The sequence below is a fragment of the Rathayibacter sp. Leaf185 genome (assembly GCF_001423885.1).
GTDB lineage: Bacteria > Actinomycetota > Actinomycetes > Actinomycetales > Microbacteriaceae > Rathayibacter.
Map to the genome: position 1 here is coordinate 113,853 of NZ_LMPP01000004.1, position 115,343 is coordinate 229,195.

Below are 115,343 nucleotides of genomic sequence, written 5' to 3' on the forward strand. Positions count from 1 at the left end.
CTCGACGTGGCGGAGGAACTCGAGGCCGAGCCCCTTGCCCTCGCTCGCACCCTCGATGAGTCCGGGGACGTCGGCGACCGTGTAGCGCGACTCCCCCGCCTGGACCACGCCGAGGTTGGGGGCGAGCGTCGTGAAGGGGTAGTCGGCGATCTTCGGCTTCGCGGCCGAGATGGCGGCGACGAGGCTCGACTTGCCGGCGGAGGGGAAGCCCACCAGGGCGACGTCGGCGACCGTCTTCAGCTCGAGGACGACATCGCCCTCCCAGCCGGGGGTGCCGAGCAGTGCGAAGCCCGGCGCCTTGCGCTTGGTGGTCGCGAGCGACGCGTTGCCCAGCCCGCCCTGGCCTCCCGGCGCGATGACGTAGCGGAGCCCGGGCTCGTCCATGTCGATGAGCTCGTCGCCGTCGGGCGACTTGACGACGGTGCCGAGGGGGACGGCCAGCTCGAGGAGCTCCCCGTTGGCCCCGGCTCGGTGGTCGCCCATGCCGGGCCCGCCGTTGTCGGAGGAGCGGTGCGGGTGGCGGTGGTAGGCGAGGAGCGTGGTGGTCTGCGGGTCGGCGACGAGGACGATGTCGCCTCCGTGACCGCCGTTGCCGCCGTCGGGACCTGCCAGGGGCTTGAACTTCTCGCGACGGACGGAGACGCAGCCGTTCCCGCCGTGGCCGGCACGCAGGTGCAGCGTGACGTTGTCGACGAAGGTGACCATGGGTGAGATTTCCGTCCGATGTGTGGTGGGGGCGCCGGAGTGCCGGAGCCCGGTGTGCAGGTCGGCTGCAACGCGCAAGGGGCGAGCCGAAGCCCGCCCCTTGCATCCTGTGCCTGTTCGGCCGAGGAGGTGTGTCTCTGAGGCCTGGGCCTCGGGCTAGAAGCTCAGAGTGCCGCCGCCACGATGTTGACGACCTTGCGGCCGCCCTTGGTGCCGAACTCGACCGCGCCGGCCGAGAGGGCGAACAGGGTGTCGTCGCCACCGCGTCCGACGTTCGCGCCGGGGTGGAAGTGGGTGCCGCGCTGGCGGACGATGATCTCGCCCGCGTTGACGACCTGACCGCCGAAGCGCTTCACGCCGAGACGCTGCGCGTTCGAGTCGCGCCCGTTGCGAGTGGAGCTCGCGCCCTTCTTGTGTGCCATTTCTCATCTCCTCGAGACCGGGGGGCCGCAGCCCCGTGCTGGAAACCCGCGGACGATGGCTCGCACCGCGGGACAGCTGATGTGCTGACGGGCTGGATCAGCCCGACGGCAGGGTTACTTGATGCCCGTGACCTTGACGCGCGTGAGGTCCTGACGGTGCCCCTGACGCTTCTTGTAGCCGGTCTTGTTCTTGAACTTCTGGATGATGATCTTCGGGCCGCGGAGATCCTCGAGCACCTCGGCCGTGACCGACACACCCGCGAGGATGGCGGCGTCCGAGGTGATCGACTCTCCGTCGACGAGGAGCACGGCGGGAAGCTGGACGGTGCTGCCCTTGCCGGCCTTGATGCGGTCCATCGTCACGATGGTGCCGATCTCGACCTTCTCCTGCCGACCGCCGGCGCGCACAACTGCGTAAACCACTTCTCGTACCTGTTTCTCGTCTGGACGGAGCGAAGGCGCCATCCGGGGCTTGTAGGGACGGGGCGGAGCCCCGATCTTCCGGTTCCCGCCTCACACGACGCGGGGGAACCGGCACCGCGGCTCACCCTCCCAGAGGAGGCGAGCGACAGCGGAAATCTGCGTGAGCACATGGATCGCGCCACACCAACGGTCAAGAGTACGGGATGCGGGGCCACCGGTCAAACGGATCCGGGAGTTCCACCGTCCTGCACTGACGACTCCGCCACGATAGTCGAGGACCGGCCGCCGACGGCTGCGGCGCGCCGCCTACGATCGAGGGATGGCGATCCTCCTCGACGTGGCGCGCTGGCCGGCGCACGGCACGCTCTGGGCCCACCTCGTCAGCGACACCTCCCTGGAGGAGCTGCACGCGTTCGCGCGTCGCGTCGGGCTGCCGGAACGCGGCTTCGACCTCGACCACTACGACGTCCCGGAGGAGCGGCGCGCGGAGCTGCTCGCGGCGGGCGCGGTCGCGGTCAGTGCCCGCGAGCTCGTGGAGCGCCTCCGGGACAGCGGACTGCGCGTGAAGGGCCGCGACCGCGAGACCGAGAGGGCCCGGCGCCGGCTCTCGCCGGGCACCGGGCCCCACTGACCGCTGGGAGCGGCTACTGCTGCTCGGCCCGTCGCGGGGTCTGCTCGGGGATGACGGCGACACCCGTGAGGGCGGCGGTCGTCACGCGGCGGCTCTTCGCGCGGCCCTGACCGGGCTGCTTCGGCGCCGGAAGCGCGTCGAGGACGGAGTCGAGCAGGTGCTCGGCGACCTCGCTGCGGACGCGTCGCTCGGCCGCCGGCGGGGCGGGCGGGATCGGGATGTCCAGGATCGGCACGGCGGGTGCGGCCTCGACGGGCGCCGGGGCGCTCGCCTCCTCGACGGGCGCGTCGACCGTCTCGGGGCGCGGCTCGCGGTCGCGACCGCGACGGCGGCGCTCCCCACGCGCGGGGCGCTCGCTCCGGCGGGAGGTCTCGGCGGGCGCCTGCTCCTCGGTGACGGCCTCGGGGGTCTCGGTGCGTGCCGACTCCTCGGCCGCCTCGTCGACGAGCGCGACGGCCTCCTCGGCGGCCTGACGGACCGCCGGCGGGTGGATCGTGCTCGCAGCGATCTGCGCGAGCGCGTTCTTGGCGTCGTCGGTGATGGCGTGGGTGCTGACGGCCTTGGACGCAGAGCCGTTCTGACCGTTGCCGTTCTGCTGGTTCGAGCGCCTCGACGGCGCCTGGTCCCCACCCGATCCGCCGCGGCGGCGCTCCTGCTGGGGAGGCAGGGTCGAGCGGTGCTTGAGGACGGGGTCGTGGTGCACGATGACCCCGCGGCCGGCGCAGACCTCGCAGTTCTCGCTGAAGGTCTCGAGCAGACCCAGACCGAGCTTCTTGCGGGTCATCTGCACGAGTCCGAGCGAGGTGACCTCGGCCACCTGGTGCTTGGTGCGGTCGCGGCTGAGGCACTCGACGAGACGGCGCAGCACGAGATCGCGGTTGGACTCGAGGACCATGTCGATGAAGTCGACGACGATGATGCCGCCGATGTCGCGCAGGCGCAGCTGACGGACGATCTCCTCGGCCGCCTCGAGGTTGTTCTTGGTCACCGTCTCCTCGAGGTTGCCGCCGGAGCCGACGAACTTGCCCGTGTTGACGTCGACGACGGTCATCGCCTCGGTGCGGTCGATGACGAGCGAACCGCCGCTGGGCAGCCAGACCTTGCGCTCGAGCGCCTTCTCGATCTGCTCGGTGATCCGGAACGCGTCGAACGCGTCCTCGTCTCCCGAGTAGACCTCGACACGCTCGAGGAGGTCGGGGGCGACCTGGCTGAGGTAAAGCTCGATGGTCTCGCGGGCGTCGTCGCCGGCGATCACCATCTTCTCGAAGTCCTCGTTGAAGACGTCGCGCACGATCTTGATCAGGAGGTCGGGCTCGCTGTGCAGCAGGGCGGGCGCCGTGCCCGTCGCGGCCTTCTCGCTCAGGGCGGTCCACTGCGCCGTGAGGCGCTCGACGTCGACCGTCAACTGCTCCTCGGTCGCACCCTCGGCCGCCGTGCGCACGATGACGCCGACGTTCTCGGGGAGGACCTCCTTGAGGATCTTCTTCAGGCGCGCCCGCTCCGTGTCGGGGAGCTTGCGGGAGATGCCGTTCATCGAGCCGTTGGGCACGTAGACGAGGTAGCGGCCCGGGAGCGAGATCTGGCTGGTGAGGCGGGCGCCCTTGTGACCGATCGGGTCCTTCGTGACCTGGACGAGGACGCGGTCGCCGGGCTTGAGCGCGAGCTCGATGCGACGCGGGCCGCCGGCGTTGTTCGCGGCGTCCCAGTCGACCTCTCCGGAGTAGAGGACGGCGTTGCGGCCGCGGCCGATGTCGACGAACGCGGCCTCCATGCTGGGGAGGACGTTCTGCACACGGCCGAGGTAGACGTTGCCGATCAGCGACGCCTCCTGCGAGCGGGCGACGTAGTGCTCGGCGAGGACGCCGTCCTCGAGCACGCCGATGCGGATGCTCTCCTGCTGCGAGCGGACGACCATCACGCGGTCGACCGCTTCGCGGCGGGCGAGGAACTCGGACTCGGTGACGACGGTGCGGCGGCGACCCGCGTCGCGACCGTCGCGCCGGCGCTGCTTCTTGGCCTCGAGGCGCGTGGACCCCTTGATGCGCTGCGGCTCGGTGATGAGCTCGGGCTCGCGCTGCTCCCGCTGCTCGCGGGGCTGGCGGACGCGGACGACCGTGTTCTCGGGGTCGTCGGAGCCGTTGCGGTCGGTCTCGCCGCTGCGGCGACGCGAACGGCGGCGGACGGAGCCCTGCTCCTCGACCGGAGCCTCGCGCTCCTCGCGGACGCCCAGCGGCGCACCGCGCGGCGGCAGCGGGGTCAGCTCGACGTACGCGGGCAGATCAGGCGCCTGGAAGAGCAGTGACGTGCTCGGGAGCGTCGGACGGGCCGGACGCTCTCCCTCCGTCGTCGGCGTCTGCGGGAGCGCGTTGAAGAACACGGCGCCCGTCGACGACTCCTCGGTGCTCGGCTCCGTCGCCTGCTGCTCGGTCTGGTCGGTCTCGTCGGTATCGATGATCGTTCCCCCTGTCGCTGGCGCGCTCGACTCGGTCCGTCGGGAAGCCCGACGGCCACCGAAGAGGCGGCTGATCTTCCTCACCCCGCTGCGGGGCTCGTCGCGGTCCGGATCGGATCCGCTCGTGCTGTTGTCTTCCACCATTGCTGGTGCACTCCTCGGCCGGGTCGTCCGCCGCGCCTTCTCACCCGGATGCTCTTCTCGTGCGAGCGGACCGCCTGGGGCCCGTCGCGAATCCTTCCGCTCCCCCGGCTCCGTCGCTCACGTGGCGCGGACTCTGGGTGCAGCTTCTCTTCGGAACTGACTATCCGACACGTGCTCCGTGGCGGTGCGACCGTCGGTCGTCTCGCGGTGGAACGTTGATCGGTCGCGTCCATTCGCGGAACGCTGTCGATCTCCTGTGGCCCGGTACTCGCCCGGTAAACCTTCTTCGCGTCGGTGCGGGGTGTTGCCGACCGACGGATCCGATTATCGCACGCATTCTCAGAGGCGCTGATCCGCCCCGTGCCATAATCCCCCGGTGTCCAGCGATCACGCGGTGTCCCGCGCCCCGAGCAGCCGTCGTCCGATCGGTTTCGCGATCCTCCTGATCGTGCTCGGAGCTATCGGCTGGACGGCCGCCTTCGCGCTCACACTCGACAAGTTCACTGCCCTGACCGACCCGACGACGGGCCTCGGCTGCGACTTCAGCCTGCTGGTGCAGTGCAGCGCCAACCTGAACTCGCCGCAGGGCGCGATCTTCGGCTTCCCGAATCCGCTCATCGGAGTCGCGGCGTGGATCGCGCCGATCGTGGTGGGTGCCGGGCTGCTCGCGGGGGCCCGCTTCGACCGATGGTTCTGGGCCGTCTTCAACCTGGGCTTCGTCCTCGCCCTGGGCTTCGTGTGCTGGCTCATCGCGACGAGCGTCTTCGCCCTCGGCACCCTCTGCCCGTGGTGCATGCTCACCTGGGCGGTGGTGATCCCGGCCTTCTGGCTGGTGACGCTGCGCAATCTCCGCGACGGCGTGTTCCCGGTACCGGAGTCGGTGCAGCGGTTCGCGCGCGCCGCCTACGGCTGGATCCCCTTCATCACGCTGATCTGCTACCTGGCGATCGCGGTGCTGGCGCAGTTTCGTCTGAACGTGCTGTCCTACCTCTGAGGCAGAGCCTCAGAGGTAGGACAGCACGTTCAGATCGCGATAATCCGCGATGCCGCAGTCGGCTTCCCGAGGCGGTCGCGGACCGCAGAGCGTCCTGCGAACGACGACGGGAAAGCGCTGAGACGCGCTTTCCCGGATACGCCGCGAGGATGGCCGGCGATCTGCAGGCCGTGAGCCCGGACGCGGCGACCGAGCATCCAAGAGTTGTCGCAATGGGCACACGAGTACGACAACTCTTGGACACTCGATGAGGTGCAACGGCCGGACGCGATCGGCCGTCGACTCAGGTGAGCCTGCAGGGTCAGTGACCAGCTACGAGGCGTATCCAGGAAAGCGCGTCCCAGCGCTTTGCCGTCGCCGCACGCCAGACGCTCTCTGGAGCGCGACCACTTCTGGACGCCGACTGCGGTTTCGCGGATTACCGCGAAACACCGCGGAGCGCGAGCTCGCGCGGCGGTTCGCCGATCAGGCGAACCAGAGCGAGAGCTCGCGCTCCGCGGATTCAGCACTGTCCGAGCCATGAACAAGGTTCTGCTGGACCTTGAGGCCCCAGTCGCGACCGAGGTCGCCGCGGATCGTGCCGGGGGCGGCGGTGGTCGGGTCGGTGGTGCCTGCGAGGGAGCGGAAGCCCTCGATCACGCGGTCGCCCGCGATGCGGAGCGCGACGATGGGGCCGCTCTCCATGAACTCGACGAGGGGCTCGTAGAACGGCTTACCCTCGTGCTCCGCGTAGTGCGCGGCGAGCAGCTCGCGGTCGGCCTCGACGAGCGTGATGTCGACGAGCGAGTAGCCCTTCGCCTCGATGCGGCGGAGGATCTCGCCGGTGAGGTTGCGGGCGACGCCGTCGGGCTTGACGAGGACGAGTGTCTCCTGGATGGCCATGGTTCAGCGGTCTCCTTCGATGGGGTCGGTGGGCCCGGGGGCCGGCGGGCGGCCCTGGGCGTCGAGTCGGGCGCCGGTGACCATGCAGTACGTCCACAGGGCGACGAACGCCGCTCCGATGACGAACATGATCGGGACGATCAGACCCGAGGCCACGATAACGAACTGGAGGGCCCAGCCGATCCGGAACCCCACGGGGCGGTTCAGGAGGCCGAGGGTCGCGATCATCGCGAGGCAGACGACTCCGCCGCCGACCAGCACCACGACGGGGTCGCCGGCTTTGAGGCCGAAGGCGACGAGGGTCGCCAGGAACACGATGACCGTCTCGAAGCCGAGCACGATCGAGCCGAGGCTCTCGCGGACCGTCCTGCTGCGCCGGGGACGCCCGGCTCTCACGCGCCGAGCCAGTTCTCGTCACGGGCGACGGTGATCGTCCGGCCGACGAGGGTGATCGAGCCGGTCACGATGAGCGCGCCCTTGTCGGTGCGCGCAGCGATGACGCGGCCTGCCGTCAGCGCGCCGAGTGGGTCCTCGGCGACGTGGACCGCCTCCGCCGGGAACACGGTCCGGGCGAGGGCGGCGAGCTCGTCGGCCGGGAGCGCCCGATCGCTCGGCGCGGTCGTGACGATCAGCTCGTCGACCACGGGGAGGAGCGCCCGCAGGATCCCCTCCGCGTCCTTCTCGGCGAGCACGCCGACGACGGCCGTCACCCGGTCGAAGTCGAAGTAGCGGCCGAGCGCTGCGGCGAGGGAGGCGGCGCCGTGCGGGTTGTGCGCGGCGTCGACGACGGTGCGCGGCGCGAGCCCGACGAGTTGCAGGCGCCCCGGCGATGTGGCGCCCGCGAAGCCCTCGTCGAGGACGCCGCCGGTGAGCTGCTGCGTGCCTCCGCCGAGGAACGTCTCGACCGCGGCGACCGCGACCGCCGCGTTCTCGGCCTGGTGATCGCCGAAGAACGGCAGGAGGAGCTGCTCGTACGAGGCGGCGAGCCCGCGGACGGACACCAGCTGACCGCCGACGGCGACGGTCGTCGAGGAGATGTCGAACTCGGCGCCCTCGAAGACGATCGTCGACTCGGTGATGGACGCGGCGTCGCGCAGCACCGCCTCCGCCTCGGGGGTCTGCTTGGCCGAGACGACCGAGGCCAGCGGCTTGACGATGCCGGACTTCGTGCGGGCGATCTCCTCGATCGTGGAGCCCAGCCGGTTCATGTGGTCGAGCGCGATCGGCGTGAAGACCGCGACCTGCGCGTCGGCGACGTTGGTCGAGTCCCACTCGCCGCCCATGCCGACCTCGACGACCGCGACATCGATCGGGGCGTCGGCGAACGCCGCGTAGGCCAGGACCGTGATCGCCTCGAAGAACGACAGCGGCGCCTCGCCCTGCTCGGCGAGCTCGGCGTCGGTCATGCGGATGTAGGGCTCGACGTCCTGCCAGTTCGCGACGAGGCCCTCATCCGAGATGGGCTCTCCGTCGATCACGATGCGCTCGTTGAAGCGCTCGAGGTGCGGGCTGGTGAACAGCCCGACGCGCAGTCCGTGGGCGCGCAGCAGGCTCTCGATCATGCGGCTGGTCGAGGTCTTACCGTTCGTGCCCGCGATCTGGATGACCGGGTAGGCCCGCTGCGGGTCGCCGAGGATCTCGACGGCTCGCCGGGTGGGGGCGAGCCGGGGCCGGATGCTCGCCTCGCCGAGGCGCTCGAGCAGGGTCGCGTAGACGGCGTCGGCCGCCTGACGACGGCCCTCGTCGTCGAAGAGATCAGACATCGGCGCCCTCGACCTTCTCGATGCGGATGATGGCGGTTCCCGCCGGGCCGAAGGCGACCGCACCCTCGCCGCCCTCGAGCGCCGTGGTGAGCGGGGCGAAGGCGAAACCGGTCGCGAGGGTCTCCTCGGCGATCGACACGGCATAGGGCTCGAGCGCGGTGAGGCTCAGTTCGTCGAGCACCACCTCGAGCACGATGCGGTCGCTCACGTCGAGGCCGGCGCCCTTACGGGCGTCCTGAACCGCGCGGATGAGGTCGCGGGCGAGCCCCTCGGCCTCGAGCTCGGGCGTGGTCGCCGTGTCGAGCAGCACGAAGCCTCCGCGGGGCAGCAGCGCGATGGCGCGGTCGTCCGACCCGCCGCCGACCTCGAGGGTCAGCTCGTACTCGCCCTCGACCAGCTCGACGCCGCCGGCGGTGACGACGCCGTCGGTCTCGCTCCAGTCGCCGGCCTTGGCGGCCTTGATGACCGTCTGCACGCCCTTGCCGAGGCGCGGGCCGGCGGCGCGGGCGTTGACCGAGAGTCGCGACGTGACGCCGTAGTCGGCGGCGCTCGACTCGACCAGCGGGACGAGAGCGACCTCCTTGACGTTCAGCTCGTCGCGGAGGATCGCCTCGAACGGCGCGAGCTCCTCCGCCTCCGCTACGACCACCGTGAGGCGGGCGAGCGGGAGCCGGACGCGCAGCCCCGCCTGCTTGCGCAGCGAGAGCGCGGTGGACGAGATCGCGCGCACGGCGTCCATCGCGTGCACGAGCGTCTCGTCGACCGGGAACTCGTCCGCGGTCGGCCAGTCGGTCAGGTGCACGCTGCGGCCGCCGGTGAGGCCCTGCCAGATCTCCTCCGAGACCAGCGGGAGCAGCGGCGCAGCCACCCGGCAGACGGTCTCGAGGACCGTGTACAGGGTGTCGAACGCGTCGGAGCCGTGGCCCTCGTCGTCGACGCCCTGCCAGAAGCGGTCGCGCGAGCGGCGGACGTACCAGTTGGTGAGCACGTCGGCGAAGTCGCGCAGCGCGGCGGCGGCCAGGGTCGAGTCGAGCGACTCGAGGTGACCGGTGACGGTCTCGATCAGGTCGTGCGTCTTGGCGAGCAGGTAGCGGTCGAGCACGTCCTCGGAGTCGGTGCGCCGCGTCGCGGTGTAGCCCGCGGCCCCGGAGGCGTTGGCGTAGAGCGAGAAGAAGTACCAGGTGTTCCACAGCGGCAGCAGCACCTGGCGGACGCCCTCGCGGATGCCCTCCTCGGTGACGACGAGGTTGCCTCCGCGCAGCACCGGGCTCGACATCAGGAACCAGCGCATCGCGTCGGACCCGTCACGGTCGAACACCTCCGCGACATCGGGGTAGTTCCGCAGCGACTTCGACATCTTCTGCCCGTCGTTGCCGAGGACGATGCCGTGGCTGACGACGTTGCGGAACGCGGGACGGTCGAAGAGCGCGGTCGAGAGCACGTGCAGCGTGTAGAACCAGCCGCGCGTCTGCCCGATGTACTCGACGATGAAGTCGGCCGGGTTGTGCGAGTCGAACCAGTCGGCGTTCTCGAACGGGTAGTGCACCTGCGCGAACGGCATCGATCCGGAGTCGAACCAGACGTCGAGGACGTCGCTGATGCGGCGCATGGTCGAGCGGCCGGTCGGGTCGTCGGGATTCGGGCGGGTGAGCTCGTCGATGAACGGGCGGTGCAGATCGTCGGGGCGCACGCCGAAGTCGCGCTCGAGCTCGTCGAGCGAGCCGTACACGTCGATGCGCGGGTACTCGGGGTCGTCGCTCTTCCAGACCGGGATGGGCGAGCCGAAGTAGCGGTTGCGGCTGATCGACCAGTCGCGAGCGCCCGAGAGCCACTTGCCGAACTGGCCGTCCTTGACGTTCCCGGGGACCCAGGAGATCTCCTGGTTCAGCTCCTCCATCCGGTCGCGGATCGCGGTGACCCGGACGAACCAGCTCGAGACGGCCTTGTAGATCAGCGGATTGCGGCAGCGCCAGCAGTGCGGGTACGAGTGCTCGTAGCTCGCCTGGCGGAGGAGCCGGTGCTCGGCGCGCAGGAGCTGGGTGAGCGGCTTGTTCGCCTCGAAGACCTGGAGACCGGCGACCTCGGCGATCTGGGGGAGGAACCGGCCGCCGTCGTCGACGGAGATGATGACGGGGATGCCCGCCGCCTCGCAGACCTTCTGGTCGTCCTCGCCGTACGCGGGGGCCTGGTGCACGATGCCCGTGCCCTCGCTGGTCGTGACGTAGTCGGCGACGAGGATGCGCCAGGCGTTCTGCGTGCCCCACGCCTCGGTGTCGGCGTAGTGGTCCCAGAGGCGGTCGTAGCTGACGCCCTCGAGTTCCGCGCCGCGGTGCGTGCGGGAGACGGCGGCGAGGGCGTCCTCGGAGGAGGCGTAGCCCAGATCCTTCGCGTAGGCGCCGACCTGGTCGATCGCGAGGAGGTACTCCGCGGCGAGCTCGCGCTCCTCCGGCTCGCCCTTGCCGTCGGCGGCGCCGTTCGGGCCGGCCGGGACGACCGCGTACTCGATGTCGGGGCCGACCGCGAGGGCCAGGTTGGTCGGCAGCGTCCACGGAGTCGTGGTCCACGCCAGCGCGCGCACCGCGGTCAGGCCGAGCGCCTCGGCCGTCTCGCCGACCAGAGGGAAGGTCACGGTGACAGTCTGGTCCTGGCGCATCTTGTAGACGTCGTCGTCCATCCGCAGCTCGTGGTTCGAGAGCGGCGTCTGGTCGCGCCAGCAGTAGGGCAGCACGCGGTAGCCCTCGTAGGCGAGGCCCTTGTCGTAGAGCTGCTTGAAGGCCCAGATGACCGACTCCATGAAGGTCGGGTCGAGCGTCTTGTAGTCGTCGTCGAAGTCGACCCACCGTGCCTGGCGGGTGACGTAGTCCTGCCACTCCCCCGTGTAGCGCAGCACCGACTCCTTCGCCGCGGCGTTGAACGCGGCGACGCCCATCTCCTCGATCTGCGACTTGTCGGTGATGCCGAGCTGCCGCTCCGCCTCGAGCTCGGCGGGGAGACCGTGGGTGTCCCAGCCGAAGCGGCGGTGCACCTGCTTGCCCCGCATCGTCTGGAAGCGCGGAAAGAGGTCCTTCGCGTAGCCCGTGAGCAGGTGCCCGTAGTGCGGGAGGCCGTTCGCGAACGGCGGACCGTCGTAGAAGACCCATTCGGGGGCGCCCTCACGGGCTCGGATCGACTCCTGGAAGGTGTCGTCGGCCTTCCAGTAGGCGAGGACCCGCTCCTCGATCTCGGGGAAGCGCGGCGAAGCGCTCACTCCACGCCCGAAGGCGGAGTCTCGGCGGGCGGGCGGGGTCAGCGGATAGCTCACGTGCGGTCTCCTGGCAATGATGCTGGTCTGCACGAGGACGGCCCGCCCGGATCTTGAGCCCGGGCCGGGTCGCGGTACCACCTCGCTTGGTCCGCTCAGCTCGCGCTGTGCGTTCCCACTCGATCGGCTGTCACGGGCCGTACCCGTCCGGTTCTACCGGGCTCGGGCCGGGGCCCTCACCGTTCTTCCGGAGACTCGCCGGTGATGGCCGGGTCGATGTCGTCCACCCGATATCGTAGCGCGTCGGCGGAGGCGGGGCAGGAGCGGTGATGGCGCGGTCAGCAGCACGAGGACGGCCCCGGGCGTCGTCTCGATCGATGCTCGAGGACGCGGCGCTCGACCTCTTCGTCGAGCAGAGCTACGCGGGGACCACGGTGGAGCAGATCGCCCAGCGCGCGGGCGTCTCGCGCAACACCTTCTTCAACTACTTCGAGTCCAAGAGCGACGTCTTCTGGGTGCTCGTCGACGACCGCCTCGCGGAGCTGCCGGAGGCGCTCGCCGCGGTCGATCCCGCGCTCCCGGTGATGCAGGCGCTCCGCGGCGCTCTGCTGTCGGTCGGCGAGGGCTTCGGGCCCTCGACCGTGCCGTGGGCGCTCACCCAGTCGGAGCTGATCGGCAGCGTGCACGAGCTGCAGGCCTCCGCGCTGTCGCGGCTCGTGCGGCAGGCCGCCGTGGTCGCGGACTTCATCGAGCGGAGGTGCGCGCATCCACTGCCCTCCCACCTCACCCGGGCGCTCGCGTACTCCAGCGTCGGAGCAGCCGTGGCCGCGGTCCAGGCCTGGGCCGCGGCCGGGCCCACGCGGGGCGAGCTCGTGCCCTACCTCGACGAGGCCCTCGCTCCGGTCTGCAGCGGCTTCGCGCCGCTCGTCGACTGAGCCGGAGAACCGAGCCCGCGTGCCGCGTAGAATCGACGCGGCCGTCGAGCGATCCCGCTCCAGTGCCGCCATCCAGGCATCATCACCACCGACACGGTGCCGCCCATATCGAACCGGAGAACCATGACTTCCGCCGCGCAGATACCCGCCAAGCCCGCCCTCGAGGGGCTCGAGAGCAAGTGGGGGCTCGTCTGGCAGACCGACGGGACCTACCGGTTCGACCGCACCGGTCTCTCCCGCGCCGACGTCTACTCGATCGACACTCCGCCGCCGACCGCGTCGGGGTCGCTGCACATCGGCCACGTCTTCTCGTACACGCACACCGACGTCGTCGCCCGATTCCAGCGCATGCGCGGCCGGAGCGTCTTCTACCCGATGGGCTGGGACGACAACGGGCTGCCGACCGAGCGCCGCGTGCAGAACTACTACGGGGTGCGCTGCGACCCGACCCTGCCCTACGAGGCCGGCTTCACCCCTCCGTTCGAGGGCGGCGACAACAAGAGCAGCAAGGCCGCCGACCAGAAGCCGATCTCGCGCCGCAACTTCATCGAGCTCTGCGAGCGGCTGACCGTCGAGGACGAGAAGCAGTTCGAGGACCTCTGGCGCACCCTCGGCCTCTCGGTCGACTGGACCCAGAGCTACCGCACCATCGGCGAGGAGTCGCAGGCCGCGTCGCAGCGCGCGTTCCTGCGCAACCTGGCCCGCGGCGAGGCGTACCAGGCTCAGGCGCCGACCCTGTGGGACATCACGTTCCGCACCGCGGTCGCGCAGGCCGAGCTCGAGGACAAGGACCAGCCCGGCGCCTACCACCGCATCGCGTTCCACGGCGCGGAGGACGTCTTCATCGAGACCACGCGGCCCGAGCTGCTCCCGGCCTGCGTCGCGCTCGTGGCGCACCCCGACGACGAGCGGTACCAGGCGCTCTTCGGCACCACCGTCCGCACCCCGCTCTTCGACGTCGAGGTGCCGGTGCTCGCGCACCACCTCGCGCAGAAGGACAAGGGATCGGGCATCGCGATGATCTGCACCTTCGGCGACGTGACCGACGTCGTCTGGTGGCGCGAACTCGACCTGCCCAACCGCGCGATCCTCGGCTTCGACGGGCGGATCATCTCGGAGGCGCCGGCCGCCATCACGAGCGCGAGCGGACGGGCCGCCTACGAGCAGCTCGCCGGCAAGACCGTGTTCTCGGCCAAGCAGGCCGTCGTGGCCCTCCTGCAGGAGTCGGGCGAGATGGTCGGCGACCCCCGCCCGATCACCCACCAGGTCAAGTTCTTCGAGAAGGGCGACAAGCCGCTCGAGATCGTGTCGACCCGGCAGTGGTACATCACCAACGGCGCGCGCGACGCCGGGCTCAAGGAGCGCCTGCTCGAGCTCGGCCGCGACGTGCGCTTCGTGCCGGAGTTCATGCGCGTCCGCTACGAGAACTGGGTCAACGGCCTCTCGGGCGACTGGCTGATCTCGCGCCAGCGCTTCTTCGGCGTGCCGATCCCGGTCTGGTACCCGCTCGACGGCGACGGCAACCCCGTCTTCGACTCACCGCTCGTGCCCGAGGAGTCGGCGCTGCCCGTCGACCCCTCCTCGGACGCGGCTCCCGGCTACTCCGAAGAGCAGCGCGGGATCCCCGGCGGGTTCCAGGGCGAGCTCGATGTGATGGACACCTGGGCGACCTCGTCTCTCACCCCGCAGCTCGCCGGCGGATGGGAGCGCGACCCGGAGCTCTGGGAGCTCGTCGCGCCCTACGACCTGCGCCCTCAGGGCCAGGACATCATCCGCACCTGGCTGTTCTCGACGCTCCTGCGCTCGCAGCTCGAGGACGGGCGTGCGCCGTGGAGCAACGCCACGGTCTCGGGCTTCATCGTCGACCCCGACCGCAAGAAGATGTCGAAGTCGAAGGGCAACGTCGTCACTCCGGCGGGCATGCTCGAGCAGCACGGCTCCGACGCGGTGCGCTACTGGGCCGCCTCCTCACGGCTGGGCACCGACGCCGCGTTCGACCCGCAGAACCCGACGCAGATCAAGATCGGGAGGCGCCTCGCCATCAAGGTGCTGAACGCGGCCAAGTTCATCCACGGTTTCGAGGTGCCGACCGAGGGCGCCGAGATCACCGATCCGCTCGACCTGAGCATGCTCGCGACTCTCGACAGAGTGACGGCGGAGGCGACCACCGCGTTCGAGAACTACGACCACGCCCGCGCGCTCGAGACCACCGAGGCGTTCTTCTGGACCTTCTGCGACGACTACCTCGAGCTGGTCAAGGAGCGCGCCTACGGTGAGGACGGCGCCTCGGCGGCCGCGGCCCTGCACCTCGCCCTCGACGTCCTGCTGCGCCTCTTCGCGCCGTTCATCCCGTTCGCGACGGAGGAGACGTGGTCGTGGTCGCACGAGGGCTCGGTGCATTCCACGTCGTGGCCCGAGGCGGGCGGCCTCGGTGGCGACCCCGTCGTGCTGACGGCCGCCAGCTCGGTGCTCACGGCCGTGCGCCGTGCGAAGACCGATGCCAAAGCCTCGCAGAAGACGCCGGCGCGCCGAGCGGTCGTCACCGCTCCCGCCGAGCTGGTGGCACCGCTCCGACTCGCGGCGGCCGACCTCGCGGCGGTCGGCCGGATCGCCGACCTCGAGGTCGTCGAGGGTGCGACACTGGCCGTCCAGATCGAGCTCGAGACCGAGTAGTCGCTGTGCGAGGGGCCGGTGCGCCGGCCCCTCGCACGAACACCCAGACGAGAGGAACACCCTGATGCAACTCGGATCCCGCTGGCCCGTCGGCGAGCAGCCGCCGCAGACCCTGCCCGAGATCGTGGTGACCGCGATCCGCGATGTCGAGGAGGAGCTGGGCTCCTCCGGCACCGACGCCTTCGACTGGCGCTGGCAGCTGACCTGGCTCGAGGGCAAGCCCGTGCTCGAGCTCGACGACGGCACGACGATCACGTACAAGCCCGACGAGGACGCGGCGTACATCACGCAGCCGCAGGGCCGCGTCGAGGGCGAGGACGACGACTGGGGCTGACGCCTGGTCGGGCCGGCCCGACAGCACGACGCCCTTAGGCTCGCAGGATGAGCACCTCCGAGTCCGTCGCCGTCCTGCTCGAGCCGAGCCCCCTGCCGCACGGGCTCCCCGACTTCGCAGCCGTTGATCCCGAGGCCTACCGGGAGGCGTTCCTGGAGGCGCTGCGCCGCCACCGCGCCGAGGTCGAGGACATCGCCGGTTCCCCCGACGAGCCCACGATCGAGAACACCCTGGTCGCCCTCGAGCGCTCCGGTCGCTCCCTCCGCCGCGTGAGCGCCGTCTTCTACACGGTGAGCGCCTCGGACCGCACCGAGCTCACCGATGCCCTGGAGGAGGAGCTCGCACCGCTGCTCTCGGCGCACGACGACGCGATCACACTGGATCCGCGCCTCGTCGCCCGCCTGCGCTCCCTGGCCGACCGCGCGCCGTCCCTCGACCTCGACGCCGAGACCGCCTACCTCCTCGAGCGCGTGCTGACCGGATTCGAGCGGGCGGGTGCCCTGCTCGACGAGACCGGCAAGATCCGGCTCAGCGCGCTCAACGAGCAGCTCTCGAGCCTGACCACCCGCTTCGAGAAGAACCTCCTGGCCGAGACCAACCAGCGGGCTGTCCTGCTCGGCTCCGCCGCCGAGCTCGACGGCCTCGACGACTCCGAGATCGCCGCGGCAGCCCGAGCCGCCGCCGATCGTGGGGCCGACGGGTACCTGGTCACCCTCCCGCTCTACTCCGGCCACCCGTGGCTCGCCAGGCTCCACGACCGCGCGGTCCGCGAGCGGATCCTGCGCGCCTCCGTCGGTCGAGCGGGCGAGGGAGGCGCGCACGACAACCGCGAGGTCCTGCAGCGGATCGCGGCTCTGCGCGCCGAGCGGGCGCAGCTGCTCGGCTTCTCCTCGCACGCGCACTTCGTGATCTCGGGCCAGACCGCCGGCTCCCCCGAGCGAGTCCGCCCCCTCCTCGAAGAGCTCGCCGCCCCGGCCTCGCGCAACGTCCGCGCCGAGCTCGAGCGGATGCAGGAGCTCGCCGACGCCGACCAGGACGCGGCCGGCGCCCCGCTGTTCGCGATCGGGGCCTGGGACCGCGCCTACTACGAGGAGCGGGTGCGGACCGCGAGCTACGCCGTGGACTCGAGTGCTCTGCGCCCCTACTTCGAGCTCGAGCGGGTGCTGCACGAGGGCGTCTTCGCCGCGGCACTGGGTCTCTACGGCATCCGCTTCGAGGAGCGGACCGATCTCGTCGGCTACAGCGCGCACGTGCGCGTCTTCGAGGTGCTCGAGGAGGACGGGACCTCCCTCGGGCTCTTCCTGTTCGACCCCTTCACCCGCGACTCGAAGCGCGGCGGCGCCTGGATGAACTCGCTCTCGACCCGGACGACGCTGCTCGACTCGTCGGCTGTCGTGGTCAACAACCTCAACATCAGCGATCCCGGACCGGGCCGCCCCGCCCTGCTCAGCCTCGACGAGGTCGACACGCTGTTCCACGAGTTCGGCCACGCGCTGCACGGCCTCTTCGCGACCACGCGTTACCCACGCTTCGGCGGGACCAGCGTGTTCCGCGACTTCGTCGAGTTCCCGAGCCAGGTCAACGAGATGTGGGTGCGCTGGCCTGCGCTCCTCCCCCGCTACGCGCGGCATGTCGAGACGGGCGAGGCTCTGCCCGGCGAGACCGTGGCTCAGCTCGAGGCAGCGGCGCTGTGGGGCGAGGGCTTCGCGACCGCCGAGTACCTCGCCTCCGCCCTGCTCGACCTCGCCTGGCACGAACTCGCGGCCCCGGTGGCAGAGCGTGACGTCGCCGCGTTCGAGTCGGACGTGCTCGAGAAGGCGGGACTCCTCCTGCCCGCCGTTCCCCCGCGGTACCGCAGCAGCTACTTCGCGCACGTGTTCTCCGGCGGCTACTCCGCGGGCTACTACTCCTACATCTGGAGCGAGATCCTCGATGCCGACACCGTGGAGTGGTTCAGCGAGAACGGCGGACTCGACCGGTCGGCGGGTGAGCGCTTCCGCCGGATGATCCTCGGCATCGGCGGATCGCGCGATCCGCTCGTCGCCTACCGCGAGTTCCGCGGGCGTGACGCGCGCACCGAGCCGCTGCTGCGCCGTCGTGGGCTCGCCTGATCAGGCGCTGCGGCGAGGCCTGAGCCACGCCAGCACCACCAGCCCGACCACCAGGCCCCAGAAGGCCGAGCCGATGCCGGCGATCGCGGTTCCGGAGGCGGTGACCAGCAGGGTCGCCACGGCCGGCAGACGCAGGCGCGGCTCGTCGACCGCCGCCTGCACCGCCGAGACGAACACCCCGAGCAGCGCGAGCCCCGCGACCGCCTCGATCAACAGCGGGCTCGCCGACGACACCAGGGCGCTGGCCGCTCCGGCGACCACGCCGAGCACCAGGTAGGACGCTCCGGCGCTGACGGAGGCGATCCAGCGTTTCTCGGGCAGCGCAGACGCCTCCGGGCCCGCGGTCAACGCGGCGCTGAGGGCCGCGAGGTTGATCGGCACTCCGCCGAACACGGCGGCGACGCCCGACAGCGCTCCGGAGGAGACGATCGCCGGTCGCGAGTGCGCCTCGTAGCCGAAGCTCGACAGCACAGCGATCCCCGGGATGTTCTGCCCCGCCATCGTCACGACGTACAGCGGCAGGCCGATCCCGACGACGGCGCCCGGCTCGAACACCGGCGCGACGAACTCGAGGCCCGGCAGCAGCGGCGCGCCGGAGAGGGCCGCTCCGTCGGTCACCAGCAGCAGGACGATGGCGAGGGCGATCGCCGCCGGTACCGCCCAGCGCGGAAGCAGCCGCAGCAGGATCAGCCACACCAGGATCACGGGGAGCGCGAGCAGGGGGATCTCGACGGCCGCGTGCACGGGCGCCAGCACGAGCGGGAAGAGGATGCCCGCGAGCATCGCGTTCGCGATCGGACGCGGGATCCGCCCGACGAGCCTCCCCAGCGCCGGCCACAACCCGGTGATCACGAGCAGGGCGGAGGTGACCAGGAACGCTCCGACGGCCCGGTCGAAGCCGCCGGGCAGGGTCGCCGTCGCGGCGAGCAGGGCGGCACCCGGAGTGCTCCAGGCGAAGGTCATCGGGATCCGGTACCGGATGCTCAGCGCGATGCACAGCACCCCCTGCAGCACGCAGACGGCGAGGAGCCCGGACGCGGCCTGGCGGTCCGTGGCACCGACGGCCACGACTCCCGCCAGGACGATGGCGAACGAGCTCGAGAACCCGGTGAGTGCGGCGACGATCCCGGCGAGGAGCGGCTGGACGATGGGGTGCCTCCGGTCGCTGTGTCCGCGATCGGCGATCGGCGGGCGCCCGTCGGAGGCGCTCCGCCAGAGTAGGGAAGGCGGTCAGCCGACGACGTCGGTCGGAGCGTGCCAATCGGCGCGAACCGGACTCGACCTCACCGGGTCAGGCGCTCTTCTCCTGGCGACGGGGAGCGTGCGGCACGATCGTCGGAGCCGCGTTGTCGAGCACGGCGGCACGGGTGACGACGACGCGAGCGACTTCGTCCGAGGAGGGCACCTCGAACATGATCGGCCCGAGGACCTCCTCGAGGATCGCCCGAAGACCGCGAGCTCCCGTCTGCCGCAGCACGGCGAGATCGGCGATGGCCTCGAGGGCGCCGCGATCGAACTCGAGCTCGACCCCGTCGATCTCGAACATGCGCTGGTACTGCTTGACGAGCGCGTTGCGCGGCTCGGTCAGGATCTGCATCAGCGCGTGCTGATCGAGCTGAGTCACGGTCGTCACGACCGGGAGGCGCCCGATGAACTCGGGGATGAGTCCGAACTTGTGCAGGTCCTCCGGCAGGACCTCGCTGAAGATGTTGATCTCGTCGTCCTTGTTGTGCAGCGGGGCGCCGAAGCCGATGCCGCGCTTGCCCGCCCTCGACGAGATGATGTCCTCGAGCCCGGCGAAGGCTCCCGCCACGATGAACAGGACGTTCGTCGTGTCGATCTGGATGAACTCCTGGTGCGGGTGCTTGCGGCCGCCCTGCGGCGGCACCGAGGCGACCGTGCCCTCGAGGATCTTGAGCAGCGCCTGCTGCACGCCCTCGCCCGACACGTCCCGGGTGATCGAGGGGTTCTCGGCCTTGCGGGCGATCTTGTCGACCTCGTCGATGTAGATGATCCCGGTCTCGGCGCGCTTGACGTCGTAGTCGGCGGCCTGGATGAGCTTCAGGAGGATGTTCTCGACGTCCTCGCCGACGTAGCCCGCCTCGGTGAGGGCGGTCGCATCGGCGACGGCGAAGGGCACGTTGAGGCGCTTCGCGAGCGTCTGCGCGAGATACGTCTTGCCGCAGCCTGTCGGGCCGATCAGGAGGATGTTGCTCTTCGCGATCTCCACCTCGTCGTGGATCGCGTCGGCGGCGGTGATGGTGTTGCGGGCACGTACGCGCTTGTAGTGGTTGTAGACGGCGACGGCGAGGGCCTTCTTGGCCGCCTCCTGGCCGATGACGTACTCCTCGAGGAAGCCGAAGATCTCCTTCGGCTTCGGGAGGTCGAACTCGTGGCTCGTCTCCTCGCTCGACTCCGAGAGGCGCTCCTCGATGATCTCGTTGCACAGCTCGACGCACTCGTCGCAGATGTAGACACCGGGGCCCGCGATGAGCTGCTGGACCTGCTTCTGGCTCTTGCCGCAGAACGAGCACTTGAGCAGATCGGCGCTTTCTCCGATACGTGCCACGGGGAGCCCCACTTCCTTGTCGTGCATCATGACGGCGAGCGTCGATTCGTCGGTCGTGTCGTGCGCCCTGGGGGCACGGATCCGGCGCGGTCTGCGGGGACCACCGATCTCTGGTTCGAGCCTAGCCGCTCACTCGCGCGGCCCCGGCAGGCGGGCCGGTTTCAGCGCCCATTGCCGCAGAGGGTGTCGGTTTGCTACGGCGATCGGGCAGGGAGAGTCCCTCTCCTGCACTCCTGACACGCAGAAGGGCCGGTCGGCGGACCGCTCCGCCTCCCGGCCCTTCTGATCCTCCGTCAGGCCGTGAGAGCAGGAAGGCTCTTGCGGCTGGTCAGGATCTGGTCGATCAGTCCGTACTCGAGCGCGTCGTCGGCGCCCAGGATCTTGTCGCGATCGATGTCCTTCTTGACCTGCTCCGGAGTGCGGTTGGAGTGGTGCGAGAGGGTCTCCTCGAGCCACTCGCGCATGCGCATGATCTCGGCCGCCTGGATCTCGATGTCCGAGGCCTGGCCTCCGCCCTGCTGCACGGCGGGCTGGTGGATGAGGATCCGCGCGTTCGGCAGGGCCAGGCGCTTGCCCGGCGTGCCGGCCGCGGTGAGGACGGCGGCCGCGGAGGCGGCCTGACCGAGCACGACCGTCTGGATGTGCGGGCGGATGTACTGCATCGTGTCGTAGATCGCCGTCATCGCGGTGAACGAGCCACCGGGCGAGTTGATGTACATCACGATGTCGCGGTCGGGGTCCTGGCTCTCGAGCACGAGCAGCTGCGCCATGATGTCGTCGGCCGACGCGTCGTCGACCTGGACTCCGAGGAAGATGATGCGGTCCTCGAACAGCTTGGCGTAGGGGTCCTGGCGCTTGTAGCCGTAGGCCGTGCGCTCCTCGAAGGTGGGCAGGATGTAGCGCGAGCTCGGCGCGGCACCCGAGCCGAACGCCGTGCCGCCGAAGGTGGGGATGGTCATTGTCTGTTCCTGATCTCTCGGCTCGTCTGGTGCGTCAGTCGTCGATGGCGGTGCCGCCGCCGCCGGCGACGTCGGTCGCGGAGGAGCGGATGTGGTCGACGAACCCGTAGGCCAGGGCCTCCTCGGCGCTGAACCAGCGGTCGCGGTCGCCGTCCTCGTTGACCTGCTCGACGGTCTTGCCGGTCGCCTGGGCGGTGATCTCGGCGAGGCGCTTCTTCATGTCGAGGATGAGCTGCGCCTGGGTCTGGATGTCCGACGCCGTGCCTCCGAAGCCGCCGTGCGGCTGGTGGAGCAGGACGCGGGCGTTCGGCGTGATGTAGCGCTTGCCCTGGGTACCCGCGGTGAGCAGGAGCTGACCCATGGACGCCGCCATGCCGATGCCGACCGTCACGATGTCGTTCGGGACGAACTGCATGGTGTCGTAGATCGCCATGCCCGCCGTGATCGAGCCTCCGGGCGAGTTGATGTAGAGGAAGATGTCCTTCTCGGAGTCTTCGGCCGCGAGGAGCAGGAGCTTCGCGGCGATCTCGTTCGCGTTGTCGTCGCGCACCTCAGAACCGAGCCAGATGATCCGGTCCTTGAGAAGGCGGTCGAAAACACTGTTGGGCATAACCATGTCGGCCATGTGTCGCTCCGTTTCAGTTGTCGCTTCGGAGGCGAATCTATCGGACGGTGCCCGACCGATCCGGCCGTGTTCGCCGGGGGCGGAGCCCGAGCCGCCGGTGTTCGCCCGGGGCGGATTCTGCTCGCCCGAGACGACGAGAGCCGCCCCCGACGGATCGGGAGCGGCTCTCGTCGGAGTGGCGGGTCGGCTACTCGGCGGCCGGAGTCTCGTCGGCGGCGGCCTCGTCGACGACCTTCTTCTTGGCGGGGGCGCGCTTGCGCTTGGGGGCGGGAGCGGGCTCCTCCTCGACGACGGGCTCGGCCTCGGCGGCGGCGGGCACGGCCTCGGACTCGGCGGGCGCCTCGACCTCGTCGGTGCCCTCCTCGGCAGCGTCGTCGTCCCCGGGAACAGCGGTGAAGCTGGTGAGGTCGACCGGGTTGCCCTCGGTGTCGGTCACCTTCGCCCTGCCCAGGACGATGGCGAGCGCCTTGTTGCGGGCGACCTCGCCGACCATCTGGCCGATCTGGTTGTTCTCGGACAGGATCTTGATGAACTCGTTCGGCTCCATGCCGTACTGCGCCGCACCCTGGATGAGGTACTGCGTGAGCTCGTCCTGGCTGACCTGGACCTTCTCCTGCTCGACGACGTGGTCGAGGAGGATCTGGGTCTTGAAGGTCTTCTCGCTGGCCTCGGTGACCTCGGCGCGGTGCTCGTCGTCCTCGAGGCGGTTCTCGCCCTCGAGGTGGCGGTGCACCTCGTCCTCGACGAGCGAGGCCGGAACGGGGACCTCGACGAGCTCGAGGAGGGCCTCGACGAGCTTCTCGCGCGCCTGGCCGCCCTGGCCGAAGACCTTCTGCTGCGACGCCTGCTCCTTGAGCGACTCGCGCAGCTCGGCGATGGTGTCGAACTCGCTCGCGATCTGCGCGAAGTCGTCATCGGCGTCGGGGAGCTCGCGCTCCTTGACGGCGGTCAGGGTGACGGCGATCTCGGCCTGCTGGCCGGCGTGGTCGCCTCCGAGCAGCGGAGCGGTGAAGGTCGTGCTCTCGCCCGCGGTGAGCGAGTCGAGTGCCTCGTCGATTCCCTCGATCAGCTCACCCGAGCCGAGCTCGTACGAGATGGCATTGGCGGTGTCGACCTCGGCGCCGTCGATGGTCGCGATGAGGTCGATCTGCGCGAAGTCGCCGGTCTTGGCCGGACGGTCGACCGTGACGAGCGTGCCGAAGCGGCTGCGCAGCGTGTCGAGCTCGGTGTCGACGTCGGCGTCGGACACCTCCGCGGCGTCCACGGTCAGCTCGATGCCGTCGTAGTCGGGAACGGTGATCTCGGGGCGGACGTCGACCTCGATGGCGAGCTCGAGATCGCCGGTGAAGTCCTTGTCGCTGGGCCAGGTGACGATGTCCGCCTGCGGGCGGCCCAGGGGGCGCACCTCGCTCTCGCGGACGGCCTCGCGGTAGAAGCCGTCGAGGCCCTCGTTGACCGCGTGCTCGAGCACGGCGGCCTTGCCGACGCGCTGGTCGACGATGGCCGGCGGCACCTTGCCCTTGCGGAAGCCGGGGACGTTGATCTGCTCGGCGATGTGGCCGTAGGCGTGCTTGATGCTGGGGCCGAGCTCATCGGGGCTGACCGAGATCGCGAGCTTCACGCGGGTCGGGCTGAGCTTTTCTACGGTGGTCTTCACGTGAGGGGATCTCCTGTGCTGGTTGGTGTCGGCGCCGTGTGACCGGTCGTCACGGGTCGAGGTCGTCACGATGAGTTCTCGTGGTCGGGGCGACAGGATTCGAACCTGCGACCTCCCGCTCCCAAAGCGGGCGCTCTAGCCAAGCTGAGCTACGCCCCGGAATGCCCGGCCGGCTGACCGTGCCGTGAGGACTCTCGTCGAGCCCTTCCTGCACGTCCGCTCGCGCGACACGCCGAAATGGCCTTCGCAAGTGTACTCCACGGCGACTCCGTTGCCGGGAACGCGGTCCCGGGGCGCCGCGGGACTCCGCGGCTGTCCACGACGGCGCCTCCGGTGCACTAGTGTGTTCTGGGACCTGGTGCGGAGCTGCTCCGACCGGGACCACCTGAAGGCCCCTCCGATGAGAATCGGGGCGGCGATTCGGGGCTGTAGCTTAGTGGTAAAGCCTCTGTCTTCCAAACAGATGATGCGAGTTCGATTCTCGTCAGCCCCTCTCGAACGAGAACCCCCGGCCACCCGGGGGTTTCTTCGTTTCGCGCCTCAGCGCCGAAGTGGCTCGTGGGGTAGCGAACGCGCTCAGCCGACCGGATCCGCTCCGCGGTGCAGCTCGGCGAGCGCGATGTAGGAGGCGGCGTTGCGGCGGATGCCTGCACGCTCATCGTCCGTCAGTTCACGCCGCACCTTGCCCGGGACACCGGCGATCAGCGAACCCGGAGGAACGACGGCTCCCTCGAGGACGACGGCTCCGGCCGCGACGAGCGAGCCGGATCCGATGACCGCACCGTTGAGCACCGTCGCGTTCATGCCGACCAGGACTTCGTCCTCCAGAGTGCACCCGTGGAGCACGGCGTTGTGTCCCACGGAGACGCCGGATCCGATCGTGGTGTCGTAGCCCGCGTCGACGTGCACCACGACACCGTCCTGCAGGTTGCTGCCCCGGCCGAGCCTGATGCGGGCGCTCTCCGCACGGAGCACGGCGCCGTACCAGACGCTCGACTCCTCGCTCAGCTCGACGGAGCCGACCAGTGTGGCGCCGGATGCGACCCAGGCCGAGGAGGCGACGACGGGCGTGCGGCCGGGGCCGAGGGAGAGCAGCCGAGGTGCTTCAGCAGTCATGGTCGCGTCCTTCTATCGGTGTGCTGATGCTCGTCGTCACGCTGGCAACCGCGCCACGGCCGGCGTGCCTCAGCGCCCGTTGCGCAGCCAGGCGAGCACGGCGAGCACGCGGCGGTGGTCGGAGCCCGAGTCCTCGAGCCCCAGCTTCTGGAAGATCGAGGTCACATTCTTCTCCACCGCTCCGACGCCGATGAAAAGAGCGGAGGCGATGCCCGCGTTCGTCCGCCCCTCGGCCATCGCCTCGAGCACCTCGCGCTCGCGCGGGGTGAGTCCGGCGAGCGGATCGCGGTTGCGCTGCAGGAGGGAGGCGACGACCTGCGGGTCGAGCACCGTTCCGCCGGCGGCGACGCGCTCGACGGCGTCGCGCAGCTCGTCGACGGAGGCGACCCGGTCTTTCAGCAGGTAGCCCATACCCCCCTCGCCCGAGCCGAGCAGCTCGTGCGCGTAGGTGACCTCGACGTACTGGCTCAGCAGCAGCACCGCGATGTGCGGATGCAGGCGCCGGATCTCGAGGGCTGCACGCACTCCCTCGTCGCGGAACGTCGGCGGCATGCGCACGTCGAGGACGGCGACGTCGACGCCGGCCGGTTCGGAGGCGAGCGCGGCCAGCAGGCCGACGGCGTCCCCGTACGCTCCGACCACCGCGAAGCCCGCGTCCTCGAAGAGTCGGACGAGGCCCTCGCGCAGGAGGACGGAGTCCTCGGCGATGGCGACACGGATCGGAGCTGCGGAGGTCACGGAGTCAGACTAGGGCGCTCGGCCGGAAGGGCACATGCACGCCGATCGTCGTCGGTCCACCCGCCGGCGACTCGACCCTGAGCACTCCGCGCAGACCCCTGATGCGGCCCTCGAGCCCCTCGAGACCGTGGCCCGCGATCGGTGCGGCGCCGCCGACTCCGTCGTCGATCACCCACACGTCGAGCCAGCGCTCTCCCGGCGCCCCCGTCTGGCGGACGTCGAGGTGCACGCGCACCGTCTCGGCCCGGGCGTGCTTGGAGGCGTTGGCGAGCAGCTCGGCGACCACGAAGTAGACGCTGCGCTCGACCTCGGGAGGGATGTCGTCGATCGTGTGCTCGGTCAGGACCTGCACGGGGACGGGGCTCATCGCCGCGAGCGAGTGCACCGCCGCCTCGAATCCGCGGTCCTGGAGGATCGGCGGCGCAACTCCTCGCGACAGCGCACGCAGTTCGTCGAGAGCCGACGTGACGTGCGCGCGGGCCTCGTCGATGAGGGCGGCGGCCGACTCCGGATCGCTGACGACACGGTTGCGCGCCGAGCCCAGATCCATCTGCACGCGGATCAGGCGCTGCTGCGGACCGTCGTGGATGTCGCGCTCGAGCTGGCGCAGCGCCCGGTCCTCGGCGGCGACCGCGGCGCCGCGCGACGCGCTGAGCTCGGCGACCTCGCGCTGGAGCGCCTCAGAACCCCACGGGCCGAGCAGGAGCCTGTCGACGAGGTAGCGCGCGAGGGTCAGCCCGCGCGTCGCGAACGGCAGGGTCGAGACGAAGAGGACGACCATCGCCGCGCCCGCGAGGGCGACGACGACCGCCGGGGGCTCCGGCAGCCCGAGGACACCCGTCGCCCGCTCGGCGAGCCACTGCGCGGCGCCTCCTGAACCGTCGATCATCGCGGCGAGGGTGCCGAGCCCGGCCCAGACCCAGAGCCCGAGTACACCGGAGAACAGGAGGGCGAGCAGCGGAGCGACGACGAGCGTGTGCAGCAGCGCCAGCCAGTAGTGGCCGTCGATCACCGGCCCGTAGAGCGAGAAGGTCGCGGGAGTGACGGAGGCGGGCGCACGCCGCCACTGCGGCTCGGGGATCGGCGGGCGACCGGCCAGCGTGTCGAGCGCGCAGGCGACCCGGGAGAAGTAGCGCGCCATGACGAGGGCGAGCGGGAGGAAGACGAGACCGATCAGCACTCCGACGAGGCCGAGTGCCAGCACGAGCGCGAGCCCGGCCGCGAAGGCGCCGATCGCCGAGAGCGGCACGGCGACGAGGAGGGCGAGCACTTCGCGCGGCAGGTCGCGCCAGAGCCGGAGGTAGGCGCGGGTCGCCTCGCCGAGAGCGGAGGGGGCAGTGCTCATCCGACCCTTCTCCGTGTCTGCTCGATCGGTCGTCGGGCACCGTTCCGAGAGTATCGGCGCGGAGGGTGCCGAGCGCGGGGGCTGACCCCCTGAACGAGGTCCGCGGGCACTGTCGGCACCCAGGCCAGGCTCCCCTTCTCCGGCCTTAGCGGAGCCTCCGCTTCCTTGCGGGCGCTGGGCTGCGGCGTACAGTTGACGATCAGTCACCCCCTCTCGAAAGGAAGACGATGTCCACTGCATCCGTCACGTCGCTCACCTCGTCGAACCCGGATGTCGCATCCGGAGTCGCCCAGTTCCTCAGCCCGGTCGTCATCGAGATGACCGCCCTCGCCGTCAACGGCAAGCAGGCGCACTGGCACGTCCGCGGCGCCAACTTCATCGGCGTCCACGAGCTCCTCGACACCATCGTCGCCCACGCCATCGAGTGGGCCGACCTGGCCGCCGAGCGCGTGGTCGCCCTCGGCCTGCCGGTCGACGCGCGCATCCAGACCGTCGCCTCCGCGACGCAGACCGCGCCCCTCACTCCCGGCTTCCAGCGCTCCGAGAACGCGATCGTCGAGGTGATCAACCTGATGGACGTCGCGATCACCACGGTGAACACCGCGATCGCCGAGCTCGCCGACATCGACGCGAGCAGCCAGGACGTCGCCATCGAGATCGGTCGCGGCCTCGAGAAGGACCGCTGGTTCCTCTTCGCCCACGTCAGCGAGAGCTGAGCGCACTCACCACGACGGCCCGCTGGATCCCTGATCCGGCGGGCCGTTCGTCGTCCCCGGTTGCCCGGGCTACTCGGTCAGCAAGGCGGGCGCCGTCCGCAGAAGGTGACGTCTTCTCACAGACCCCCGGTGTCAGAGCTCGTGCGTGAAGCGGCCCGCGACGAGCGTGGCGGCGACGGGCATCGTCCGCAGCTCCTCGGAGTCGGAGGCGAGCGGGTCGCGGTCGAGCACGACGAGGTCGGCCGGGTCGCCCGGCCGGGGGCGGAGACGACGCGCCCGCGTGGACGCGGTGATCGCCTCCGCAACGGTGAGACGCTGCTCCGGGTGCCAAGGCTCCTCCCCCGCTCGCGCTCGCGACACCGCGGCCGCGATGGCGACCCACGGGTCCAGCGGCGCGACGGGAGCGTCGGAGCCGAGGACGACGGTCGCTCCGGAGTCGACGAGAGAGCGCAACGCGAAGGCCCGGTCGGTCTGCCCCCGCCAGTACCGCTCCGCGACCTCCCGGTCGTCGAGAGCGTGGGCGGGCTGCACCCCGGCGACGACGCCGAGCGCAGCGAAGCGCGGCAGGTCGGCCGCGGTCACCAGCTGCGCGTGCTCGATCCGGCCGCCGCCCACCCGCGCGAGGGAGTCGAGCGCGATCGAGACCGCTGCGTCGCCGAGGGCGTGCACCGTCGGGCGGATCCCCGCAGCGACCGCTCGCGCGAGCAGGCCGTCGAGCTCCTCGGGTCCGACCGTCAGCACCCCCCGGCCGGCGTCCTCGCCCTCATAGGGATGAGTGCAGTACGCGGTCCGGGTGTTCAGCGAGCCATCGATGAGCACCTTCAGCGGTCCCATCCGGAGCAGCCCCTCACCGCCGGCGAGCTCGTCGCCCGAGCGCAGACCCTCGGCGATCGCGCGCTCGAGGTCGCCGCGGTAGACCCCGGTGTCGACGCGCAGCGAGCGGACGCCGCGCTCGACGCGCCGCGTCCAGTCACCGACGTTCCAGCGCATCTCGAGGTCGACGACGCCGACGATGCCGCGGGCCGCCGCGCGACGGGCCGCGATGTCGACGAGATCGTCCAGATCGTCGTCGCTCAGCGCCTCGAGCGCCGAGACGAGCCGGAAGCAGGCGTCCTCCCGCAGGATGTCGTCCTGCAGGGCGATCCCGTAGCGCCGGAGCGCCGTCGAGTTGGCCCACGCCGAGTGCAGGTCGCCGCTGACCAGCACGACAGGATGCTCCGGCGCGACCTCGTCGAGCAGCGCCGTCGTCGGGAGATCCGGCCACAGTCCGTCCCGGAAGCCGAAGCCGATCAGCGTCGACGCCGTGTCGGTCGAGGAGGCGAGGCGGCCTCGGACGGCCTCGACCGCCTCCTGGGCCGACCGCGCCGTCGAGACGTCGAGCCGCGGCGCCGTCATCGACCACTGCGAGAAGTGCACGTGCTCGTCCCAGAGTCCTGGGATCAGCCAGCGGCCGTCGAACTCGCGCACCTCGTCGGCCGCGAGCGAGCCGTCGGGGCCGATGTCAGCGATCAGCCCGTCGCGGAGCAGGACCGAGACCGGCTCCTGACCGTCGAGAAGTCGGGCGCCGCGGAGGAGCAGATCCCCGCTCATCGGGCGCGCCGCATCTCGCGCGCGAGCGGAGCGGAGGCGTACGGGCCGTCTCCGTCGAGCTCGGACAGGATCCGGTCGACGATCGCCGCCGGCTTGTTCTGGCTCATCTTCCGCTTCGCGACGATCCGGGTCGGGCGGAGCCTGAAGCCGACCGTCCCGCTCGAGATGCGCGCGGCGTAGGCGGCATCCTCCGGAGTGCCCTCCATCCGGCGGGGCTCGGGCAGCACGTCCTCGAAGCGGTCGACGAGATCGGCCAGGGCCCGGAGGTTCTCGGCCGGCGAGAGGATCTCGGGCGTACCCGTCAGGTGCGCGGTGACGAAGTTCCAGGTCGGCACGGCCGGGTCGGCGTCGTACCAGCCGGGTGAGATGTAGCCGTGCGGCCCCTGCACGATCATCAGGACCTCGTGCGCGCCGAGCTCGTGCAGGAGGTCGTCGGGCCGGCCGACGTGACTGAAGACGACGATGTCGTCCTCGGTCTCGTCGAGCACGACCGGGTAGTGCGAGGCCACCGTCTCCCCCGCCTCCGTGTGGCTGACGATCGTCGCCCACGGGTTCTCGCGGATCAGCTGCTTGATGTCGTCGGTGTCGCTGAGCGCGAAGCTCGGGTTCTGGCGCATCGGGTCCTCTCGAGGGTCAGACGGTCACGACTGGCACACCGGGCACCAGTAGAGCTTGCGCGCGCCGATCTCCTCGATCAGCACGTTCGTGCCGCAGACCCGGCACGGGAGACCCTCGCGCTTGTAGACGTAGTTGCGCTCTGCGCGGCTCCTGACCGCCTTCGACCGCTCGCTCTTCGTCAGTCCGCGGCGGGTGATCATCATCCCGGTGCGGATGCCGTCCTCGAGCAGCAGCGCCCAGTCGGCCCAGAGCTCGCGGGCCAGCTCGAGCGGCACCTGCTTGCCCGGGGTGTGCGGGTCGAGTCCGGCGCGGTAGAGCAGCTCCGCGCGGTAGATGTTGCCGATGCCGCTGACCACCGACTGATCCATCAGCACGAGGCCGACCGGGGTCGCGGTCTTGCGGAGGCGGTTCACGAATCGGTCTCGCGCCTCGTCGGAGTCGTCGGCGGCCGGATCGGGACCGAGTCGCGCGAGCAGCGCCTCCACCTGGGAGGGGTCCATCACCTCGCACGCGGTCGGCCCGCGCAGGTCGGCGACCGTCTCCTCCGTCTGGATGCGCACCCGGACGGCACCGATGGGCGGCGGCGGGAACTCCTGGAGGTCGGTGTCGGTCTCGTGCTCCGTCTCGGACAGCCGGACGGCGCGGCGTCTGCGGGGCGCGCCGATACTGCTGCCCGCCTCGCCGTCGGGGAAGAGCGGAGAGACGTTCCCGAGGAAGTCCCAGGCGCCGTAGAGCCCGAGGTGCACGTGCAGCGTCGCGTCGCCCTCGAAACGCAGGAGCAGGTGCTTGCCGACCGCGGTCGACTCGAGGACCTCGCGACCGTCGAGGAGCGCGGCACCCTCGACGAAACGGCCCTGCGGGCTGCTCGTCGCGACCCGGTGTCCGACGACATCGCGCTCGAACTGCAGCGCGATGCGGTGGACGGAATGCCCCTCCGGCACCTAGCGGCCGCTCGCGGCGGAGTCGACGACGCGGCCCGCGATGTCTCCGGTCGCCTCGTACTCGGCGAGCTGAGCGATGCGGCGGACGTGCCGCTCCTCGAACGAGAACGGCTCGGCGACGAATGCGTCGATGAAGCCGGTGGCCTCCTCGACGGTGTGCTGACGCGCTCCGATCGAGATGACGTTGGCGTCGTTGTGCTGGCGGGCGAGCACTGCGGTGCTGAGACTCCACACGAGGGCGGCGCGAACGCCGGCGACCTTGTTGGCGGCGATCTGCTCGCCGTTGCCAGATCCTCCGAAGACGATGCCGAGAGCCTCGATGCCCGCCTCCTGATCGCGGACGACGGCGGCCGCCGCGTTGATGCAGAACGAGGGGTAGTCGTCGAGCGGGTCGTACGACGTCGGTCCGTGGTCGACCACGTCGTGTCCCGCAGCACCGAGGTGCTCGATCAGGTGCCGGCTGAAGTCCAGCCCTGCGTGGTCCGTTGCGATGTGGATGCGCACGCGCTCGTCCTCCGGAAGTGCCGTTCGATGCCCGTGGAGCCGGGGCCGAGTGTCAGGGTAGCGCCCGAGCGCCAGGACCTGCTGAACACGATCCCGCGTGCTCCGCTCGGCCTGATCGCACGATCTGCGGCGTCGCGGATCTCGTCCGATGCCCGCATCGGCCTTCGATCCGCTCCTTGCAGCTCGCACGATCAGGCCGTGCTCGCGACGGCGGTCTCGTGTCCACCAGGCCCTAGTCGAAGATCGGATCGCGCGTGCGGGAGCGCTTGAGCTCGAAGAAGCCGTCGTAGGAGGCGGCGGCGACGATGCCGTCCCAGAGGGCCAGCGCCTGCTCACCGCGGGGCGCCGGCGAGAGGACGGGACCGAAGAAGGCGACGTCTCCGATCGCGATGACGGGGGTGCCGACGTCCTGACCGACCCGCCCGATGCCGTCGAAGTGCGAGGCGCGCATCGGCTCGTCGTACTCGTCGGTGTCGGCGAAGGCCGCCAGACCGGCGTCGAGGCCGACCTCGGCGAGCGACTCGGCGATGATCGCGTCGACGTCCTTGCGGGCCTCGACGTGGATCCGTGTGCCGAGCGCGTCGTAGAGCGGCTTGACGTGCTGCTCGCCCTCACGCGCGGCGACGGCGGCGACGAGACGCGTGAAGCGCAGTGCCCGCGGGAAGAAGGCGCGGTACGACTCGTCCACGTCGTTGTCCTCGTTGAGGACGGCGAGGCTCATGATGTGCCAGCGCACGTCGAGCTCGCGGGCGGGAGTCACCTCGTCCACGAACCGCGAGGTCATCCAGGCCCAGGGGCAGGAGGGATCGAACCAGAAATCGACGGTGGTCATGGGTCAACGCTACCTCCCGGCGCGCATCCCTCAGGCGGCTCTAGGGTAGATCGGCGGCGCCAGCACCCCGGCGCCCGGCAATGCCGCGCCCGCGACGAACGGATGGAGCACCACTGTGCCAGGAGACAACCTCACCCGCAGCGAAGCGCAGGAGCGCGCCTCGCTGATCCAGGTCACCGACTACGACGTCACCCTCGACCTCACCCGGGGCGCCGAGACCTTCCTCAGCACGACGACCGTGCGCTTCAGCGCGACAGAGGGAGCCTCGAGCTTCATCGACGCGATCACGAGGACCGTGCACTCGGTCACTCTGAACGGCGCCGAGCTCGACCCCGCCGACGTGGCCGACGGCGTGCGCATCCGACTCGACTCGCTCGCGGCCGACAACGAGCTGACCGTCGTCGCCGACGCCCTCTACACGAACACCGGCGAGGGTCTGCACCGCTTCGTCGATCCGGTCGACGGCGAGGTGTACCTCTACTCGCAGTTCGAGGTCCCGGATTCGCGGCGCATGTTCGCGGTGTTCGAGCAGCCCGATCTGAAGGCCGCGTTCCGCTTCACCGTGACCGCACCCGCCGCCTGGCAGGTCGTCTCGAACCAGCCCACGCCCGAGCCGGTGCCCGCGGGCGACGGCGTCGCGACCTGGAGCTTCGAGCCCACCCCGCGCATCTCCTCGTACATCACCGCCCTCATCGCGGGGCCGTACGTGGTCGAGACCGACTCCCTCGTCTCTTCGGACGGCCGCACCGTGCCGCTCGGCGTCTTCGCTCGCGCGTCTCTCGCTCCGTACCTCGATGCGGACTACGTGTTCGAGAAGACCAAGCAGGGCTTCGACTTCTACGAGGAGAAGTTCGGCGTTCCGTACCCGTTCGACAAGTACGACCAGCTCTTCGTGCCCGAGTTCAACGCGGGCGCGATGGAGAACGCGGGAGCCGTCACCTTCACCGAGACCTACGTCTTCCGCTCGAAGGTCACCGAGGCGGTCAAGGAGCGCCGCGTCGTGACGATCCTGCACGAGCTCGCCCACATGTGGTTCGGCGACCTGGTGACGATGACCTGGTGGAACGACCTCTGGCTCAACGAGTCGTTCGCCGAGTACGCGTCGACTCTCGCGACCGCCGAGGCGACGGAGTGGACCGAGGCGTGGACCACCTTCGCCGCGATGGAGAAGAGCTGGGCGTACCGCCAGGACCAGCTCCCCTCGACCCACCCGATCGTCGCGACGATCAACGACCTCGAGGATGTCCAGGTCAACTTCGACGGCATCACCTACGCCAAGGGCGCCTCCGTGCTCAAGCAGCTGGTGGCCTGGGTCGGCGAGGAGGAGTTCCTCGCCGGTGTCCACGAGTACTTCGTCAAGCACGCCTTCTCGAACACCGAGCTGCGCGATCTCCTCGTCGAGCTCGAGGCGACCAGCGGACGCGACCTCACCGAGTGGTCGTCGCTGTGGCTCGAGACGGCCGGGGTGAACACGCTGCGCCCCGAGATCTCGGTCGACGACGAGGGAGTGATCGCGTCCTTCGCGATCCTGCAGACCGCCGTCGAGGAGTACCCGACGATCCGGCCGCACCGCCTCGCGATCGGCCTCTACGACTTCGAGGGCGACCGCCTCGTGCGCGTCGACCGCCTCGAGCTCGACGTCGACGGCGAGCGGACCGAGGTGCCCGAGCTGATCGGACGCACCCGCCCCGCCCTCGTGCTGCTCAACGACGACGATCTCGCCTACGCGAAGATCCGCCTCGACGACTCCTCCCTGGCCGTCGCGATCGAGCACCTCGCGAGCATCGAGAGCCCGCTCGCGCGCTCGCTGGTGTGGGGGTCGGTCTGGGATGCGACTCGGGACGCCGAGTCGGCTCCCCGCGACTTCGTGCGCCTCGTTCTCGGCAACATCGCGACCGAGACGGAGTCGACCACGCTGCGAACCGTGCTGGGCCAGCTCGTCAGCACGGCGACGCAGTACGTCGCTCCGGAGCACCGCACCGCGGTGGTCGAGGAGGTCGGCGATCGGCTCTGGGCGATGGCCCAGCAGGCGGCGGCGGGCAGCGACGCGCAGTTCCAGTTCGTGAAGTTCTTCGCCGCGGTCGCATCGACGGCGGAGCACCTCGACGCCGTGCAGGCGCTGCGTGACGGCGCGACGACGCTCGAGGGTCTCGAGATCGACACCGACCTCTCGTGGGAGCTGCTCATCGCGATCGTCGCGGGCGGGCGGGCGGGTGCGACCGAGATCGATGCCGCGCTGGCCGCCGACAACACGGCGACCGGAGCGCAGTCCGCGGCGAACGCGCGCGCCGCGATCCCGACCCCGGAGGCCAAGCGCGCGGCCTGGGACTCGGTCACGCTCGACGACTCCGCTCCGAACACGATCGTCCGCTCGACGGGCCTCGGCTTCCAGCGGACGTCGGACCCGGCGGTGCTGGATGCGATGGTGCCGGTGTACTTCGGCGCCCTGCGCGAGCTGTGGGACAGCAAGAGCTACAAGATCGCGGAGTACCTGGTCGTCGGCTTCTACCCGGCCGCGACCCCGACCCAGGAGATCGTCGACGCGACCCGGGAGTGGCTCGCCGCCAACCCCGAGGTACCGGCGCTGCGACGCCTCGTGATCGAGAACCTCGCGGGCGTCGAGCGCGCCCTGCGCGCCCAGGCGCGCGACGCGCGGGGCTGAGCGCGAGGGAACCCCGGACCGTCGACGGAGCCCGCGCCCAGCGGCGGCTTCGACGGTCCGGGGTTCCCTCACCCGTTGTGACGGAGGGCCCGGCCTGCGGGTCAGCGCTCCGGCAGGGAGCGGCGGGCGGGGCCGTCGTAGGCCGACAGCGGGCGGATGAGCGCGTTGGACGCGCGCTGCTCGAGCACGTGCGCCGTCCAGCCGACGACGCGGGCCGCGACGAACAGCGGCGTGAAGATCTCGGTGTCGAACCCCATCAGGCGGTACGCCGGACCGGACGGGTAGTCGAGATTCGGCAGGATCCCCGTCCGATCGGCCATCGCCTCCGCCAGCGCGTCGTAGAGCTCGAGCATCTCGACGGCGCTCTCGTGCTCGGCCACGCGCCGGAGCGCCGCCTCCATGGTCGGCACCCGCGAGTCACCCGACTTGTACACGCGGTGACCGAAGCCCATCACCTTGCGGCGCTCCCCCAGCGCCGACGCGAGCCACTCCCGCGAGCGCCGCGGCGCCTCCTGGCCGAGTCCGATCTCGTCGAAGACGTGCAGCACGGCCTCGTTCGCGCCTCCGTGCAGCGGGCCCTTCAGCGCACCCACGGCCGCCGTCACCGCCGAGTACACGTCGGAGAGCGTCGACGTCACCACCCGTGCCGTGAACGTCGACGCATTGAAGGAGTGCTCCGCGTAGAGCACGAGTGAGACCCGGAAGGCGTCGACGACCACGGCATCGGGCACCTCGCCGAAGGTCATCCAGAGGAAGTTCTCGGAGTAGTCGAGGTCGCGCCGCGGAGCGATCGGCTCCTCGCTGCGACGCCGGCGCTGCGCGTAGGCGACGATCGCCGGCAGGGCCGCCCAGAGCCGGATCGAACGCTCGAGCACCTCGTCGGGCGCGTCCGCATCGGCGTCCGGATCGAGCGCACCCAGCGCACTGACGGCTGTTCGCACCACGTCCATCGGGTGCGCCGTGAGCGGCAGCAGGTCGATGACCGCACGGATCTCGGGAGCCAGACCGCGGTGCGACCGCTCGAACGAGCGCAGGGCGGCGGCCTCCCCCGTCGTCGGCAGCTCACCGTTCCAGAGCAGCCAGGCGACGTCCTCGAACGAGCGCTCTGCCGCGAGCTCCTGCACGGGGTAGCCCCGGTACAGCAGCGAGTTCGACTCCGGGTCGACCTTCGAGATCGCCGTGGTGTCGACGACGACGCCCACGAGACCCTTCCGGATGTCCTGGTCGGTGGTGCTCATGTCCGCTCCTTCGCGAGATGGGCCGGGGCGCCGGGGTTGGCGCGGGTCGTCAGGCGCCGTGGTGATCGGCGAGGCTGAAGTCGAAGACGCCCTCGTCGAACGTGCTGTACGAGGCGTAGTCGAGCAGTTCGTAGAGCTCGGCCCTGGTCTGCATGCCGGGTACCTCGGCTCGCAGCGATCCGTCGGCCTTCAGGGTGTCGAGGGCGCGCATCGCCGCACCCATCGCGATCCGGAGGAGCGAGACCGGGTAGATGACGATGTTCACGCCGACGTCGGCGAGCTGCCGGGCGGTGAAGAGCTCGCTCTTGCCGAACTCGGTCATGTTCGCGAGCACGGGGACGTCGACGGCCGAGCGGATCGCCTCGAACTCGCCGAGATCACGCATCGCCTCGGGGAAGATCGCGTCGGCGCCGGCGTCGACGAGTCGCTTCGCGCGGTCGATCGCAGCCTGCAGGCCGTCGATGGCGCGGATGTCGGTCCTGGCCATGATCACGAGGCCGGAGTCGCGACGCGCGTCGACCGCTGCGGCGATCCGGCGGACCGAGGTGCTCTCGTCGACGACCGCCTTCCCGTCGAGGTGCCCGCAGCGCTTCGGGTTGACCTGGTCCTCGATGTGCAGCGCCGCGACCCCGGCGTCCTCGAGCATCTGCACGGTGCGCGCGACGTTGAGCGGCTCGCCGAACCCCGTGTCGGCGTCGATGAGGACGGGCAGGTCGGTCATCCGCGCGATCTGCTGGCCTCGGCCCGCGACCTCGCTGAGGGTCGTGAGCCCGATGTCGGGCAGCCCCAGTTCGGCCGAGAGCACGGCGCCCGAGACGTAGACGCCGTCGAATCCCTTCTCCTCGATCAGCCGCGCCGAGAGCGGAGTGAAGGCGCCCGGCAGCTGCAGGAGCTCGCCCGTCGCGAGCCGCTCACGGAAGAGACGGCGCTTCTCGGCGGGGGTCCGGGTCGAGTGCAGCATCGGGCGTCCTCGGGGTCTGGGAAGAAGGGTGGCAGCGAGGCGGCGCCTCCCGTCGAATCTATACGGCGGCCCGCCGGCCGGCGCGAAGAGGCCCGGAAGCGGGTCGCTGCCGAACCGTCTCGCAGGAAGCGGTCCCGTAGCCTGGAGGCGATGCTGCTCTTCGACACCTCCACTCCCAGTCCTGTCGCCGCGACCATCTCCTTCTTCGACACTCCCGTCTTCTGGAAGAGCGTCGGAGTCGTCCTGATCGTGCTCGGCGCGCTCGTCGCGCGCGTCATCGCGCACTTCGTCGTCGGCCGGGTGGTCGACCAGATCGTCTCGGGTGTGAAGAAGCGCCAGCGGGTCGAGGACACGCAGGCGATCGCCGCCTCACCGCTCGCTGCGGTGCGCGTCGTCCAGCGCACGCGGACGCTGGGCTCGATCCTGAACAACATCAGCTCGATCCTGATCGTGATCATCGCCCTCGTGATGATCGTCAGCACGATCGACAGCACTCTCATCGGCTCCTTCGCCCTGCTCACCGCGGCGCTCGGCGCCGGCCTCGGCTTCGGTGCCCAGAACATCGTGAAGGACGTGCTGAACGGGCTCTTCATGGTCGCCGAGGACCAGCTCGGAGTCGGCGACGTGGTCGACACCGGCCAGGCCACGGGTGTGGTCGAGAACGTCGGCGTGCGGATCACCCAGATCCGCGACGTGAACGGCACCCTGTGGTTCGTCCGCAACGGCGAGATCATCCGGGTCGGCAACATGTCGCAGGGTTGGTCGCGCGTGATCATCGACCTCGCCGTGCCCTACGAGGCCGACCTCGAGACGGTGCAGGCGTCGATCCTGCAGACCGCGAACGAGCTCGCCGCCAGCAGCCGGTGGCGTGCCCGGATCATCGACAAGCCGGAGCTGTGGGGGCTGGAGTCGATCTCCGACGACGCCCTCGTCGTCCGGCTCGTGCTGAAGACCCGCACGACGGCCAAGGACGACGTCGCGCGCGAGCTCAAGATCCGCCTCAAGCGGGCGCTCGACGCCCTCGACGTGAAGCTGCCGTCGCTGTCCGCCGTCGTGCTGAGCGGGTTCGAGGGTGCGGCGAGCGTCGGAGGCGCTAAGGGCCCCCGCACGACGCCGTCGCCCACCATCACGACCGAGCACGGCAAGCCGGTGCGCCTCCCCCGCGCCCTACGCAAGCAGAAGGACGCGCGGCCCGTCGACGGCGACGGCTCGGACGCTCCGACGCAGGGACCGCGCTCGTGACCGGCCTGCAGATCGGCGGGACGCCTCCGATGCGCAGCTTCTGGGAGCACCTGGGCGGTCGCCCGACCTTCGAGCGGCTCGTGCGCCGCTTCTACGAGGGCGTGCGCGAAGACGAGGTCCTGTGGCCGATGTACCCCGAGCACGACCTCGAGGGAGCGATCCAGCGGCTCACGGGGTTCCTCGAGCAGTACTGGGGCGGGCCGACGACCTACAGCCAGGAGCGCGGCCACCCGCGGCTGCGGATGCGGCACCAGCCCTTCCACATCAACCCCGAGGCGCGCGACCACTGGCTCCAGAACATGCGCGTGGCGGTCGACGAGCTCGAGCTCGCGCCGGCCGACGACGCGATGCTCTGGGACTACCTCGAGCGCGCGGCGCACGCGATGGTGAACACGTTCGAGGAGTGACCCGGCGCGGGACTGATGTCTCGGTCCGTCGCGGGCCGACTCAGGCCGGTGTGCGCACGAGCACATGGCCTCGCTTGGACGTGAGGCGGCGCCACGGTCCGCTCTCGAGCAGGGCGACCGGGTCGCCGGCGTCGAGGAAGCCCAGCGCGAAGAGCGCGAAGGCCGCACCGGCCGGCACGTCCTCCAGACCGTCGAGCGGGCGTCCCCAGACGGACGAGCGCACGCGGGAGACGATCTGCTCGCCGGTCTCGGAGCCGACGGCCGCGGCGATCTCGTCGATGCCGTCGCGGGCCACTCGCTCGAGGAACACCGGATCGACCGGCTCGCGGCGCAGCCATCCACCGCGCGGAGGAGCGATGCCCGCCCAGGGTCCGGCGGTCGCGTCGTCGCCGTCGGGCAGTGAGACGGGCTTGCCGTCGGCACCCCCCGGCTCCCACTGCAGCCGGGCGAGGCGATCGGAGAGAGCGCGGATCGGAACGACGCGGTCGAACGCGGCAGGCTCGTCGAGTGCGAAGACGCGCAGCCCGAGGACCGTGGACGAGCGGTCGAGGATCCCGCGGGGCTGGAGGATCGCGGTGTACGCGGCGAGGATGCGGTCCTGAGCGAGGAGGCGCACGGCGCCGTCGTCGACTCGGGCGGACCTGCCGAGGAAGACCCGCAGATCGGACAGGCTGGGTGGATCTGCAAGCGAGAAGGACGCACTCATCGCGTCGATAAACTTACCCGGAGGCCCGCCTCCCGGCAGGTCGACACCCCGGAGGTACCGTGCCCGATCCCCTGTCCTCGTTCCTCGCCGCCCTCGATCTGACCGACACGGGAGCCCGCACCAGCGAGGACATCTTCACGGGTCCGTCGCAGTGGATGCCCGAGGGCCGCGTGTTCGGCGGGCAGGTGCTGGCCCAGTCGCTGATCGCCGCCGGTCGCACCGTGGGCGACGACCACGGGGTGCACTCGATGCACGGCTACTTCCTGCGGCCCGGTGACGTCAGCCTTCCGATCACGTTCTCGGTCGACCGGATCCACGACGGCCGCTCCTTCAGCACTCGTCGCACGCAGGCGTACCAGAACGGCGCTCCGATCCTCTCGATGATCGCGTCGTTCCAGACCGAGGACGAGGGGCTCGACCACCAGACGCCGATGCCCGAGGGCGTTCCCGATCCGGAGGCGCTGCCGAGCACCGCAGAGGTCCTCGCGGGCGTCGACCACCCGGTCGGCAGCTTCTGGGCGACCCAGCGCCCGTTCGATGTGCGCCACGTCGAGCAGCCCGTGTATCTGCGCGCCGATCCCCAGCAGGTCGCGCATCAGAGCGTGTGGATGCGGGCGCTCGGTCCGCTCCCGGACGACCCGATGCTGCACCGCGCGGCCCTCGCCTACGCGAGTGACTACACGATCCTCGAGTCGACCCTCCGCCGCCACGGAGCGGCCTGGATCACGCCCGGCCTGCGCATCGCGAGCCTCGACCATGCGATGTGGTGGCACCGCCCCGCGCGGGTCGACGAGTGGCTGCTGTACGTGCAGGAGGCGCCGAGCGCCTCGGGCGGACGCGGGCTGTCGCTGGGGCGCATCTACTCGCGCGACGGTCTGCTCGTCGCGAGCGTCGCCCAGGAGGGGATGGTGCGGGTCCCGCGCTGACGTGCGGAATCCACACGGACCTACGGCTCGTACGGATCATGTTCGGCTCGCAGGACCCGGCCGATCCGACGAGCGGGAGCGGATACTGCGAGCCGAAGCGGTTACTGCGAGCCGAAGGTCAGGCGGAGGGCGCTCTCAGCTCTCCGCGCGATGTCGGCCGGACGTCGGCCGCGCAGAGACGCGACGTCAGCCGCGTTTGGTGAACGCGATGGGTTCCTCGACATACGGCGCCCAGACGGTGCGGAGCTCGGGCGGGATCCGCTCCGGTCGCCCGGTCGCGGCGACGACCATGACGAGCGTGGTCGCCGCCTTCGTGTACAGCACCCGCGGCGTGACGCCCTCGGGCGAGTACAGCTCGTAGCAGACCTCGAGACTCGCGCCGCCGATGCGGCCGATCCACAGCTCGATGTCGATCGGCGCCCGCATGTACGGGATCGGCGCGAGGTACTCGATCTCCTGCCGGGCGATGAGACTGATGGTGCGCGCGCCCGGTCGGGCGTCGAGCACCGCGGTCGCCCTCCCGCCCGCCTCCGGGGAGTCGGGCGCCCAGAACGCCTGGATGCGCGCCTCCTCGAGCAGGCGCAGCATCTCGGCGTTGTTGACGTGCGCGTAGGCGTCGAAGTCCGACCAGCGCAGCGGGATGGCGACGTGCAGGCGCATCAGTCGCGCGTGAGCTTGCGGTAGGCCGAGCGGTGCGGCTTCGCCGCGTCGGGGCCGAGACGCTCGATCTTGTTCTCTTCGTACGCCTCGAAGTTGCCCTCGAACCAGTACCAGTTGGCCGGGTCCTCCTCGGTGCCCTCGTAGGAGAGGATGTGCGTCGCGATCCGGTCGAGGAACCACCGGTCGTGGGTGATGACCACCGCGCAGCCGGGGAACTCGAGTAGAGCGTTCTCGAGGCTGCCGAGGGTCTCGACGTCGAGGTCGTTGGTGGGCTCGTCGAGCAGGAGCAGGTTGCCGCCCTGCTTGAGGGTCAGCGCGAGGTTGAGGCGGTTGCGCTCACCACCGGAGAGCACGCCGGCCTTCTTCTGCTGGTCCGGGCCCTTGAAGCCGAACTGCGAGACGTATGCGCGCGACGGGATCTCGGTGCGTCCGACCGTGATGTAGTCGTGGCCGTCCGAGACGACCTCCCACAGGTTCTTGTTCGGGTCGATACCGCCGCGGCTCTGGTCGACATACGAGATGTCGACCGTCTCGCCGATCTTGAGGTCTCCGGAGTCGAGCGGCTCGAAGCCCACGATCGTCTTGAAGAGCGTGGTCTTGCCGACGCCGTTCGGGCCGATGACGCCGACGATTCCGTTGCGCGGGAGGGTGAAGCTCAGGTCCTCGATGAGCACGCGCTCGCCGAACGCCTTGTGCAGCTTCTTCGCGTCGATGACCTGGGCGCCGAGGCGCGGGCCCACGGGGATGACGATCTCCTCGAAGTCGAGCACGCGCGTCTTCTCCGCCTCCGACGCCATCTCCTCGTAGCGGGCGAGGCGCGCCTTCGACTTGGCCTGGCGCCCCTTGGCGTTGCTGCGGACCCACTCGAGCTCGGTCGTGAGGCGCTTGGCGAGCTTCGCGTCCTTCTTGCCCTGCACCTCGAGGCGTGCGCGCTTCTTCTCGAGGTAGGTGGAGTAGTTGCCCTCGTAGGGGTAGAGGTGGCCGCGGTCGACCTCGGCGATCCACTCCGCGACGTTGTCGAGGAAGTACCGGTCGTGGGTGACGGCGAGCACGGCGCCGGGGTACTTCGAGAGGAACTGCTCGAGCCAGAGCACGCTCTCGGCGTCGAGGTGGTTGGTGGGCTCGTCGAGCAGCAGCAGGTCGGGCTTCTGCAGGAGGAGCTTGGTCAGCGCCACGCGGCGCTTCTCTCCTCCGGAGAGGTTGGTGACGAGGGAGTCGCCCGGCGGAGTCCGCAGGGCGTCCATCGCCTGCTCGAGCTGCGAGTCGAGGTCCCATGCGTCGGCCGCGTCGATGGCCTCCTGGAGGGTGCCCATCTCGGCCAGGAGCGTGTCGAAGTCGGCGTCGGGGTCGGCCATCGCCAGCGAGATCTCGTTGAAGCGGTCGATCTTGCCCTTGATCTCGCCGACGCCCTCCTGGACGTTCTCGAGCACCGTCTTGGTCTCGTCGAGCTCCGGCTCCTGCATCAGGATGCCGACGGAGTAGCCCGGGCTGAGCCGCGCCTCACCGTTGCTGGGGGTGTCGAGCCCCGCCATGATCTTCAGGATCGTCGACTTGCCGGCGCCGTTCGGGCCGACCACGCCGATCTTCGCGCCGGGCAGGAACGACATCGTGACGTCGTCCAGGATCAGCTTGTCGCCGACCGCCTTGCGGGCGCGCACCATCGAGTAAATGTATTCAGCCACTTCAGTCCTCAACCGCTCGTACGTTCTCGGTGCCCCGCTCTCGGCCGGGCAGGTCCCGTGGATCGGGAGGGCCTCGGCCGGATGACGCCGTCTGTCGATCACCGCACCGCTCGAAGCAGCGGCGGAGTCGATGGCCGGGGGCCCGTTCGAGGATACCGGGTGGTGGCGTGGAGCGGGTCAGCCCTCGAGGGAGACGGTCTGGCCGATCAGGCAGGCGCCCGTCGCGATCGGAGCCGCCACGACCACGTGCACTCCCCCGCTCTTGGGACCGTACTGCCCGATCAGGCAGGCGTCGGACATCTTCACCGAGACCTGCACGGAGTCGGCGTCGAGGCCGACCGACGTCTCGTCGGCGGTCAGCTGCATCGACTCCTTCGCGAAGCCGTTCGCGACGAGGGCGTCCACGACGCTGCGACCCGGGGCCGCGGAGTCGGCTCCGACGACTCCGGCGACGACCTGCTCGAAGAAGGCGCGGTTCTCCTCCGCGGTACCGCCCGGTACGAGGGCGAGAGGAGCGGCGGGCGCCTCGGACGAGCTCGGCTCGGCCGCCGCCGACGGGGAGACGGAGGGTGCGGGAGCATCGGACGCCGTGCAGCCGGCGAGGACCGCGATCGACCCGAGCACGAGGGCGGCCTGCGCGAGAGCACCGCGCAGAGTGGTCCGTGTCGTCACTGGGCTCCTCCCGGCGGCAGCGGATCTCGTGCCGGACACGCCGCTCGCCGAGTCTCACGGAGGAGCTGTCAGAACGGAGTGTCGACCGATTCTAACGACGGCTCCGAGGCCTCGACGCCCGCACCTGCCGCCACCGCACCCCAGTCGCCGACGGACTCCGTTCCGGGCCCGGGAGGGGCGGACTCGCTCCAGGCGGGCGCTGCGGTCGGCGCCGGCGGTGCTGCCGTCCTGCCCACCGTCTTGCTCAGGCTCGTCGTACCCCAGGCGAGGTCGTGCCCGATCCCGTCGGCGTTGACCGCGACGTCGGTGCCCGTCTTGCCTCCCGCCTCCCAGGCGCGGACGGTGAGCCGGCCGGTGACGATGATGCGGTCTCCACGGGCGAGGGAGCCGAGCGCGTTGCCGGCGAGCGCGTTGAAGGCGTTCACCGTGTACCAGTTGGTGGCGCCGTCGACCCACTTCTGCGCTGCCCGGTCGTAGCGCCGCTGAGTGGACGCCAGGCGGAAGGTCGTCATCGCTGTGCCGTTCGCCGTGTCGATGCTGCGCGGGTCGGTGCCGATGACTCCGATGACGGTCATGGTGTCGGTCATTGTCGTGTCCTCTCGTCGGTGATCGCGGCTGCGATCGAGCGGCGCCCGGCCGGAGGGGGCTGGTACCGGTCGGGCGCCGCAGGGACAGTGTCACGACGAACGGCCCGCCTCCGGTGGGAGTGCGGGCCGTTCTGGGGAGGATCCGGTGAAGACGGCTCCTGGGGAGGAGAGCTACGACGCCAGGATGTACTTCGAGTACGACTTGCGGATCTTGTTGACCTTCGGAAGTGCTACGGCGAGGCAGTAGCCCTGACCGGGGTTCTTCGCGAAGAAGTCCTGGTGGTAGTCCTCGGCCTCGAAGTAGACGCCCAGCGGCGAGATCTCGGTGACGATCGGACCGTCCCACCACTCCGCAGCGCGGTCGCGGGCGGTCTCGAAGAGCTCCTTCTCCTCGTCGCTCGAGTAGTACATGGCCGAGCGGTACTGGGTGCCGACGTCGTTGCCCTGCCGGTTGAGCTGGCGGGGGTCGTGCAGCGTGAAGAAGACGTCGAGGATGACCGACTCGGGAATGACGTCGGGGTCGAACGTCACGGCGACCGCCTCGGCGTGCCCGGTGCGGCCGGTGCAGACCGCCTCGTACGAGGGGTTCGGCACGGCTCCGCCGGTGTAGCCGGAGACGACGTCGGTCACGCCGTCGAGGACGCGGTAGACGGCGTCGAGACACCAGAAGCATCCTCCGGCGAGAACGAATGTGCGCATGGCGTGTGACTCACTTCCTGTCCGGGCGACACGACCGGGGCGCCGGTCGCATCACCCGAGTCAACGCCCCGAGCACCCCGCGCATTCCGTGCGGTGGAGGGCCTGGAATAGAGTCCACGGGTGAGCTACGACGCCGCCCCTGACCGCTACGACCGCATGGACTACCGACGAGTGGGACGGAGCGGGCTCCAGCTGCCCGCCCTCTCGCTCGGGCTGTGGCACAACTTCGGTTCCGACCGCCCCCTCGACACCCAGCGCGCGATCCTCCGGCGCGCCTTCGACCTCGGGATCACGCACTTCGATCTCGCGAACAACTACGGACCGCCCTACGGGGCGGCCGAGACCGCGTTCGGGAGGATCTTCGCCGAGGACTTCCGCCCGTACCGCGACGAGATCGTCCTCTCCTCCAAGGCGGGCTACGACATGTGGCCAGGGCCCTATGGCGACGGAGGCTCGCGCAAGTACCTGCTCTCCTCGCTGGACCAGAGCCTCCAGCGCCTCGGAGTCGACTACGTCGACGTCTTCTACTCGCACCGGCCCGATCCCGCCACGCCGATCGAGGAGACGATGGGCGCGCTCGCCTCGGCCGTCCAGCAGGGCAAGGCGCTCTACGTCGGCATCTCGAACTACGACCCCGAGCAGACCCGCGCGGCGCACTCCGCGCTGGCGGCGACCGGCGTGCCGCTCCTGATCCACCAGCCGCGCTACTCGATGTTCGACCGGCACGTCGAGGACGGTCTCTTCCCCGTCCTCGACGAGATCGGGACGGGCTGCATCGTGTTCTCGCCGCTCGCGCAGGGACTGCTCACCGACCGCTACCTCGACGGCAGTGTTCCGGAGGGGTCGCGCGCGGCGACCTCGCGCTTCCTGTCCTCGGACCGCATCGACCAGGTCTACCTCGACCGGGTCCGCGGCCTCCAGGCGATCGCCGAGGCGCGCGGGCAGTCGGTGGCGCAGCTCGCGTTGAGCTGGGTGCTGCGCTCACCATCGGTCACCAGCGCGGTCATCGGCGCCTCGAGCGTCGGCCAGCTGGAGCAGAACGTGGCGGCCCTCGATGCCGGGCCCCTGCGCCCGGAGGAGATCGAGGCGATCGAGGAGTTCGCGGTGCACGGCACCGGCCTCTGAGCCGCACCTCCGGGAATGTCGGTGGTCGCTCGTAGTCTGCGACAGCACTCGGCCGCGGGGTGCGCCGAGCACTCGAGCAGGAGGTACCGATGTCCCTGTCCACCTTGCACGCCACCCGCGTCCCGCCCACCCTCACCCGGGTGAACGGCCGCCTCTGGCGGGTCACCACGTCCTCCGGCGCGGTCGTCGGCCACATCGAGCTGGTCGACGACCCGCGGGGCGAGAAGTTCCGGGCCCGGCTCCTCCGCCACGGGATGCCGTCCGGTGCCGAGATCGGCGAGTTCTGGAGCGTCGACGACGCGATCGAGGTCTTCCGCGTCGCTTGAGCCCCTGAACGGCGCCGATCGTCCTGCGGTCGGCGCGGCACACGGGCGCCCGAACGCGTGCGGGCTAACGTTCGGCTCATGCAGTGGTGGAACGAGTTCGTGACCTGGATCCAGACGACCGACGGGCACCGATCGGTGTTCCTCGCCGTCGTCATCCTGCTCGCCGTGGTGATCGGAGTGGTCGTGACGGCTGCGGTGTTCCGCGGCTCGATAGCGCGGCTGATCCGTCAGCAGGAGCACGAGCGCAAGAACGCGGTGATCGCGACCCTCATCGACGCCGCAGTCGACGCGTCGGCGTGGAACGTGCTCACGCAGTCGGAGCGCATCCTGAGTGATCGGGCTTCGGCCCAGGCCGAGACGCATCTCCGACTGCTCCCCATCAAGGGCTCCGGAGTCGCGGCCAACTGGGCGGCGCACGAGCTCGCCGAGCTCAAGCACACCGCCTCGACCGGTGGGTACCAGACCCAGGCGAGCATCGGTGAGTTCCGCGACCGCCTCGTTCAGTGGCGCGACAAGCCGAGCCGAGCCCGGAAGGCGTTCCTCGCCGACCTCGAGCGCTGGCGCTTCTCGGAGACCTCGCGGCCCGAGACCCCGGCGGCGCCCGGTTCGGACTCCTCCGCTGCCGACTCCTCCACCGAGTCAGCCCCGGCGTCTCGGGTCGCGACTCCTGTGGCGACCTCGCAGCCCGCCGTCCCGGCCGGCCCCGTGGTCGTGGGCAGCAGCCCCGACGAGGCGAGCGACACCTCCTACCAGCGCCCGGCGACGCCGACGATCGTGCTCCCGCCCGCGCCCACGGGCTCGTCACACGACGAAACACGTCAACTTCTCGACGACGTCGACCGCCTCGATGTGCCCTCGCGGGAGCGTCCGGTCGAAGAGCTTCCCCCCGTCGAGCACGCGCCGGTCGCCTCGCACGACGAGTCCGCCGCTGAGCGGACCGACCCGCCGCAGAGCACCTCCGCCACTCGCAGCGCCGACTGAACGACTGCGGACGAAGAGAAGGCCCCTACCGCTGGTGCGGTGGGGGCCTTCTCCGTGGTGCGGATGGTGCAGGTTGTACGCCTCAGACGTGTGCATCACGTGCACGAGCGACTCGGCCGACCAGCACGGCGAGGGGCGCCGCGACGATCGTCCACGCAACGGCGATTCCACCGAGAATGGCGAGGAGCAACATGGTCGTACCTCCGTTCCTTACGTCGTTGTAATTCCGGACACCCCCAAGACTAGGTGCCTGACACACACTGAACAGGCCGATGCTCGGAAACACGCCGGTGTTGCCCCGAAATCAGCGGTGTGTTAGGAGGTGCATAGCCGTGTATCGCGCGCAGAAGCACGCCGCGACGAAGGGACGAAGGTGTGCCCCCGGCAGGAATCGAACCTGCGGCCAAGAGATTAGAAGGCTCCTGCTCTATCCGCTGAGCTACGGGGGCGTCGGAGAACGAGGATACCGGGCGGGCCGGACGGGAGCTGATCCCGACGCGGCGAGGCTCGGATCCCGGCCGGATCAGACGCCCTGCACGAGCCCGAGGACACCGACCACCAGGGAGACCGCGGCGAGCACCAGCGAGACGCCGATCAGGATCGTGTGCACCCGGAGGAACGTCGTCGCCTTCCCGTTCGCGTCACGGGCGCGCGGGTCCTTGCGGACCCTGCGGAGGAACGGAGGCCAGACCACCGCATTCCACACGGCGTTGGCGATCAGGATCCAGCAGACGAGCGTCATCACGAGGCTCGATTCTAGAAGCCCCCGCCGCGAGGCCCTCCACCGGCGGCCTGCGCGCCGGGGCCCTGTCGGTGGTCGCGGATAGACTCCGTCCATGAGTAGCGCCCCCGATCGTCTTGTCTGGATCGACTGCGAGATGACGGGACTCGACCTCGGCGTCGACGAGCTCGTCGAGATCGCCGTCGTCGTCACCGACTTCGACCTCGAACCCCTCGACGAGGGTCTGTCGATCGTGATCAAGCCGAACGACTCCGCCCTGGCGAACATGGGCGACTTCGTCCGCACGATGCACGAGACCTCCGGGCTCCTCGACGAGATCCCCTCGGGGGTCGGTGTGGCCGAGGCGGAGTACGAGGTCCTCGAGTACGTGCTGAAGCACGTCCCCGCCGAGCAGCACGCCCCCCTCGCCGGCAACTCCATCGGCACCGACCGCGCCTTCCTCGTCAAGTACATGCCCAAGCTCGACTCCCACCTGCACTACCGGAACGTCGACGTCTCGACCGTGAAGGAGCTCGCCCGCCGCTGGTTCCCGCGCGTCTACTTCAACGCGCCGGCCAAGCACGGCGGTCACCGCGCTCTCGCCGACATCCTCGAGAGCATCCGCGAGCTGCGCTACTACCGCAAGGCCGCCTTCATCGCCGAGCCCGGCCCGACGACCGCCGAGGTGCAGGCCGTCTCGGCCGCCGTCGTGGACGAGTTCGCCTCACGGATGTAGTACTCTCGTACAGTTGCTTCGCGGGGATCACCCTGCGGATCGCGATCCTGGTGGGTATAGCTCAGTTGGCAGAGCGCCTGGTTGTGGTCTAGGAGGTCGCGGGTTCGAGCCCCGTTACTCACCCCAGTCGTCAGGACGCACCGAGAGGTGCACACGAAGAACGGGCCGAGCGGCGAGAGCCGGAGAAGCCTGGAAGGGCCCGGAGTCGAAGGACTCCGGGCCCTTCGTGCGACCAGCGGCGAGAGAGGCGTGACCATGCTCCAATTGGACGCGGCCGCCTTCGAAGCGCTCGTCGTCGCCGAGCTCGACGCCCTGCCCGACGACATGGTCGACGGGCTCGACAACGTCGTCTTCGTCGTCGAGGATCGACCGGAGGACGGCTCGCTCGATCTCCTCGGCCTCTACGACGGCGTGGCTCTGACGGAGCGCGAGCGCTACGGCTTCGGCGAGATGCCCGACCGGATCATCCTCTTCCGCGAGCCGCACCTCGCGGCGTGCGCTGATCTCGATGAGCTGCGCGACGAGATCCACGTCACCCTCGTCCACGAGATCGCGCACTTCTACGGCATCGACGACGATCGCCTGCACGAGCTCGGCTGGGCCTGACTCGACCGGCCGGACTCGACCGGCCGGCCCCCTGCCGACTCAGGCCGAACCGGTGTCGACCACGACGTCGGCACCCGCTCGCGGAGACTCGCGAGCGCAGTAGCGCCGGAACTGCTCGTCCCACTCGTCCCAGTGCGACTCGAACAGCGCGCCGTCACGGGCGAGGGCGCGAGCACGGCGCTCCTGCTCCCCCGCCTCGATCCAGAGTGTGAGATCGGCGCGCGCGCGGTTCGCCGCCCCCGCCGCTCCGCAGCCCTCGAGCACGAGGAGCGGAGCCGTCACCAGACGCGATCCAGCGGTCGTGTCTGCTGCCCAGTTCCACGGGCGCCAGTGCGCCGGGACGCCGAGCGAGTGCGGTCGGACGAGCTCGCGATGACTGGACGCGACGGCCCGGTCGAGACCGGACCAGCCGGGGTAGAGGTCGTCCATCCGCACGAGCGCCGCCTCCGGAGCTCTGGGGATCGACCGGATCTCCCGCAGGAGGCCGACCGCGAAGGTCGACTTGCCGGAGCCGCTCGGTCCATCGATGAGGAGCGTTCGCACCCGACGATCGACCACACGACGGGCGAGAGCTCTGACCGCATCCGTCTGCTCAGACATCGAGGAGGAAGCTCCAGGTCCCGGCGAGTACCGCGGCAGTGACCGCGAGACCGGCGATGACGGTTCCGCCGAGGACCAGCAGCACGTCTCCTGGAACGAGCCTCGACTCACGAGCCCAGGTCCGGGGCAGATCGGAGCCGAAGCCCTTCGCCTCCATCGCGGTGGCGAGCCTGCTCCCCCTCCGGATCGCGAGCACCAGCAGGGAGAAGGCGCGCGCGAGGAGGCCGCGCACGGCGTGGATCGGCCCGCGGCCATCGGCCAGACCGCGGGCGCGACGCGCCATGGCGAGGGTCCGCCAGTCCTCGACCAGCAGACCGACCAGTCGCATGCCGGCGAGACCCCCCAGCACGAATCGAGCGGGCAGTCGGAGGATCTGGGCGAGTCCGTCGGCGAGATCGGTCGGGTCGGTGGTCGCGATCAGGACCACGCTCGGCAGGCCGATCGCGAGCACCCTCAGGGCGATCGCCCCACCCAGCGCCAGCGACCCCTCCGTGACGCTGATGAAGAGGAACTGCGCGAGCACGGCTCCCTCGTCGCGCCCGTACAGAATCGTGGTCACGCCGGCGAGCGGGGCGGCGATCCAGAGGGGCGACGTCCGTCGGAGGACCTCGGCCGGCCGCAGGCCCGCGAAGGGCAGCACCAGCAGCTCGAGAGCAAGGGCGACCGCGGCCGACACCACGTCGACCGTCAGGACGAGGACGAGCGCGATCACGAGGCTCGCGAGGAGCTTGGCGACGGGGTTGGCTCGGGCTATCGCACCGCGGGCGGGCACGGCATCGAGAAGGGTCATCGCCCGGCCCCCGCCGGTTCGCCGATCAAGACGGTCTCATCGGCCAGCGCCGCGACGAGGTGCTCGTCGTGGGTCACCGCGAGGACCGCACGCCCGTCGTCGCGCAGCTCGGCCAGCAGGTCGACCACGACCTGCCAGGTGAGGCGGTCCTGACCGAAGGTGGGCTCGTCGAGCACGACGACCGAGGGGCGGCGGACGAGTGCCGACGCCACGGCGAGCCGGCGCTTCTCGCCGCCCGAGAGGGTGAACGGATTCGCGTCGGCCAGCGCCCCGAGTCCGAGTCGCTCGAGCAGCTGCTCGGCGCGGTGCCGCTCATCGTCGTCACGCGCTCCGAGTGCGAGCTCCTGCCGGACCCGCGCGGTGAGGAACTGGTGCTCCGGCTCCTGGAACACCATCGCGACGCGATCGGCGAGCTGCGTCGAGCTCCACCGGTACGGATGCGGCGACGCCCCGTCCCTGACCGCCTCGGCCGCGAGGACCTCGCCGGCAGCGGGTGGCAGCAGACCGGCGAGCGTGAGGGCGAGCGTGGACTTCCCCGCTCCGTTGGGCCCGAGCACGGCGGTGACCCGACCGGCGGCGATCTCGAGGTCGAGCCCCGAGACCACCGGCACCGGGCGCCGCGCGCCGAAGACGGGGCGTCCGACAGCGAGGTCGCGAGTGCTCAGGGCGACCGGAGCGGGACCACCGTCGCCGGGGACGCGTGCGGGAACCTCCCCCGGGATCCACACACCGGCCTCGGCGAGGGCGGCGCGGGTCTGGATGAGGACCGTCTGCGGGTCGCCGTCGGCGATCACAGTGCCGTCGCCCCCGAGGACGACGACGCGGTCGACCAGGTCGAACCACACGTCGACCCGGTGCTCGACGACGAGGAGGGTGGCACCCGACCTCGTCGTACTGCGCTCGACTGCCGCCCGCACCTCGCGCACCCCCGCGGGATCGAGGTTCGCCGTCGGCTCGTCGAGGAGCAGGAGTCGCGGTCGCATGGCGAGCACGCCCGCGAGGGCCAGGCGCTGCTTCTGCCCGCCGGAGAGTGCCGAGGTGGAGTGGTCGAGCGACACGTCCAGGCCGACATCGTCGAGCGCGGCGCGCACGCGCTCGGCGATCTGCTCCCGCGGGACACCCAGGTTCTCGCAGGCGAAGCCGACGTCGTCCCCGACGCGGGCGAGGACCGCCTGAGTGTCCGGATCCTGCAGCACCAGCCCGGCGGTGCCGCGACTCGCGAGCGGAGACCGGCCGTCGAGGGTGAGCTCGCCTGCGGAGGCGCCGTCCTCCTCTCCACCGAGCACGCCGGCGAGGGCGTGCAGCAGCGTGCTCTTGCCCGCTCCGGACGGCCCGAGCAGCAGGACGCGCTCGCCGGGCTCGACGGCGAGATCCAGGCCGGTCACCGCGGTGCTGGACCGCCCGGCGTGACGCCAGCTCCAGCCGCGGGCGCGGACGGATGCGCCGGTCATCGACCGCTCGCGCCCACTCCCTCGACCACCCGGCCCTCTCGGCCGGAGGCGAAACGGTCGAGTGCGCCCGATGCGGCGAGGGCGCGCACCGCGAACCACGGCAGGAGACCCGCGAGAACGACGCCGGAGACGATCGACGAGACGACGTAGACCGTGGCGAAGAGGCCGTCGACACCCGCGTAGTAGACGATCAGATCATTGATCGCGAGAGCGAGCCCGGAGGCGGCACCCGCCAGCATCGCCACGATCGGACGACCGCTGCGGTACAGGAAGAGCGCGAAGACGATCTCGGCGCCGAGCCCCTGGACGAGGCCGGACAGCAGGACGAAGAAGCCCCACTGGGTGCCGATCAGACCGGAGACGAGCGCGGCGAGCAGCTCGGTGAAGAGTGCGGCGCCGGGCTTGCGGATGATGAGTCCGCCGAGGACGCCGGCGAAGAGCCAGCCGCCCCCGAGGATCCCGCCGAGGCCGGGGAGGAAGTCGAAGGCGATGCCGAGGACGTTCGTCGCGAGGCCCCAGGCCCAGAAGACGATGCCGCTCGCGACGGCGACGACGCTGGCGATGACGATGTCGACCACGCGCCAGCGGAGGACGCGGACAGGTCTGCCCGAAGCGGACGAGGAGGAGAGCGCCGAGTTCTGCGCTGCATTGTTCTGCACTGACGTGCCCTTTCGTGGAAGCGAATGGAGGGCACGGGTATCAAGAGGAGATCGAAACGTTCCTTCGCTGGCATGACCCAGATCAGGTTCGACGGTCGAAGGCTGCGTGCCTTCCTCTCAGCCCGGTGCACCGGACTCCCGTGTTCGTCAGCAATCATAGACAGCATGTCGTGGTCGGTGGTCGTCGTGCTCGCGGTGATCCTGCTCGTGCTGCTGCAGGTCCTGCTGTGGCAGCGTCGCCGGCGGATCCGGCGCGAGCTGCTCAGCTACGGGACCCGCGTGACCGGGCTGGTGCTGCCGCACGACCCCGCGCGGGGCGACCGGGCCGCCGCGACGGAGCTCGGGCGCCTGCTCGTCGCCTACCGCCTCGCGAGCGGCGAGGAGCGTCGCGCCCTGAAGGTGCCGCAGCGCCGCGGAGACGCCTGGCTCGCCGGCGAGCCCGTCGCCGTGATCTACGATCCGCGCCGCCCGGACGACGCGGAGCGACTGATCGTCGGATTCGGCCGCACGCAGAAGAAGTGGTTCACGGCGCGGCAGCAGCGGATGCGCTGACGCCGCGCCCCAGCATCTACTTCTTGAGGGCGCGGATGATGCGGGCGAGTGCCTTGCCGGTGACCCAGACGAAGGGGATGCCGACGGCGAGCACGGAGACGACGTTCGGCTGGAAGCGGAGACCGAGGTCGTCCTTGATGTAGGCGCCGATCGGGATGACGGCTCCGCCGCCCCCGCCGCCGCCGGCCTCCTGCCCGTCCTCGGAGCCGCTGCCGCCGCCGAAGCCGAACCAGCGCAGGGCTACAGGGACGAGCGATACGCCGTCGACCGTCACCGGCTCTCCGTAGATCGTCGCGGCACCCGCGGAGGTGACGGAGTCGGCCAGGGAGACGGCGATGTTGGGCATGACCGAACGCTACTCCGCGGCTCTCGAGGCCGACAAGCGCCGCTCCGACTCGTACAGGACTCCCCCACCCCGGGCCGTCCGCCAGCGGTCATACTCGTCGGATGCCTCAGCACCCGCGCCGACGACGCCCCCTGCGCGCGGGCGTCATCGGAGGGGTGAGCATCGTGCTGGCGGCGTTCCTCGCCTTCCACCGGGCGCTCCCCGACGCCGCAGGCTGGCTGTCCGTGGTCGAGACGGGGATCCCCTGGACGGGACTCGCGGTCCTGCTCCTCGTCTCGGGCGCCGTGGCACTCCGCTCCCGAGCTGCCGGTGCGGCGGTCACGGTGCTCGCGATGGTCTACGGGGTGCTGGTCCTCCCCGTCGCGCTCCCGGCCCCCGAGGTCCGCTCCGGCCGCTTCACGGTGATCAGTCAGAACATCGCGGCGAGCGGAGACGACGCGAGCGGGATCGTCGCGGCACTCGCGGCGCGCGAACCCGACGCCATCGCCCTCCAGGAGCTCGACGGCGACGCGCGCGCGGTCGTCGACGACGAACTGGCCGATCAGTACCCCTACTCGTACGTCGTCGGGACGGTCGGCGTCTGGAGTCGCACCGAGCTCTCGGACGGCGGTCCGCTGGATCTCGGCCTCGGTTGGGATCGCGCTCTCGCCGTCGACATCGACACTCCTCTCGGCCCGAGCCGCCTCTTCGTCGTGCACCTCGCGTCCTTCCGGCTCGGCGACCACGAGGAGCGCGACACCATGCTCGGCGGGCTCGCGTCGACCCTCGCCGACGACGTGTCCGACCGGACGATCGTCGTCGGCGATTTCAACACCGCGACCGACGACCACCTCCTGGCGCCCGTTCTGGAGCAGGCGCACCTGGTCCGAAGCTCCGGCGTCGGCTTCCCCGCCACGTGGCCCTCGCTCCTCCCCGTGGTGTCGCTCGATCACGCTCTGGCCGACGGCGTCCCGGCCGCGACGCTGACCGTGCTGCCCGCGAACGGCTCGGATCACCGGCCGATCAGTCTGACGATCGGTTCCGCGTAGCGAGCGTGTCGCTGAGGTCGATGCCCTTCGCCGATTCCGGAGCCGACTTCGAGAGCAGCGAGGCGGGCCGGACGGCCCCGGTGCCGAACCGCGCCGACACTCCGTCGACCGCGAGCTCGGCGTCGCGCCAGTCGTCGGAATCGCTCCAGAGGGAGAACGCGACCTCGTCGCCCTCGACGAGCTGCTCGCCGCGCACGCCGATGAGCCGAACGGGGCGGCGGAGCGGATTCGCGGCCTCGAGCAGTGCCGAGGACGCCTCGTAGAGCACCCGGGCGACGTCGGTCGGCTCGGGAAGGGTGCGTGACCGCGTGAGGGTGCTGAAGTCGCCGAAGCGGACCTTCACGGCGACGGTCCGGCTGCGGACCCCCGCCCGGCGCAGGCGCACCGCCACCTTGTCGCAGAGACGCAGCAGCTCGCGGCGCACCAGCTCGGGGTCGGCGACGTCGTCGGCGAAGGTGATCTCGTGGCCCGCGCTCTTCTCGATCTGGCGGGTGTCGACCGACCTGGGGTCCACTCCGTTCGACAGCGCGTGCAGCCGACGACCCGTCGCCTCCCCCAGCGAGGAGACGAGCACCGGCAGCGGAGTCGCGGCGACATCGGCGACCGTGCGCAGGCCCCGGCGCAGCAGCGCCTCCTCGGTGGTCGCGCCGACGCCCCACAGCGCGCTGACCGGCAGCGGATCGAGGAACGCCTGCACGCCGTCGGACGGGACGACGAGCAGGCCGTCGGGCTTCGAGCGGCTCGACGCGAGCTTGGCCACGAACTTGGTGCTCGCGATGCCGACCGAGCAGGTGAGCCCGAGCTCGGAGAAGACCTGCGCGCGGATCGCCGTTCCGATCGCGAACGGTGATCCGGAGATCCGGCGGGCGCCGGCCACATCGAGGAACGCCTCGTCGATGCTGAGGCGCTCGACCAGCGGGGTGAAGGAGTCGAAGATCGCCATCACCCGCCGCGACGCATCGCGGTACCGCTCCATGTGCGGTTCGAGCACGATCGCCTGGGGGCAGCGGCGGAGGGCGACAGCCATCGGCATCGCGGAGTTCACTCCGTAGCGCCGCGCCTCGTAGGTGGCCGCGGTGACCACGGAGCGGGACCCGTGATGGCCGACGATGACCGGGAGGCCGCGGAGCTCGGGGTGCTCGAGGAGCTCGACCGAGGCGAAGAACGCGTCCATGTCGATGTGCAGGATGCTCGCGCGCGGGTCGTCGAAGGGCTCGGTGGTGACCTGCCGCCCTGTGCCGTCCTGTTTGCTCACGTACCGTCCTGCTCGCTCGACTCGCGCCCTCCGACGATGGTCGCACGCACCTCCGACATCCCGATCCACTCCGTGGGCGGGAATGACCGGAGGACTCCCGCGGTTGTCCCGAGCACTGACGACGACGCTCCGGAGAAGACATGACGCACGAGCAGCCCGACTCCCCCACCGCCGATGACGACACGACCCTCGACCGGACGAGCGCCGACGAGATGAGCCGCTGGCTCGACCTGCAGGAGCGCGCGCACGCGGCGTTCGAGGTCCGCCTCGCCCTGGTCGCCGACTGGTCGGCGCCCACCCCCGACACCGACTGGGACACGCGCGCTCTGGTTCTGCACGTCGTGCGCGAGCAGCAGCGGGCGCACACCCTGCTCTCCGGCGGAGACGAGTCGCCCATCCGCCTCGAGCCCGTCGCCTCCGATCTGCGCAGCGAGTGGCGCCGGGTCACCGACCGGGCCCGGGAGTCGGCCCGTGCCGTCGACCCCGAGGCCGTCCTGCGGCTCGGCCGCGACTCCGTCACGGCACTCGAGCTCGTGCGCGAGCAGGTCTCCGACCTGACGATCCACGCCTGGGACCTCGCCCGCGCCACCGGCAGTGACGAGCACCTCGATGACGAGCTCGTCGCGGCGGTCTGGGAGCTGTTCGCGCCCCAGGAGGCGACGCTGCGGGCCAGCGGCCTCTACGCGCAGCCGGTCGCGGTCGACGTCGACGCTCCCCTGCAGCGGCGGCTGCTCGCGATCACGGGCCGCGACGACCGCCTCGCGGCCTGATCCTCCTCCCACCTGCGACCGGCAGGATGGGAGGACCGGAACACGGGGCCACGAGCCCCTCGACGAGAGGAACCACCCATGACACGCGTCGCCGTCATCGGAGCCCACGGCAAGATCGGCCAGCGGATCCTGCACCTGCTGTACGACGCCGGACACGAGTCCGTCGGGGTCGTCCGCAACCCGGACCACGCCGAGGACATCATCCGGCTCGGGAGCGAGCCCCTGGTGCACGATCTCGAGTCCTCCAGCGCGGCCGACCTCGCCGCCGCGCTCGAGGGGGTCGACGCCCTGGTCTTCACCGCGGGGGCCGGTCCCGACTCCGGAGTCGAGCGCAAGCGCACCGTCGATCTCGGCGCCTCCGTCCTCAGCCAGGAGGCGGCCGCTCTCGCAGGCATCCGCCGCTTCGTGCAGATCAGCGCGATCGGAGTCGACGAGCCGCTCCCCGAGGACACGGACGAGGGCTGGCGTGCGTACGTCGACGCCAAGCGCGACGCCGACACCGCCCTGCGCGCCACCGATCTCGACTGGACGATCCTGCGCCCGGGCACCCTCACCTCCGACGACGGGACGGGCCGGATCGCACTCGCCGAGACCGTCGAGCGCGGCAGCATCCCCCGCGACGACGTCGCTGCGACAGTCCTCGCCGTCCTGGCCGACCCGACCTCGATCGGCCGCACGTGGGAGCTCGTCGCGGGTGACGTGCCGATCGAGGACGCCGTCGCCCAGGCCGACTGACGACCCGGGCCACACCTAGAGTGGGGCGGGTGAGCACTCACCCGCCCCGCCCCTGGCTCCGCAGCTACGCACCCGGAGTCCCCACCGATCTCGAGCTCCCGACCGGCTCTCTCGTCGACATCGTCACGGAGTCGGCCGAGCGCTACCCGCACACCGTCGCCCTCGAGTTCTTCGGCCGCTCCACCAGCTACGCGCAGCTCGCCGATGACGTCGAGCGGGCGGCGGAGGGACTGCGACGGCTCGGTGTCCGCGTCGGCGACCCGGTCGCACTGATCCTGCCGAACTGCCCGCAGCACGTCGTCGCCTTCTACGCGGTCCTGCGCCTGGGCGCCGTCGTCGTCGAGCACAATCCGCTGTACACGCCGCGCGAGCTGCGCCACCAGTTCGAGGACCACGGAGCGCGCGTCGCCATCGCCTGGGACCGGGTCGTTCCGACCGTCCAGGACCTGCCCGACGATCTCGGTGTCGAGACGATCATCGCGGTGGATCTGACGCGCGCCATGCCCGCTCCGATGCGCGCCGCGCTGCGCCTGCCGATCAAGAAGGCCCGGGAGTCGCGAGCCGCACTGACGGGGCCGGTGCGCGGCGCCGTCGAGTGGGAATCGCTGCTGCGCCGACGCCTCGATCCCGCTCATCCGCGACCGGTCGCGACCGACCTCGCGGTGATCCAGTACACCAGCGGGACCACCGGCACCCCGAAGGGGGCCGAGCTGACGCACCTCAATCTCACGGCGAACGCCGCCCAGTCGCGCGCCTGGGTCCCTCAGGTGCGACGGGGCGACTGCGTGGTCTACGCGGTCCTGCCGATGTTCCACGCCTACGGGCTGACGCTCTGCCTCACCTTCGCGATGAGCATGGGCGCACGCCTGGTGCTGTTCCCCAAGTTCGATCCCGACCTCGTCCTCAAGGTCGTGCGCAAGCATCCGGCGACGTTCCTCCCCGCCGTGCCGCCGATCGCCGAGCGTCTCGCCGCCCGCGCGCGCGAGCGGGGCGAGTCGCTGCGGGGAATAGAGATCGCGATCTCGGGGGCGATGCCGCTCGACCCGGAGCTCGTCGAGAGCTTCGAAGAGCTCACCGGCGGCACGCTCGTCGAGGGCTACGGTCTGTCCGAGACCTCGCCCGTCCTGATGGCGAACCCGGTCGGGCCGACCCGGCGCGCGGGGACCGTCGGGCTACCGCTCCCGGGCACCGACGTGCGGATCGTGGATCCGGAGGACCCCGAGGTCGACGTCGCTCCCGGCGCGCAGGGCGAGCTCGTGGTGCGCGGGCCGCAGGTGTTCCGCGGCTACCACCGGAAGCCCGAGGAGTCCGCCGCGTCGTTCACGGCCGACGGCTGGTTCCGCACCGGCGACATCGCGACGATCGACGAGGACGGCTTCGTCCGCCTGGTCGACCGCATCAAGGAGCTCATCATCACCGGCGGCTTCAACGTCTCGCCGTCCGAGGTGGAGGAAGTGCTGCGCCGCCTTCCCGCAGTACGGGATGCCGCCGTCGTCGGGTTGCCGGACCCGCACAGCGGCGAGGCGGTCGCGGCAGCGGTCGTGCTCGAGCCGGGGGCGAGCTTCGACCCGGCGGAGGCGCGCGCCGTGGTGCGCGAGGCGCTCACGCCCTACAAGGTGCCCAAGCGGATCGTCGTGGTCGACGAGCTGCCGACCAGCATGATCGGCAAGGTCCTGCGCCGCGAGGTCAAGGCGATGCTGCTCGACGAGAGCTGACCCGCGACGGGCGAGCGAGCCCTCGACCGAGGGCTCGCTCGCTCCCGTCACATGTCGAAGCCGCCGAAGTCGCCGCCGCCGAAGTCGCCACCACCGAAGTCGCCACCACCGAAGTCGCCACCGGAGTCTCCGCCCCAGTCGCCACCGCCCGCGTCCGCTCCGGAGTCCCCGCCATCGGCTCCGGCGTCTCCGCCGTCTCCGCCCTCGCCCGCGGCCATGTCGCCTCCGGCGTCCGGGAGGAACGCGTCGGCGAGAGCGGAACCGATCACGAAGCCGGCGATCGTTCCGAGCATCGAGGAGGCGAGCACGCCTCCGAAGCCCATTCCGCCGGCGCCACCGGAGAAGCGGCGCTCCATGAAGCCGGGCTGGCGCAGCTCGCTCCGGGTCGCGGACTGCGCGAGCGCCTGCGGATCGTCACTGCGCGGGGCATCGCCGACGGGCGCGCCCTCACGCAGCTCGCGGAACACCTGCTGCCGCTGCTCGGGAGTGAGCTGCTCGAACGCCTCGCGGTGCACTTGCTCGATCGCCTCGGGCGGCGCGGTCTTGAGCAGGTATCGGTAGCGCTCGATCGCGATCTCGTCCTCGCTCCGAGCGGAACGGCCCGGCGGCGTGCCGTACGCAGGTCGAGGCTCGGTCGACGAGCCGTAGCCGGAGGCGCGGCGCGCGTCCTCGGGACGCTCCTCGCGCCCCAGCAGTCGGTCCAGGAATCCCATGATCTCCTCCTCGGCGACGACCACGAGTCGACGCACCGCTTCACGCTATGCCTCCCTCCACCGCCGCCGCTGAAGGTTCTCTCAGAGCGACTGGAGAAGACGCCGCGTCAGGCCGATTCGCGGAGGATCAGCTGGTGCCGCACCGTGCGCACGACCTCCGGGCCCGACCTCGGCAGCTCTCCCGCGATCATCTCGATCGCCAGACCGAGCGCGTGCCCGGCCAGCTCGTCGAGGTCGACCGCGAGGGTGGTGAGGGTCGGTGCGAGCAGTCTCCCCAGCGCCAGACCGTCGATCCCGACGACGCGGACCTCACCCGGCACGTCCACGCCCGCGCGGCGGCACGCCGACAGCACGCCGATCGCGCAGAGGTCGTTGAAGGCGACGATCGCATCGACGGAGCGGGGCCGCGCGACGATCCGCTCGGTCGCCTCCGCCGCCGCTTCGGCCGTCGCCGCGGGTGCCCGCACCACCGTCGCCTCGAGCCCGTGCTCAGCGAAGGACTGCACCAGCCGGCCCGCGCGCGCGCTCGGGTCCGTCCCCGCGGCGACGTCGAGCACCACCGGCCGCCGCACTCCGGCGCCCACGAGATGCTCGGTCAGCGCGTCGATCGCCTCGGAGGGGTCGAGCAGCACGGCCGCGCGCTCCGGCGCGGCAGGCGGGTCGAGCTCGACCACCGGGACGGAGCCGAGGTGCCCGATCCACTCGGACGCGCGGCCGCCGAAGGTGCCGATGACGGCGTCCGACTGCGCACCGAGCGCCTGCACCATCCGATCGGAGTCCCCCGGCGAGCTCACGTCGGCCAGAGACACGTTCCACCCCCGCGCCGCCGCCAGGCGGACGACCGCCGAGGCGAGCTCGGGCGACCAGGGGTTCCGCAGATCGTCGATGACGAGACCGAGCTGACGGTCGCCGCCGGTCACGAGGCCGCGGCCGAAGCGCGACGGCCGGTAGCGCAGCTCCTCCGCGGCGTCGAGGACGCGCTGCTTGGTGGCTCCGCTGATGCCCGGCATGCCGTTCATCGCGCGGGTCACGGTCTGCCTCGAGACCCCGGCGGCCGCGGCGACGTCGTGGATCGTCGCCCGGCCGGCCCCCTCGGATCCGCTCAGTCGCGGAGATCGAGCCACGCCACCTGCTCCGGAGTGAGCTCGATCGACAGGCCCCGCATCGACGAGCGCACCTCGGTCAGAGTGCGCGGACCGAAGAGCGGGAACGTCGGGAACGGCTGCGCGAGCACATAGGCGAGCGCGATCGCCGTCGCGCCGACTCCGTGCTCGGCTGCGAGCTGCTCGGCTCGGCGGAGACGCTCGAAGTTCTCGGGGCCGTAGTAGCACCGCACCAGCTCGGCGTCGCTCGTGTCGTCGGGCCGGGCCCGCCCGGTGAAGAAGCCGCGCGCCTGCGACGACCACGGGAGCAGGGGGACCTGGCGCTCGACCAGCCACGCCTTCGACTCCGGGTCGGTCACGTGCACGCAGCCCGCCCACGGCACGTCGTACGCCTCGGCGAGGCCGAAGTGGTCGCTCAGGGCCTGGAAGCCGGTGCGGCCGTTCGCCCGTGCGTACGCCTGCGCCTCGTCGAAGCGCTGCGGCGTCCAATTGGAGACGCCGTAGGAGCGGATCCGACCCGCCCGCTGGTGCTCGTCCATCACGTCGACGAACTCGCCGACGGGGACCTCCGGGTTGTCGCGGTGCATCAGGTAGATGTCGGCGTAGTCGGTGCCCTGGCGCTCGAGGCTCTCGAGCAGCTGGCGGGTGATCGACTCCGGGTCGCAGTGAGGCGTGTGCGCGCCCTTGGTGATGACGACGACGTCCTCGCGGATCCCGCGATTGCGGATCCACTGCCCGAGGCGCCCCTCGAGCACACCGCCGCCGTAGATGTACCCGGTGTCGAACGCGTTGCCGCCCTGCTCGACGAAGAGATCGAAGATCGCCGACGCGTGCGCGAGGTCGGGCTGGTTGTCGACTCCCATCACGAGGCGCGACATGCGCTTGCCGACGCCCGGGATCTCGCCGTAGAGCATCGGAGCGTCAGCGGCCGTGAGGAGCGGCCGGCCGGAGACCGTGGGGATGTCGGCGTCCTCGGCCTCGAAGGGGAAGCGCAGGCCGATAGCAGCGCGCCAGCGGTCGAGGGTGCGGGCCGTGGCGAGGGTCTCGTCGAGCGTCATCAGCGGAGCCTCGCCGGCTCCGGCCGCGAGGGCGTCGGTCGTCGCGTCGGCCTCGAGCGCGTAGGGGCTGACTCCCTCGAAGGAGACGGAGCGGGGCTCCTCGCCGACCACGTGGATCTCGATACCGGAGGCGGCCCCGAACCAGGGGTCGCCGACCTGGAGCCGGCCCCGTGTGCCGTGGACGGTGATCGCGTTGACGTCCTCGAGCGCGACACCCGTGCGCAGTGTCGCGGTGATGCCGTCGCGGTAGGTCGCGCGGGCGACGCTCCACTCGTCGACCCCGGTGGGGCCGATGCTGCCCTGGGCGTCGAACTCGACGGGCTCGGCAACCGTGATCCCCGTCGCCGCCTGCACGACAGCCGCCGCAGCGGTGACGGTGTAGCCGCCGACGTCGAGGATGCCGCCGCCCGCCGTCCGCACGTCGTAGAGACGGCCCGTGCGCGATCCGGTGCGGAACGAGAACGACGCGTCGATGTGCACGACGTCCCCGATCACGCCCTCGCGCACGAGGTCGAGGAGAGCCGCGGTCTGGGGGTGGAAGCGGTACATGTACGCCTCGACCAGCGGGAGACCGGCCTGCCGTGCGGCGTCGACCAGAGCCATCGCCGTGCCGTGGTTCACGGCGAGCGGCTTCTCGCAGAGCACGGCCTTGCCCGCCTCGAGAGCCTGCAGGACGAGTGCGGCGTGTCCGGTGTGCACCGTCGCGATGTAGACAGCGCTGACTCGCGGGTCGGCGAGAGCCGTCGCGTAGTCGCCGCTCGTGACCTCGGTGAAGCCGAGCTCGGCGGCCTCCGAGGCGAAGGCCGCGGAGCGCTCGGGATCGGAGCTGCCGACGGCGACGAGCCGGGCGCCGCGCTCGCTCGCCGGCAGCTGCGACAGGAACCGGCGCGCGATGCTGCCCGGGCCGAGGACGGCCCAGCCTGTGCCGGTCGTGGTGGGGGTGGTGTCGGTCATGTCGGCCTCTCGCATCATCCTTGACGTGAACGTTCACGCAGGACACTACGAGAGATGTGTCACAGGGGTCAAGATCCTGGGCGGCGGTTCGCGTGAACGTTCACTCCGGAGCGCGCAGAAAAGCCTCCCTCACCGGTCGCGCGACGGCGATGAGGGAGGCTCTGCGTCACTTCTGCTTGGGGATCAGGATCCACATCACGATGTACGCGATGATCTGCGGCCCGGGGAGCAGGCACGACAGCACGAAGAGCAGCCGGACCAGGAAGGGGCTCCAGCCGAAGCGGTGGGCGAGGCCGGCGCAGACGCCGGCGATGATCTTGCCCTGACGAGGGCGGACGAGAGTAGCCATGTGTCCACTCTGGCGGAGTCCGGCCGATCGCGGCATCCGGGGAACCCCCTAAGGAGGGCTAGGGGGTTCCGGCGATGCAGCGGCCGAAGCCGGCGGCCCGCTCGGCGTCGTCCGCAGGCCAGACCACGGTGAAGCGCTCGAACACCACGTCATCGATGCCGCTCGGTGACTCCCGCGCGAAGTAGCGGCGATGGCCGGTGATCCACGACTCCCGCGAGCGGTCGCCCTCGCCCTCCGCCCGGGCGAAGTCGTCGTCGACGGAGTCGAGCGGGCCGGTGCGCACCTCGACCGTGCGGAGGACGACGCGGGCGACTCCCGCTCCGTCGCAGACGATCCAGTGGTCGCCTTCCCGCGGGGCGGGTTCGGACCCGACGAGCGAGGCGGTCGCGGTCTTCACCCCGCGGCGGACGAGAGCCAGCAGCTCGTCGGCCATCTCGACGGAGTCGCCGAAGGACTCGATCGGAGGCAGGGCCTGCGAGGCACCGCGGTACTCCGCCCACAGCCGCTCGGCGCTCGCGGTGTCGGGGTCGGGGAGCGGCGTCCGGTCGGGTTCGTCCGGCAGGAGCGGCACCAGGTTGGCGCCGGCGATCGCGGCCGGATCCTCCGGGTGGTTGTCGGGAGTGTCGATGTCGTCGAGCGACCAGCGCAGTCGCAGCCACTGACGCGCATAGGCGTCGAGCTCCTCCTCGAGACGGGAGGCCTGCAGCGTCGGGACGACCCACCACGAGGCGACCGTCGAGCCGCCCTCGACCGGCCGGACGCTGAGGGCCCCGAACGCCTCCATCCAGCGGCTGTCGACGAGGAGGTAGGCGAAGGCGGATCCCGACCGTGCCGCCTCCTCGAGGAGCACGAGTGCATCGACGTCGTCTCCGAGTGACGCGGTCGGGAGTGCGCTCGGATGCCCCTCCGGGAGCAGCGCGGCGAGCCATGGTCGCTGCTCCTCGATGACGGGGTGCAGCAGCTCGGCATCGCTCGAGACCAGCGGGCGGAGGAACGCCCCACCCGGGAGATCGAGCCGCGCGGGGACGGAGTCGGGTGGTGTGCTCACGTCGATCCGTCCCTGCGCTCCGGCTCAGCCGGCGGCGCGCTCCAGCACCAGCTCGCGCACGCGCGCCGCGTCGGCCTGGCCCTTCATCGCCTTCATGACCGCACCGATGACGGCACCGGCGGCCTGCACCTTGCCGTCGCGGATCTTGGCGAGGACGTCGGGCTGCGACGCGAGAGCGGCGTCGATCGCCTCGATGAGCGCACCGTCGTCCGAGACCACGGCGAGCCCACGGGCGTCGACGACCTGCTGGGGAGTGCCCTCGCCGGCGATGACGCCCTGGAGGACCTCACGCGCGAGGCGGTCGGTGAGCACGCCCTTCTCGATCAGACCGGCCAGCTCGGCGACCTGCTCCGGTGCGACGAGCGCCGCGGCATCCTGCCCGGCCGCGTTCGCGAGGCGCGCGATCTCGCCGGTCCACCACTTGCGGGCGGCCTGCGGAGTCGCGCCCGCGGCGACGGTCGCGGTGATCTCGGCCAGCAGGCCGCTGTTCGCGACGTCCTGGAACTCGAGATCGGTGAAGCCCCAGTCGGCCTTGAGACGGCGACGGCGCACGGCCGGCTTCTCGGGCAGGGCGGCGCGCAACTCCTCGATCAGCTCGGGGCTCGGCACGACAGGCAGCAGGTCGGGCTCGGGGAAGTAGCGGTAGTCGTCGGCGTCGCTCTTCGGGCGGCCCGCGGAGGTGCGGCCGGTGTCCTCGTGCCAGTGCCGCGTCTCCTGCGTGATGGTGCCACCCGCGGCGAGGATCGCGCCCTGGCGCTGGATCTCGTAGCGCACCGCGCGCTCGACCGAGCGGAGGGAGTTGACGTTCTTGGTCTCGGTGCGGGTTCCGAGCTTCTCCTGGCCGATCGGCCGGAGCGAGACGTTCGCGTCGCAGCGGAGGTTGCCGCGCTCCATCTTCGCGTCCGAGATGCCGAGGGCGAGGACGATGTCGCGGATGGTGGCCACATAGGCCTTCGCGAACTCGGGAGCGCTCTTGCCGGCCCCGTAGATCGGCTTCGTGACGATCTCGACGAGCGGGACACCGGCGCGGTTGTAGTCGACCAGCGAGTACTCGGCGCCCTGGATGCGGCCGGTGGCACCGCCGACGTGAGTCAGCTTGCCGGCGTCCTCCTCCATGTGCGCGCGCTCGATCGGGATCTCGACGAGCGTGCCGTCGGCGAGCTCGACCTCGACCGAGCCCTCGAAGGCGATCGGCTCGTCGAACTGCGAGATCTGGTAGTTCTTCGCGAGGTCGGGGTAGAAGTAGTTCTTCCGCGCGAAGCGGCTCGACGGCGCGATCGAGCAGCCCAGGGCGAGGCCGAGGCTGATCGAGTAGCGGACGGCCTGCTCGTTGACGACGGGCAGCGAGCCGGGGAGGCCGAGGTCGACGGGCGTGACGTTCGTGTTGGGCTCGGAGCCGAACTCGTTCGGCGCGTCCGAGAACATCTTGGTCCTGGTGTTGAGCTCGACGTGGACCTCGAAGCCGAGGACGGGCTCGAAGGTCTCGAAGACCTGGTCGTAGTCCATCAGCTCGGGGACGGACGTGTGCGCGGAGGCCATCAGACGGCACCTTCCTCGGTGGCGGAGAGCTCGGACGTGGCGAGGGCGGGGGCCTTCGCGAGCAGGGGGTGGCCCCACTGCTCCTCGAGGAGCGCCTCGAGCGCCGCGCCGACGGTGTAGAGGCGGACGTCCTCTCGGGCCGGAGCGAGGAACTGGATGCCGACGGGCAGTCCGTCCTCGTCGGCGAGGCCCGCGGGGACCGAGATGCCGGGGATGCCGGCGAGGTTGGCCGGGATGGTCGCGACGTCGCCGCGGTACATCGCCAGCGGGTCGTCGAGCTTCTCGCCCAGGCGGTACGCGGTCGTGGGCGCGGTCGGCGACGCGATCACGTCGACGTTCGCGAACGCCGCATCGAAGTCGCGCTGCACCAGGGTGCGGACCTTCTGCGCGCTGCCGTAGTAGGCGTCGTAGTAGCCGGCCGAGAGGGCGTAGGTGCCGAGGATGATGCGGCGCTTGACCTCGGGGCCGAAGCCCTGCTCGCGGGTCGCCGACATGACCTGCTCGACGGTGCCGCCCCCGGAGGGGGTCACCCGCAGGCCGAAGCGGACCGAGTCGAACTTGGCCAGGTTGCTCGACGCCTCCGCGGGGAGGATCAGGTAGTAGGCGGCGACCGCGTGCTCGACGCTCGGGGCGCTGACCTCGACGATCTCGGCTCCGGCGCCCTCGAGCACCGCGAGGGCCTCGTGGAAGCGGTTGAGGACACCGGGCTGGAAGCCCTCTCCCCCGTCGAGCTCCTTGAGCACGCCGATCCGGAGGCCCTTCACGTCGGCACGGCGGACCGCGTCGGCGAAGGAGGGCCACGCGTCGCGGAGCGACGTGGAGTCGCGCGGGTCGTGCCCCGAGATCACATCGTGCAGGAGGGCGGCGTCGAGGACGGTCCGCGAGACGGGGCCGATCTGGTCGAGGCTGGAGGCCAGGGCGATGGCACCGTAGCGGGACACACCTCCGTAGGTCGGCTTGACGCCCACGGTGCCCGTGACGTGCGCGGGCTGGCGGATCGAGCCACCGGTGTCGGAGCCGAGGGCGAGCGGCGCCTCGTAGCTCGCGACGGCCGCAGCGGAGCCTCCACCCGAGCCGCCGGGGATGCGGTCGAGGTCCCACGGGTTGTGGGTCGGGCCGTAGGCCGAGCGCTCGGTGGTCGAGCCCATCGCGAACTCGTCCATGTTGGTCTTGCCGATCGGCACGAGGCCGGCGGCGCGGACCTTCTTCATGACGGTCGCGTCGTAGGGCGGCCGCCAGCCCTCGAGGATCCGCGACCCGCTGGTGGTCGGCATGTCGTTCGTGACGATGACGTCCTTGACCGCGAGCGGGACACCGGCGAGCGCGTGCAGCGACTCCCCCTCGGCCCGGCGGCGATCGATCGCTCCGGCGGTCTCGAGGGCCGCATCGCCCGCGACGTGCAGGAACGCGTGGACGGCACCGTCGACGGCCGCGATGCGGTCGAGGTGCGCGCGGGTGGCCTCGACCGACGAGACGGAGCCGTCGGCGAGCTTCTCGGAGAGCGCGGAGGCGCTCAGGCGGACGATCTCGTCGCCGTGCGCGCTCACTGCTCCTCCCCCAGGATCGCGGAGACCTGGAAACGGCTGCCGTCGTGCTCGGGAGCTCCGGAGAGCGCCTGCTCGAGGGTGAGCGTCTCGCCGACCACATCGGGCCGGAACACGTTCTCGAGCGGGATCGGGTGGCTCGTCGCCGGCACATCGGGCGTGGCGACGGCCTGCACCGCGCGCACGGAGTCGACGATCTGGCCGAGCTCCCGGGTCATGGTCTGGATCTCCTCGGGGGTGAGGTCGATCCTGGCCAGCTGGGCCAGATGGGCGACCGTATCGGCCGTGATCTCGGACATGCGTCTCCGTCGGGTGGTTCGTGAGGAATCGGCGACCAGTCTACCGGGGGCTCCGACGCCTCCCTCTGCCTCGGGCGGCGTGCTCAGGAGGCGGGCGTCGGCGAGGTGGACGCGGCGCCCGCTCCGCCGCCGAACAGGCTCGAGCCGTGCTTCAGCAGGGCGTTGTAGGCGCCCTCGTAGGTGGTCGGGAGGTCCTCTCCCGGCTCGCCGTAGCGGGCGAGGAGCAGGCCCATCAGGCCGAGGGCCGGCGGGCTGAGCGGCTTGTCGCGGTTGGCGTTGGCGGGATGCGGAGGCGTCGCCTCCGGGTTCGGGGGCAGGTACTGGGGCACGGTGGTCGGCCAGTCGCCGATCTGGCGCGGAGTCTGCTCGGTGACGATCCCGAAGAGGTCGGGCGCCGAGGCGTCGCGGTCGGTGAGCGGCTCGAGCCCGTGCAGGCGGCTGAGGGTGCGGATCAGGGCGCCGTGGTGCATCTCGTCGTGCACGATCGTGCCGGCACCGGTGTACGCCGAGATCGCGATCGCGGGGACCCGGCAGCCGAGGCGGTCGAAGGCGAACCCCATCTCGCCGTCCCTGCCGTCGCCGGGAGGCGTCGCGGCGGGCGGCGGCACGTGGTCGTAGAGACCGCCGTGCTCATCGAACGTCACCAGCAGCAGGGTGTTGATCGCGTTCGATCCGCTCGGGCTCGCGCTCTCGCGGATCGCCGAGTACACCCCGTGCAGCAGCAGCTCGCCGGCGCGGACGTCGGAGAGCGCGCTGTCGTAGAGCGGCTGCCCGTCGAGCTCGTCCTCGTGGAAGGACCCCGTCGGCGGATGCATGTCGTTGTGGTCGAAGACCAGCCGGGGCTCGATGAAGGCGTAGTCGGGCAGGTCGCCGTTCTCTGCGTCGGCGGAGAACTGCTCCATCGTCGCGAAGTTGGTCTTCCAGTACTTCTCGAGGACGGGCGCGTGCAGGAAGCCCGTGTACGAGACGACCTGCAGAGCGTCGAAGTAGACCCGCCAGGTCTTCCCCGCCTCCTCGAGCCGGTTGAAGACGGTCGGCGCGTCCGAGAGGTCGTCGGCCAGCCACTTCTCGTAGCCGCCGCCGTGCTTGTTGGTGACGAATCCGTGCGAGGTCGAGGCGTGGAAGAACGAGCGGTTGCAGAACGTCTGCGACGGGACGGCGGCGAACCAGTGGTCGAAGACGGCGAACTCGCGTGCCAGGGTCGAGAAGACGGGCAGCATCTCGGGCGAGAAGCCGCCCATGATCGTCCGGTACTCCTCGGCGGAGGGCTCCTGGCCCTTCTTCATCGCGCGGAGGTTCTGGATGTAGTCCTCGAGGAAGCCGCTCATCGTGGGTGCCGAGGCGTCGGCGGGCGCGTTGTACGGCGCGGCCATCTCGCCCACCGTCCTCCCCGCATTCGAGGGCGGGTCGATCGTCCCGAAGAGCTGGGTGTTGACGTGCGGGTACTCCTCCCCAGGGTCGGGATCGGGCTGGCGCATGACGGTGTCGGTCGCGCCCTCGTAGACGTGGGTGGCGACGGTGTCTCCCGTGGCGCTCGTATTCGAGTGCTCGCCCGCCTGCAGACCCTCGAAGGTCTCGCCGGCGGGCAGCGAGCCATCGGCGTACAGCTGACCGAGGATGTTGTCGAACGAGCGGTTCTCGAACATGACCACGACGACGTGGTCGAAGCCCGGCTCGTCCCGCGCCGGCAGAAGCGCGTCCTCCTCGCGAGCGCGGCTCGAAGCGACGGCCGCTCCGATGGTGCCGCCGGCGACGCCCGCGGCCGCGACTCCGCCCGCGACGGCGCTGCCCGCGAGGAAGCGACGGCGCGAGCGCGAGCGCGGCGCGCCCGTCGACTGCGCCTCGCCGGAGTCGTCGTGCTCGGTGCTCATCGCTCCCGCCCTCCCCGCGCGTCGCGGATCGCTGCCTCGTCGGAGTGTATCGACGCCCACGGCGCCCCTGCTCGGAGGCGGACGAGGGCGTGATCGGCTGTCTCACCGGGGCTGTCGGCGAGCCCGGAGCGGCGGAGGGCCGCGGTCAGCCTCGGTGGCACCGCGGCCTCCGGACGCGTCGGAGCGAACGCGGGCGCGGTCCGCGGCCAGCGCGAGAGCGGGCGCTGCGGCCCCGAGGCCGCCTCCACGAGAGCGAGGACACCCTCGTCGGCGAGAGCGCGCCGGTCGGCATCCCAGCGCGCTCGCAGGAGGAGCGCCGGCGTCGCTGCGTCGAGCCGTGCGTCGATCCTCGCTCCGGCTCCCGCCCCGGAGGCGACCAGGAGGGCGGGGACCTCGGCGCCCTCGCCTCGCGCCGTGACGAGCAGGAGGACCCGCCGCCCCGCGCGCTCGAGGCTCCGGGCGGCGTCGTACACCTCGTGCAGCAGCTGCTCCGCGCGACGGGCGTCGGCGGACCGCGGCTCGCCGAGTTCCCGTGCCGAGGCGAAGTCGGCGGGATCGATCAGTGAGCGCGGCTCGATGAGGACGACGGGCGGAAGCCCCCCTGTCGCGGCCCTCCTCTGCAGGTCGGCGACGGTGAGGAGGGAGCCGGCGGCGTCCGCGACCACCCCCGGTGGCCACCCTCCGGGATCGACGAGAAGAGTGGTCGAGACACCCTGCCGTCCGTCGACGACGAGCGCCCAGGGCGTCGACGTGTCGCGCGCGGCACGGAGGAGGATCGCCAGCGGATCGCGCCCGTCGCTCGACCAGCGATCAGCGCGAGCGAAGGAGTGCGCGAGCAGGGTGTGCACCGGCAGCATCTCCGGCGCGAAGCGCTCGCCGAGCGCCTCCGCGCCGAGGGCCGGTGCTGTCATCACCTCGTCGGTACCGCCCGAGAACTCGGCTCCCGGATCGCCGTCGAGTCCGCCGAAGACCTGCACGCGGTCGCGACCGGCGAACGACAGCACCACGAGGTGGTCGATCGCGGCGAGCGAGGCTGCGGCCGCCTTCTCACGGGGCGGCTGCGGCCCAACTCGGGCCACGGCGTCGAGGGCCACCGCGGCGGCCTCACCGAACGATCGGCGGAGGAAGGCGCGGCGCGCTCCGCCGTCGCCGTCAGGCATCGCCGTCGGTCGCCCCCTCGGCTGCAGCGCTCTCCGGGGCGTCCGAGGTGGGGGCCGAGTCGTTCCCGGCCTCGTCGGCCGCCTCCTCGGGCAGCGCGATCGCCTCCGGCCCCTGCGTCACGAGCAGGTGGAACTGGGCCGCGTCGATGATGCGGACGCCGAGCTGCTCCGCCTTGCCGAGCTTGCTGCCCGCGCCGGGGCCGGCCGCGACGTAGTGGGTCTTCTTCGAGACGCTCGAGCCGGCCTTGCCTCCGGCCTGCATGATCGCCTCGAGGGCTCCCTCGCGCGAGTAGCCCTCGAGAGAGCCCGTCGCGACGACGGTGAGACCCGCGAGCACGCCACCGGCCGCGTCGGCCGCTCCTGGCCCGGGGTGGCCGGGAGTTGCGAATCGCACGCCCGCGGCCGCCCAGCGGTCGACGATCTCGACGTGCCAGTCGACGGTGAACCAGTCGAGGAGCGCGTCGGCGATGATGCCGCCGACGCCGTCGACGGCGGCCAGCTCGTCGCGGCTCGCCGCGCGGATCGCGTCGAGCGAGCCGAAGTAACCGGCGAGAGCGCGCGCCGCGACCGGGCCGACGTGCCGGATGCTCAGCGACACCAGCAGGCGCCAGAGCTCCTTGGTCTTTGCGCGGTCGATGTTCTCGATGAGGCGCGCGGCGTTCGTCGACGGCACGGAGGAGGCATCACCGGCGAACTCCGGGGCGTCGGGATCGAAGGCCCCGTCCTTGGAGGTCTGCCGCTTGCGCTTGAACGGCGTCACGACCTTCGGATCGCCCGACGCGTCGAGCTTCTGCAGCCCGGTCTCGGAGTCGCGGACGACGACCTCGATGGGGAACAGGTCGGCGAGCGTGAGCTCGAAGAGACCCGCCTCGGTGCGCAGCGGCGGGTCGGAGGGGACGAGCGGCTGGGTGAGCGCCGCGGCGCTGACCTCGCCGAGCGCCTCGATGTCGAGGGCGCCACGGCTGCCGATGTGCTCGACGCGGCCGCGGACCTGGGCGGGGCACGACTCCGAGTTGGGGCAGCGCAGATCGACGTCGCCCTCCTTGGAGGGCGCGAGCGTGGTGCCGCACTCGGGGCACTGCGTCGGCATGACGAACTCGCGCTCGGTGCCGTCGCGCAGCTCGACGACGGGGCCGAGAACCTCGGGGATGACGTCGCCGGCCTTGCGCAGCACGACAGTGTCGCCGATGAGCACGCCCTTCGCCTTGACGACGTCGGCGTTGTGCAGGGTGGCCTGACGCACCTCCGAGCCGGCGACCTTGACCTTCTCCATCTGCGCGAAGGGGGTGGCACGGCCGGTGCGTCCGACGCTCACGACGATGTCGAGGAGCTTGGTGTGCACTTCTTCGGGCGGGTACTTGTAGGCGATGGCCCAGCGCGGAGCGCGGCTGGTGGCCCCGAGCTCGTCGTGCAGCTCGAGCTCGTCGACCTTGACGACGACTCCGTCGATCTCGTGCTCGACCGAGTGGCGCTCGCGACCGTAGCGCTCCACGAACGCCAGGACCTCGTCGACCGACTCGGAGACGCGATTGTGCGCGCTGACCGGCAGCCCCCAGCCCTCGAGCAGACCGTAGATCTCGGACTGGGCCGCGACGGGAGGATCGGGCCAGGCGCCGATGCCGTGCACGTAGAGGGCGAGCGAGGAGACGCGCGCCTCGCCCGCCCGCAGGTCGAGCCCGGACTTCTTGTCGAGCTGCTGGCGGAGGCCGCCGCTCGCGGCGTTGCGCGGGTTGGCGAAGGTCGGGAAGCGCCGCAGTGCGCTCTCGCGCGCCCGCTCCTCGTCGAAGGGCTTGCCCGCGGGGCGCGCCGACCAGCGTGCGCGGGCCTCTTCGACGGCGTCGTCGCGCAGTGTCTCCTGCAGACGGTTGAGCGACTCGAACGCCGCGACGGGGATGAAGACCTCTCCCCTGACCTCGACCAGAGCGGGGTGCCCCGAGCCGGCGAGGTCGAGCGGGATGCCGGCGAGACGCAGCGCGTTGACAGTGACGTCCTCACCCGTGCGCCCGTCTCCTCGGGTCGCCGCCGTGACGAGGTGGCCGTTCTCGTAGTGGAGGGAGATGGCCAGCCCGTCGATCTTCAGCTCGGTCAGCCAGCGGATCGGTCGTGCGGCCGAGGCGACCGTCTTCTCGCACCACTCGCGCAGCTCGTCGGCCGAGAACACGTTGTCGAGCGAGAGCATCCGCTCGGCGTGGTCGATCGGAGCGAGGCCGGCTCCGACGATGCCGCCGACCGTCTGCGTGGGCGAATCGTCGGTGGCCAGCTCGGGGTGCGCCGCCTCGAGCTCGGCGAGCTCGCGCACCAGCGCGTCGTACTCGGCGTCGGCGAGCGGCGAGGCGTCGGCGGCGTAGTAGTCCTCGCTCGCGGAGCGGATCCGCGCGCGGAGCTCGTCGACGCGCTCGGCCGGATCGACGACCTGCCCGCTCATCGGAGGGCCCCCGCGACGGCGTCGGCCGCGACCGTGCGGTCGATCGTGCACTGCCCCAGCACGCGGGTGCCGAGGTAGACGACGGCCGTCTGGCCGGGGGCGACGCCGTCGAGCGGCGAGTCGGGGATGATCACGAGCTCCACACTGCCATCGACCTCCGACACCACGGCCGTCGCCGGCACCGGATCGGCGTGGGCCCGGATCTGCACGTCGCAGCGGAACGGAGTGGTCGGCTCGAGCGGCGCCGCTCCCGCCCAGGTGAAGCGGGATCCGGCGATCTCGCCGATCCGCAGCGCCTCGCGCGGGCCCACCACGACCTCGTTCGTCTTCGGTCGCACCTCGAGGACGAAGCGGGGCCGGCCGTCCGGCGCCGGGACGCCGAGGTGAAGGCCGCGGCGCTGGCCGACGGTGTACCCGTGGGCGCCCTCGTGCGCGCCGACGACCGCACCCTCGCGGTCGACGATCGATCCCGCCTCCGGATCCACCCGCTCGGAGAGCCAGCCGCGGGTGTCGCCGTCGGGGATGAAGCAGATGTCGTAGCTGTCCGGCTTGCTGGCGACGCTCAGGCCCCGGCGCGCCGCCTCGGCCCGCACGATCGCCTTCGAGGGCGTGGAGCCGAGCGGGAACATCGAGTGCGCCAGCTGCTGCGCGGTGAGAACACCCAGCACATAGGACTGGTCCTTCGCCTCGTCGCTCGCCCGGTGCAGCTCGGGGGCGCCGTCGGGCCCCGTCTCGAGGGAGGCGTAGTGGCCCGTGCACACGGCGTCGAAACCGAGATCGAGAGCCTTCTCGAGCAGCGCGGCGAACTTGATCCGCTCGTTGCAGCGCATGCACGGGTTGGGGGTGCGCCCCGCCGCGTACTCCGCGACGAAGTCGTCGACGACGTCGAGCTTGAACCGCTCCGAGAAGTCCCAAACGTAGTAGGGGATGCCGAGCACGTTCGCAGCCCGCTGCGCGTCCATCGAGTCCTCGATGGTGCAGCATCCGCGGCTCCCCGTGCGCAGCGTTCCGGGCATGCGGCTGAGGGCCAGATGGACGCCGACCACGTCGTGGCCCGCCTCCACCGCCCGCGCCGCGGCCACCGCCGAGTCGACACCACCGCTCATCGCTGCCAGAACCTTCACCGCTCGAGTCTACGAGCGGTCTGCGGAGGCGCCCAGCCCCCTGCCCGCGCAGGAGGAGCGCTCAGACCGCCCGGTTCGAGAGCCCGGCCCGCGCGGCGCGGGAATAGGCCTCGGGCACGGCGGCGACGAACGCGTCGACCTCGGCCTCGGTCGTGGTGCGCCCGAGGGTCATCCGCAGCACGCCTCGCGCCTCGTCCTCGCTCCGGCCGAGCGCGAGGACGACGTGCGAGGGCTCGGGGATGCCCGCGGTGCACGCCGATCCGGTCGAGACCGAGAACCCCGCCATGTCGAGGAGGAAGAGGAGCGAGTCGCCCTGCGCCCCCGGGAAGGCGAGGTGCGCGTTGTTCGCGACGCGACGGCCGGAGTCGACGGCCGGCCCGGTAAGCGTTGCACCGGGCACTGCTTCCAGGACGCCCGCGACGAGCCGGTCGCGCAGCGCGGCGAGCCGGGGAGTCTCCTCCGGTGTCTCCGCCACCGCCTCGGTGACCGCCGCTGCGAACGCGGCCGCACCCGGGACGTCCTGGGTGCCCGAGCGGACGCTCCGCTGCTGTCCCCCGCCGTGCAGGACCGGGACGACCTTCGCGTCGCGCGCCAGGACCAGCGCCCCCGTCGCGATCGGGCCGCCCACCTTGTGACCCGAGACGCTGACGGCGACGAGCCCGGCGCCTCCGCGCGAGGACGACGCCCGACGGACGGCGCCGATCTCGAGCGGCACGTGCCCGAGTGCGGCGACCGCGTCGAGATGCAGGGGCACGCGCGCACGCGCGCAGACGGCCGCGAGCTCCGCGACCGGCGCGACGGTGCCGATCTCGTTGTTCACCCAGAGGGCGGAGACGAGCGCGACGGAGGCGGAGTCGCGCGCGATCGCCGCGGCGAGCGCCTCCGGTCGCAGCGTGCCCTCGTCGTCGAGCGGCAGCCACTCGACCTGCGCCCCCTCGTGCGAGGCCAGCCACTCGACGCTGTCGATCGTCGCGTGGTGCTCGCCGCCCGGCACGAGGATGCGGGTGCGCGCGGGATCCTCGGCGACCCGCTGCCAGTAGAGCCCCTTGAGGGCGAGGTTGATCGCCTCGGTGCCGCCCGCGGTCAGGACGACCTCGATCGGCTCGCAGCCGAGGGCTGCGGCGATGGCGGCGCGGGCGTCCTCGAGGCGGCGGCGCGCCTCCTGACCCGAGCCGTGGACGGAGGAGGGATTGCCGGGATGCGCGGACGCGTCCGCGAAAGCGGCGAGCGCGACGGCCCGGAGCGGGGTCGTCGCCGCGTGGTCGAGATAGATCACGGCAGCCCTTCGTCCCACGTCCGGGGCGCGGAGGTGACCTTCGCCCCTCACTACTGTAAGTCGCATGAACTCATCCGACCCCTTGTCCCGACTCGGAGTCACCGTGGACGCGGAGGGCGGCGAACTGCGGATCTGGTCGGCCCATGCGAGCGCCGTCGACCTGCTGCTCTACGACGAGAAGGACCCGGCCTGGGTCACCCGGACAGTGCCTCTCGAGTGCGACGACGAGTGCGTCTGGTCGGCACGGTCACCGCTGCTGACTCCCGGACGCCGCTACGCCGTCCGTGTCGACGGTCCGTCGGAGCTGCGCTTCGACCCGCGGACGGCGCTCCTCGAGCCCTACTCGCGCGGGCTGCACCGCGTCGCCGAGAACGAGTGGCGCTCGGTGGTGGTCGACGACTCCTTCGACTGGGGCGCCTCCGAGAAGCCGCGGACCCCGCTCGACCGCACGGTGATCTACGAGGCGCATGTGAAGGGCCTCACCAAGCTGAACCCGGCCCTGCCCGTCGAGCTGCGCGGCACGTACGCGGGGCTCGCGCACGAGTCGACGGTCGCCGCCCTCCTCGACCTCGGGGTCACGGCCGTCGAGCTGCTGCCGGTGCACGCCTTCGTGTCGGAGCAGCGGCTCCTGCGCCAGGGCCTCACCAACTACTGGGGCTACAACACGCTCAACTTCTTCAGCCCGCACGCGGCCTACGCCTCGTCGGCCGCTCAGCGCGGCGGGCCGACCGCGGTGCTCCGCGAGTTCAAGGGCATGGTCAAGCTGCTGCACGAGGCGGGTCTCGAGGTGATCCTCGATGTCGTCTACAACCACACCGCCGAGGAGGGGCCGAACGGGCCGCGCTCGAGCCTGCGAGGCATCGACGACCGCAGCTACTACCGCCAGACCGAGGAGGGCCACTACATCGATGTCACCGGCTGCGGCAACACGATCGACTTCGGCAACCCCGTCGCCCAGCGCCTCGTGCTCGACTCCCTCCGCTACTGGTCGAACGAGGTCGGGATCGACGGGTTCCGCCTCGACCTCGCCGCGACGCTCGGGCGCGACGGGAACGCGCACTTCCGGACCGACCACCCCCTGTTGACGGCGGCGGTGGAGGATCCCGCTCTGGCCGGCGTGAAGATGATCGCCGAGCCGTGGGACGTCGGCATGGGCGGCTGGCAGACCGGCAACTTCCCCTCGGGCTGGTCGGAGTGGAACGACCGCTACCGCGACCGGGCGCGCAACTTCTGGCTCTCGGACATCGACTACTCCCGCCGGGCCGGGACGGCTCCGGTCGGGATCGGCGGGTTCGCGACGCGCCTGTCCGGCTCGTCGAACACGTTCTCGGCCGAGCGCGGCCCGCTCGCCTCGGTGAACTTCGTCACCGCGCACGACGGTTTCACCCTCTCGGACCTCGTCTCGTACAACGTCAAGCACAACATCGGCAACGGGGAGTCGAACCGCGACGGAGGCGACAACAACCGCTCCTTCAACCACGGCTTCGAAGGGCCGTCGGCCGATGTGGGCGTGAACCTCGTGCGGCGCAAGGCGATGCGCAATCTGCTCGGCACGCTCCTGCTGTCGGCGGGCGTGCCGATGATCACCGCTGGGGACGAGTTCGGCCGCAGCCAGCGCGGCAACAACAACGCCTACTGCCAGGACTCGGATCTCACCTGGCTGCGCTGGGAGAGCCTCAGTGACTGGCAGGAGCAGCTCCGCGAGCACACCCGCACGCTGCTCCGCCTGCGTCGTGAGCATCCGGCGCTCCGGCCGACCCGCTACGGGCGCGGTGGCGAGGTCACTCCGGGAGCGAGCAGCATGCGCTGGTTCGACGCCCACGGGCACGGCATGTCGGATCACGACTGGACCTCGGCCGAGAACCGCACGCTGCAGTACCTGGCCTCCTCGACGCCGGAGTCCGAGGAGTTCGACCGGATCCTGCTGGTCGTGCATGGCGTCGAGCACGAGGCGAGCGTCGTGCTGGCCGAGAGCGACGGGGTCACCGGCTACACCCGGCTCTGGAACAGCGACGAACCCGAGCCGCTCGGGCACGGAGAAGCGTTCGAGCCCGGGCAGGTCATCCGCGTCGCCGGCACGTCGATGCAGCTGTTCGCCGCGCACGGGGAGGCGACGACCGCCGAGATCGCGGGCGGCTCGTGACGGCGGCTCGGCAGGGTCCGGGCACACCCGCGACTGTCGCGCTGGCAGCCGCCGGCATCGAGTTCGTCGCGCGCGAGTACCGGCACGACCCCGGCGCCGCGAGCTACGGAGGCGAGGCGGCGGAGGCGCTCGGCGTCGAACCGGAGCGGGTCTTCAAGACCCTGCTGGTCGACGTCGACGGCGAGCTGGTCGTCGGGATCGTCCCGGTCACCGGCTCGCTCGGGCTGAAGGAGCTCGCCTCGGCGGTCGGCGGCAAGCGCGCGGCGATGGCCGACCCCGCCCTGGCGCAGCGACGGACCGGGTACGTTCTCGGCGGCATCTCACCCGTGGGCCAGAAGACGCGGCACCGGACGGTGCTCGACGAGACGGCCGAGCTCTTCGACACCGTCCTCGTCTCGGGCGGTCGCCGCGGCTTCGACATCGAGCTGTCCCCCGCGGATCTCGTCGCGGCGACCGGCGCGATCCTCGCCGACATCGCGCGCTGACGCTCTCCGCGGGTCCCACTCCCCGGGGCCGGCACGGCGCACCGAGGAGGGGGAGGGTCGCGGAGGAGCTCAGCCGGCGGCGGCGACCAGGCCGAGCTCGGCCGAGCGCGCGAGGAGCGGGTGCTGCGGCACCACTCGCACCGTGTAGCCGAACGAGCCGCTGCGGTCGAGGGTGACCGTGCCCGCGTACGGCACCCGGCCGACCGCGTCGGCGGGCACGACGGCGGCGAGCGACTCCGCGACCTCGAGCTCCTGCAGCTGCACGTCGGTCAGCGAGCCGTCAGCGGCTGTCGTGCCGTAGACGACCTGCACGGTGACGTCCTCGGGCCTGAGATCACCGAGGAGCACTCCCGCACGCACCGCGAGCCGGTCGCCGCGCTGCGGGACTGCGTCGATACCGCCCGATTCGACCGAGGCGACGGAGACGGCGGGCCAGCCCGCGCGCACCCGCAGCTTCCACGCCGACAGCTCCTTCGCCGGCTCGAAGTGGTCGACAACGATGGCACGACCGGCCTCCGCCGAGGGGCGGTACAGGTCGTCGACGTACTGGCGCACCATCCGCTCGGCGGAGAGCTCGGGCGAGAGCGTCGCCAGCGTGTGCCGGATCGAGCGCACCCAGCGGCGCGGGACCCCGTCGTGGTCGCGCTCGTAGAAGCGCGGCGCGACCTCGCTCTCGAGCAGCTCGTAGAGCGCGTCGGCCTCGAGGGTGTCGCGCGCCTCCGGATCGAGGGCGCGGTCGGAGGAGGGGATCGCCCAGCCGTTCTCGCCGTCGAAGTACTCGTTCCACCAGCCGTCGAGGATGGAGAGGTTGAGCGACCCGTTCAGCGCCGCCTTCATCCCCGACGTGCCGCACGCCTCGAGCGGGCGGAGCGGGTTGTTGAGCCACACGTCGGTGCCGGGATAGAGCAGCTGCGCCATCGCGATGTCGTAGTCGGGGAGGAACACGATCCGCCGGCGGACGTCGGGCTCCTGGGCGAAGCGCACGAGCTTCTGGATGAGCCGCTTGCCCTCCTCGTCGGCCGGGTGCGACTTGCCCGCGATCACGATCTGGATCGGGTGCTCGGGGTGGGTGAGCAGAGCGCGCAGCCGCTCGGGGTCGTGCAGCATCAGCGTGAGCCGCTTGTAGGTGGGTACGCGCCGCGCGAAGCCGATCGTCAGCACGTCCGGGTCGAGCAGGTCGTCGAGCCAGGCCGGCGTGAGGCCGCCGGGGTTCTGCTCGCGCCACGACCTCGCGGCCCGGACGCGGGCGTCGCGCACCAGCTGCTCGCGCATCGTGCGCCGCGCCTGCCAGATGTCGCCGTCGCTCAGAGCCCCGGACGCCCAGTCGGCGCGCGTCGTGTCCTCGGTCCCGAGGCGGTCGCGGGCCAGCGCGCTGAGCACGGGATCGGTCCAGGTCGCCGCGTGCACGCCGTTCGTGACCGAGCCGATGGGCACCTCCGCGGTGTCGAACCCCGGCCAGAGCGGCGAGAACATCGAGCGGCTGACCTCGCCGTGCAGCTTCGAGACGCCGTTGGAGCGCTGGGCGAGCCGGAGCCCCATGAACGCCATGTTGAACATGCCGCCGGAGCCGTCCTCGGCACCGAGGGCCAGGACGTCCTCGACCTGCACGCCCGGCAGCAGCTCGGTGGAGAAGTACTGCTCGATGAGCCCGCGATCGAAGCGGTCGATGCCGGCGGGCACCGGGGTGTGGGTCGTGAAGACCGTGCTCGCGCGCACGACCTGCAGCGCCTGGTCGAAGTCGAGACCGGAGCCGATCAGGCCCGAGATGCGCTCGAGCCCCTGGAAGCCGGCATGGCCCTCGTTGGTGTGGAACACCTCCGGGAGCGGCGCGCCCGACACCTCGGACCACAGCTCGAGGGCGCGCACCCCGCCGATGCCGAGCAGCAGCTCCTGCAGGAGGCGGTGCTCACCGCCGCCCCCGTAGAGCCGGTCGGTCGTGCCGCGCAGCGAGTCCTCGTTCTCGGGGATGTCGGTGTCGAGCAGCAGGAGCGTCACGCGCCCGACCTCTGCCCGCCACACCCGGGCGTACAGGGCGCGGCCGTCGGGGAGCGCCAGCACGATCCGCGCCGCGGACCCGTCGGCCAGACGCACGACGCGCAACGGCAGGCCGTCGGGATCGAGGGAGGGGTACGACTCGAGCTGCCAGCCGTCGGCCGAGATGCCCTGCGAGAAGTAGCCGGAGCGGTAGAAGAGCCCGACTCCCGTCAGCGGGATGCCGAGGTCGGAGGACGCCTTGAGGTGGTCGCCGGCGAGGATGCCGAGGCCGCCCGAGTACTGCGGCAGGGCGGCGGCGATGCCGAACTCGGGCGAGAAGTACGCGATCGACCGCGGTGCCGACTCCGGCAGCGACTGGTACCAGCGCGGCTCGGTGCGGTAGCGCTCGAGTTCGTCGCGCAGGCGCCAGGCGTCGTCGATGAAGCCCTGGTCGCCGGCCAGCTCGGCCAGGCGCTCGGGGCTCACGGCTCCGAGGAGCGCGGTCGGATCCGCGCCGCCGCGGCTCCACAGCTCGGGATCGACCCGCTCGAACAGCCGCCGGGTGGGCTCGTGCCAGGCCCAGCGGAGATTGCCCGCGAGCTCACCGAGCGCCGAGAGCGCGGGCGGCAGGACGGAGCGGACGGTGAAGCGGCGGATGGCCTTCACGGCACTCCTCGACTCTCTGCGGACCCCGGCGGACACAGGCGCGGGAGCGCCGGGGCGGTCGCGCGAGCACACCCTACTGGACTGCTCGTTCCCGGGGAGGTGCGGGGTCGCGAACCCGGTGCGCGAGGGCGGGCGACCCCGGAGGGCCGCCCGCCGCGTCACGAGCCGTCGGTCAGCGGACCGTGGTGCTCACCGTGTCGGAGTTGCTCCGGATCGACGGATCGGGGGTCCTCACCGAGAACGTGGTCGCCAGAGCGGTGCCCTTGCCTGTGCTCGTGGCCTTGACGGTGATCTTCTCGACGACGGTCTGCCCGTCGGCGAGGCTCGAGCGCTGGAAGACGACGATGCTCCCGATCCGGGTGTACTTCCCCGTCGCGGACACGAACTGGACGTTCGAGGGCAGGATCACCTTCGAGTACACCGTCGTCGAAGTGGCCGGTCCGGCGTTCTTCGTCGTGAGCGTGTACGTCGCGGTCTTCCCCTTCACCGCTGAGCTCGGCCCAGCGAGATCCACCCGCAGGTCGGCCTTAGCGGTGACCTTCTGCGGCGAGACGGTCAGGGTGCTGCTGGCCTGCGCTGTCCCGGCCGAGTTCTCGGCTCGCGCGGTGAACGTGTAGGTGCCGGCGGTGGTCGGGGTCCCGGAGAGCCGTCCGGCGCTGCTCAGGGTGAGACCAGGGGGCAGCGTGCCCGAGATCACCGAGACGGTCGGAGCCGGGCTCCCGGTGACGGTGTAGGCGTAGTCGTACGCGGAGCCGACCATGCCGGCCGCCACGACTCCGGAGATCGACGGTGCGACAGTGGCGGAGTCGATGGTGACGGAGTCGCCGACCTGCACGGTGCCGGCCGCGTTCCCGGCAGAGAGCGTGTACGCGTACACGCCCGCCGTGGTCGGCGTGCCGGTGAGGCGCCCGGCGGAGTCGAGCGCGAGACCCGGAGGCAGTGTGCCCGAGGTCACGGAGACGGTCGGAGCGGGAGCCCCGGTGGCGACGTACGCGAAGTCGTACGCGGACCCGACCGTTCCACCCGGGGCGTCGCCGGAGAGAGCCGGGGCGGTGTCCGCGGACGCGATGGTGACCGAATCGGAGAGCTGCGCGGTGCCGGCCGTGCTCACGGCCGTGAGCGTGAAGCCGAACGTGCCCGCCGCGGTCGGAGTGCCGGTGAGGCGGCCAGCGGTGCCGAGCGCGAGACCAGGAGGCAGCGCGCCCGAGGTGACCGAGACGGTGGGCGTCGGGTTGCCGGCGACCGAGTAGCCGAAGGCGTACGCGGCACCGACGACTCCGTCTCCGGCGGACCCGGAGAGCGCCGGCGCGATGGGCGCCGGTGCGATCGTGACAGTGCTGGTCGCGTCGGCGGTCCCGGACGCGTTCGAGGCGCGAACGGTGAAGGTGTACGTGCCCGCGGCGGTCGGGGTGCCGGTGAGACGGCCTGCGCTCTCGAGGACGAGACCCGGAGGCAGCTGGCCCGACAGCACGGAGACAGCGGGGGTCGGGCTCCCGGTCACCGTGTAGGTGAAGTCGTACGGGGTGTCGACCGTTCCCGTTCCCGCGTCACCGGTCACGGTCGGCGGGGTCGCCGACGCCTCGACGGTGATCGTGTGGGAGGCGCCCTCGGTCGTGCCGAAGGGGTTGCGGGCAGCGACCGTGAAGGTCGACTCCCCGGCGGCGGTGGGCGTTCCGGAGAGGACGCCGGCCGAGGTGAGGGCCAGGCCGTCGGGGAGGCTCCCCGACGACACCTCGAACGTCGCGGCGGCGTCGCTCGCGGTGAACGAGTAGGCCACGCTCGTGCCGACCGTGGCCGTCGTCGGCGGCGCATCGGCCGTCAGGACGGGCAGGGGTCCCACGGCGAGAGTGTGCGATTCGCTCGTCGAGATCGCAGTGGCGCCGACGGCTCCGTCGGGGACGACCGCCTGCCCGTAGCGGTTGTCGCCCCAGGCGACGACGGTGCCGGTGCTGGTCAGCGCGAGGCTGTCGGAGCCGCCGGCGGCGATGGCGGTGACGCCGGCGAGCCCGGCGGGAACCGTGCTCTGCCCGGAGAAGTCGCCACCCCAGGCGGTGACGGTGCCGTCGCCGGTGAGCGCGAGGCTGTGGGAGCTGCCGGCGGCGATGGCGGTGACGCCGGCGAGGTCGGTGGGAACCGTCGCCTGCCCGGAGGAGTCGTCGCCCCAGGCTGTGACCGTGCCATCGCTCGTCAGCGCGAGCGCGTGAGCGCTGCCGGCGGATATCGCGGTGACGCCCGTGAGCCCCGCGGGAACGGCGATCTGCCCGGCGGAATTGCTCCCCCAGCCGGTGACGGTGCCGTCGTTCGTGAGCGCGAGGCTGTAGTAGCGACCGGCCGCGATGGCGGTGACGCCGGTGAGTCCCGGAGGAACAGTGGCCTGGCCGAAGGTGCTGTCTCCCCAGGCGGTGACGGTGCCGTCGCTCTTCAGAGCCAGGCCGTGGTAGAGGCCGGCGGCGATCGCGGTGACATCCGTGAGCCCGGCAGGCACTCTGGTCTGTCCCGCGCCGTTGTACCCCCAGGCGGCGACGGTGCCGTCGCTGCGCAGCGCGAGGCTCCAGTCGGGGCCGGCGGAGACGGCGGTCACGTCCGTCAGGCCGGCCGGCGCGACGGTCTGCCCGTCCAGGTTCTTGCCCCAGCCGGCGACTCCGCTCGCAGTCGCAGCGGGGTTGATCGGCTCGGCACCCGTCGCGAGAGGAGCGAGGAGGCCGGCGATGAGCGCGAGCAGCGCGGTCGACGCGAGAAGGCCGCGCCTGCCGCCTCGACGCACTCGTCGCGGCGGAGACTCGGAGGAGGAGGGGTCCCCCTCGAGCCTGGTGGGAGGAAGGGCGGAGAGGAAGGGCATCGGTGCCTCCGGGTCGGATCTGCGCGACCGGCGCGGGTCGCTCTCGCACCGTGGCACCCAGACACGACGGCTGACAATCGCCGCTAGAGGACATGTCCGCAAGCGGGCGCTCGTGCTCACTCGGCGCCGCTTCTGCCACAGCCCCGAGCACGGGCGCAACCGGCGTGCCAAAGACTGCCCCGGTCGCTACTGTCGAGTCGTGGCTCAGACACCTTTCTTCAAGGCTTCGCACGGCAAGGACGCACGACGAGGAGGACGCGGGAAGACCGCGCCGGAGGAGGTGACGACGCCTGTCGAAGCGGCCGATGCCCCCGAGGAGGCGGCCGCGGCGGCACCGCCGGCCGCGGATGCTCTCTCCACCCCCGAGACGGCGCCGCCCGCCCCGCCGACGGGCAGCGGCTACGAGGTCCGCGCCGAGCGCATCCCGATCATCGACCCCCAGCCCCGGCTCGAGGACGACCGCTGGCCGGCCAAAGCCTTCGTCGGCGAGGTCGTCCCGTTCGCGGCCACCGCGTTCCGCGAGGGCCACGACCTCATCGGCGTCGACCTCCTGCTCACCTCGCCCGAGGGCGTCGAGAGCGAGCACCGGATGTCGCTGCTCGCGACCGGCACCGACCGGTACGGCCGTCTCGTGCTCCTCGACGCCGAGGGCGACTGGACCTACCGGATCCGCGCCTTCGCCGACGACTGGGCGACCTGGCTGCACACCGCCGAGGTCAAGATCCCGGCCGGCCTCGACCTCGACGTGACCTTCGCACTCGGCGTTGGGCTCCTCCGCGAAGCCGCGGACGACGAGGAGCGCCCCGGAGCCGAGCGCACCCTGCTGACCGAGGCCGCCTCCCGCGTGGCCGACGCCGCACTGACGCCGGAGGAGCGACTCGACGCGGCCACCGACGCCGCGGTGCACGGAGCCCTGGACGCTCGCCCCGTGATGAGCCTCGCGAGCGTCTCGGCGCCCCGCGTCGTGCACGTGGAGCGCACCCGCGCCGGTGTCGGCGCCTGGTACGAATTCTTCCCGCGCTCGGAGGGTGCTGTCGCGAACGAGGACGGCTCCGTCACGAGCGGTTCCTTCCGCACGGCGGCCCTGCGTGTCCCGGCGGTCGCCGAGATGGGCTTCGATGTCCTCTACCTGCCGCCGATCCACCCGATCGGCCGCACGTTCCGCAAGGGACCGAACAACACGCTGAACGCCTCCGAGACCGACCCCGGCTCGCCCTGGGCGATCGGCTCGAGCGACGGCGGCCACGACGCCATCCACCCCGACCTGGGCACCGTCGACGACTTCCGCGCGTTCCACGAGGCCGTCACCGACGCCGGACTCGAGCTCGCACTCGACTTCGCCCTGCAGGCCTCGCCCGACCACCCCTGGGTGACGAGCCACCCGGAGTGGTTCACGACCCTCCCCGACGGGACGATCGCCTACGCCGAGAACCCGCCGAAGAAGTACCAGGACATCTACCCGATCAACTTCGACAACGACCCCGCCGGCATCCGGCAGGAGTCGCTGCGGATCCTGGAGTACTGGATCTCGCTCGGTGTCACGATCTTCCGCGTCGACAATCCGCACACCAAGCCGCTCGACTTCTGGGAGTGGGTCATCCACGAGGTCAACGCGAAGCACCCCGAGGTCGTGTTCCTCGCCGAGGCGTTCACCCGCCCGGCGATCATGCGCGCGCTCGGCAAGGTGGGCTTCCAGCAGTCGTACTCGTACTTCACCTGGCGCAACACCAAGGAGGAGCTCACCGAGTTCTTCACCAGCATCTCGCAGGAGACGGCCGACTACATGCGGCCGAACCTCTTCGTGAACACCCCCGACATCCTCACCGAGTACCTGCAGTACGGCGGTCCGTCCGCCTACAAGGTGCGTGCCGCGCTCGCGTCGACGGCCTCGCCGCTGTGGGGCGTCTACTCCGGCTTCGAGCTGATCGAGAACGTCGCGCGCCCCGGCGCCGAGGAGAACATCGACAACGAGAAGTTCCAGTACAAGGTGCGCGACTGGGCCGAGGCGGAGGCGTCCGGCCGCTCGATCGCCCCCTACATCACGCGCCTCAACGAGATCCGACGGGCGCACCCCGCCCTCCGTCAGCTTCGCAACCTGCTCGTGCACGGCAGCGACGACGACGCGATCCTCGTCTACTCCAAGCACCTCGAGCGCGCCTTCACGGGTACGGGCTCGGCCGACACGATCCTCGTGGTCGCGAACACCGATCCGCACTCGGCGCGGGAGACGACCGTGCACCTCGACCTGCCCGCTCTCGGGCTCGACTGGGGCGCGACCTTCGAGGTCGAGGACCTGATCACCGGCGCGGTCTGGACCTGGGGCAGCGACAACTACGTGCGGCTCGACTCCTTCGTCGAGCCCGTGCACATCCTGAGCGTGAAGGCGGACGGACGATGAGCGACACGGTTCCCGAGAACGACGGAACGAGCGCCGCCGAGGCCGCGGGACTGACCCCGCGCGTCGAGACGGTCGTGACCACCGGCACGAGCGCTGCCACGACCACGGGGGCGACGGCGCGTCACGCGGCGACCGCGGCGCACGAGTCGCCGACCTCCGACGCTTCCGACGTCGCGAGCGTGGAGGACGACCTCGCCGCGACCCCGGTCGATGACGACAGCGCCGCGGACGGGACAGCCTCCCCCGGCGATGCCGACACTCCCGCCGAGGCCTCCGGTCCGGTCGACGGCTCCTCCGCGATCGACCTGCCCGACATCCCGGAGTGGATCCTGCAGCAGATCGCCACCGGCAGCAACGCGCTCCCCCACGCCGTCCTCGGCCAGCACGTCGTCTCGGCCTCCGGCGTCTCCGACGAGGTCACCGTCGTGCGCGTGCGCCGCCCGCTCGCCGACCGCGTCGTGGCCGTGCTCTCGACCGGCGCACGCATCGAGCTGAGCCACCTGCACGACGGCATCTGGCAGGGCTTCCACATCCTCGGCCCGCAGGCCTACACCGTCGAGGCGAGCTACGGCGACGGCGACTCGTGGACCGCGGAGGATCCCTACCGCTTCTCGAAGACGGTAGGCGACTTCGACCTCTACCTGATCGGCGAGGGTCGCCACGAGCGTCTCTGGGAGGCGCTCGGCGCGCGGCACCGCGAGCACGAGGGAGTCTGGGGCACCTCGTTCTCGGTCTGGGCGCCGCACGCGCAGGCCGTCCGCGTCGTCGGCGACTTCAACGAGTGGAGCGGCGAGGGGCACGCGCTCCGCAACCTCGGCGTCACGGGCGTGTGGGAGATCTTCGTGCCCGGGCTCGAGCCCGGCGCCTCCTACAAGTTCGACCTGCTCTCGCGCGACGGCCGCTGGGTCCGCAAGGCCGACCCGATGGCCCGCGCCACCGAGGTGCCGCCCGCGACCGCCTCGCGCATCCCGGTCTCGCACCACCACTGGAGCGACTCCGCCTGGATGGAGAAGCGCGCGGCGACGGACCCGCACACCCAGCCGATGAGCGTGTACGAGATGCACCTCGGCTCGTGGAAGCCGGGACTCGGCTACCGCGACGTCGCCGATCCGCTGATCGAGTACATCACCGCGCTCGGCTTCACCCACGTCGAGTTCATGCCGCTCGCCGAGCACCCGTTCGGAGGCTCGTGGGGCTACCAGGTGACCGGCTACTTCGCCGCCTCGAGCCGCTTCGGCACCGCCGACGACCTCAAGTACCTGATCGACCGACTGCACCAGGCCGGCATCGGCGTGATCGTCGACTGGGTTCCCGGGCACTTCCCCAAGGACGACTTCGCCCTCGCCCGATTCGACGGCGAGCCCCTCTACGAGCACCCCGACTGGCGCCGCGGCGAGCAGATGGACTGGGGCACCTACGTCTTCGACTTCGGTCACACGCAGGTCCGCAACTTCCTCGTCGCGAACGCGCTGTTCTGGCTCGAGGAGTTCCACGTCGACGCCCTGCGCGTGGACGCCGTCGCCTCGATGCTCTACCTCGACTACTCGCGCAAGGAGGGCGAGTGGCTGCCGAACGAGCACGGCGGACGCGAGCACCTCGAGGCCATCAGCTTCCTGCAGGAGGTGAACGCCACCGCCTACAAGCTCTACCCCGGCATCATGATGATCGCCGAGGAGTCGACGAGCTGGCCGGGCGTCACGCAGCCCACGGTCTCGGGCGGGCTCGGCTTCGGGCTCAAGTGGAACATGGGCTGGATGCACGACTCGCTCGACTACATGGCGAACGATCCGCTGTGGCGCCAGTACCACCTCGGCGAGCTGACCTTCTCGTTCGTCTACGCGTTCAGCGAGAACTTCGTGCTGCCGATCAGCCACGACGAGGTCGTGCACGGCAAGGGCTCGCTGATCAACAAGATGCCCGGCGACCACTGGCAGCAGCTCGCGAACGTGCGCGCCTACCTGGCCTTCATGTGGGCTCACCCCGGCAAGCAGCTGCTCTTCATGGGGCAGGAGTTCGGGCAGTACTCGGAGTGGAGCGAGGAGCGCGGACTCGACTGGTGGATCCTCGATCAGCCGAGTCACAAGGGGCTCTGGAGCCTCGTCGGTGAGCTGAACCGCGTCTACCGCGAGTCGACCTCGCTCTGGGAGCTCGACAACGACCAGGCCGGCTTCGAGTGGATCGACGGCGGTGCCGCGGCGCCGAACGTGATCTCGTTCCTCCGCCGCGACCGCGAGGGCCGCTCCGTCGCGATCGTCGCCAACTTCTCGGGATCGCCGGTGCACGGCTACCGGATCGGTCTGCCGCAGGCCGGCCGCTGGGAGGAGCTCGTCAACACCGACGCCGAGATCTACGGTGGTTCGGGTGTGGGCAACTTCGGTGCGGTCGAGGCACGCGACGAGCCGTGGGCCGGCCGCCCGGCCTCGGCCGAGCTGATCCTGCCCCCGCTCGGGGTGCTCTACCTCCGCCCCACCGACTGACGCCCGAGGGAACCCCGGACCGTCGAGACGACCCGTAGCCCCGGGCTCCCTCAACGGTTCGGAGTTCCCTCGCCGCGAATGACAGAACCCCCTCCGCAGACCATTGCGGAGGGGGTTCTCTTGTAGGCGGAAGTGAGAAACGCGTTCCAGCGTTTCTCACGAGCCGACCGCGACCCGCTCTCGGAAACGCAACTCCTCGTAAAGCCGACCGCGGCAGGGTGAGCGCTCGCCGCTCACCCTGCCGACCAACTCAGTACAGGAGGCCGGTGAGGCGGGCGCGGGCCTTGTTGACGCGGGGGTCGGTGGTGCCGACGATCTCGAACAGCTCGAGGAGGCGTGCACGGGTCGCCGCCTTCCCCTCGGCATCGAGCCGGGGGAAGATCGACAGGAGGCGGTCGAAGGCGTCCTCGACGTGTCCGCCCGAGACGTCGAGATCGGCGACGGCGAGCTGCGCGTCGAGGTTCGACGGCTCGGCCGCGGCCGTGGAGCGCACCTCGTCGAGGGTGCGGCCCTGCAGCCGCGACAGCAGCCGGACCTGCGCGAGACCGGCGACGGCCAGATCGTCGCGCGGGTTCTGCGCGATGGCGGTCTCGTACTCGGTGATCGCCGCGGCGTAGTCGCCGCGATCGATGGCGTCGTACGCCTCCTGGTGGTGCGGGGGCAGCGGAGCCGGCTCGGGCTCCCCCGCCTCGGCGGCGGACCCGTCGACCGGGACCGTGCCCGTGACGCCGTTCTGCGCGGCGAGCTGCAGGACCTGCTCGAGCAGATCGCGCAGCTGCTCCTCGGCCACCAGGCCGCTGAACAGCGGGACCGGGCGTCCGCCGAGGATGGCGGCGATCGTCGGCACCGACTGCACCTGGAAGGCCTGAGCGAGCTGCGGGCTCGACTCGACGTCGACTCCGACGAGCACGAAGGCACCGGCGTACGAGACGATCACACGCTCGAGCAGCGCGGTCATGCTCGTGCTCTGCTCCGACCACGACCCGCGGAGGTCGACGATCACGGGAACCCGCGAGGAGAGCTGGACGACCTGGTCGAACTCGGCGTCCCCGGCGGTGAGCAGCAGCGGATTCGCGGTGGGCGGGGGCCCGGCCGGTGCGTCACCGGCGGCGGCCGGCGCGGTCGGAGCCGGAGCCGGGCGCCGGTTCACGAGGGTGGACAGGTCGACGGCGCCGCGGAGGTTTCCGGGCAGGGGCGGGAGGGTGCTCACGGCAGCTGCACCACCGAGACGAGTCCTTGACTCCATCCGAGCATGACGATCTTCTCCTCTGATCCGACGGGCGGTACGTAGAACAGCAACTGGTATCCGTAGGTGGTCTCGATGCCGGTCGTCGACTTGTCGGTGCCGAGCAGGATCTGCGAGGCACCGGAGGTCGAGACGGTCGAGCCCTCGGCGGTGGGCTTCACGGTCGACACCTCGGCGATGCTCGCGGCCACGAGGGCTCCCGAGTCGTTCGTCGCGAGGGCGATCGTGGGCGAGGTGCCGGCCTTGTTCGAGAACTCGATCGAGGCCGTGTCCGGCAGGGCGGCTCGGTCGGCGTTCTTCTTGTCGATGCCGACCTGGCCGCGCAGGGTGTCCCCGTCGGCCGCGAACGTCTCGGCGTACGTGCTCGCATCGCCGTTGGCGAGGATGTCGGCGTAGGCCGAGCCCACCGACTCCGGAGCGAGCTTCATCAGCTTCGAGTCGGGAGCGACGATCGAGGTGCCGACCGTGACGGGAGCGACATCGGGGATCCGCGCGTTGGCCTCGAGCGAGATGGCGTAGTCGACCTTGTAGTCGACACGCGGGCTGGCCTGGCTCATCATCAGCGCGATGGGCGCCTGGGTGCTGTCTGCCGAGTTCTGCACGACCGCGGTGACGAGGCGGGGCCACGACTGCGTGTCCTGAGGGAGGACGAGACTGACGGGCGTCGCGGGGATCGACTGCGGTGGGTCGATCGTGCCGCCCTTGACGACGACCTCGTAGTTGGTCGTCCGCTCGGTGAGGGCCTCGCCCTGGAAGCGCTCGGCGAGGGCGGTGGCGTCGTGCGCCTCGTCGGCGGCCGCCGCGACGGCCGAGACCGAGGCGACGATCGCCTCCGCCTGCTGGGTCGTGACGACCGGGGTCGCGACCTCGGCGGCGGGCTCGGCGGTCGACGTGGCCGACGGCGTCGGCGTCTCGGTGGCGCCGGCGGCGAGATCGGGCCAGTAATCGGAGCTGCAGCCCGCGAGCAGGACGCTCGTGCCGACCACGATCGGCAGCACGAGCAGCCCACGGCGGCGCGAGGGTCGGGGCGAGGCGATCGACGCCTGGATGCCGGCGCGGGCGCGCGGCCGACGGGCACCACGCGGGACCTTGCCCTGCGGACCCTTGCGTCGCGGACCGTGCTGGCGCCGCAGGTGCAGGAACGCCCAGATGTAGAGGACGAGCCCGACGAGCAGGAGGAACGCGCCGCCGAGCAGCAGCGGACCGGCGAGCGGCGTAGCGGTGTCGACCGGCCAGCTGACGCGGATGTCTCTCGCCGCGGGGGCCGTGCCGTCGGTGGCGATCAGGATCGAGACGTCCTCGGGGACGTCGAGCGCGACGGTGATGCTGCCCGTTCCCTCGAACTGCTCGAGCCAGAGGTCGGAGCCGCGCGGGTCGAGGACGGCGGCATCCGCCGTGGCGACATCGGACGCCAGCTCCAGGGCTGTCCCTGTCTCCTCCGAGGCCGTCAGAGCGGCGGGCTCGGCGCGGTAGCCGATCGCCTCGTAGTCGGATCCGCCCACCCAGCCGAGCACGTCGGTGGTCCGCGCGTAGGCCAGGACCAGGTCGCCGTCGCCCTCGACGGTGATCGTCTGCCGACCCGGGTTCGCGTCGAGCGTGCTGCCGTCGATGACCGCGTAGGGTGCGCCCGACTCGAGCGCGGTCTCGGCGGTGAGCGACTCCGGAGGCGCCCAGACGGTCCGCTGACCGATGCCGAGGGCGATCAGCGCCGCAGCGATGACCGTGGCGATGATGGCGAAGACGAACCGCACGAAAGAACTCCTCCTGTGTTGCCCGATCAGGGGGGCGACCTCGGCCGGCCAGGGTGACGCGGCCGGCCCGCGGCTCGACGGCAACAGACAAAGACAGTCCAGAGTAGCCGATGGCCTTCGACGAACCCAGGAGATGCCCGTGAGCGACCCCCGGCGCGCGACCGGTGGGGTGTCGCCCCGGGCCGGGAGGCCACCGCTGACTAAACTTCCCGGAGTGCCGCGGCCCCGTCGCGGATCTGATGTGCGGAGGAGACGACGTGGCAAGCGACGAGGCCGAATTCACCCAGGTGTTCCGTGGCTACGACCGGGACGAGGTCGACAAGGCCATCCAGGGTCTGCGGCGCGAGCTGATCCACGCGAACACGCAGGCCGCCGAGAGCGGCCGCGAGGTCAGGCGGCTCTCCTCCCGCATCGACGGCCTCGAGAAGGAGCTGCAGCAGGTCGGCACGCCGACCTATGCGGGTCTCGGCGCCAAGCTCGAGCACACCCTCCGGGTCGCCGAGGAGCAGTCGGACCGGCTGATCGCCCAGGCCGAGAACGACGCGTCGGCGCTGCGCCGCTCGACCCGCGACGACGGCGACCGCATCGTCCAGGAGGCGCGCGACGAGGCCGAGCGCCTGATCACGGAGGCGCGCCGCCGGGCCGACCGCACGCGCAACGAGTCCGAGGCGCAGGCCGCGGCCACGCTCGGCAAGGCGGCGGACGACCGCGACGTCATGACGCAGGACGCCGTCCGCGAGGCCGCCGCGATCCGCGGCACCGTGGCCACCGAGGCCGCCGAGACCCGTGCGACCGCCAAACGCGAGGCCGCGGCGATCCGGTCGGAGGCGGAGCGCGAGGCCGCCGAGATGCGCGCGGTCGCCGCCCGCGAGGTCGAGGTGGCGCGCGCCGAGGCCGCCCGCCTGACGCAGAGCACCGAGCTCCTGCGCGCCGAGGTCGCCTCCGAGGTCGACCGCCTGCGGGCCGCCGTCGCCGCCGAGGTCGCCGACGCCCGCTCCGCCGTCGAGGCCGAGATCCTGACGGCCCGGGCCGATCTCGACGCCGAGCTGGCGGGCGGGCGAGCCGATGCCGCGCGCGAGCTCGCCGACCAGCGCACCCGCCTCGTCCAGGAGCGCGCGGACGCCGTGGCGCTGCTCGACGCCGAGCTCGCGGGACTCCGCGCCGCCGCGCACGACGAGGCCGCCGCCCTCTCGCGCGACGTCGAGCAGGCCCGCATCGATCTGGTCGTCGAGCTCGCCGCCCGCCGCGAGGAGGCCGACCGCGACTACCTCGTGCGCCACCAGGAGGCGGTCGCCCAGACCCAGCGGTACCTCGACGAGTCGAACCTGCAGCTCGCCGACGCCATCCGCCGCGCCAACGACAAGCGGCTCGAGGCCGACGAGCTGCGCAGCGACGCACTCGACGAGACCACGCGCCTGCGCCGCGACGCGCAGGACGAGTCGGACCGGATGCTCGACGAGGCGCGCGAGCGGGCGCAGCAGATCGTGGCCGACGCCGAGCGCCGCACCCGCGAGCTGGTCTCGTCGGCGGAGGGGCGACTCGACGAGATCCGCACCGAGCGCGACGCCATCGCGGGCTACGTCACGGGCCTGCGCGGCCTGATCGGCCACATCGACGGGATGTCCGAGGACGGCTCGAAGGACTCCGAGGACTCCGACGACTCGAAGGACTGAGGACGTCGGAGGCCCGGTCCGTCGATCCCGTCGACGGGCCGGGCCTCCTTCACGGCCGGATCAGGCCGTCGCGCCCGGCCACTCCGTCGGCAGCGGCGAGGAGGCGGGGGCCACGACGCGCACGATCTCGTCGAGCACCCGCCGTGTCTGTGCCTCGCCGACCCACAGGTGCTTGCCGCCCTCGACGGCCACGAGCTCGAGCTGCGGCACCGAGGCGAAGCGCTCGGCTGCCTCCGGAGGGCGCAGGTAGTCGTCGAGCTCGGGGATCAGCGCGACCAGCGGCCTGCCGTCCTCGGCCCAGGCCGCCACCTCGTCGGCCGACGCGCGGTGCAGTGGCGGCGAGAGGAGGATCGCCCCGTCGATCGGATGCTCCCTCCCCCACTTGAGGGCGAGCTCGGTGCCGAACGACCAGCCGACGAGCCACGGATGCGGTAGTCCGCGCTCGGCCACGAAGCTCATCGCCGCAGCGACGTCGGCGCGCTCGGTGTTCCCGTGACCGAACTCGCCCCCACTCGTACCGCGGGGCGAGTGGGTGCCGCGGGTGTTGAACCGCAGCACGGCGAGATCGGCGAGAGCCGGCAGCCGCGCCGCGGCCTTCCGAAGGATGTGCGAGTCCATGAAGCCGCCGTGCGTGGGCAGCGGATGCAGGGTGACGAGAGTCGCGACCGGCTCGCGGTCGAGCGGTAGAGCCAGCTCGCCCACCAGGGTCAGCCCGTCGGCCGTCTGCAGCTCGATGTCCTCGCGCCTGGCGGGCAGCATCACTCCGCCGCGGATCTCGGTCGTCATCGGGCTCCTTCGATTCTCCAGCAGTGGGTGTGCCAGTGTCGGCGTCCCGCGAGGTCGGCCGCGTCGCCGAGCGCTCCGTCGGCGCGCCAGATCACGAGGTGGGCCATCCCGATGTCGATCGTCTGGCCGCAGCCCGGGCAGAGGTAGTTCTTGACGGCGCGGGCAGCCGAGACGGGCTGCACGTTCCATTCGCGTCCGCGGCGCGTTTCGGTGCGACGCCAGCCCGCGAGCATCTGCGAGAGATCGCGCTGCTCGTCGCCGTCGTCGTCGCGCCTGCTCCCCCGGGGTCTGTTGCTGCGCGGCATCGCACCAGTCTAGGAGGCGCTCGGAGGGCCTCCCGGGTCAGTGCGAGCTGTCGTCCATCTCGAGCCGCGTCTCCTCGGCGTCGAGCATCAGCTGGGCGCGACGGAGGATGCGCGACGAGTAGACGCCGCGGGTCCGCGCCTCCAGGAGCGCCTCGCGCTCGGCGAGCAGGACCGCACGCCGCAGGTGCAGGTACTGCCCGTGCGGCCCGAGCGGCGCATCGGCGTTCCGCTCCACCTGCTCCCAGGCCACCTGCGACCGGGTGAGGGTGTCGCGGCGGACCCGCTCGAGCACGCGCGGGGCGACTGTGCCCTCGGGGAGCTCGTCCACCGCCTCCGGGAGCGCCTGGATGCCGGTGGAGGCCACCTCGTCGAGGAGCGTGGCGAGCTCACGGCGATCGGCATCGCCGTCGCTCCCCTGGATGCCGGTCAGCCGGATCAGCGCCGGGAGGGTCGCTCCCTGCAGCAGGAGGGTGACCACCGCGACCGTGAAAGCGATCAGGATCAGCTGCGAGCGGTAGGGCGTCTCCGCGGGAAGGGACTGCGCCGCCGCGAGCGTGACCACGCCGCGCATCCCGGACCACGACAGGATCACGCCGCCCCGCCAGCCGAACGCCTCGCTCGTCGTCGCCGCCAGGTCCGTCTCCCGGCGCTGGTAGAGCTTCTCGGCCCGCTGCTGGCGCCTCCTGAACCGCTCATCGCTCGTGGCGCTGTTGCGCAGCCGCATCACGCCGACCTTCAACCGCCGGTTGATGCGCTCCGCCCGCCGCCCGGAACCGCGCAGCCAGAGCAGCAGCGGCCAGACGAAGAGCGTCCGCAGCACGATCAGGATGACCACCGTCGCCAGACCGAGGTACACGGCGGTGTCGGCGCCGAGCCCGCCCTTCACCTCGCCGATGATCGCCTTGATCTCGGCGCCCATCAGGAGGAACACCCCGTTCTCGAGGAGGAACTGCGCCGTCCGCCAGTTGATCCGCTCGCTGAGTCGCGACTGCGGGCTCAGGAAGCGGGCGCTGTTGTGGCCGGTGTAGATACCGGTGACCACGACCGCGAGCACACCCGATGCGCCGAGCTCCTCAGCGGGGATGTAGGCGAGGAACGGCACCGCGAACGAGACCGCGGTGTCGAGCACGGGGTCGCTCAGCTTCGAGCGGATGAAGACCGTCAGCACGCCCATGACCAGCCCGAGGGCGATCGCCATCAGCACGGAGTAGACGAAGAGCACCCCGACCTCGCCGATGTCGATGGCATCGGAGGTGACGGAGGAGCCCACCACCGCGGCCGCGGCCGTCGCGGCGCGCAGGAGCACCAGTGCGGACGCGTCGTTCACGAGGCTCTCGCCCTCGAGCACGGTCACGAGGCGCGGAGGCAGGCCGAGCTTCTTCCCGATCGAGGTCGCGGCGACCGCATCCGTGGGGCTCACGACCGCACCCAGGGCGATGGCCGCCGGGAGGCTGAGGTCGGGCAGGACGATGTAGAGGAAGAGGCCGACGACGAGCGCGGTGACGAACACGAGCAGCACCGACAGCCCGAAGATCGAGCGGAGGTTGCGGCGGAAGTCGGTCAGCGGGACCTGGATCGCCGCCGAGTAGAGCAGCGGCGGCAGCACCCCCGCGAGGATCAGCTCGGGCTCGACCTCGATCTCGGGGACGCCCGGCAGATAGGAGGCGCCGATCCCGACGACCACGAGGATCAGCGGAGCCGCGATTCCGAGCCGGCTCGAGAACCGCGCGACCGTGACGACGGTGATGATCCCGGCGATCCCGAGCAGCGCGTAATCCACGGCACCAGGGTAGCGAGGCGGTCAGCGCCGAGTGTCGCCCGACCGCGCTACCGCAGGCGGATCAGTACCAGCCGACGCTCTCGGAGTGCGCCCAGGCGCCGCACGGGGATCCGTAGCGGCCCGAGATGTAGCCGAGACCCCAGGTGATCTGCGTGCTCGCGCTGGTCGCCCAATCGCCGCCCGCACTCGCCATCTTGTTCCCGGGAAGAGCCTGCGGGATGCCGTAGGCACCGCTGGACTTGTTCTCGGCGTAGACGTTCCAGCCGGATTCGCGGTTCCAGAGCAGGACGAGGCAGTCGTATTCGCTGTCCGCCCAGCCGCGCTGCACGATCATGTCGTACGCGATCGCCTTGGCCGAGCCGGGGTCGGGAGCGGCGGCACGCGCGACGGGTGCTGCGACCTCCTCCGACACGTCCTCCTCCTGGACGGCCTCGGCCGTCTCAGTGGGGGTGGGCGTCGGAGTCGGGGTCGGCGTGGGCTTCGCCTGAGCGTCGAAGGTGTCGCGCTCGACGGTCCGCTCGACGGCACCGGCGACGACCAGACGCTGCGCGGGATCACCGTCGAACCGGGCGGGTGCCTGGTAGTACGGCGAGGCGACCGCTCCGCTGGAGGGATCGACGACGCTGACCATCACGAACCCGATCGACGCCGCGAAAGCGAGGAATGCGAGGGGGATGCGGGTCCTGGACCGGCGAACGGTGGCCCGCTTCGCGGCGGTCGGTGCTGCGGTCGAGTGCCGCGAGACCGGTGCCTGGGAGACGGAACGTTCTTGATGCATAGCCACGATCACGAAAGCATAACGGACTAAAGCCTGATCGGCCAGGCTATCGACGCGCGCGTCAGCGGACCGCCAGCATCACGTCGACCACGGTGTCGAGCACGAGGTCGACCTGCGGCTCCGAGTACCCGCCGCGCTGCGGGGCGAACGAGACTGTGCGGACGTCGTCGACGGTGAGGACGGAGCCGTCTCGGAAGTAGCCGGAGATGCGGTCGGCGAAGGCGTCGACCTGCCGGATGTTGTAGCCGGTGGTGAGCACGCCGGCATGATCGAAGCGCTCGCGGGCGGGCCGGGCGAGGCGGTTGACGATCTCCTGCGCGGTACCGCGCGCCTCCCGCAGCCACTGCTCCTCGCCCTTCTCGGCGATGGCGAACTGGCGCTCCCGGAGCGCGAACGCATCCTCGAGGCGCTCGAGCGCCGCGTCGACGTGGGGCGCGGAGTAGCCCCCCTTCTTGAGCGAGAACGCCGTGTGGCGGAGGTCGGCGGCCCGCAGATCGGCGGGTCCGCCGGAGAGCTGCGCGTACGCCTCCCGAGCCGAGGCCAGGAACGAGTCGACCTCGGCGGTGTCGTAGCCGGGCCGGGACTCGCGCGCGTAGGGGAAGGGAGCGTCCATCCCGTCATTCTGCCAAGAGCCGCGGCCCGCGGCCGACAGCGGCGCGCTCGGCCAGGGCCCTGCCCGCTGGCTCAGTGCGCGAAGACGAAGTACAGCACGTAGGCCGCTGCTGCCGACGGGAGGATCGAGTCGAGCCGGTCCAGCAGGCCGCCGTGCCCCGGCAGCCACGTGCTCATGTCCTTGATCCCGATGTCGCGCTTGATGAGCGACTCGGCGAGATCGCCGAGCGTCGCCGTCAGGAGGATCACCGCACCGAAGATCGCGCCCACCCACCACGGCTGGTCGAGCAGCAGGACGGCGAGCAGCACGCCCGCCACCACTCCTGCGATGCCGGCGCCGGCGAAGCCCTCCCAGGTCTTCTTCGGGCTGATGCGCGGGGCCATCGGGTGCTTGCCCCAGGTGAGGCCGCTCGCGTACGCGCCGGTGTCGACCACGATCGCGAGGACGAGGAACGACAGCGCCCAGAGCTGACCGCCCGGCTCGGCGACGAGGCGGATCGCGAACGCGCCGAGGAACGTGACGTAGGCCTGCACGAAGGCACCGAGACCGAGGTCGAGCAGCAGATCCTTCCGCGTCGACGAGGTGTGCTTGACGAGCTGCTCGCCCAGGCGCCACAGGGCGATGAAGATCGAGCCCAGGAGGACCGCGAGGAACCCGCCGGAGATGCCCCCGTAATACGCGGCGGGCACCGCCACGACCGCCACGATCCCGGTGGGGATGCGCGGGATGTCGCGACCGGCGTGGCGCAGCGCGATGGAGAGCTCCAGCGCGGCGAACAGCACGAGCACCCCGGCGAGCACCATGAAGAGCTCTTTGATCACGAGGAGGCTGACGAGCATCACGCCGACACCGGCGAGGCCGATGAGCGTCGCAGAGACGAGGTTGCGCCCGGAGCGCGCCGTCAGACGGTCGTTCGTCGCCTCGAGCTGCGCCCTCGTCGCCTCGAGCTGCCGCTCGACATCGGCACGGCCCTGCTGGGCACGCGCACGCAGGGCGTCGCGCGTGACCATCCGCGACCCCCGGGCTCCCGGGACGTGCGGACCGAGTGGCTCCTCGCCGCCTTCGGGTTCCACGGGGTGCTCTGCCACGGCCGACTACACCTCGAGGAGTTCGGATTCCTTGCGCTTGAGCGCCTCGTCGATCGCGTCGACGTGCTGCTTCGTGAGCGCCTCGAGCTCCTTCTCACCGCGCGAGAGCTCGTCGTCGCCGATGTCGCCCTTCAGTGCGTCGAGGTCGTCCTTCGCCTTGCGGCGGATGTTGCGGACGGCGATCTTCGCGTCCTCCGCCTTGGTGCGGACGACCTTCACGAACTCCTTGCGGCGCTCGGTCGTCAGCTCGGGGAGGGTGACGCGGATGAGCGTGCCGTCATTGGTGGGATTCGCGCCGAGGTTCGGCATGTCCCGGATGGCCTGCTCGATGTCGCGCAGCGAGCCCTTGTCGTAGGGCGTGACGAGGAGCGTGCGCGCCTCCTGGTTCTGCATCGACGCGAGCTGCGACAGCGGAGTCGGCGTGCCGTAGTAGCTCACCAGCACCTTCTGGAACATGCCGGGGTTCGCCCGGCCGGTGCGCACGGACGAGAAGTCCTCCTTGGCGACCTCGACGGCCTTGCCCATCTTGGTCTTCGCGTCGGCCAGTACATCCGAGATCACAGGGGGCTCCTTAGTAAAGAGGGAAGTGGTCAGTCTAGTTCGAGACGAGGGTGCCGAGCTGGGCCCCGCGGATGGCCTTGGCGACGTTGCCAGCGGGCTCCATCCCGAAGACCTGCATCGGCATGCCGTTGTCCATGCAGAGGCTGAAGGCGGTCGAGTCGACGACCTTGAGACCCCGCTGGAGCGCCTCCTGGTAGGTGAGGGTGTCGAGCTTCTTGGCGTCGGGGTTCGTCCGCGGGTCGGCGTCGTAGACACCGTCGACGCCGTTCTTCGCGACGAGGACGACGTCGGCGTGCGTCTCGAGAGCGCGCTGCGCGGCGACCGTGTCGGTCGAGAAGTACGGCAGTCCGGCACCGGCGCCGAAGATGACGACGCGGCCCTTCTCCATGTGGCGGATCGCGCGGCGGGGGATGTAGGGCTCGGCGACCTGCGTCATCGCGATCGCCGACTGCACCCGCGTCTCCGCTCCGGCCTGCTCGAGGAAGTCCTGCAGTGCGAGGGCGTTCATCACGGTGCCCAGCATGCCCATGTAGTCGGCGCGCCCGCGGTCCATGCCGCGCTGCGACAGCTCTGCTCCGCGGAAGAAGTTGCCTCCGCCGACGACGACCGAGATCTCGACCTCGGTGGCCGCATCCGCGATCTCCCGCGCGAGAGCGCTGATGACATCGGGATTCACGCCGAGCGTGCCTGCACCGAACGCCTCCCCCGACAGCTTCAGAAGCACCCTGCGGCGCTTGCCCGTCGTCATCGCATCCGTCTGCGTCATGGACGTTTCCTCCCGTAGACCCGTACAAATCTATCCCGCGCGGGACGCACCCGCGACCAGCCCCGGGGCACCCGACCCCGGGCAGAGCGAAGGGAGTCCGGGTCGACTGAACGACCCGGACTCCCCTCGTGTGTCTTAGGCGCCGACCTTGAAACGGGCGAAGCCCGAGACGGTCAGACCCGCGTCGCTCAGGACCTTGGCGACGGACAGCTTGTTGTCCTTCGCGTAGTCCTGGTCGAGCAGCGCGACCTGCTTGAAGTACGCGTTGACGCGTCCCTCGATGATCTTCGGAAGGGCTGCCTCGGGCTTGCCCTCGCCGCGCGAGATCTCCTCGACGATGCGGCGCTCGTTGTCGACCTCGGCGGTCGGGACGTCCTCGCGCGACAGGTACGTCGGGTTGGCGAACGAGATGTGCTGCGCCACGGAGCGCGCGGTCTCGGCGTCGTGCCCCGAGTAGCCCACGACCACGCCGACCTGCGGGGGCAGGTCCTTGTTGGTCTTGTGCAGGTAGACGGCGAAGTGCTCGCCGGTCACGGTGGCGACGCGGCGGAGCTCCACCTTCTCGCCGAGGATGGCGGCCTCGTCGTTGATGATGTCGGCGACGGTCTTGCCGCCGGCGGGGGCCGCGAGGGCCTCCTCGACGGTGGTCGAGCCGGCGGCGACGACCGCAGCGAGCACGGCGTCGGCGAGGGCGATGAACTTCGTGCCCTTGGCGACGAAGTCGGTCTCGCAGGCGAGCTCGATCATGGTCGCGACTCCGCCGTTCTCAGCGGCGGCGACGAGGCCCTCGCTGGTCGAGCGGTCGGCGCGCTTCGCGTTGCCCTTGGCGCCCTTGAGGCGGAGGATCTCGACGGCCTTGTCCAGGTCGCCGTCGGCCTCGACGAGAGCGTTCTTCGTGTCGACCATTCCGGTACCGAGCTGCTCGCGCAGCGTCTTGACGTCAGCGAGGCTGAAAGTAGCCATAGTTCTGCGTACTCCTTCGTGTTCTGAAGACCCCGGTCGCCGTCTCGGCTCGTCGGGTCCCCAGCGATTCTGTTACGGGGATGTCGTGCTCCTACCGAACGGGGGCCGAACGTTCTGCATCCGCAGAACGTCCGACCCCCGACTCAGGAGGTGGTGTCAGGCCTTGGCGGTCTCGTCGGTCGAGGCCTCGGCGGGCGCGTCGGTCGACTCGGCAGGGGCCTCGTCGGCAACGGTCTCGTCGACGACGAGCTCGTCGGCGGGCGACTCGGCCTCGGCGACGGCCTCGTCGATCGTCTCGGCCTCGGCGTCGGCGACCTTCTCGGTCTCCGCGCCGGCCTGCTCGTTCGGCTCCTCGACGGCGGCATCGGGGGTGCCCGACGTGAGCAGCTCCTTCTCCCACTCGGCGAGCGGCTCGACGGCGGAGACGTTGCCCTCGGCCTCGGGCTTCTGGTGACGCTGGATGAGGCCCTCGGCTGCGGCGTCGGCGATGATGCGGGTGAGCAGGCTCACCGAGCGGATCGCGTCGTCGTTGCCCGGGATCGGGTACTGGACCTCGTCGGGGTCGCAGTTCGTGTCGAGGATGCCGATGACCGGGATGCCCAGCTTCTTGGCCTCGTCGATCGCGAGGTGCTCCTTCTTGGTGTCGACGACCCACAGGGCCGACGGCGTCTTCGAGAGGTTGCGGATTCCGCCGAGCGACTTGTGCAGCTTGTCGAGCTCGCGCTTCTTGATGAGGAGTTCCTTCTTCGTGAACCCGCTCTTGGCGGTGTCGTCGAAGTCGAGCTCCTCGAGCTCCTTCATGCGCGCGAGGCGCTTGGAGACGGTCTGGAAGTTGGTCAGCAGACCACCGAGCCAGCGCTGGTTGACGTAGGGCTGGCCGACGCGGGTCGCCTGCTCCGAGATCGCGTTCTGCGCCTGCTTCTTGGTGCCGACGAAGAGGATGGTGCCGCCGTGGGCGACCGTCTCCTTCACGAAGTCGTAGCTCTTGTCGATGTAGGCCAGCGACTGCTGGAGGTCGATGATGTAGCTGCCCGAGCGCTCGGTCAGGATGAAGCGCTTCATCTTCGGGTTCCAGCGACGGGTCTGGTGCCCGAAGTGGACGCCGCTGTCGAGCAGCTGGCGCATGGTGACGACTGCCATGAGTCGTTCTCCTTGTCTCGGGGCTCGGGCGCACGACGGCGCCGAACTCCCGTTCGGTTGTCTGTGACGGCCGGTCGGCACGTCACCCTGGCGCCCGGCGTGCTCCCGCCCGTCCGAGTGAGCGGAGGGACCGTGGGGAGCGGAGGCCGAATGGGCGCGCGTAGTCACCCCGACGAGCGAGGTGCTGGCTAGATCTTAGCACCCGCGCGGGATCGGGCCGAGCTACCGCTCGCCGTGTGCGTGTCCGGCTCGCAGAGACAGCTCCGGCTCGCAGGAACACGTCCGGCTCGCAGAAACACGTCCGGCTCGCGGGAATCCGGGATTCCGACGAGCCGAACGTGATTCCGCGAGCCGGAGGTCCGCCGCGGGTGCGAGCTACTTGCGCGCAGACTTCATGACGGTGCGGATGTGCAGCGTGTCCATCTCCTCCAGCGAGCGGCCCTTGGTCTCGGGGACGAACATGAAGACGAAGACGAACGAGAGCGCCGCGAAGGTGGCGTAGAGGCCGTAGGCGAGAGTGAGCGAGACGTCCTGCGACAGGATCGGGAACGTCACGGTGATCGCGAAGTTGGCGATCCACTGCGCGGAGGCGGCCAGGCCGAGAGCCGCGGCGCGGATCCGGTTCGGGAAGATCTCGCCGAGGAGCACCCAGACCAGCGGTCCCCAGGTCGCGCCGAAGAACACGACGAAGGCGTTGGCCGAGACCAGCGCGATCGGGCCCCAGGCGCCGGGCAGGCTCACGTCTTCGCCACTGATCGTCGACTGGCTGAACGCGATAGCCATCAGGGCGAGCGAGATCGCCATGCCCGCGGAGCCGACCAGCAGCAGCGGCTTCCGGCCCACCTTGTCGACGAGGAAGATCGCGACGAACGTGACGACGACGTTGACGACCGAGGTGAACACAGAGATCGCGAACGAGTTCGACTCGTCGAAGCCGACCGCGCTCCAGAGCGAGGTGGAGTAGTAGAAGATCACGTTGATGCCGACGAACTGCTGGAACACCGACAGCAGGATGCCGACCCAGACGACGGGCAGCAGGCCCAGCGCGGGACCGCGGAGGCTCGACTTCTGCGCGTTCTCGGCGTCCTCGTCGATCTTCTGCTGGATGTCGTTCAGCGCATCGTCGACCTCGTCGCGCGGAGTGACGGTCGCGAGCACCTTGCGCGCCTCCTCCTTCTTGCCGCGGGTCGCGAGGTAGCGCGGCGACTCGGGAAGGGTGAGGGCGAGCAGACCGTAGATGATCGCGGGGACGGCGCAGGCGATGAACATCCAGCGCCAGGCGGCCACGCCGAACCAGTAGGGCTCGGAGGCGCCGTCGGCACCGTTCGCGATCAGGGTGTCCGAGAGCAGCGCGGCGAAGATGCCGAGCGTGATCGCGAGCTGCTGGAGCGAGGCGAGGGCACCGCGGATCGCCTTGGGGGCGATCTCGGAGATGTAGGTCGGCGCGATCACCGAGGCGATGCCGATACCGAGGCCGCCGACCACGCGCCAGAGCACGAGGTCCCAGACGGCGAAGGCGGCGCCGGCGCCGATCGAGGAGACGAGGAAGAGGACGGCGCCGAGCAGCATCACCTTGATGCGGCCCCAGCGGTCGGCGAGGCGGCCCGCCAGGTAGGCGCCGAGGGCACAGCCGAGCAGCGCGGAGGCGACCGCGAATCCGATCAGGGCGGCCGACAGCTCGAACTCGCCCTGCACCGCCTCGACCGCGCCGTTCACGACAGAGGAGTCGAAGCCGAAGAGGAACCCGCCGACCGCCGCCGCGATGGCGAGGCCGATCACCTTCCTCCGCAGTTTCGCCGCCGAGGGATTCGGGGTGGTGTCAGATCGTCCGCTGGTCATGGTCGTCTCCGATTCTCGCCGCCGGTGGGTGCGCTGGTCTCGCCCCGCTCCGGATCACAGGCACGTTACTCCCGGCTAGGAATCCACCGAGACGGGTTGTGCTCGGGAGGATTCTGCGGCGCTCCTCCACACTGTCCGCTCTCCTCCGCTTCTCCCCCGGTCGGGCCGCAGGTCGTCCGCGCCGAGGCGCCGTTCGCCACCGTGGTCGGATGAGTCGTCTTCCCTCCCTCCTCCCGGGCGTGTTCCTGGTGCTCGCGCTGATCGCTCCGATGCTCTGGACACCGCCCGTCGCGGGCTTCTCGGTGATCGCGCCCTGGGCCGCGCCCGCGCACCGGTACGCCGCGGGGCATCGCGGCATCGATCTCGCGGCCTCGCCCGGCGCTGAAGTCGTCGCGGTGGCGGCGGGAACGGTGTCGTTCGCGGGGGCGGTGGTCGACCGGCCGGTGGTGAGCATCGAGCACGCCGACGGGCTGGTGTCGACCATGGAGCCGGTCATGGCGAGCGTGACGAAGGGGCAGGTCGTTGCGGCGGGCGACGTGATCGGAGTCGTCGGCGCCGGCGGGCACTGCGACGGGTCGTGCGTGCACCTGGGCGTCCGGGAGGACGGGGAGTACGTGTCGCCGATGCGCTTCTTCGGCGGGATACCGCGGGCGGTGCTACTGCCGATGGACGATGTCGCGTCAGGCGCGCGGGTGCGCGAGCCGGTAGGCCTCGCGGATGCGCTCGGTCGAGACGTGCGTGTAGATCTGCGTGGTGCCCAGGCTCGCGTGGCCGAGCATCTCCTGGACCGCGCGGAGGTCGGCCCCGCCGTCGAGGAGGTGGGTGGCGGCGGTGTGCCGCAGGGTGTGCGGGCCGGAGGGGCCGGAGCCCTGGCCCCCGTCGAGGAGGCTCGCGACGACTCCGTAGACCGTGCGCGGTGTGAGGCGGGCGCCGCGACGACCGAGGAGGAGCGCGTCGGTGCGCTCGGCGACCAGAGCGGGGCGGGCCTTCTCGAGGTAGGCGACGAGCGCCTCCTTCGCGGGGACGCCGAAGGGGACGACGCGCTGCTTCGAGCCCTTGCCGGTGACGAGGACGGTGAGCCGGGAGAGGTCGAGATCTCCCGTGTCGATGGCGACGAGCTCCGAGACGCGGATCCCGGAGGCGTAGAGCAGCTCGATGATCGCGAGGTCGCGGATCGCGACGGGATCGTCGGTCGCCCCCTGCGCCGACACGATGTCGATGACGTGCTCGGTCTGCGGCTGCGTGAGCACCCGGGGAAGGGATCGCCCGGCCTTCGGAGTCCGAAGCCGCGCTGCAACGTCGGTCGCGAGTCGCTCGGAGCGGAGGGCCCAGGACGAGAAGGAGCGCACCGCGGCCGTCCGTCGCGCGAGCGTCGCCCGTGCGACTCCTGTCTGCGACTCGTGCCACAGCCAGTCCCGCAGCAGTTCGAGGTCGAGCTGGTGCATACGTTCGGTGTTCTTGGTCTTCGCGAACTCGACGAGCTTGGCGAGGTCGCCCCGGTAGCCCTTCGCGGTCGCGGGTGAGAGGGATCGCTCGTCGAGCACGTAGCGGAGGAAGTCCTCGACCGCGCCGGCGAGCGAGTCGTCAGGCATCGGGCATCCGCGACCAGAGGTCGATGCGCCCCTGCTCGTCCAGGCTCTCGAGCTTCTCGATCAGGTCGGTACCGAAGCGGGTCGCGATCGGAGCGATCGCGGTCGGGACGAGCGACGTCGCAACGGTCTCGGGATGGACGTGCACGAGCGAGAAGCTCTGCGCGCCGTCGATGCCGCGGAGCTCCCGCTCCGGGGCACTGAGGTCCATCGTGTAGCTGGTCGCGCCGGCGACGAAGACGGGGACACCGGCGAAAGTCGCCGCTGTCGGGTAGTGCAGGTGCCCGCCGAGGATCGCACGCACGTCGGTGCCCCGCACGACCTCCTCGAGCCGGTCCATCCCGCGCAGTTCGAGCACCGTCATCGCGCCGAGCGGAGTCGGCAGCGGCGGGTGGTGCAGGGCGATGATCGTGCCGAGCGGGGCCGGGGTCGAGAGCATGTCCGCGAGGGTCTCGAGCTGAGCGTCTGATAGCGCGCCGTGGTGGAACCCGGGGACGGCGCTGTCGAGGGCGATGAGGCGGAGTCCGCCGAGATCGACGACCTGGTCGATGGGGGTGACGGCATCGCCCGTCTCGTCGAGGAGCACGCTGCGGAAGGCGCGGCGCTCGTCGTGGTTGCCCATCACCCAGACGATCGGGCACCCGAAGCGCTCACCCAGAGGATCGAGCGCGACGCGGACCCGGCGGTACGCGTCCTCCTCTCCGCGGTCGGCGACGTCGCCGGTGACGACGATCGCGTCGAGCGCTCCCCCGCGCTCGACGAGCCGTTCCACGGCCTGCGCGAGCCGGGCGACGGTGTCTACCCGTCCGTAGAGCGGAGCACCCTCCCCGAGGAAGTGCGTGTCACTGAGGTGCGCGATCGCGCGGTCGGCCGTTCTGAAGTGACCGAGCTGCGGCCTCGCCGCCCGTGCCGTCTCGTCGCTCACGCCACTCCCCTTCGCCGATGCGTCTTCAGCGTAGGGCGGACGACCGACACGGCCCGTCCCGAATGTCGCGGTCGGACTGCGTCCGGGAATCTCGAACTCCTGCCCGAGCCCGCGACGCGGAGCAGAGATCGCAGCGCCGACGGAACAACGACAGCGGCTGCGACGCAGCGTGATCCTGCGGATCTGCACACGCGGCGTTTTACCCTCCGACCCCAGCCGTTGTGTTCCACGAACAGCCTGGTGCTCCGGCGAGAGCATGCAGGCGCCCGCCACCAACCCTCGATCCCTGACAGAAAGGCCTCCCGCGGATGTCACCCTCAGGACCCGGACGTCCGATATCGTTCCTAGGACTCGACGGAAGGCTCTCCCATGACCAATGGCATCGACACGAGCACTCAACTAGTAAATAACTACTTAGCCAGCCTGCGAGCCATCCACAGCACGGGTGCCGGCACCGCCGAAACATCGTATTACCCCGCACTTCACAATCTTCTGTCGGGGCTGGGAGCGGTCGGAAGCAGGCGATGGAGTTCACTTCCAAGCCCGAGGGGAATCAACGGTGATTTTCCTGATGTGGCTCTCTACGACAATAGAAGCAACGTTCTAGTTCTACCAATTGAGGTCAAAGGCTGGGATCACTCAATTGAGGCCCTCGCAATTTCACCACAAGCGAAACGTTATGCAAAGTCATTCGGTGGCGGCCGAATTCTGGTCACCAATCTTGTGTCCTTTGCCGTCTCCGAACTGGACGTAGCCTCAGATACCCTCCGTTTGCGTGACCTCATCACTCTGACAGACCCAATCAGCCCGCTCGCTAGCCCGGTAGACGGAGCGGTCGCTCGACTCCTCGGATTGCTAGACGCTTCGACCACAGTACGAGGCTCAATAACGAGACCGCGCGCGGTCGCAGATCTGCTCGCTTACCACGGTCGACGAATGATGAAGACTGTAGATGCAGCCGGCGATAGCAAAGAGTTGCTGTCTGCGATCGGTGCCAGCTTCCGTGATGGGCTTGGAATGGACCTCGAAGCGAAAATCCTCGTTCCGACTACGGTACAAACTGTCGTATACGGCTTGTTCGCGGCGTGGTTGGAAGATGAGACTCCAGACGACTTCGATTGGCTAAGTGCGGCGTATCGGCTACGGCTTCCAGTTTACGCCGATATGATTCACACAATTCTGACACCGCGCATCGTGCAAAAGTGTAACCTTCCTCCCATCCTAGAAGACACCGCGCGCATGCTGTCGTGGGTTGATAGAGATGCATTCACTAAGATGTTCGATGGCGGAGCAATCGAGTATTTCTACGAACCGTTTCTCGCCGCATTCGACGAAAATCTCCGACGCGAACTGGGTGTCTGGTACACGCCGAAAGCTGTGGCCGAGTACCAAGTAGCGCGAGTTCACCACCACTTGAAGACAGATTTCGGACTTGCGGATGGAATAGCCGACAGTGTCGAATCTCTCATACTAGATCCCGCGTGCGGTACAGGGACTTATCTCACGCACATCCTGACTGCAATCCGTCAGCATCACCTCGACAGCGGACAGCCGGAGATCGTAGCGTCGCAACGGGCGGCCGACGCCGCAAAAACGCGCGTGATCGGCTTTGAGATTCTCCCAGCCGCTTTCGTCATCGCCCACATCAACGTGAGCCACCTTTTGGCCTCCTGGGGAGTTCCTCTGCAAGATGGCGAACGCGCACGGATATATCTCACCAATTCATTGATCAACTGGCAACCCGAGGGGAATCCTCCGGCATTCCCGATCGAAGCACTTGCCGGCGAAATTGCCTATGCTCGTGAAGTCAAGAATGTCGAGCCCGTTCTAGCGATTATTGGAAATCCACCCTACGAAGGATTCTCAGCAGCTGAGACTGCCGAGGAAAGGGAACTACTCAAGCCATGGATTGAGGGACTCTTTTCCATATATGGCGTTCGTAAGCATCGGTTGGGTGATCTATACGTTCGCTTCTGGCGTGTCTCAGTCTACAAGGTCGAGAAACTCACCACGCGAGGAATTGTTAGTTTCATCACCAACCGACGATGGCTCGGCGGCCGATCCTTCCCGATCATGCGAGATGCAGTTAGGACAGCTTTCGACCAAGTGATGGTCGACGACCTACATGGTGATATTCATGAGCGGCTCGGGAACGACGGAAGCATCTTCACGACTGCCACTGCGAGCGGGATTCGAGTTGGCACCGCGATTGTGACCGGAGTCCGGACATCCGGGACAGCGGCTCTTACAGCCAGGCGACGGGACCTTATCGGTAGCGGCGCACAAAAACGCGACCAGCTTTCAGCCTTCGCTGATGACATTCTCAAGACGGACGAATCTTACGAAGAAATACAGCTCAGCCGCGCCGCCAGATGGCGCTTCACGTCACAGGCGCCCTCTGACGCACCAGCATTAGACGAGTATTTCGTCCGGCATTTTTCTGGGGTACAGCCGGTACGCGATGATGCTGTGCTTGACGTTTCAAAAGAATCCCTAACGGTACGGATGAAGGCATATTACGACTTTAGCGGCACAAGCACTGAGCAACTGATGTCAGATTATCCTGCTTTCGCTATTGAGCGTTCGCGGTATGTGCCAGCTAAAGTTCGAGCAGCTCTGGCCGAAAGAAACGCCATTTTCGAGAGCGATCGCGTCGTTGAGTTCGAATACCGGCCGATGACCCGACGATGGATGTATTGGGAAACAAGATCGAAATTGCTCAATGAGGCGCGTCGAGATCTGTTCGAAAGCTGGGTTGGCGTGGACGGACAGCGTGCGATCGCGTGCGCCCAGATTGCGCGACGCCCTGGTGGAGCTCGACCGATCGTGACGTCGGCAGTTCCTGCCTACGCAAGTACGGACCCAGACGCTCGCGTCTTTACAAGGCTAATAGATTATGGGACCGCAATGAGTGCAGCACCTTCGGATGCGTTCGATCTAGAGGTTGAGACTGCCGGCGAGCTCAAAGGTGTTCAGACTGCTATTGACCACTCCTGGATCAAAGCTGCACGGGAGATTGGGATTCGAGGGTCGGACACGGAGGTTGGGGACATCATCTTCTATGCGATCATCGCGATCTCTGCGAGCCCCGACTGGCTCGATCTACAACCCGCACAGTCGGACGACTTTCCTGTCGTTCCGATTCCAAGCGACGCACAGGGCCTCTTAAAGACAGCCACGGCTGGTCGTCTCGTCGCTGACCTTCTTGATCTAAGCGTTGGGGTGAAAAATGTGACTCAGGGGCCCCTAGCGCCAGACCTTGCGTCCGTCGGTGTCCCAACCAGCTTCGACGCTGCAATCCTACGGGAAGGCGTACGGGGCCAATACGGGGGAATTTACGACGCAAAAACGGAAACGGTCTGGTGGGACTCATCTGCAGGGGGCGGTTGGAGCGGAATCCCGCGCGCAGTCTGGGAGTATTCAGCCGGTGGCTTCCCCATCCTCGCAAAATCGCTTGCGTATGGCGTGAATCAGACTTTGACAGCTCCGGATCGAGAATTGTTCATGGAGAGGGCTCGGCGACTTGCAGGGATTATTGCGATGCAGACCCAACTGAATGAACTTCTCGTTCTCGCGGTTGCATCCCCGTTGGATAACAAGTCCTGACCGGGAGTCAAGTCAGGACGACAAACGCCGCCAACTTTGGCCTTGACCTGAGCCAGTGAAGAGGTTGTGGGGAATTATTTGTCGCTTCGCAAGAAGTCGCCACCCTGCAACCGACTCGCTTGGGTCAGGTGCCAATGGTCCTCTTTTTCAACGGTAGCAAATCAAAAGTCAAAGTCTTCGGCCTCGTCGCTTGCGTTTCCGTACCATAAGGTCGTGACGCCGCACGAACACCACCAATATGCCATCACGGGTACGCGACGTGTGTATGAGCGAAATAGCAAGGCTGCACCGCAGCTCAGGCAACGCAGGCATAAATCGTCGTTCATTCGTCTAGTGTCCTCGACTGCCGATGGAACATCTCGGTCAGTCGCAAAACATCGGTGCCGCCGAGGTCGGTCATTAGCTCGGTTGGTTTGAAATCCGCGTATCAGGCGTGAACCCCGACGTCCAGCTCCCCTCAGTTCAGCCCCGGGAGATTGTAGCGTGGACCCGTTGGAGCTTGCTCGGCTTCTTCAATCCCTCAAGTGATGGTGCCGACGTGGGTGCGTCGACGCCTCCTGCGCGTGGTCACTGCACACAGGATTTTGGCCAAAGCACCGCCGCTGATCCTCCCATGGCGCAGACCGTGCACTATCGGCAACCGTCCCGCCGACCACGCGGCGCTGGCGGTTTCTTCTTGCGACACGTCCGGAATCTAACTCTGGAAAGACAAAGTCACGCGATCTCCGGAGACAACGCCAGCACACCACAGAGCATCGCAGCGCCTCATAGCACCAATTTGCGGCAGCCGATTAAGGCGAGCCTTCCCATCCTGAGGATCATTACCGATTGGCCGCGAGTACTCTAACCACGAGGAAAAGTGAATAATCGAGACGGCCACATAAGTACGTCTCGATGTCGCTGAGTGAGGGGAAACATGTCGACGGACGGGATAGAAAAAGAGCGCAACAACGAGGCGCGGCGGCGAGCAGGTGTCATGGCAACTATTGGCATCGTCGTCAAACCTATCCGCATATTTGTCAGGAATTGAAAGGGCCCCCTCCCTTGCGAGGGTCTGAACTCAAGCAAGAGAGGGGGCGTCGCTAGGCTATTACTGGCCGGGACGAAATCCCTTCCGGCGTCCCGCGAGGCGTTCAGCCGGGCCTAGCACGGCGCTGTTGGGTGCGAGCTGGTTGAGCTTAGCCGGGGTGACGACCATCTCGATCATCGCCCGTTGCGGAACTCGAGCGCCACCAGCTTAGCGACAGGCTTTAGATCCTTGATTTCGGTCGCGGGAGCGTCGAACTATTTCTGCTCATTGAGATCAGGGGGCGGACAACGATCGTGGCGATCGGGTCGTCCTGGGCTTCGGCACCGGTGACGTCCGAAACCCTGATTTCGCGGCGCCCAACGGGATCGCACTTCTTGTTATCGTTGATCTACATTGGTTACGGCGGTCTGTCATTAGCTTGGTGATCGTTGCGTCGAAGCATCCATAGAGGCCACCATTGATCAGCCGGCGTGCTTGAACCTGCATAGCTCTGTCAAAGATGTGGGAAGACTCCATACCGAAAGGCGTCGTCAACTCGCACCATGCGTAGAGCGTGGTCCGATCAATGTCGAGATACAGGCCAAGGCCCTAACGAGTTGGCAGATCTGCAATGCACTGGTCTGCATACTTCGATGCTCGCTCGACGAGATTTTTAGGTAGCGTTGTGGGTCTTTCCATATACCACTGTTCTATCATAGCTCTGCTATTTGACCCAGCGCCAAGGTGTGTATTTTTGGCTCTTGTACCATGCGCGGAAGCGGCTGAGTGCCTTCGTATCAACAGGAACGATTGTCCCGTCGTGCACTATTGAATCGTATTCGACAGCGGTTGCTTCGACAAACGCACTACCGTCCGATTTCTTGTGCCATACCTTGCCATTGATGTCCACAAAACGGATAGCCGCACGGGTGTATTTGTTACCCACGTCTTCGAAGATCACTTCATTTGTCGTGTTGGGGTCAATCATCGGAGTCGTGAGGGGCATCGCCGAATGGGATATGAGCTCGGTACGCAATTCACCCTTTTCAGTGCGAAGCGCCAATGTAGGCAATAGAATTGGTGTGATCGGCCCGTTCACCCACGTGACGATCGCATTAGTGGTGGTGTCATCTTGCGGGTGGAACACCATCGTCAGGTTGAATGAGTCGGGAGCGATACGAGCCTTGGCCCGGACGTCACCTCGCCACACTCGGTACGCCACGACGACCGCCAGGATTGTGCCGATGCCAGAGAGCCAGTCAGCGAACTCGCCTGGCTGGAGGCCGAACACGTTCTTGACGAAGTCCCAGAATCCATCCACGCACGGAGCCTAGCGTTGCGCCTCCACTACGTAGTCCACGAGCACCTTCGCCTTGCAACTTGTGCAGCCCAGCACGACGAACCAGGCCGTTGCTCTAGACCGGTCGTTCCCTGCCGTCACGTCTGCTTGAACCGCTGCCACGTGTGCTCGCACGTCGTCGGCTTATGGCGTGCGAAGCGGCGTGCCTCAGCGGCCTCCCGGATACGACCGTGCAGAGCGGATCGAAGCGTGTCTATGGGTGGTCATGCCTCTCCCCCGTGCTTTAGGATAGGCGCCGATGTTGTAGGCGGACCAGGCGGACCAACCGCCGCCCTGGTAGGTCGTCCACGCTGCTCGGGCGTTCGCCTCGAGCTGCAAGCGCTCCTCGTCGCCGATCAGTCCGATCCGCAGGTGAATCCTGTTGGCTGCATCAGCCCGGCGTCGTTTCTGCCGTTCGTGTCCGCCTCGTTGACGGCGTCAGCTCTACAACCGCTCTCGGCCCGCATCACGGCGAGTGCCGTGTCGACGTCCCCGGCGTACTGCTCTAGGAGCGGTCCGTACTGCTCACACCCGCTTGGTGCTGGCGATGGTGCTGCGGGCTGCGCAGGAGCGCTCTGTGCCTCGACTGGCTGCTCAGGTGGACTTGGTGCCGCTTTCGGTTCTTTGACGCTAGCTACGGCGACTAGCGGGCTTCTTTTGACGCTGCTGCTACCGCTCGTTCGATCTGGCTCACGTTGAGGGACCGCAGTGTCCAGCCGGTGATGATGCCAGCGAGGCTGAACGCCATGATGGCGACGATGAACCATGGCAGGATTGGTGAGGCGATGGTGCGCTTGAATCAGTTGGGTTGATTTGATGGTACAAATCTGTCGTCGTGTGTAGTACTCCTATTCCGTTTTCCTTAGTTAGGTGTGCTTACTTGACTTCTGCGAACGTGGTCTTGCTCGGCGTTCGGCAGTCCGTGATTGCTATTAGGTCAGTCATGTTTGTGTTTCCTTGTTTGTTTGACTTCCTTTGGTTAGGCATGAACACTATGTATAGTCGATACTATTCTTCGTCAATGGTACGCTGTCGCCATGGCAATAACCTATTCGGTCAAGACGTGGTTCAGAGTCCCGTCGGATAAGACCATCGGCTTCACCTCAGACGTCGACATCGAGGTGGCGGGAAAGCCTTACGAGGTCAAGATCGATGGACACCGAGTTTGGACCAGTTTCCCCGACTTCGACAAGGAACGAGACACGCAGGGACTATTAAACCCGGAGACAGGCGACCTCTTCGCCGTTGCCGCATTCAGAGTCTTTGCCACGTCATTCCTTGTAGTACCAGATGATGCCACGCCTAGTCAGATCCAGAAGGAGGTCGGCGAGGCCAGTGAGAGAAATCACACGGCCGCAGTGCGGCTAGTGGACGCTCTGCGCATTGCCAGTCCAAACACAGGCTTGGTTGGGACACGACTAGAAAGCATCCACGCCACGTACAACAGGGTTCCGGGCGGGGAAGCTGTTGAAATGACAATCCGCACTCCGAACCGAGGTGTCATTGTTGGCTACCCCTCGCTTCCCTTGTCGCTTGCGGATCGGGTGATGGCGCAGGGACCCGACATCGTGAGCGTTCTAATGGCACAGGCGACATTCAATATTCGGCACTCTGTCGACCCGAATCCTCAACTCGCCGTGCTTCTGGCCGCCATTGCGTGCGAAGTGCATGCCACGCAGCTCATCGAGGCCACGGTAGATACTGCTGACGCTGACACCGTACGAAATTTTTATAAAGTTGCCAACCGAGCTCGGGAGCCGAAGGAGAAGTACGGAAAGCTCGCCAAAGCCCTTTGGTCGAAATCATTAGAGGCCGAGCACCCTGCCCTCTGGAAGCACTTGGTCGAACTCTTCGCAGTCAGGCACCGCATCGCTCACAGCGGTGCTCTCGTAGAGTTGGAAGCTGGAGAGCCGTTGGTATACCAGGCAAGGCTCGCCATCCACTGGCTGACCCTGATATCCGAGGGAAAGGACTCTAAGACGCTTCCGATGTTCCCGATCGTCTGACGGACCCCTCAGATCCTCCGCACAGCGTTGGCCCACACCCAGGCGTCGAGCTTCGTCCCGTCCGACGTGCTCCACTCGACGTGGACCCCTCGGTCGTTCCACTCCACGGCGTACGCCTCGACGACGACGCGCTGCTCATGGAAGCGCACCCACGCCTCGACCTTGACAGCTGCACCACGGCAGACGGGGCTGCGGGCGATGTCGAGCTCCTCGGGCGTCAGGCTCACGGGCGCCGGCCTGACGGCAGCTTCGGCGACACGTTGCGCCATCTGCCGGTCGATGCTGTCTGCGTAGCGTCGGTTGGTTCCCATGACGTCCCACTGTAGCCGAACGTATGTTCGAACACAGGACGGCAGCAGGAACACGTGGCGACCACCCGCCGCCGCGACGATCATCGCCTCCGCCACCTCCTCGCTGCCGATCACGTCCGCGAAGTCGAGGCGCGCCTCAGGATCGATCGGCGCCGCGGGCGCCGTCGTCTCTTTCGGCAGAACCGGAAGCTCCCACTTGGTGCCGTGCCAGACCGCGGCAGCCGCGAGGGAGGACACCGCGATGACCTCGACCCCGTCGACGAGCTCGGCCTCGAGCCGGTCGGCGGAGGGGACCATCACCCGCCGCCGGCCCTCGCGTGCTGCCGCGAGCACCGCCGGCAGCACTCCTGCCACCGACCGCAGCCGGCCGTCCAATCCCAGCTCGCCGACATGCACGACCGACGCCACCGACTCCGCATTCACCTCCCCCAGCGCCGCCAGCGCCGCGAGCCCGATCGTGAGATCGAACGCCGACCCGTGCTTGGGCATCGCCGCCGGCGACAGGTTCACCGTGATCTTGTACTCCGAGATCACCGAGCCCGAGTTGATCGCCGCCGATCGCACCCGCTCCTTCGCCTGCGACAGCGCCGCATCCGGCAACCCGATGATCATCACGCCCGGCGTCCCGTCGGCCGAGTGCGCCTCGACTCCGACGACCGCGCCCGTGAAGCCCACGAGGCCCACCGACGACGTCCTCCCGATACCCATCACGCCACCGCCCGCAGATGACGCACCTGCGTAGGCACACCCTCCGGCGCGATGATCCCCACCGCATCGATCCGCAGACGCCGCGACCGCTCGTGATGCTCGTGCGCCCACGCATACGCCAGACGCCGCAACCGCTGCGCTTTCGCCCGCGCGATCGCCTCGACCGGCAACCCGAACCGCGTCGACGAACGGGTCTTCACCTCGACCACCACCAGCGCCGCGCCCTCACGCGCCACGATGTCCAGCTCGCCCTCCCGCACCCGCCAATTGCGATCCAGGATCTCGAAACCGTGCGCCTTCAGATGCGCCGCAGCGATCTCCTCGTCACGCCGCCCCAACTCGTCCTTATCCATCAGAA

Annotated in this window: 97 protein-coding genes, 4 tRNA genes, 1 pseudogene and 1 riboswitch (1 of these 103 only partly in view); of the genes and pseudogenes, 31 read left to right on the top strand and 71 right to left on the bottom strand. The window is 70.1% G+C overall.

Translation table 11 applies throughout. The features are described 5' to 3' along the window. The 3 genes from obgE to rplU form a co-directional block, all read right to left on the bottom strand. A protein-coding gene (obgE, locus tag ASG06_RS14775) for a GTPase ObgE (protein ID WP_056043868.1) crosses the window boundary here: on the bottom strand, positions 1-705 show its beginning. 819 nt of this gene lie to the left of the window's left edge; only the first 705 of its 1,524 coding nucleotides appear in the window; the start codon lies at positions 703-705; the stop codon falls past the left edge of the window. Positions 706-869: 164 nt separating this feature from the next. Further along, a complete protein-coding gene (rpmA, locus tag ASG06_RS14780) occupies positions 870-1,127 on the bottom strand; it encodes a 50S ribosomal protein L27 (protein ID WP_056043871.1) in 258 nt (85 codons plus the stop codon). A gap of 114 nt (positions 1,128-1,241) precedes the next feature. Then, positions 1,242-1,550, bottom strand: a complete 309-nt coding sequence (gene rplU, locus ASG06_RS14785; protein WP_056043873.1) for a 50S ribosomal protein L21 — start codon at positions 1,548-1,550, stop codon at positions 1,242-1,244. A gap of 319 nt (positions 1,551-1,869) precedes the next feature. Between rplU and ASG06_RS14790 the strand changes: the two genes are divergently transcribed. Next, a complete protein-coding gene (locus tag ASG06_RS14790; protein ID WP_056043876.1) occupies positions 1,870-2,181 on the top strand; it encodes a DUF4031 domain-containing protein in 312 nt (103 codons plus the stop codon). A gap of 13 nt (positions 2,182-2,194) precedes the next feature. Here ASG06_RS14790 and ASG06_RS14795 read toward each other — a convergent pair whose 3' ends face one another. After that, positions 2,195-4,777 carry an Rne/Rng family ribonuclease gene (locus tag ASG06_RS14795; RefSeq protein WP_082499272.1) on the bottom strand — a complete coding sequence of 861 codons (2,583 nt, stop codon included), beginning with the start codon at positions 4,775-4,777 and terminating at the stop codon, positions 2,195-2,197. Between the two features lie 376 nt (positions 4,778-5,153). On the opposite strand from ASG06_RS14795, the gene ASG06_RS14800 reads away from it, so the two are divergent. Continuing rightward, positions 5,154-5,771, top strand: coding sequence for a vitamin K epoxide reductase family protein (locus ASG06_RS14800; RefSeq protein WP_231727766.1), 618 nt, complete (start codon positions 5,154-5,156; stop codon positions 5,769-5,771). A 465-nt stretch (positions 5,772-6,236) separates the two neighbouring features. Here the strand turns inward: ASG06_RS14800 and ndk are convergent, their stop codons facing one another. The 4 genes from ndk to ileS are packed head-to-tail and all read right to left on the bottom strand — an operon-like array spanning position 6,237 to position 11,717. Further along, complete coding sequence (ndk, locus tag ASG06_RS14805) at positions 6,237-6,653, bottom strand: nucleoside-diphosphate kinase (RefSeq protein ID WP_056043882.1); 417 nt, start codon at positions 6,651-6,653, stop codon at positions 6,237-6,239. Between the two features lie 3 nt (positions 6,654-6,656). Beyond that, on the bottom strand, positions 6,657-7,049 hold the full coding sequence (locus tag ASG06_RS14810; RefSeq protein WP_231727767.1) for a DUF4233 domain-containing protein: 393 nt from the start codon (positions 7,047-7,049) through the stop codon (positions 6,657-6,659). Then, a complete protein-coding gene (locus tag ASG06_RS14815; RefSeq protein ID WP_056043889.1) occupies positions 7,046-8,416 on the bottom strand; it encodes a bifunctional folylpolyglutamate synthase/dihydrofolate synthase in 1,371 nt (456 codons plus the stop codon). The genes ASG06_RS14810 and ASG06_RS14815 overlap by 4 nt, the downstream gene beginning before the upstream one ends. Continuing rightward, on the bottom strand, positions 8,409-11,717 hold the full coding sequence (ileS, locus tag ASG06_RS14820) for an isoleucine--tRNA ligase (RefSeq protein WP_082499273.1): 3,309 nt from the start codon (positions 11,715-11,717) through the stop codon (positions 8,409-8,411). Before ileS ends, ASG06_RS14815 begins: the two co-directional genes overlap by 8 nt. 317 nt (positions 11,718-12,034) lie before the next feature. On the opposite strand from ileS, the gene ASG06_RS14825 reads away from it, so the two are divergent. The 4 genes from ASG06_RS14825 to ASG06_RS14840 all read left to right on the top strand — a co-directional run bounded on the left by ASG06_RS14825 (position 12,035) and on the right by ASG06_RS14840 (position 17,710). Then, positions 12,035-12,592 carry a TetR/AcrR family transcriptional regulator gene (locus tag ASG06_RS14825; RefSeq protein ID WP_231727769.1) on the top strand — a complete coding sequence of 186 codons (558 nt, stop codon included), beginning with the start codon at positions 12,035-12,037 and terminating at the stop codon, positions 12,590-12,592. Between the two features lie 123 nt (positions 12,593-12,715). Then, positions 12,716-15,265 (top strand): valine--tRNA ligase, encoded by a 2,550-nt coding sequence (valS, locus tag ASG06_RS14830; RefSeq protein WP_056043895.1) that lies wholly within the window; start codon positions 12,716-12,718, stop codon positions 15,263-15,265. A gap of 64 nt (positions 15,266-15,329) precedes the next feature. Beyond that, positions 15,330-15,599 (top strand): hypothetical protein, encoded by a 270-nt coding sequence (locus tag ASG06_RS14835; RefSeq protein ID WP_056074161.1) that lies wholly within the window; start codon positions 15,330-15,332, stop codon positions 15,597-15,599. Between the two features lie 47 nt (positions 15,600-15,646). After that, the gene (locus tag ASG06_RS14840; protein ID WP_056043901.1) at positions 15,647-17,710 is read left to right on the top strand and encodes a M3 family metallopeptidase; all 2,064 of its coding nucleotides are present in this window, start codon (positions 15,647-15,649) and stop codon (positions 17,708-17,710) included. On the opposite strand, the gene ASG06_RS14845 is transcribed toward ASG06_RS14840, so the two are convergent. The 6 genes from ASG06_RS14845 to ASG06_RS14870 form a co-directional block, all read right to left on the bottom strand. After that, positions 17,711-18,895 (bottom strand): benzoate/H(+) symporter BenE family transporter, encoded by a 1,185-nt coding sequence (locus ASG06_RS14845; RefSeq protein ID WP_056043904.1) that lies wholly within the window; start codon positions 18,893-18,895, stop codon positions 17,711-17,713. A gap of 106 nt (positions 18,896-19,001) precedes the next feature. After that, positions 19,002-20,279, bottom strand: coding sequence for an ATP-dependent Clp protease ATP-binding subunit ClpX (gene clpX / locus ASG06_RS14850; protein WP_056044578.1), 1,278 nt, complete (start codon positions 20,277-20,279; stop codon positions 19,002-19,004). Positions 20,280-20,572: 293 nt separating this feature from the next. Further along, the gene (locus ASG06_RS14855) at positions 20,573-21,238 is read right to left on the bottom strand and encodes an ATP-dependent Clp protease proteolytic subunit (protein WP_056043907.1); all 666 of its coding nucleotides are present in this window, start codon (positions 21,236-21,238) and stop codon (positions 20,573-20,575) included. Between the two features lie 34 nt (positions 21,239-21,272). After that, positions 21,273-21,923 (bottom strand): ATP-dependent Clp protease proteolytic subunit, encoded by a 651-nt coding sequence (locus ASG06_RS14860; protein WP_268788340.1) that lies wholly within the window; start codon positions 21,921-21,923, stop codon positions 21,273-21,275. A gap of 127 nt (positions 21,924-22,050) precedes the next feature. Then, positions 22,051-23,520: a trigger factor gene (gene tig / locus ASG06_RS14865; protein WP_056043914.1), complete on the bottom strand. Its 1,470-nt coding sequence runs from the start codon at positions 23,518-23,520 to the stop codon at positions 22,051-22,053. Positions 23,521-23,601: 81 nt separating this feature from the next. Further along, positions 23,602-23,679 (bottom strand) — tRNA-Pro (locus tag ASG06_RS14870). Positions 23,680-23,942: 263 nt separating this feature from the next. Here ASG06_RS14870 and ASG06_RS14875 point away from each other — a divergent pair. Next, positions 23,943-24,013: transfer RNA gene (locus ASG06_RS14875), tRNA-Gly, on the top strand. 83 nt (positions 24,014-24,096) lie between these two features. Here the strand turns inward: ASG06_RS14875 and ASG06_RS14880 are convergent. The 3 genes from ASG06_RS14880 to ASG06_RS14890 form a co-directional block, all read right to left on the bottom strand. After that, positions 24,097-24,636, bottom strand: a complete 540-nt coding sequence (locus tag ASG06_RS14880) for a gamma carbonic anhydrase family protein (RefSeq protein WP_056043917.1) — start codon at positions 24,634-24,636, stop codon at positions 24,097-24,099. A 69-nt stretch (positions 24,637-24,705) separates the two neighbouring features. Beyond that, positions 24,706-25,374 (bottom strand): response regulator transcription factor, encoded by a 669-nt coding sequence (locus ASG06_RS14885; protein WP_056043920.1) that lies wholly within the window; start codon positions 25,372-25,374, stop codon positions 24,706-24,708. A 4-nt stretch (positions 25,375-25,378) separates the two neighbouring features. Further along, positions 25,379-26,719 carry a sensor histidine kinase gene (locus ASG06_RS14890; protein WP_056043922.1) on the bottom strand — a complete coding sequence of 447 codons (1,341 nt, stop codon included), beginning with the start codon at positions 26,717-26,719 and terminating at the stop codon, positions 25,379-25,381. A 227-nt stretch (positions 26,720-26,946) separates the two neighbouring features. On the opposite strand from ASG06_RS14890, the gene ASG06_RS14895 reads away from it, so the two are divergent. Next, positions 26,947-27,435: a Dps family protein gene (locus tag ASG06_RS14895; protein WP_056043924.1), complete on the top strand. Its 489-nt coding sequence runs from the start codon at positions 26,947-26,949 to the stop codon at positions 27,433-27,435. A gap of 132 nt (positions 27,436-27,567) precedes the next feature. Here ASG06_RS14895 and ASG06_RS14900 read toward each other — a convergent pair whose 3' ends face one another. The 5 genes from ASG06_RS14900 to ASG06_RS14920 form a co-directional block, all read right to left on the bottom strand. Continuing rightward, entirely contained in the window at positions 27,568-29,025 is a 1,458-nt protein-coding gene (locus ASG06_RS14900) for an amidohydrolase (RefSeq protein WP_056043929.1), read from the bottom strand. Beyond that, positions 29,022-29,642, bottom strand: a complete 621-nt coding sequence (locus ASG06_RS14905) for an FMN-binding negative transcriptional regulator (RefSeq protein WP_056043932.1) — start codon at positions 29,640-29,642, stop codon at positions 29,022-29,024. The genes ASG06_RS14900 and ASG06_RS14905 overlap by 4 nt, the downstream gene beginning before the upstream one ends. A 24-nt stretch (positions 29,643-29,666) precedes the next feature. Then, positions 29,667-30,584, bottom strand: coding sequence for an Fpg/Nei family DNA glycosylase (locus ASG06_RS14910; RefSeq protein ID WP_056043937.1), 918 nt, complete (start codon positions 30,582-30,584; stop codon positions 29,667-29,669). Beyond that, positions 30,585-31,088 (bottom strand): ribose-5-phosphate isomerase, encoded by a 504-nt coding sequence (locus tag ASG06_RS14915; RefSeq protein ID WP_056043940.1) that lies wholly within the window; start codon positions 31,086-31,088, stop codon positions 30,585-30,587. 232 nt (positions 31,089-31,320) lie between these two features. Further along, a complete protein-coding gene (locus ASG06_RS14920) occupies positions 31,321-31,920 on the bottom strand; it encodes a mycothiol-dependent nitroreductase Rv2466c family protein (RefSeq protein WP_056043943.1) in 600 nt (199 codons plus the stop codon). Between the two features lie 115 nt (positions 31,921-32,035). Here ASG06_RS14920 and pepN point away from each other — a divergent pair, with 115 nt between their 5' ends. Further along, on the top strand, positions 32,036-34,582 hold the full coding sequence (gene pepN / locus ASG06_RS14925; protein WP_056043946.1) for an aminopeptidase N: 2,547 nt from the start codon (positions 32,036-32,038) through the stop codon (positions 34,580-34,582). Between the two features lie 101 nt (positions 34,583-34,683). On the opposite strand, the gene ASG06_RS14930 is transcribed toward pepN, so the two are convergent. Together ASG06_RS14930 and prpB are read right to left on the bottom strand one after the other, a co-directional pair. Next, complete coding sequence (locus ASG06_RS14930) at positions 34,684-35,820, bottom strand: bifunctional 2-methylcitrate synthase/citrate synthase (RefSeq protein WP_056043948.1); 1,137 nt, start codon at positions 35,818-35,820, stop codon at positions 34,684-34,686. Positions 35,821-35,869: 49 nt separating this feature from the next. Then, positions 35,870-36,781, bottom strand: a complete 912-nt coding sequence (gene prpB, locus ASG06_RS14935; protein ID WP_056043951.1) for a methylisocitrate lyase — start codon at positions 36,779-36,781, stop codon at positions 35,870-35,872. Between the two features lie 150 nt (positions 36,782-36,931). On the opposite strand from prpB, the gene ASG06_RS14940 reads away from it, so the two are divergent. Next, the gene (locus ASG06_RS14940) at positions 36,932-38,023 is read left to right on the top strand and encodes a mechanosensitive ion channel family protein (protein ID WP_082499275.1); all 1,092 of its coding nucleotides are present in this window, start codon (positions 36,932-36,934) and stop codon (positions 38,021-38,023) included. Between the two features lie 29 nt (positions 38,024-38,052). Then, positions 38,053-38,430 (top strand): globin, encoded by a 378-nt coding sequence (locus ASG06_RS14945; RefSeq protein WP_056044581.1) that lies wholly within the window; start codon positions 38,053-38,055, stop codon positions 38,428-38,430. 40 nt (positions 38,431-38,470) lie between these two features. Here ASG06_RS14945 and ASG06_RS14950 read toward each other — a convergent pair whose 3' ends face one another. Then, the gene (locus ASG06_RS14950; protein WP_231727770.1) at positions 38,471-39,046 is read right to left on the bottom strand and encodes a hypothetical protein; all 576 of its coding nucleotides are present in this window, start codon (positions 39,044-39,046) and stop codon (positions 38,471-38,473) included. A gap of 149 nt (positions 39,047-39,195) precedes the next feature. On the opposite strand from ASG06_RS14950, the gene ASG06_RS14955 reads away from it, so the two are divergent. Further along, positions 39,196-40,062, top strand: coding sequence for an acyl-CoA thioesterase (locus ASG06_RS14955; protein ID WP_231727772.1), 867 nt, complete (start codon positions 39,196-39,198; stop codon positions 40,060-40,062). Between the two features lie 186 nt (positions 40,063-40,248). On the opposite strand, the gene ASG06_RS14960 is transcribed toward ASG06_RS14955, so the two are convergent. The 5 genes from ASG06_RS14960 to msrA all read right to left on the bottom strand — a co-directional run bounded on the left by ASG06_RS14960 (position 40,249) and on the right by msrA (position 44,362). After that, entirely contained in the window at positions 40,249-40,722 is a 474-nt protein-coding gene (locus tag ASG06_RS14960) for an acyl-CoA thioesterase (RefSeq protein ID WP_056043957.1), read from the bottom strand. Next, positions 40,722-42,404: an energy-dependent translational throttle protein EttA gene (gene ettA / locus ASG06_RS14965; protein WP_056043959.1), complete on the bottom strand. Its 1,683-nt coding sequence runs from the start codon at positions 42,402-42,404 to the stop codon at positions 40,722-40,724. Before ettA ends, ASG06_RS14960 begins: the two co-directional genes overlap by 1 nt. A 177-nt stretch (positions 42,405-42,581) precedes the next feature. Beyond that, positions 42,582-43,076 (bottom strand): DUF6993 domain-containing protein, encoded by a 495-nt coding sequence (locus tag ASG06_RS14970; protein WP_056043962.1) that lies wholly within the window; start codon positions 43,074-43,076, stop codon positions 42,582-42,584. Positions 43,077-43,144: 68 nt separating this feature from the next. Continuing rightward, on the bottom strand, positions 43,145-43,663 hold the full coding sequence (locus tag ASG06_RS14975) for a single-stranded DNA-binding protein (protein ID WP_056043965.1): 519 nt from the start codon (positions 43,661-43,663) through the stop codon (positions 43,145-43,147). A gap of 171 nt (positions 43,664-43,834) precedes the next feature. Next, complete coding sequence (gene msrA / locus ASG06_RS14980) at positions 43,835-44,362, bottom strand: peptide-methionine (S)-S-oxide reductase MsrA (protein WP_056043969.1); 528 nt, start codon at positions 44,360-44,362, stop codon at positions 43,835-43,837. A 120-nt stretch (positions 44,363-44,482) separates the two neighbouring features. Here msrA and ASG06_RS14985 point away from each other — a divergent pair, with 120 nt between their 5' ends. From ASG06_RS14985 to ASG06_RS14995, 3 genes are all read left to right on the top strand, one after another. Continuing rightward, complete coding sequence (locus tag ASG06_RS14985) at positions 44,483-45,487, top strand: aldo/keto reductase (RefSeq protein ID WP_056043973.1); 1,005 nt, start codon at positions 44,483-44,485, stop codon at positions 45,485-45,487. An 89-nt stretch (positions 45,488-45,576) separates the two neighbouring features. Continuing rightward, positions 45,577-45,813: a hypothetical protein gene (locus tag ASG06_RS14990; RefSeq protein WP_056043975.1), complete on the top strand. Its 237-nt coding sequence runs from the start codon at positions 45,577-45,579 to the stop codon at positions 45,811-45,813. 78 nt (positions 45,814-45,891) lie between these two features. Further along, positions 45,892-46,794 carry a hypothetical protein gene (locus ASG06_RS14995; RefSeq protein WP_056043978.1) on the top strand — a complete coding sequence of 301 codons (903 nt, stop codon included), beginning with the start codon at positions 45,892-45,894 and terminating at the stop codon, positions 46,792-46,794. 376 nt (positions 46,795-47,170) lie between these two features. Here the strand turns inward: ASG06_RS14995 and ASG06_RS15000 are convergent. Continuing rightward, positions 47,171-47,243 (bottom strand) — tRNA-Arg (locus ASG06_RS15000). Positions 47,244-47,317: 74 nt separating this feature from the next. Then, positions 47,318-47,536, bottom strand: coding sequence for an SCO4848 family membrane protein (locus ASG06_RS15005; RefSeq protein ID WP_056043981.1), 219 nt, complete (start codon positions 47,534-47,536; stop codon positions 47,318-47,320). A 94-nt stretch (positions 47,537-47,630) separates the two neighbouring features. Here ASG06_RS15005 and orn point away from each other — a divergent pair, with 94 nt between their 5' ends. The 3 genes from orn (at position 47,631) to ASG06_RS15020 (ending at position 48,857) form a co-directional block, all read left to right on the top strand. Next, positions 47,631-48,251 (top strand): oligoribonuclease, encoded by a 621-nt coding sequence (gene orn, locus ASG06_RS15010; protein WP_056043985.1) that lies wholly within the window; start codon positions 47,631-47,633, stop codon positions 48,249-48,251. 50 nt (positions 48,252-48,301) lie between these two features. After that, a tRNA-His gene (locus tag ASG06_RS15015) sits at positions 48,302-48,377 on the top strand. Between the two features lie 129 nt (positions 48,378-48,506). After that, positions 48,507-48,857, top strand: a complete 351-nt coding sequence (locus ASG06_RS15020; RefSeq protein WP_056044585.1) for a metallopeptidase family protein — start codon at positions 48,507-48,509, stop codon at positions 48,855-48,857. Between the two features lie 39 nt (positions 48,858-48,896). On the opposite strand, the gene ASG06_RS15025 is transcribed toward ASG06_RS15020, so the two are convergent. The 4 genes from ASG06_RS15025 to ASG06_RS15040 are packed head-to-tail and all read right to left on the bottom strand — an operon-like array spanning position 48,897 to position 52,357. Beyond that, positions 48,897-49,400: a hypothetical protein gene (locus tag ASG06_RS15025; RefSeq protein WP_056043987.1), complete on the bottom strand. Its 504-nt coding sequence runs from the start codon at positions 49,398-49,400 to the stop codon at positions 48,897-48,899. Between the two features lie 49 nt (positions 49,401-49,449). Continuing rightward, complete coding sequence (locus ASG06_RS15030) at positions 49,450-50,247, bottom strand: energy-coupling factor transporter transmembrane component T family protein (protein ID WP_056043989.1); 798 nt, start codon at positions 50,245-50,247, stop codon at positions 49,450-49,452. Then, the gene (locus tag ASG06_RS15035) at positions 50,244-51,698 is read right to left on the bottom strand and encodes an ABC transporter ATP-binding protein (RefSeq protein WP_082499277.1); all 1,455 of its coding nucleotides are present in this window, start codon (positions 51,696-51,698) and stop codon (positions 50,244-50,246) included. The genes ASG06_RS15030 and ASG06_RS15035 overlap by 4 nt, the downstream gene beginning before the upstream one ends. Continuing rightward, complete coding sequence (locus ASG06_RS15040; protein WP_056043991.1) at positions 51,695-52,357, bottom strand: ECF transporter S component; 663 nt, start codon at positions 52,355-52,357, stop codon at positions 51,695-51,697. The genes ASG06_RS15035 and ASG06_RS15040 overlap by 4 nt, the downstream gene beginning before the upstream one ends. A gap of 42 nt (positions 52,358-52,399) precedes the next feature. Further along, positions 52,400-52,508, bottom strand: a riboswitch (TPP riboswitch). A gap of 14 nt (positions 52,509-52,522) precedes the next feature. Between ASG06_RS15040 and ASG06_RS15045 the strand changes: the two genes are divergently transcribed. Further along, the gene (locus tag ASG06_RS15045) at positions 52,523-52,909 is read left to right on the top strand and encodes a DUF3592 domain-containing protein (protein ID WP_056043994.1); all 387 of its coding nucleotides are present in this window, start codon (positions 52,523-52,525) and stop codon (positions 52,907-52,909) included. A gap of 16 nt (positions 52,910-52,925) precedes the next feature. Here the strand turns inward: ASG06_RS15045 and ASG06_RS15050 are convergent, their stop codons facing one another. Then, positions 52,926-53,255, bottom strand: coding sequence for a hypothetical protein (locus ASG06_RS15050; RefSeq protein ID WP_056043997.1), 330 nt, complete (start codon positions 53,253-53,255; stop codon positions 52,926-52,928). Between the two features lie 101 nt (positions 53,256-53,356). On the opposite strand from ASG06_RS15050, the gene ASG06_RS15055 reads away from it, so the two are divergent. Next, positions 53,357-54,283 carry an endonuclease/exonuclease/phosphatase family protein gene (locus tag ASG06_RS15055; protein WP_082499278.1) on the top strand — a complete coding sequence of 309 codons (927 nt, stop codon included), beginning with the start codon at positions 53,357-53,359 and terminating at the stop codon, positions 54,281-54,283. On the opposite strand, the gene dinB is transcribed toward ASG06_RS15055, so the two are convergent. Beyond that, entirely contained in the window at positions 54,258-55,538 is a 1,281-nt protein-coding gene (gene dinB, locus ASG06_RS15060; RefSeq protein WP_056044003.1) for a DNA polymerase IV, read from the bottom strand. The genes ASG06_RS15055 and dinB overlap by 26 nt on opposite strands. Before the next feature lie 140 nt (positions 55,539-55,678). On the opposite strand from dinB, the gene ASG06_RS15065 reads away from it, so the two are divergent. The 3 genes from ASG06_RS15065 to ASG06_RS15075 all read left to right on the top strand — a co-directional run bounded on the left by ASG06_RS15065 (position 55,679) and on the right by ASG06_RS15075 (position 58,758). Continuing rightward, positions 55,679-56,308, top strand: coding sequence for a TIGR03086 family metal-binding protein (locus tag ASG06_RS15065; protein ID WP_231727773.1), 630 nt, complete (start codon positions 55,679-55,681; stop codon positions 56,306-56,308). A 78-nt stretch (positions 56,309-56,386) separates the two neighbouring features. Further along, positions 56,387-57,043: an SDR family oxidoreductase gene (locus ASG06_RS15070; protein WP_056044006.1), complete on the top strand. Its 657-nt coding sequence runs from the start codon at positions 56,387-56,389 to the stop codon at positions 57,041-57,043. 29 nt (positions 57,044-57,072) lie between these two features. Next, positions 57,073-58,758: a long-chain-fatty-acid--CoA ligase gene (locus ASG06_RS15075; RefSeq protein WP_056044008.1), complete on the top strand. Its 1,686-nt coding sequence runs from the start codon at positions 57,073-57,075 to the stop codon at positions 58,756-58,758. Positions 58,759-58,805: 47 nt separating this feature from the next. Here ASG06_RS15075 and ASG06_RS15080 read toward each other — a convergent pair whose 3' ends face one another. From ASG06_RS15080 to ASG06_RS15140, 13 genes are all read right to left on the bottom strand, one after another. After that, entirely contained in the window at positions 58,806-59,471 is a 666-nt protein-coding gene (locus tag ASG06_RS15080; RefSeq protein WP_056044591.1) for a hypothetical protein, read from the bottom strand. Positions 59,472-59,578: 107 nt separating this feature from the next. Further along, entirely contained in the window at positions 59,579-60,595 is a 1,017-nt protein-coding gene (locus tag ASG06_RS15085) for a LacI family DNA-binding transcriptional regulator (RefSeq protein WP_082499279.1), read from the bottom strand. Beyond that, complete coding sequence (locus tag ASG06_RS15090) at positions 60,574-62,586, bottom strand: aldo/keto reductase (protein ID WP_056044596.1); 2,013 nt, start codon at positions 62,584-62,586, stop codon at positions 60,574-60,576. The genes ASG06_RS15085 and ASG06_RS15090 overlap by 22 nt, the downstream gene beginning before the upstream one ends. 166 nt (positions 62,587-62,752) lie before the next feature. After that, positions 62,753-62,935, bottom strand: coding sequence for a PspC domain-containing protein (locus tag ASG06_RS15095; protein WP_056044011.1), 183 nt, complete (start codon positions 62,933-62,935; stop codon positions 62,753-62,755). 58 nt (positions 62,936-62,993) lie between these two features. Then, entirely contained in the window at positions 62,994-63,983 is a 990-nt protein-coding gene (locus tag ASG06_RS20655; RefSeq protein WP_056044014.1) for an ASCH domain-containing protein, read from the bottom strand. Positions 63,984-64,007: 24 nt separating this feature from the next. Further along, a complete protein-coding gene (gene gatB, locus ASG06_RS15105; protein ID WP_056044017.1) occupies positions 64,008-65,522 on the bottom strand; it encodes an Asp-tRNA(Asn)/Glu-tRNA(Gln) amidotransferase subunit GatB in 1,515 nt (504 codons plus the stop codon). Then, complete coding sequence (gene gatA / locus ASG06_RS15110) at positions 65,522-67,069, bottom strand: Asp-tRNA(Asn)/Glu-tRNA(Gln) amidotransferase subunit GatA (protein WP_056044021.1); 1,548 nt, start codon at positions 67,067-67,069, stop codon at positions 65,522-65,524. Before gatA ends, gatB begins: the two co-directional genes overlap by 1 nt. Then, entirely contained in the window at positions 67,066-67,365 is a 300-nt protein-coding gene (gene gatC / locus ASG06_RS15115; RefSeq protein ID WP_056044024.1) for an Asp-tRNA(Asn)/Glu-tRNA(Gln) amidotransferase subunit GatC, read from the bottom strand. Before gatC ends, gatA begins: the two co-directional genes overlap by 4 nt. A gap of 83 nt (positions 67,366-67,448) precedes the next feature. Further along, on the bottom strand, positions 67,449-69,236 hold the full coding sequence (locus ASG06_RS15120) for an alkaline phosphatase family protein (RefSeq protein ID WP_056044027.1): 1,788 nt from the start codon (positions 69,234-69,236) through the stop codon (positions 67,449-67,451). Continuing rightward, positions 69,233-70,396 (bottom strand): hypothetical protein, encoded by a 1,164-nt coding sequence (locus tag ASG06_RS15125; protein WP_056044030.1) that lies wholly within the window; start codon positions 70,394-70,396, stop codon positions 69,233-69,235. The genes ASG06_RS15120 and ASG06_RS15125 overlap by 4 nt, the downstream gene beginning before the upstream one ends. After that, the gene (ligA, locus tag ASG06_RS15130) at positions 70,389-72,821 is read right to left on the bottom strand and encodes an NAD-dependent DNA ligase LigA (RefSeq protein WP_082499280.1); all 2,433 of its coding nucleotides are present in this window, start codon (positions 72,819-72,821) and stop codon (positions 70,389-70,391) included. Before ligA ends, ASG06_RS15125 begins: the two co-directional genes overlap by 8 nt. Continuing rightward, complete coding sequence (gene mnmA / locus ASG06_RS15135) at positions 72,818-73,945, bottom strand: tRNA 2-thiouridine(34) synthase MnmA (RefSeq protein ID WP_197409433.1); 1,128 nt, start codon at positions 73,943-73,945, stop codon at positions 72,818-72,820. Before mnmA ends, ligA begins: the two co-directional genes overlap by 4 nt. Before the next feature lie 61 nt (positions 73,946-74,006). Beyond that, positions 74,007-75,221 (bottom strand): cysteine desulfurase family protein, encoded by a 1,215-nt coding sequence (locus ASG06_RS15140; RefSeq protein ID WP_056044037.1) that lies wholly within the window; start codon positions 75,219-75,221, stop codon positions 74,007-74,009. Between the two features lie 64 nt (positions 75,222-75,285). On the opposite strand from ASG06_RS15140, the gene glgX reads away from it, so the two are divergent. Together glgX and ybaK are read left to right on the top strand one after the other, a co-directional pair. Then, the gene (gene glgX / locus ASG06_RS15145; protein WP_056044040.1) at positions 75,286-77,364 is read left to right on the top strand and encodes a glycogen debranching protein GlgX; all 2,079 of its coding nucleotides are present in this window, start codon (positions 75,286-75,288) and stop codon (positions 77,362-77,364) included. Further along, positions 77,361-77,849 carry a Cys-tRNA(Pro) deacylase gene (gene ybaK, locus ASG06_RS15150; RefSeq protein ID WP_056044043.1) on the top strand — a complete coding sequence of 163 codons (489 nt, stop codon included), beginning with the start codon at positions 77,361-77,363 and terminating at the stop codon, positions 77,847-77,849. The genes glgX and ybaK overlap by 4 nt, the downstream gene beginning before the upstream one ends. 69 nt (positions 77,850-77,918) lie before the next feature. Here the strand turns inward: ybaK and glgP are convergent, their stop codons facing one another. Both glgP and ASG06_RS20035 read right to left on the bottom strand, forming a co-directional pair. Further along, the gene (gene glgP / locus ASG06_RS15155) at positions 77,919-80,489 is read right to left on the bottom strand and encodes an alpha-glucan family phosphorylase (RefSeq protein ID WP_056044046.1); all 2,571 of its coding nucleotides are present in this window, start codon (positions 80,487-80,489) and stop codon (positions 77,919-77,921) included. Between the two features lie 172 nt (positions 80,490-80,661). After that, positions 80,662-83,328 carry a putative Ig domain-containing protein gene (locus ASG06_RS20035; protein WP_156466002.1) on the bottom strand — a complete coding sequence of 889 codons (2,667 nt, stop codon included), beginning with the start codon at positions 83,326-83,328 and terminating at the stop codon, positions 80,662-80,664. A gap of 280 nt (positions 83,329-83,608) precedes the next feature. On the opposite strand from ASG06_RS20035, the gene ASG06_RS15165 reads away from it, so the two are divergent. Continuing rightward, a complete protein-coding gene (locus ASG06_RS15165) occupies positions 83,609-85,726 on the top strand; it encodes an alpha-1,4-glucan--maltose-1-phosphate maltosyltransferase (RefSeq protein ID WP_442965615.1) in 2,118 nt (705 codons plus the stop codon). After that, complete coding sequence (gene glgB / locus ASG06_RS15170) at positions 85,723-88,203, top strand: 1,4-alpha-glucan branching protein GlgB (RefSeq protein ID WP_082499285.1); 2,481 nt, start codon at positions 85,723-85,725, stop codon at positions 88,201-88,203. Before ASG06_RS15165 ends, glgB begins: the two co-directional genes overlap by 4 nt. Positions 88,204-88,453: 250 nt before the next feature. Here the strand turns inward: glgB and ASG06_RS15175 are convergent, their stop codons facing one another. After that, the gene (locus ASG06_RS15175) at positions 88,454-89,413 is read right to left on the bottom strand and encodes a tetratricopeptide repeat protein (protein ID WP_056044051.1); all 960 of its coding nucleotides are present in this window, start codon (positions 89,411-89,413) and stop codon (positions 88,454-88,456) included. Next, positions 89,410-91,200, bottom strand: a complete 1,791-nt coding sequence (locus ASG06_RS15180; RefSeq protein WP_056044067.1) for a hypothetical protein — start codon at positions 91,198-91,200, stop codon at positions 89,410-89,412. Before ASG06_RS15180 ends, ASG06_RS15175 begins: the two co-directional genes overlap by 4 nt. A 257-nt stretch (positions 91,201-91,457) precedes the next feature. On the opposite strand from ASG06_RS15180, the gene ASG06_RS15185 reads away from it, so the two are divergent. Further along, entirely contained in the window at positions 91,458-92,873 is a 1,416-nt protein-coding gene (locus ASG06_RS15185) for a DivIVA domain-containing protein (protein WP_056044069.1), read from the top strand. 60 nt (positions 92,874-92,933) lie between these two features. Here ASG06_RS15185 and ASG06_RS15190 read toward each other — a convergent pair whose 3' ends face one another. The 11 genes from ASG06_RS15190 to ASG06_RS15240 form a co-directional block, all read right to left on the bottom strand. Further along, positions 92,934-93,659 (bottom strand): alpha/beta hydrolase, encoded by a 726-nt coding sequence (locus ASG06_RS15190; RefSeq protein ID WP_056044071.1) that lies wholly within the window; start codon positions 93,657-93,659, stop codon positions 92,934-92,936. Next, positions 93,656-93,964: a hypothetical protein gene (locus ASG06_RS15195; protein ID WP_056044075.1), complete on the bottom strand. Its 309-nt coding sequence runs from the start codon at positions 93,962-93,964 to the stop codon at positions 93,656-93,658. The genes ASG06_RS15190 and ASG06_RS15195 overlap by 4 nt, the downstream gene beginning before the upstream one ends. A 37-nt stretch (positions 93,965-94,001) precedes the next feature. Beyond that, positions 94,002-95,744 carry a cation:proton antiporter gene (locus ASG06_RS15200; protein WP_056044077.1) on the bottom strand — a complete coding sequence of 581 codons (1,743 nt, stop codon included), beginning with the start codon at positions 95,742-95,744 and terminating at the stop codon, positions 94,002-94,004. Between the two features lie 61 nt (positions 95,745-95,805). After that, the gene (locus ASG06_RS20520; RefSeq protein WP_082499286.1) at positions 95,806-96,522 is read right to left on the bottom strand and encodes a lytic transglycosylase domain-containing protein; all 717 of its coding nucleotides are present in this window, start codon (positions 96,520-96,522) and stop codon (positions 95,806-95,808) included. A gap of 61 nt (positions 96,523-96,583) precedes the next feature. After that, a complete protein-coding gene (locus tag ASG06_RS15210; protein ID WP_056044082.1) occupies positions 96,584-97,135 on the bottom strand; it encodes a DivIVA domain-containing protein in 552 nt (183 codons plus the stop codon). A gap of 71 nt (positions 97,136-97,206) precedes the next feature. Beyond that, positions 97,207-98,145 carry a phosphatidate cytidylyltransferase gene (locus ASG06_RS15215; RefSeq protein ID WP_082499287.1) on the bottom strand — a complete coding sequence of 313 codons (939 nt, stop codon included), beginning with the start codon at positions 98,143-98,145 and terminating at the stop codon, positions 97,207-97,209. A gap of 84 nt (positions 98,146-98,229) precedes the next feature. Then, positions 98,230-98,784: a ribosome recycling factor gene (gene frr, locus ASG06_RS15220; protein ID WP_056044085.1), complete on the bottom strand. Its 555-nt coding sequence runs from the start codon at positions 98,782-98,784 to the stop codon at positions 98,230-98,232. Between the two features lie 34 nt (positions 98,785-98,818). Beyond that, positions 98,819-99,532, bottom strand: coding sequence for a UMP kinase (pyrH, locus tag ASG06_RS15225; RefSeq protein ID WP_056044605.1), 714 nt, complete (start codon positions 99,530-99,532; stop codon positions 98,819-98,821). Between the two features lie 153 nt (positions 99,533-99,685). Continuing rightward, on the bottom strand, positions 99,686-100,513 hold the full coding sequence (tsf, locus tag ASG06_RS15230) for a translation elongation factor Ts (RefSeq protein ID WP_056044088.1): 828 nt from the start codon (positions 100,511-100,513) through the stop codon (positions 99,686-99,688). Between the two features lie 156 nt (positions 100,514-100,669). Next, entirely contained in the window at positions 100,670-101,653 is a 984-nt protein-coding gene (gene rpsB / locus ASG06_RS15235; protein ID WP_056044089.1) for a 30S ribosomal protein S2, read from the bottom strand. A gap of 375 nt (positions 101,654-102,028) precedes the next feature. After that, on the bottom strand, positions 102,029-103,492 hold the full coding sequence (locus ASG06_RS15240) for a sugar porter family MFS transporter (protein WP_056044091.1): 1,464 nt from the start codon (positions 103,490-103,492) through the stop codon (positions 102,029-102,031). Between the two features lie 269 nt (positions 103,493-103,761). Between ASG06_RS15240 and ASG06_RS19635 the strand changes: the two are divergent. After that, positions 103,762-104,103, top strand: a pseudogene (locus tag ASG06_RS19635) (murein hydrolase activator EnvC family protein); the annotation flags it as partial. A 69-nt stretch (positions 104,104-104,172) separates the two neighbouring features. Here the strand turns inward: ASG06_RS19635 and ASG06_RS15245 are convergent. Both ASG06_RS15245 and ASG06_RS15250 read right to left on the bottom strand, forming a co-directional pair. Then, a complete protein-coding gene (locus tag ASG06_RS15245) occupies positions 104,173-105,084 on the bottom strand; it encodes a tyrosine recombinase XerC (RefSeq protein WP_056044093.1) in 912 nt (303 codons plus the stop codon). Further along, positions 105,077-106,006, bottom strand: a complete 930-nt coding sequence (locus tag ASG06_RS15250; protein WP_231727775.1) for a phosphodiesterase — start codon at positions 106,004-106,006, stop codon at positions 105,077-105,079. The genes ASG06_RS15245 and ASG06_RS15250 overlap by 8 nt, the downstream gene beginning before the upstream one ends. A 369-nt stretch (positions 106,007-106,375) precedes the next feature. On the opposite strand from ASG06_RS15250, the gene ASG06_RS20050 reads away from it, so the two are divergent. Then, entirely contained in the window at positions 106,376-109,612 is a 3,237-nt protein-coding gene (locus ASG06_RS20050) for a type ISP restriction/modification enzyme (RefSeq protein ID WP_156466004.1), read from the top strand. A gap of 1,733 nt (positions 109,613-111,345) precedes the next feature. Here ASG06_RS20050 and ASG06_RS20055 read toward each other — a convergent pair. Further along, on the bottom strand, positions 111,346-111,942 hold the full coding sequence (locus ASG06_RS20055; protein ID WP_156466005.1) for a hypothetical protein: 597 nt from the start codon (positions 111,940-111,942) through the stop codon (positions 111,346-111,348). A 1,055-nt stretch (positions 111,943-112,997) separates the two neighbouring features. On the opposite strand from ASG06_RS20055, the gene ASG06_RS20060 reads away from it, so the two are divergent. After that, complete coding sequence (locus tag ASG06_RS20060; RefSeq protein ID WP_156466006.1) at positions 112,998-113,966, top strand: hypothetical protein; 969 nt, start codon at positions 112,998-113,000, stop codon at positions 113,964-113,966. 8 nt (positions 113,967-113,974) lie between these two features. Here ASG06_RS20060 and ASG06_RS15260 read toward each other — a convergent pair whose 3' ends face one another. After that, positions 113,975-114,961 (bottom strand): magnesium chelatase domain-containing protein, encoded by a 987-nt coding sequence (locus ASG06_RS15260; protein WP_056044097.1) that lies wholly within the window; start codon positions 114,959-114,961, stop codon positions 113,975-113,977. Between the two features lie 23 nt (positions 114,962-114,984). Continuing rightward, entirely contained in the window at positions 114,985-115,338 is a 354-nt protein-coding gene (locus tag ASG06_RS15265) for a YraN family protein (RefSeq protein ID WP_056044099.1), read from the bottom strand. Between the last annotated feature and the right edge of the window lie 5 nt (positions 115,339-115,343).

Bases quoted from the DNA above. Each gene is read 5' to 3' on its own strand.
- rpmA (WP_056043871.1), bottom strand. From the start codon at position 1,127: ATGGCACACAAGAAGGGCGCGAGCTCCACTCGCAACGGGCGCGACTCG.
- ASG06_RS14790 (WP_056043876.1), top strand. From the start codon at position 1,870: ATGGCGATCCTCCTCGACGTGGCGCGCTGGCCGGCGCACGGCACGCTC.
- ASG06_RS14795 (WP_082499272.1), bottom strand. From the start codon at position 4,777: ATGGTGGAAGACAACAGCACGAGCGGATCCGATCCGGACCGCGACGAG.
- ndk (WP_056043882.1), bottom strand. From the start codon at position 6,653: ATGGCCATCCAGGAGACACTCGTCCTCGTCAAGCCCGACGGCGTCGCC.
- ASG06_RS14815 (WP_056043889.1), bottom strand. From the start codon at position 8,416: ATGTCTGATCTCTTCGACGACGAGGGCCGTCGTCAGGCGGCCGACGCC.
- ASG06_RS14825 (WP_231727769.1), top strand. From the start codon at position 12,035: ATGCTCGAGGACGCGGCGCTCGACCTCTTCGTCGAGCAGAGCTACGCG.
- valS (WP_056043895.1), top strand. From the start codon at position 12,716: ATGACTTCCGCCGCGCAGATACCCGCCAAGCCCGCCCTCGAGGGGCTC.
- ASG06_RS14835 (WP_056074161.1), top strand. From the start codon at position 15,330: ATGCAACTCGGATCCCGCTGGCCCGTCGGCGAGCAGCCGCCGCAGACC.
- ASG06_RS14840 (WP_056043901.1), top strand. From the start codon at position 15,647: ATGAGCACCTCCGAGTCCGTCGCCGTCCTGCTCGAGCCGAGCCCCCTG.
- ASG06_RS14855 (WP_056043907.1), bottom strand. From the start codon at position 21,238: ATGACCATCCCCACCTTCGGCGGCACGGCGTTCGGCTCGGGTGCCGCG.
- ASG06_RS14880 (WP_056043917.1), bottom strand. From the start codon at position 24,636: ATGACTGCTGAAGCACCTCGGCTGCTCTCCCTCGGCCCCGGCCGCACG.
- ASG06_RS14890 (WP_056043922.1), bottom strand. From the start codon at position 26,719: ATGAGCACTGCCCCCTCCGCTCTCGGCGAGGCGACCCGCGCCTACCTC.
- ASG06_RS14895 (WP_056043924.1), top strand. From the start codon at position 26,947: ATGTCCACTGCATCCGTCACGTCGCTCACCTCGTCGAACCCGGATGTC.
- ASG06_RS14900 (WP_056043929.1), bottom strand. From the start codon at position 29,025: ATGAGCGGGGATCTGCTCCTCCGCGGCGCCCGACTTCTCGACGGTCAG.
- ASG06_RS14905 (WP_056043932.1), bottom strand. From the start codon at position 29,642: ATGCGCCAGAACCCGAGCTTCGCGCTCAGCGACACCGACGACATCAAG.
- ASG06_RS14920 (WP_056043943.1), bottom strand. From the start codon at position 31,920: ATGACCACCGTCGATTTCTGGTTCGATCCCTCCTGCCCCTGGGCCTGG.
- ASG06_RS14930 (WP_056043948.1), bottom strand. From the start codon at position 35,820: ATGAGCACCACCGACCAGGACATCCGGAAGGGTCTCGTGGGCGTCGTC.
- prpB (WP_056043951.1), bottom strand. From the start codon at position 36,781: ATGCTGCACTCGACCCGGACCCCCGCCGAGAAGCGCCGTCTCTTCCGT.
- ASG06_RS14940 (WP_082499275.1), top strand. From the start codon at position 36,932: ATGCTGCTCTTCGACACCTCCACTCCCAGTCCTGTCGCCGCGACCATC.
- ASG06_RS14945 (WP_056044581.1), top strand. From the start codon at position 38,053: ATGCGCAGCTTCTGGGAGCACCTGGGCGGTCGCCCGACCTTCGAGCGG.
- ASG06_RS14960 (WP_056043957.1), bottom strand. From the start codon at position 40,722: ATGCGCCTGCACGTCGCCATCCCGCTGCGCTGGTCGGACTTCGACGCC.
- ASG06_RS14975 (WP_056043965.1), bottom strand. From the start codon at position 43,663: ATGACCGACACCATGACCGTCATCGGAGTCATCGGCACCGACCCGCGC.
- msrA (WP_056043969.1), bottom strand. From the start codon at position 44,362: ATGCGCACATTCGTTCTCGCCGGAGGATGCTTCTGGTGTCTCGACGCC.
- ASG06_RS14990 (WP_056043975.1), top strand. From the start codon at position 45,577: ATGTCCCTGTCCACCTTGCACGCCACCCGCGTCCCGCCCACCCTCACC.
- ASG06_RS14995 (WP_056043978.1), top strand. From the start codon at position 45,892: ATGCAGTGGTGGAACGAGTTCGTGACCTGGATCCAGACGACCGACGGG.
- ASG06_RS15005 (WP_056043981.1), bottom strand. From the start codon at position 47,536: ATGACGCTCGTCTGCTGGATCCTGATCGCCAACGCCGTGTGGAATGCG.
- orn (WP_056043985.1), top strand. From the start codon at position 47,631: ATGAGTAGCGCCCCCGATCGTCTTGTCTGGATCGACTGCGAGATGACG.
- ASG06_RS15020 (WP_056044585.1), top strand. From the start codon at position 48,507: ATGCTCCAATTGGACGCGGCCGCCTTCGAAGCGCTCGTCGTCGCCGAG.
- ASG06_RS15030 (WP_056043989.1), bottom strand. From the start codon at position 50,247: ATGACCCTTCTCGATGCCGTGCCCGCCCGCGGTGCGATAGCCCGAGCC.
- ASG06_RS15035 (WP_082499277.1), bottom strand. From the start codon at position 51,698: ATGACCGGCGCATCCGTCCGCGCCCGCGGCTGGAGCTGGCGTCACGCC.
- ASG06_RS15045 (WP_056043994.1), top strand. From the start codon at position 52,523: ATGTCGTGGTCGGTGGTCGTCGTGCTCGCGGTGATCCTGCTCGTGCTG.
- ASG06_RS15050 (WP_056043997.1), bottom strand. From the start codon at position 53,255: ATGCCCAACATCGCCGTCTCCCTGGCCGACTCCGTCACCTCCGCGGGT.
- ASG06_RS15055 (WP_082499278.1), top strand. From the start codon at position 53,357: ATGCCTCAGCACCCGCGCCGACGACGCCCCCTGCGCGCGGGCGTCATC.
- ASG06_RS15065 (WP_231727773.1), top strand. From the start codon at position 55,679: ATGACGCACGAGCAGCCCGACTCCCCCACCGCCGATGACGACACGACC.
- ASG06_RS15070 (WP_056044006.1), top strand. From the start codon at position 56,387: ATGACACGCGTCGCCGTCATCGGAGCCCACGGCAAGATCGGCCAGCGG.
- ASG06_RS15080 (WP_056044591.1), bottom strand. From the start codon at position 59,471: ATGGGATTCCTGGACCGACTGCTGGGGCGCGAGGAGCGTCCCGAGGAC.
- ASG06_RS15090 (WP_056044596.1), bottom strand. From the start codon at position 62,586: ATGACCGACACCACCCCCACCACGACCGGCACAGGCTGGGCCGTCCTC.
- ASG06_RS15095 (WP_056044011.1), bottom strand. From the start codon at position 62,935: ATGGCTACTCTCGTCCGCCCTCGTCAGGGCAAGATCATCGCCGGCGTC.
- gatB (WP_056044017.1), bottom strand. From the start codon at position 65,522: ATGGCCTCCGCGCACACGTCCGTCCCCGAGCTGATGGACTACGACCAG.
- gatC (WP_056044024.1), bottom strand. From the start codon at position 67,365: ATGTCCGAGATCACGGCCGATACGGTCGCCCATCTGGCCCAGCTGGCC.
- ASG06_RS15120 (WP_056044027.1), bottom strand. From the start codon at position 69,236: ATGAGCACCGAGCACGACGACTCCGGCGAGGCGCAGTCGACGGGCGCG.
- ASG06_RS15125 (WP_056044030.1), bottom strand. From the start codon at position 70,396: ATGCCTGACGGCGACGGCGGAGCGCGCCGCGCCTTCCTCCGCCGATCG.
- ligA (WP_082499280.1), bottom strand. From the start codon at position 72,821: ATGAGCGGGCAGGTCGTCGATCCGGCCGAGCGCGTCGACGAGCTCCGC.
- glgX (WP_056044040.1), top strand. From the start codon at position 75,286: ATGAACTCATCCGACCCCTTGTCCCGACTCGGAGTCACCGTGGACGCG.
- ASG06_RS20035 (WP_156466002.1), bottom strand. From the start codon at position 83,328: ATGCCCTTCCTCTCCGCCCTTCCTCCCACCAGGCTCGAGGGGGACCCC.
- glgB (WP_082499285.1), top strand. From the start codon at position 85,723: ATGAGCGACACGGTTCCCGAGAACGACGGAACGAGCGCCGCCGAGGCC.
- ASG06_RS15190 (WP_056044071.1), bottom strand. From the start codon at position 93,659: ATGACGACCGAGATCCGCGGCGGAGTGATGCTGCCCGCCAGGCGCGAG.
- ASG06_RS15195 (WP_056044075.1), bottom strand. From the start codon at position 93,964: ATGCCGCGCAGCAACAGACCCCGGGGGAGCAGGCGCGACGACGACGGC.
- ASG06_RS20520 (WP_082499286.1), bottom strand. From the start codon at position 96,522: ATGCATCAAGAACGTTCCGTCTCCCAGGCACCGGTCTCGCGGCACTCG.
- ASG06_RS15210 (WP_056044082.1), bottom strand. From the start codon at position 97,135: ATGGACGCTCCCTTCCCCTACGCGCGCGAGTCCCGGCCCGGCTACGAC.
- ASG06_RS15215 (WP_082499287.1), bottom strand. From the start codon at position 98,145: ATGGTCACGCGCGACGCCCTGCGTGCGCGTGCCCAGCAGGGCCGTGCC.
- pyrH (WP_056044605.1), bottom strand. From the start codon at position 99,532: ATGACGACGGGCAAGCGCCGCAGGGTGCTTCTGAAGCTGTCGGGGGAG.
- tsf (WP_056044088.1), bottom strand. From the start codon at position 100,513: ATGGCTACTTTCAGCCTCGCTGACGTCAAGACGCTGCGCGAGCAGCTC.
- rpsB (WP_056044089.1), bottom strand. From the start codon at position 101,653: ATGGCAGTCGTCACCATGCGCCAGCTGCTCGACAGCGGCGTCCACTTC.
- ASG06_RS15240 (WP_056044091.1), bottom strand. From the start codon at position 103,492: ATGACCAGCGGACGATCTGACACCACCCCGAATCCCTCGGCGGCGAAA.
- ASG06_RS15245 (WP_056044093.1), bottom strand. From the start codon at position 105,084: ATGCCTGACGACTCGCTCGCCGGCGCGGTCGAGGACTTCCTCCGCTAC.
- ASG06_RS20050 (WP_156466004.1), top strand. From the start codon at position 106,376: ATGACCAATGGCATCGACACGAGCACTCAACTAGTAAATAACTACTTA.
- ASG06_RS20060 (WP_156466006.1), top strand. From the start codon at position 112,998: ATGGCAATAACCTATTCGGTCAAGACGTGGTTCAGAGTCCCGTCGGAT.
- ASG06_RS15265 (WP_056044099.1), bottom strand. From the start codon at position 115,338: ATGGATAAGGACGAGTTGGGGCGGCGTGACGAGGAGATCGCTGCGGCG.